Source organism: Streptomyces sp. CB01249, from assembly GCF_001905735.1.
Lineage (GTDB): Bacteria > Actinomycetota > Actinomycetes > Streptomycetales > Streptomycetaceae > Streptomyces.
The window spans coordinates 1-114,505 of the sequence record NZ_LISW01000009.1; the positions used below are offsets into that span (position 1 = coordinate 1).

The following is a 114,505-nucleotide window of genomic DNA, read 5'->3' on the forward strand; positions in this document are numbered from 1 at the left end:
TCACAAAACCGAGAGATCGCACCGGGCTGTGGCCACATCCGCCCCCTCCGGGCCACTGACCGTGACCGGCTACGGCCCGAATCCGCTGGCGACCGTCATCACGAGGGTCGACCTTTCAGGCAAGGTGGAGTGGCAGCGGATCTACCCCGGGACAGGCAAGCCGCAATCCCGTCTGGCCACGGACGGCACGCTGTGGCTCGCCTACCCAGACCGCGACGGTCAGCTCCTGGAAGGTGTTCTGCCGGACGGTTCCACTGGGCCCACCGCCCGCCCGGAGTGCCGCGCCGATGAGAAGATCGGCGCATTCGTCCTCCTCGACGACGGGTTCGTCATTTCCTGGGTCAGCGGCTCCCGCATGGTCCGTAGGGAACGAAGCCGATCCACCTCTGTACCGGAGCCTCGCGTGGCCCGGTACACGAGAGAGGGGGAGTGCCTCTGGTCCACGCCGATTGCGCTCGGTGCGGTCTCGTTCCCGGGTGTGGTGGAGATGGGAGACCGGACCGGATGGGAGATCCTGCCGCCTAGACCTTGGGTCCCGGAGGAGATCGGCATTGATCACTGGGAGCCACTGCTCGTATCGGCCGACCGGATCGCAGCCAGTTTCACCGACACACGGGGTGGCATCGGAAGGACGTTCTTCCTCGACCTGGACAGTGGCGCGACCATCTCGGTCACCGCTCCCGCTCCCACAGGCCGAAAGGCGATGACTGGCCCTGGCCAGTTCCTGCTCGGATCCCAGGGTTACGGTGCCTTCACGACTGGCCGTTTCGGCCGGGACGGTGTCGAAACCGCGCGCTGGGCCAGCCATGGGGCAATGCTCGTCGACAAGAACGGCGGCGTCTGCGGCCCGGAGCTCGAAAACAGCCTGCCTTCGCGATCACGCTTCCGGCGGCTCGCATCGGACAATTGCCTTGTGGACGGGCCGCCACTGACGGGTTACTACACGTCCTACCCCGCGATGGACTGCGAGGGAACCGCGGTGTTCTGGCGAGACGGCAAGCTGCTCGCTGTGGACACGGATCTCGCCGGACACGAGCTGTTCGCCATGGATGACAGCCGCGCGGTTATCGGTCGTGCGCTACTGCTGAGCGAAGGCAGTGTCGTCGTCTCCCTGGACAACGAGGTCCTGGTCTTCCGTACACCGCTGGGGTCCCTGGCCGAGGGCCCCTGGCCGTGCGGGGAAGCGAACCTCAGGGGTAATCCTCTTCTGAGCTGAAACTGCCTGTGTGACGGCGGAGGAGACTGAAGCTGAGCATGGAACTGGCAGGACGGGTCGACTGCAAAACTCGTTCGCAGGACGCGCTCAACAGCCATGTCGCCTCGTCCTTCTTCCTGGAATCTCACGGCAACCGTCCGTAGTGGGCGGTCGACGAACGGCGAAGGGATGACGATGAGCGCTGCCCAGTCGGGAGCCACGAGCGGCGAGGACTTCACCGCTCCGAATCAGTACGGTCGCGGGGAACGGCGCCGCAGGGGAGGGCGGATCTGCCGTCACGGCACAGAGCTGAACCTCTACAAGGCCATCCACCGTACGTTGCAGCGTCTCGACGGCAGGATGCAGGTCATCGTCGTGGAGCACGCTGACCTCGACGGCCCCGCCTTCAGCGAGCACGTCGTCGAGCGCTGGCGCTACGGCAATGACACAGGGCTCGTACCTTCTACCTGGATGGGACCCGAGACGCCGGAGAGCTGTTCCGCGGGCTTTCACCGCTGCGCGGCCGACTCGTGAGCGAGATCCGATCCGGCCGACTAGGGCCGTTCCACGGCGGTGGACTTGGGAAATCCCCTAACGTCCCATCAAGGGAGGTATCACCGGCCTCCATCACGGGAACGCGATCCTCCTGAGTTGGCGCCGTGTCCACTGCGGGGGTGGTGATCCGGGCCAGGGCGGGGCCAGGGTCGCAGGCATCATCGCCGGTGGCGATGACAGGGAGGAAGATCATGAACGCGAAGGGCAGCGCAAGGAGCAACGAGGCGGAGAACAGCCAGCGATCGGCCTGCACGCCTGCCAGCCGCGCCGCGACGCCGTTCCCTGCGCTCCTAACCCTCCAGAGCGGGGTTGGCAACGCGGCGGTCGTCCAGATGCTCCGCCTGGCCGGACATTCCTGGGCACAGGACCGACACCAGCACCGCGCCGGCTGCGGCCATCAGCAGGCCGAGCAACCCGTACAGCGCTCCACCGTCCCCGACGTCCTGCGCTCCCCGGGCAGCCCCCTCGACGACAACACGCGCACTGAGATGGAAGCCCGACTCGGCGCCGACTTCTCAGACGTCCGCCTCCACACGGATACGAGCGCGCTGGCCTCAGCGGCGGAAGTAGGCGCCCACGCCTACACCTCGGGCAACCACGTCGTCATCAGCGACGGCAGCGCCGACAAGCACACCCTCGCGCACGAACTCACGCACGTCATCCAGCAGCGGAAGGGCCCGGTCGCCGGTACGGACAACGGCAACGGCCTCAAGGTCAGTGACCCGTCGGACCGGTTCGAGCGGGCGGCTGAGGAGAACGCGCGCCGGGTGATGTCCGGGCCCGCCCCGGTGCAGCGCGAGGCCGTGGACGCGGGGCGCGGCCCGTCGACGGCGGGCGGCGGAGCCGCCGTGCAGCGGACCTTCCAGATGGTCAACAAGACGTACGACGCGGAGAACGCCGAGGAACTCACCGCGGCTATGTTCGACAAGGCGAGGAGCGGCCAGAAGCGCTGGACCGAGGAGGTGAAGAAGACCGTCGTCGCCCAGGCCCGGCGGATGGCCGAGGCCGAAGCCACTTACGGTCGCTTCGGCAGCTACGGTGACCTCCTCAACTACGCGTTGCAGCTGGTCAACCAGGCCACGGCGGCGGGCCTGCCCGCGGTCGCGCCCGGCGCCGTACGGACGGGCAGCCCCGAACCGATGGAGGACATCGAACCGGCGGTGGAGATCACGGACACGGAGAAGATCAGCCGGCTCACCCAGTTCCGTCGCCGGGCCTCCGACGTGAGCAGGAAGGAGGAGCTCGACGGGTTCCGGGACACCACGAAGGCAGTCTCGGGCTTCACCTACAAACACGGGCGCCACAAGCCTTACTCAATCGGCCACACTGGCAACTTCCTGCTCGGCGACTCGGTGGAGCACACCTACGAAAAACTCTTCGAGTCGGTCCGGACCAACACCGGCCTGGCCGACGCGGCCCTGGCCCGCCTGTTCGTCCGCGCCCTCTCCGACCCCGGCGATGCCTTCGAGGGCCTGACGAACGAGGGCCGGAGGGCCTGCGCGAAGGTCGTGGCCATCATTCAGGGCCCGGAGTTCCGCCGCGCCGCGGGCAACCCGACCGTCGCCATCGCGGCCTTCAACAAGGTGGTCACCACGCCGGGACTCACCTTGGAGAAGGCGCTGTCGCAGTACGCGATCTTCGCCGTGCCCGGCGGATCGGCGGAGTCCCAGTTCCACCGCAAGGAGGTGCCCGACACCCAGGACCTGCGCGAGCGGGCGCTGAACGAGTACGACGCGCTCGCCCTGCTAGTGAGGGACAACGGCTTCACCACGGACACCGAGGAGGATTTCCTCCAGGGCTGCCAGTACGTAGCGCAGGCCAACATGGACGCGTTCAAGCAGACGTTCAGCTACAGCTAGCACTGCGCGGCAGCAAGTGCAACCACGACGGCGCCGCCGTCCGCGAGGCACGCGAACAGGTCCGGGACATGCCCTCGCCGTCCCCGCTCTCATACCGGAACCCGCGGTCTGAAACAGCCCCTTCTTGGGTCTCGTCGTGTGGACATCCGCATCCGCCCCCTATCCGACCGCCTTGATAGAACCTCTTCATGACATTCCGATTCACTGCCCGCGTCGCCGGAGTGGAGATCGATCCCGCCGATTGCTTCACCGAAGCCGGCCTCTCGGAGACCGAGGACGGCAACGGCTTCATCCTGTCGTTCATGTCAGGTGAGGAAGATCCCGACGACCAGGAGATCGCCCTGGGCATGGACACTCACTGCCTGGTCACGGCTGGGCAGGGGACGGCTTACGGCTGCGTGCGCGAAGCCGTCATGGAGGGCAATGTCCTTCGCGTCGTGCTGGACCCCGAGGCACTGGAGAGCCTGCGGCTGGAGGACACGGAAATCGAAGCTCTCATTGAGGCACCGGCGCATGATGTGGCCCGGTTCCGAGAAACCCTCGCTCAGGTACTCGGCTATGGGAGGACGGATGCTTTGCCTACCCGGGTAGCGGTCTTATCCGAGGAGTAGGACCCACCGGGCTTGACAGTGGGCATTAAGAAGTGGCCTGTGCAGCGCGGCCAAGGCCCCTCCGGGAGCTCGGCATTCGGGGCACCATCTCGAAGCACGGGCGTAGAGCGCGGACCGTTCGCGCGGTTCCCGAGGCTTGATACTGGTGGGCTCGCGTATGCGACTGTCGCCATTTCTCCGCGGTGATCAGCCCGATGGTGACTGACGGTTGATCTCCGGAGACTGCCGTAGCCTTGCGCTGCGGGCGGCCCGCTCGGCGTCGACGGTGGGCCCTTTCCGGGCAGGCGGCGTTCCGCAGCTGACGGCTCACAGTGCCGGTCGTCACCGAGGACCTGCCCGCCCACGAGTGCGTCTCACCTCGCCGGGAGCGGCTGGACCGGCGCGGGAGTGCGTTTGGCGGCACGGCTGACGATGGCCGTCTCGACGTGGGTGATGCCCAGGCCGACCAGGTCCTGGGAGAGGAAGTCGTAGAGGGTCGCCAGGTCCGGGAAGTACGCGGCCGCATGCAGGTTCGAGGGGCCCGAGGTAGCGAACGCGCCGTGCACAGAGGGGTGGCCGGCCAGCGCCTGCCCGGCGGTGGCCAGATGGTCGGGGACAACGTGCAGCAGGAGCTTGGCCTCGATGGGCAGCCCGAGGCGGCGCGGATCGACCAGAACCTGGGTGATCAGACGGCCCTGGGCGGCCAGTTGGGCGAGGCGGCGGCGAACCGTGCTCTCCGGGTGGCCGGTGCGCGCGGCCAGAGCTGCCGAGGACAGGCGCGCATCGGGGGTGAGGGCGTCGATGAGGGACTGTTCGAGGGCATCGGTGTCGACGCCGTACGGGCCGGAGGAAGCGGTCGCCGCGGGGGCCGGCTCGGGCGGGCTCAGCGCCGCGCGTTCCGACGCGGTCAGCACGTGGTGACGCCATTCGGAGGAGAGCCGGAAGACGTGCAGAATCGTGGCACTCTCCAGGGATGTCACCGCCTGGGTGGAGGGCAGTTGACGGAAGACCAGCGGGTCGCGTGAACCCGGCTCGGTGCGGGCGACCGCGAAGATCTCGTCGCCCGAGGTGGTGACGTCGATGAACGGGATGTCCGCGCGGGCCGCGAGCGCGGCCACGATGGTGTCGAGCTTTCCCCGCAGGACCCGGATGCGGAGAAACAGGGCCCCGGCCGAGCCGCCGTTGCGCGGTCGCGCGACCGGGGAGATCACCACGCGCACGCTGCCGTCGGCACCGAGCGCGTGCAGGCGGCGGCGCACGGTAGCGGGGCTGAGTCCCAGCACGTGGGCTGCCCGCTCCGCGGTGACACGGCCGTTCCACTGCAGCGCGGCCACCAGCCGCTGATCTGTGAGGCTCAGTACGGAATCCGCCGATGCGCGCGCCATGGAGGCAAGTTTCGCCCATTCCGTCGCCGTGCGGAGCCTCTCTCGACGACCTTGCCCCGAGCATGGATGGCATCCCCCCTGAGAACGACGGATATACCACGGAGGTCCATGTGCCCGCGTTCAAGCAACGGGAAAAAGTACGTTTCGCCAGTGGTGACACTTCGTGTGCCGCCTGGCACTATCCGGGGTCCAACGGCGGCTGCGTCATCATGGCCGGCGGGACCTCGGTGACGAAGGAGCCGGCCTCGGACCTGTTCGCCGCGCGGTTCAACGACGCCGGTTTCGCGGTCCTGGCCTTCGACCACCGACGGTTCGGGGAAAGCGGGGGCGCGCCGCGCCAAGTCGTCCGCGTCGACGAGCAGGTCGCCGACTGGCACGCCGCGATCGAGTACGCGGCCACTCTGCCCGATGTCGACCCGGACAGGATCTCGGTCTGGGGCTTCTCGCTCGCGGGCGGCCACATCTTCCACGTCGCGGCCGACCACCCGCGGCTGGCCTGCGCGATCGCCCAGACCCCGCTGGTCGACGGCCGCGCGGTCGCTCCCCACGCGTTGCGCGCGATGACGCCCCTCGCGGCGCTACGTCTGTTCGGACGGGGGGTCGCGGACGCGCTCGGGGGCCTCGCCGGTCGGCCGCCACTGCTGGTCCCGACCGCCGGAGCACGCGGCGCGGTCGCCTCGCTCACCACGCCCGACGCCATGGACGGTGACCAGGCCCTGGATCCCGACCGCCGCCATACCAACTGGGAGCAGACCGTCGCCGCACGGATCGCCCTGCAGATCGGCCGGTACCGGCCCGGCCGCCACGCCTCCCGGATTCGGTGCCCCCTGCTGGTGGTCGTCTGTGACCAGGACCGGAGCACGCTCCCCGGCCCGGCCGTCCGGGCCGCCCGGAACGCACCGGCTTCCACGGTGGTTCACCTGACAGGCCGCCATTACGCCCCGTTCCTCGAGTCGCACGAGCAGGCCGTCGCGGCGGAGATCTCGTTCCTGAAGAACCATCTGCTTCCTCGCGACCCCGGGTGAGGCGGGGCAGTGCATGGGCGATGCCGGACTGCCAGTGCATCCACTCGACCGCACCGCCCCTGACAGCGATCTCCTGCGCTTGTCCTGCGATCCGGGCCATGACCACTCGGTACTCTGCGCTTTCCGTGCCCGGCTGGTCGAGGCGACGCCAGGGCAATCGAGACGTTGCGGGCCGCTCGCCGCCGCAGCCCCGGATGGCTCACCGCAAACGCCGATGCTATGTCGCCGGGTCGATGGTGCGGCCTTTGAGGTATTCCTCGGGCATCGCCGGCCTGCTGGTGGGCCTGGATGGCGGCGGCCTGCTGCGCCGGGGTCAGGGCAGTGTCCCGGCGGCGTGGTCGACGGCGTGGGGAGCGGATGCCGTCTCGCCCTCGGGGGCGCGGTGCTGGGCCCAGTAGGGGGCGTCGGCGGCGTCGCGGCGAGGGTTGCCGGTCGCGTCGAACAGGTTCTGTGGGCTGGTGTGGCCGAAGCGGTGGAAGACCTGACCGTGCGGGCCATGCTCGCGGTGGTCGGTCAGGGTGGTTGTGATGAAGGGGACCTTCTTGTCGTAGTGGTGGTAGTCCTCGTCGTAGGCCTTGTCCCGTGCCCACAAGTGGCGGGTGAGGCCGGTCAGGCGTGGGATGGTGCGTTTTGGGGGGTGCGGGCACTGGGCCGATTGAAGACGAGCTGCACTGGCGGATACGGGTCATCGCGCCACTGCCCGAGTGCGTGATTCAGGAGCCCACGGAGCGCTGCCCGGCATCATGCTCGGCCTTGTCCAGCCAATCGGTGAACCAGCGACTGAAGGTCAAGGGCTTGCCCTCGGCGTCAGCAAGTGGCTCAAGATCCGCGTCGTCTACTCGGGGATCGGACCACATAGTGCCGCGGTGGGAACCGCTGATGACCAGCCAGTCGCGCTGAGCACAGCCGTGGTGGCAGATCACGATGGCGCCGGTGGTGCGCTCGGGGGCGAACATGACGGATTCCCATCGTTCGTCCCATGCGTCGATGGCAGTGTCGAAGTTCTCGATCTCTTCGAAGTCCTCCTCTTCGGGACGCTCGGCCAACAGTCGTTCGAGGACCTGCGGGTCCGGGCCTTTGTCGGGGAAAGGTTCGGCGAGCCTGGACAGATCGGCCAGGTCGGCGCCGTCGCCTTCCCAGCGCCAGCGGCCCTGAACGCGTCGCACGGGAAAGACGCCGTAGGACGGCCCCGCGACCCCGGCGGCGACCATCGTAAGGAAGTCCCGGTACTCCGAGGGCAGCCGGACGCCTATCTGGGCCTCCAACTCAACTATGTCGTCCTCGCCAAGCGGATCCTCAAGCCTCCACCCATGACCCAGTGTTCCAAACACCTTGTGACTCGCCGGGAGCATGCTCAGCCTGACGATCCGCTTCCGCACCCCGGCCCAATCCTGATCAACCATGCAGCGACCATATGCGCCGCCACTGACACGTCCTGGTCCGACGGGTGCACTGTCCCGAGGCGAGCTGACGTCCGCCGAAACGGTCGAAGTGCGATGCAGCCCGGCACCGCCCTTCTTACGGCCGTTTACCTGTGAACGGACAGAAGCGACGAGCGATCTACTACCCGGCATCCGGGCGGTACCTCTGGGCGGCACCTCCCACTCCGAGGTCGCTCGACCGTCTTGTGGGCGTGACTCGAGCAAGGATCCTTGCCGCGCTCACCACTCTCACCGAGGCCGGGCACGCCCTCCTGGCCGCAGCCTCACCACAACCGTGACAGGTTGAGGAGCTGCTGGTGACCGGTCGAAGCGTGGCGCCTACCGCGGCGCAGCCGCGGCGCGGGGCTGTCACCGGCGCAGGAGTGCGCCGACTTCGGGTCTCGCGCAGATCCTCCCCACGGCGCGCAGTCCTCCGCCGAGGGCAGGCCGTTGGTGGCGATGTCCTCCGGGACGGTGGCGATCCCGTCGGCGCTCTCTCGCGGGAGCCGGACGCCGAAGGCAACCGCAGCTGGTACGGGTACGGATCATCGGTGTCGCGGGCACCTCGCCGACTGATGACTGGTGTCGGCTTCTGCGGAAGGATGACCGCATGACGCAGATCGACCACCCGCTTCCTCGTCAAGTCGCCGACGCATACGTCAACGCCCTCATCGAGCTTGACCCGATCACGGGTACGTTCCTCGGCGTGCCGGAGAGTTCCAGCCGCTTGCCCGACCTTTCACCGGCCGGCTCGGACGCCCTGGCGGCGCTCGCGCGGGAGACCCTCGCGCGCCTCACCGAGGCTGAGCGCTTGCCCGGTGCCGACAGCGGTACCGAGCGCCGCTGTGCTCGTCTGCTGCGCGAACGCCTCACTGCGGAGCTCGCGGTTCACTCGGCCGGTGAACACCTGCGGGCCGTAGGCAACATAGCGACGCCGCCCCACTTCGTCCGCGATGTATTCACGGCGATGCCGACCGGGACCGAGGAGGACTGGACGGCCGTCGTCGAGCGCCTGCGGGCCGTGCCCCGGGCGCTGGCCGGATACCGCGAGTGCCTGGCCCTCGGACTCGAACGCGAGTTGTACGCCGCCCCCCGCACCACCGCCACCTTCGCCGACCAGCTCGATCAGTGGGTCGACACCGATGGCCAAGGGCGAGGATGGTTCGAGGACTTCACAACCGCCGGTCCCGACGCGCTGCGCGGCGAGCTGGACGAGGCGGCCCGTGCTGCCACCGCCGCCCTCACCGGACTGCGCGACTGGATCCGTGAGGAATACGAACCCGCCGTCCAAGGCGCCCCGGACACCGTCGGCCGCGAGCGCTACGCCCGCTGGGCCCGCTACTACAACGGCACCGACCTCGACCTCGACGAGGCATACGCCTACGGCTGGTCGGAGTTCCATCGTCTGCTCGCCGAGATGCGGACCGAGGCGGAACGTGTCCTGCCCGGCGCGGACACCCCCTGGACAGCGCTGGCCCGTTTGCGTGAGCACGGCCGGCACGTCGAGGGCGAGGAGAAGGTCCGTGACTGGCTCCAAGGCCTGATGGACCAGGCGATCAGCGCCCTGGACGGCACCCATTTCGAACTCGCCGACCGGGTACGGCGTGTGGAGTCCCGTATCGCACCGTCCGGAGGCGGCGGAGGCCCGTACTACACCCCTCCCTCTGAGGACTTCTCCCGCCCCGGCCGCACCTGGCTGCCGACCATGGGACAGACCCGCTTCCCCGTATACGACCTGGTGTCGACCTGGTATCACGAGGGCGTCCCGGGTCACCACCTCCAGCTCGCCCAATGGATACACGTCTCAGAAGACCTCTCCCGCTACCAGGCGACCGTCGGCATGGTCAGCGCCAACATCGAGGGATGGGCTCTCTACGCCGAGCGTCTGATGGACGAACTCGGATTCCTGAAGGACCCCGAGGAGCGGCTCGGCTATCTGGACGCGCAGATGATGCGGGCGGTCCGGGTGATCGTCGACATCGGCATGCACCTGGAGCTGGAAATCCCGGCCGGCTCCCCGTTCCACCCGGGCGAGCGGTGGACGCCTCACCTCGCCCAGGAGTTCATCGGCGCGCACAGCAGCCGCCCGGCGGACTACGTGGAGAGCCAACTCATCCGCTATCTGACGATGCCGGGGCAGGCTATCGGCTACAAGCTCGGGGAACGGGCCTGGTTGCTCGGCCGGGAAAGAGCCAAGGAGCGCCGCGGCGATGCCTTCGACCTGAAAGCCTGGCACATGGCTGCCCTCTCTCAGGGCTCCCTGGGCCTGGACGACCTGGTCGACGAGCTCTCCCAGCTCTGACGGGCGGACCAGGAGCGTCTCCTTCTGATCATGCTCAGGCGGCATCCCGCCTGCAGCAAGCCACGTTCATCGGGCTCTCGGAGCACCCTGTTGTCGCCGCCATCCGGTCTACGGTGCGACCATGTCGTTTGGCCTGCCCGACGGGGTGCCTGCCAGCCGTTTTCGGTCTTCGAAGCTGGCCGGCTGCCGCCTTCGTTCGTATCGGTCGGGTCGGGCCGGGTTCAGTGCGCGGCGAGCAGTTCTCCGTACCAGGCGAGTGTGGCGTCGACCGTGGCCGGCATCGGGTTCGGGGTGAGGCCGTACGCCTTCTCGATGGCCGTGGAGTCGACGATCTGCGCCTCCGTGTGCTGGTAGAACATCTCGGCGTACTCCGCCATGAACACCTCGTCGAACGGACCGAACGGGCGCGGCTCGGCTATGACGGTGAGGTTCAGGGGGCGGCCGATGCGCTGGGCCACCAGGTCCATGATCTGGCGGGTGGTGAGCGCGGGTGCCGTGGGCAGGTGCCAGACGCGGCCGTCGCCGTCCGGGTTCTCGCCGAGCGTCGCCAGGCCCGCCGCCACGTCTCCGATGTACGTGTAGCTGTGCGGCAGGTCGATGTCGCCGAGTACCGGCACCTCTCCCCCGGTCAGCGCGGCCGGGAACACCGCGCCGCCGAGCGTGGAGTTGAGGACTCCGGGGCCGACGAAGTCGGCCGACCGGCCCAGCACGACGCGTAGCCGTCCCTCGTCGTGGGCGGCGAGGTAGCGGGCGTCGAGCTCCGCGCGCATGCGGCCCTTGCGGGAGGTCGCGTTCCAGGGGGTGTCCTCGATCATCACCGCGCCGTGCGTCTCGCCGTACGGGTAGAGCGTGTCGAGGACAACGAGGCGCGCGCCAGCCGTCTCGGCCGCCGCGAGGACGGACCGCTGGATGCGCGGCATGACCTCGACCTGGAGGTGATAGCCGACGTTGAGGCAGTGGTAGGCGACCGCCGCTCCGTCGAGGGCGGCCCGCGCGCCTTCCGCGGTCGACGCGTCGGCGGCGAACCGCTGGACTCCGTCCGGGGCGTCGCCGTCGCCGCTCCGGTCCACCAGTCGGACCTGGTGGCCCCGGCCGGCGAGCTCTGCCGCGAGCGCGGTGCCGGCGGGGCCGGCGCCGAGGACTACGTGGAGATCACGTGCTGTGGTCATGAGGGCTCCCGAAGTGAGGAAGAGTGACTGTTCATCGCTTCAGTTATGGACTCTAACTCTTGCGATGGGCCATCGCAAGAGTTCTTGTTAGACTCCGTAACGGAAGTGAGCGTGCCTAGCGAGAGGGCCGGGAATGGCGGAGACGCAGCAGGGGCCGCGGGCCAGGTACCGGGAGCAGACCCGGGCGGAGATCAAGGAAGTGGCGCTGCGCCAGCTCGCCGAGGGTGGTGTGGGGGCGCTCGCGCTCACACGCATCGCCAAGGCGCTGGGGCTCTCGGGGCCCGCCCTCTACCGCTACTTCGCCAATCGCGACGACCTGCTGAGCGCCCTGATCAGGGACGCGTACGACGACGCCGCCGCGGCGATCGGCGAGGCGGCCACGGCGCGCGACCGGAGCCCGCGCGAGCGGCTGCGCGTACTGGCCGGGGCCTACCGTGCCTGGGCCGTCTCCGAGCCGCACCGCTATCTACTGATCCAGGGCTCTCCGGTGCCGGGGTATGTGGCCCCGGACGACACCCTGGCACGCGCGCGTGCCGTGCTCGGACCGTTCCTGCCGGTCTTCGCGGGCGGTTCCCCGGGGACTGACGCGGCCTCGATGGTGGACCGGATGACGGCGTGGTTGGAGACGGACGCCGGTGTGGGGTCCTGGGTGGCGGAGTACGCGCCCGACGCCGCGGGGGACGTCAGGGCATCGGCCGTTGCGCTGGCCGGTGCGGTGCTGGTTTGGGCGCAGCTGCACGGGGCGGTGGGCCTGGAGGTGGCGGGGCAGTTCGCCGGCATGGGGCACGACGGGGAGTCCCTGCTCGCGGCGCAAAACGGCATGCTGGCGGACGCCTTCGGGCTGGAGTAGGCAATGGGGTCCGGGAGTTCGGGCCCATCGGCCGTTGCGGGCTCCGTCCGTGCGGGGCGGACGGTCGGCCGGGCGAGCGATGAGTTCCGGGGCGCGCGGGGGTCATCACCGTACGGCCGCTCACCGGCTGACGCCCTCGTACCCGAAGGAAGCAGCATGGCAAAGCTCATCTATTCGATGGTCACCTCGCTCGACGGCTACGCCGAGGCGGAGGGCGGCCTCGGCACCGGGGCCGACGACCCGGAGGTGCACACCTTCATCAACGACCTCTTCCGCCCTGTCGGCACGTACCTCTACGGCCGACGGATGTACGAGACGATGGTCTACTGGGAAACCGCGCACACCGAGCCCGACCAGCCGCCGCACATCCTGCAATACGCCCGCGACTGGCAGGCCGCGGAGAAGGTCGTGTACTCCACGACCCTTGAGTCCGTGTCCAGCGCGAAGACCCGGATCGAGCGGGCCTTCGACCCGAAGGCGGTACGTGATCTCAAGGCCGCGGCCGATCACGACATCACCGTCGACGGCCCGAACCTCGCGGCCCAGGCGATCAAGGCCGGGCTGGTGGACGAGTACCACCTGTTCATCACCACGAGCGTGGTCGGCGGCGGAAAGCGGTTCTTCCCCGACGGCGTACGCCTCGATCTCGACCTGATCGAGAAGCGCGCGTTCGACAGCGGACTGATCTACGCGCGCTACCGGGCCGGCTGAGCCGCAACGGCCGGTCCCACTGCCGGCGGCCCAGGCTGTGCGAGGGGGAGAACTTCGCCCGGCGTCCAGCAGCCCGTAGAAATTGGATTGCCCGGGAGCGGATCGGATCTGCTCGTCCCCCACGCACACGCCGTCCGGGACGCTCAGGTCACCGCGGAGCTCAGGCGCCGGCGCCTCCGTCGACCGGCACGATCGCGCCCGTTACCCACGAGGCACGGTCGCTGAGCAGCCACGCCGCCACCTCGGCGACCTCGCGGGGCTCAGCCATCCGGCCGAACGGGGTTGACGTGTTGATGCGCTCGACGATGCCCGGAGTCGCCGCCTCCCACGTGTCGATCATCTGCGTGGCGGTGCCGCCCGGTGCGATGCCGTTCACCCGGATCCTGTCCCCGGCCCAGCTCACCGCGGCGGTCTCGGTGAGGCTGTTCAGCGCGCGCTTCATGGCGCCGTACGCGGGGAGGGCGGGGTTCGCGCGGCGGCTGCCGATACTCGACGTGTTGACGATCGCGCCGCCGCCGGCGCGGCGCATGAGGGCGGCCTCGGCGTTCATAGCGGTCCAGTGGGAGCGGAAGTTCACGGCGAACTGCTGGTCGATGTCCTCGTCGCTCGTCGTGTCGAGCGGACCGGGCCGCTGGATCGCCGCCCCGTTGTTGAAGGCGCCGTCGAGCCGGCCGTGCAGTGTTCCGACGCGGTCGACGGCCGCGCGGACGCTCGTGGGATCGGCCAGGTCCATGGGGACGGCGTCGGCGACCCCGCCATCCGCGCGGATCTCCGTCACGACGCGTTCGAGGGCGTCGGCAGTGCGGGCGGCCAGCACGACGGCGGCGCCCTCGGCGGCGAAGAGCCGCGCCGCGGCCGCCCCGATACCGCGGCCGGCACCGGTGATGAACACGACCTTGCCGGTGAGCAGGCCGATGGGCGTGCTGATCGTCGGGTTCGCTGTGTGCGTGTTGTTCGTCATGGCTTCAGCGTCCGCCGGGCCGGCAGACGGATACAGGCACAGGCTGTACCTGGCACCGGCCGCCGGGCCGCGTGCAGACTTGAACCATGGACAAGAAGGAACTCGGGGCGTTTCTCCGCAGCCGCCGCGAGCGTCTCCGCCCGGAGGATGCCGGCCTCCCCTCCGGCTCGCGGCGCCGGACGCCGGGGCTTCGCCGCGAGGAGGTGGCGGTCCTCGCGCACATCTCCACGGAGTACTACGTACGGCTGGAACAGGGCAGGGCGCCGCGGCCGTCGGGCGAGGTCCTCGCCGGGATCGTGGCCGCCCTGCGGCTCTCGGAGGCCGAGTCCGACCACCTGCACGTCCTGGCCGGCACCGCGCCGAACCGTACCGGGCTGCGTCGGCGCGACGTCCGGCCGAGCATCCTCGCGCTCATCGAGCGGCTGCCCCGGACGGCCGCCTTCGTGGTCTCCGCCGCGTACGACGTGCTCGCGTGGAACGGCCTCGCGGCCACGCTCATGGAGGACTTCGCCGCACTCTCCCCCAGGGACCGCAACCTCGCGCGCTGGGCGTTCCTCGGCGTCACGGACACCGGTGCGCGGTTGCGGGCGAGCTCCCACGGGGCGGAATTCCGGCTGCACGTCGTCATGGGGCTACGGCCCGCCCTCGCCCGATATCCGTCGGACCCTGCGCTGCGCGGGCTCGTCGACGAACTGTACGAGGCCAGCCCCGAGTTCGCCCGGCTCTGGGAGCGGCACGACGTCCAGGCGGCACCGATGCTCACGAAGACCTTCCGGCACCCGGCCGTCGGGGAGATCACGGTCGACTGCGACTCGCTCACCCTCGACGACCGGGACCAGCACCTCGTGCTCTACTCCGCGCCGGTCGGGTCCCCGGACGCCGAGGCCCTGGCGCTGCTGGACGTGCTCGGGGCGCAGGCAGGCGAGTTCCTGCAGTAGCACCGCGGCCGGTGGGACCGGCGGCCGCGGTGGGTGCCCGGGGCGCGGCAGGCCGAGCGGCCCTTGAAGCCCAGCGGGAATGCTCTGACGGAACGCTACTGGTCAGAGGTGCCCGGGGTGCGCAGGCTTCCGCGCCGGGAGACAGTTACGTGATTGGCCGCCGCGTACCTCGCGAGGTCACCGACCCTTCGGTGAGCGGATGCCCCTCCCGGACAGCGAGGATGGTCCTGGCCCCTGGGGAGTATCCGAACGGAATATAGCGGCACGCGGTCAGGTGATGGGTCCCGGCACGGGGCCCTGTGCCGCCTCCGGTGCCTGGTCCTCAGACAGGACGCTTGGCCATGACCACCAGCCCCGGCGCGCTCTGCTCATCCGCAGGGAGCCGAAGTTCGACGACCGGGCGGAGTCCAGCCTGCTCGATCAGGTCCACGAGTTGTTCCGGCCGCCATTTCTGTGCCGTCCACCCAACGGAGACACCTCCGTAGGCCTCGGTGCGCACCGCGTCTTCGTCGCTGACGTGTGTTGCGGTGATTAAGTGTCGGACGTCACGGGGGAGGTTCAACAGTGACCACCACCCGAGCACGCCGCCAAGGGACGCTTCACCAAGGTCGGGGTCGGGGCAGAGGCGATGCCGCGCGCGAGCAGTGTCAACGGCAGGTTCTTCGAGACGCCTGCATCGAGTACGGGGAGGCATCCCGTCTGTACGTGCGCGCCGAGCGCCTACCGGCCCGATAATGGCGTCGTGATCGACAGACATCTGCGCGTGGTACTGGCCGAGGACTCCGTTGTTCTCCGTGACGGCATGGTCGAGCTGCTCGGCGCCCGCGGGTGTGAGGTGGTGGCCACCGCCGGGACGGCGCCCGGGTTGCTCGCCGCGGTGGTCGAGCACCGGCCCGACGTGGCGGTGGTGGATATCCGGATGCCGCCCACACAGACTGATGAGGGCATCCGCGCTGCCGTGGAGATCCGCGCGAGGACGCCCGAAGTCGGCATCGTGGTCTTTTCCCAGCATGTCGAGACCGCCTGGGCCTCCCGGCTGCTGGCGGACGGTGCGGCGGGCATCGGGTACCTGCTGAAGGAACGCGTCGCCCGCACTTCCGAGTTCGTGGACGCGCTGTACCGGGTCGCCGACGGGGGCACCGCACTCGACCCGGAGATCGTCACCCAGTTGATGCGTGGTGGACAGCGCAGCCGGGTGGACACCCTGACGCCTCGCGAGCGCGCGGTGCTGGAACTGATGGCGCAAGGCCACTCCAACCGCTCCGTCGCCGCGCTGCTGGTGGTGTCGGAGCGGGCGGTGGAAAAACACGTCTCCGCCGTCTTCACCAAATTCGGTCTACGGGCGACGGACACCGACAACCGCCGGGTGAAGGCCGTCCTCACTTACCTGGTGGAGAACGGGAGTCAATCGGCTGTCACAGACGCGTCGGCAGCTCGGCGGTGACCACAGTCGGTCCGCCGGGCGGGCTGTCAATGTGCAGAGCGCCGTCCACCGCCGCGAGCCGCTCGGCCAGGCCCGTCAGGCCGGTGCCGACGCCGAGCGCCGCACCGCCGCGGCCGTCGTCGCGCACGGACAGGTGGACCCGGCCGTCGTTCACGCTCGCCTCGAGCTCGGCCGAGCGGGCACCACTGTGCTTGGCGACGTTGGTCAGCAGCTCGGCGGCGCAGAAGTAGAGGGCTCGTTCGACCACTTGGTCCGGTCGTTCCGGCAGGTTCAGGTGGAGGACGACCGGCACCGGCGAGGTGGCGGTAAGCCCTGGTAATGCCTCGCTGAGGCCGCCGTCCAGCGCCACCGGGTGAATGCCGCGAGTGAACCGCCGCAGTTCAGTGACGGTGTCGTCGGTCTGGCCGCGGGCGCGGTCCACCAGGGTGCGCAGCCGTACGAGGTCCGGGCCGGAGCCGGGAGCGAGCGCGTCTTCGGCGAGCGAGAGGGTGATGGCCAGGGCGACCAGCCGAGCTTGAGTGCCATCGTGCAGGTCACGCTCCAGGCGGCGGAGCTGATCGGTGTTCTGCGCGAGGAGAGTGGCGCGGGCGGTCTCCAGCTCCCGGACGCGCCGCTGGGCACGGGCCGGTCCGAGCAGCAGCCGGGCGAGCCGCCGGTTCGCTCCGCTCAGCCCCCGAACCGCGCCGGGCACTGCGGACAGGATCACCAGGCCCAGCGGCGTGGAGACGGCATCCAGCCAGGTGGCGGGCCACGGGCCCGGTTCAAGCAGGCGTCCCCAGAGCGGGAAGCCGATCAGCCAGCCGCAGCCGAGGGGAAGCGCCACTGCGGCGGCGAACCCGAGCACGCTGAGCGGCAACCGCAGCACCAGATAGAGCAGCGACCGCCAGGCGATCGGGTCGGTCAGCACGACACGGCCATGGGCGACCACGCCCGCTGGGCGGGGCAGTTTGGCCGGCGCCTCGACGTGCTCGCCGAGCAACCGGCCGACTAGCTGCCGGTGCAGCGCGCCGAGACCACGCGCGCCCATCAGCGCGGTGGCCACGAACGGCAGGCCGAACACGGTGAGCGAGAGCAGCGTTCCCGCGTAGAGGACGGAGAGTGCGTAGGCTCCGCCGAGCAGGGCGAGCGGCAGCCCAACGACGGCGAAGGCCCATTCGCCGCCCCGGACGGAGAGGTATCGCCGCTGCTCAGCCACGGTCGGCCCCGGGGGCCTGGGCAGGCCCGCCCGAGGCGGGCGACAGCGCCGAGTCGGCGGGCGGCGGGCCCGTCACCGTGTTCCGGGTGGGTGTCTGTTCGCAGGCCGTACCCTCGGCAGCCGGCCCGTCGCCACGCTCAGTCACGGCTACCTCCCACCAGCTCCGCCGCCGGACCGCGAACCGCCCGCAGGCCCGTGGCCAGGATGCCGGGGACCGTCAGCGCCGTCGCGCCCGCGGCGATCCACCAGCAGCCGGCTACCGGGAGGGACGGCAACGGCGACCCGCTCACCGCCGTGCTGAACGCCGCCGACGCGGCGCCCGCGACCGCCGCGCCGAGCAGGACGCCCACCGCCGTAGTCAGCACCGCCTCCGCGGTCAGCATGCGCAGCAGTTGCGACCGCGTCGCGCCGACCAGCCGCAGCAGTGCGAACTCGCGGCGCCGTTCGGCGGTCACGGCGACCAGGGTGTTGACGGTGGAGACGGCGGCAAAGCAGACGAGCAGCGCCAACTCGACCTGACGCAGCCAGACGTCCGTGGCGGAAGTGACGCTGGACGCCGCTGCGCCCGCAGCGTGCTCGGCGGTACTTGTCATGATCAGCATGGTGCCCGACAGGCCCACGAGCAGTGCGACCGGTACCACGGCGGACGACAGTCGCCGCGCGTACCCGCGCAGGTTGGCGTCGGCCAGCCATCCCGCACCGGGTGCCAGCGCTCGTACCGGTGTGCCCAGCGCGGCCGCCAGGACGCGCGCCGCGAGCGGCCCCGCCAGAGCGACCGCGACCAGCAGCACCAGCGAGCCGAGCAACGCCGCCTGCCCCGCCTTGTCGACCTGCTCCGCCGGCCGCGACGCGGCCAGCCGAAGCAGCAGGCCGCCGCCCATCAGCACGCCGACTGCGGCGAGCAGACGCAGTACACCCGTCCGCCCCTGCTCGGTCGAACTCGCCGTGAGGGCGGCCGCGGGCGGGATCCGGGAGATCCGCCGCGCCGCCACGGCCGAGGCCGCCAGGCCGACGGCCAGTGCGATGGCCAGTGCCACGAGCATCGGTATCGGGGTCCCCGGCACCCACACTCCCGGCGCCACCATCCCTCGCCGCTGCAGCTCGGTGAGGAAGCTCTGGGCCGCCGCGCTGCCAACGGCCCCGCCCGGCACGGTCACCAACAGCGTGGTCATGACGACCTGGCCACGGACCAGACGCCGCACCTGGCGGGGTGTCGCCGCGATGGTGCGCAGCAGGGCCAGCTCCCGGTGCTGCTGGCGGAGCGCGAACCCCAGCGCATTGACCACGACGAAGAACGCTACCAGCACGGCGATCTCACCGAAGGCGCCGGCGATCACCATCAGGCTGGGCCCGGTCGTCGCCTTCCGGGCTACCGCAGGGGTGGTGGTGTCGGCGGCGAACAGCGAGCCGAACAACGTCAGGGTGGCGACGGCGAGAAAGAGCGCGACTGCCAGACCGACGAAGGCAGCTGGACGGCGGCGCATCGGCCCGAGCGCGAGCAGGGTCACTGCCCTCCCCCACCCAGCTGGCTCAGGCATTCGCCGACCTGGGCGGCAGTGGGTCGGTCGAGCTCGTCCACCACCACGCCGTCGGCGAGCAGCAGCACCCGGTCCGCGTACCCGGCGGCCACCGGATCATGGGTCACCATCACGCAGGTCCTGCCGTCCTCGTCCACACCGGCGCGCAGCAGGGCGAGGATCTCGTGGCCGGTGGTCCGGTCGAGCGCGCCCGTCGGCTCGTCGGCGAACAGCACCGGAGGACGGGAGACCAGTGCCCGGGCGATGGCCACCCGCTGCTGCTGCCCACCGGACAGCTGCCCTGGCCGGTGTCGCTCGCGCCCGGCCAGTCCCACCCGGGTGAGCGCGTCGAGCACCCGGCCCCGGTCGTGCCGCTCGCCGGCCAGTCGGCCGGGAAGCTCGATATTCTGCGCGACCGTCATCGCGGGCATCAGATTGAACGCCTGGAACACGAACCCGACGCGACTGCGCCGCAGTGCCGCCAGCCGTCGCTCGGGCAGCCGGGACACCTTAGTACCGCCCCACCAGACGGAGCCCCGAGTGGGTCGGTCCATCCCCGCCAGGCAGTGCAGCAAAGTGGTCTTGCCAGAGCCCGAGGGCCCCATCACCGCCGTGAACGTTCCAGGCGCAAAGGCTACCGACACCCCGCGCAACGCCCGCACGGCGGCGGCGCCGCGTCCGTACTCACGGTGCAGGTTTTCCGCTCGGACGGTTGTGCCCGTCCCGATATCCGTCGCCGTCTCAGTCACGTCCTCATCCTCGGCAGGCGGAGGACGGCGATCGATCGTGCCCACCCCCGAATCGGGGGTTCGGGAAACCGAACCACCGGTCATCGGCGGACGACCGCTGCCGCAGCCCCGGCGCGGCCGGCCGGGTGAAGACGTAGCGGCCGAGGAAGTTGATGTGGTCGTACTGGAGTGGGGAGAGCCGGGCGAGCAGTTCGTCGGTGACGGGGAAGCCGTCAGCGGCCAGTTGTTTGACGGCGGCGTCGATGTAAAGGCTGTTGAACAGGACTACGCAGTTGAGGGCCAGTCCGAGGGCGCCGAGCTGGTCCTCCATTCCTTCGCGGTAGTGCTGGCGCAGTTCGCCGCGGTGCCCGAAGAAGATCTTCCGGGCGAGGCGATGGCGGGCCTCGGTGACGTTGAGCTGGGCGCCGATCATGCGCCGGTATCCCTCGTCGGAGACGAACTGGAGAAGGTGCAGGGTCTTGAAAATCCGTCCGTAGTGGGCGAACGCGTCGCCGAGCCCGGTCGGTTTGCCGTCGCGGGAGAGCATGCGGATCAGGTCGTGTCCGCAGACCTCGCCCAGGGTCAGGGAGCCTGCCGCGCGGAGCATGTCGCCCCAGTGTGCGCGTATCCGGTCCAAGCGGATGGTGTGCTTGGAGACCGGCTGGAGCGGCCCGTAGTCGGCCGCGGTGTTCCTCCGCCACAGCCGGGCGTCGGAGATGTCGGCGATCCTGGGCGAGAACTGGTAGCCGCAGATCGCGAACAGGCCGAAGACGATGTCGGAGTACGACGCGGTGTCGGTGACGACGGTCTCCGGCTTCGGGCCGCCGTCGCGGGCATGGATGGCGTCCAGAATGAACAGCGAGTCGCGCAGCGTGCCCGGCACGACCACCCCGCCCAGCCCCATCACCTGGTCGTTTACCACGTTCAACCAGGTGGCGCCCTTGTGCCGCAGCCCGAAATACCGAGGGTTCGAACCCGCGTACAGGGTCTGCACGGGCACGGTGAAGCGGACCCCGTCGGCGGAGGCGACCAGGCCGCCACCCCACGCCCTCACGACGTCGATCTTTGCCTGGGCCTCGATGAACAGGCCGTTCGCCACCGAAATGTTCTCCGCCCGGAAGTAACCCTGATCGACCTGAACCAGACGGCCCCGGCTGAGCGCCGGGACGTCCGGCTTGATGACTGGGGTGAACCCGACGTTGCACGCTTCCGTCAGCAGGACGGCGCACAAACTGGTGGTGAAGCCTTCCATATGGGAGTCGGCGCCGGAGATGTGCGTGAACGCGTCCGCCATCCCCGTCAGCTCGGCGACCTCCAGCAGCAGCTCGGGGAAGTCGACCTTCGGCAGCATGCCGTTGACCAGCTGCCGGAACGGCGGCATGAGCTTGGGCTCCTCCGCCTTGCCGAGCTTGCCCAGCTTCAACTTCCCGCCCACTACCTCCAGCGCCGTGTTCCCGGGCAGCCCGGCGGCAACCTGGACGTACGCAGCGTGCAGAGCGGAGGCGAGGTCGGCGAGGTGTCCGGCCGGTTCGCTCTCCAGACCGAGCGCGGCAAGCACCTTCGGCTCGGCGGCTGTCCACTTCTCCCCGGCCAACAGCTTGGCGCGGGGGTCGCCCCAGCGGTCGCCGTCCTTGGCGAACACGTCCCGCCGACGCAGCGATCGGTGCAGATGCTCCAAGACGCAGAACGAGTACGCGGCCTTGTCGACCAAGCCGTGCGGCACGTTGGGGTTGGCGAACACCAACCGCCGCCACGAGCCCGTCACCAGATCGGCGGCGACCTCTTCGGCGCCGATCTTCTTGCGGCCGACCAGATCCGGGAGCCGCTTGAGGGCCTGAACAACGGGGACGCCGGCTTCGGTGGCGCCGAAGTCGATGACCTCGACCAGGAGACGGATGAAGCCACGCACCGTGCCGTAGCGGGCGACCAACTCGGCCCGCCTCCCGCGTCTTCGTCCCCGTCGATGTCCGGGACCACCGAGGCGATGGTGGCGAGCGCCTCGGCCAGTTGCTCGCGCGGCACGACCTGCTCGATTGCAGACCATGCGTCGGCCACGGAGACGAGCTCGCCAGTGTCGGTCGCGGGCGGCGTCGTCATCAGCACGTCGACCGCTGCGGCGACCTTCTTCGCGGCCTTGCACAACTGGGGCAGAACCTTGAGCTTGGCGTCGTTGCCCTCCGCTCGGCCTTCGCCAGCAGCTTGGTGGCCATCAGCGCATGCAGCAGATCGAGCGCGTCATCCACCGTCGCGGTCTCCAGATGCCGCACGGTCGCCAGCAGCGTCGCAGTCTGCCGCGTAACCTCCAGCCGCTTCAACGTCGGCGCCTTCGAGGTCAGCCCGTACCGGGCGAGCCCTGTCATCCGCGCGGCCGGAACCCGTCCGGCGTCCACCGCGCCAGCCCCCAGACCCCGCACCTCGCGGGCGCGGTCCAGGGCCAGTTCCATAGCCTTTCCAGACACCCGCATCGGGCCCAGCCGCAGCCGCTCCAGCTCCGACACCCGCTTCTTCTCAGGCACCTCCAGCAGCCGGACCATCTCGGTCCGCAGCTCGTACGGCACCACCTCGTACAGCGCGGCGTGCAGCCGGTCGTTCTCCTCCTGGCGGAGCGCGGCCACCGTCCGGGCCAGCGACGTCACACCTGGCAGCAGCACCCGGTTGTTCACCAGCCACACCACCGCCCGGTCGAACAGGGCCCGCGGCCCCTCCAGCGACGACCACACCCGCGCCACCAGAAACTCCCGCAGCTCCGCCTCCCCAGCCGCGAAGTCCCGGTAGCCGTAGGTGTCGCGGATCTCCCACGCGTGTTCGTACACCGTCTGCGCGCGTCCCGTACTCGGCGAAATGCTCATCATCGAGACCGAGCTGCTCGGCGACGAACCGCACCACGGAGGCCGGTACCGCCATGGGGTCCTCGCTCAGGAAAGTGCCGAGCATCCGCACCGTGCCCCACTGCACCGCCCACCCCAACCTCGTAGCCAAACGGCGCTTCGCCCGAACGAGCTCCAGGGCCCTGGTGTCCAGGCGGAAGAACTGTTCCAGCTCCCCGGGTGAGGGTTCCGTGGCGAACCGGCCGTAGTGGGAAACTTGCTGAGCAGACAAATATTCAACAGGCATGACCAGGAACGTAGAGCCTGCTGACCAGGCAAACGGTCACGTCACCGAACCGGAATCAAGATCGCTCCGCTACCGCTGATTTCCGTTCGGATACTCCCCGAGGGCCGTCCTGTCCTGACCGCTGAGCCGGTGACGTAAGTCGGGCTGGGACGGCGGTGCGGCGCCGGAAGCCACGTCGACCTCCCCGCGACGCAGTTCAGGGGTGTACCGCGGCGCCGAGGGCGGTCCCGTAAGCGGTGGCGAGAACGTCATGACAATAAGTTACAGCCATGCACTTTTCAGTGAGTGCCCCGGTCGTTCGGCCACCCGGCGTGATGGGAGCGGTCGAACAGAGCGGCGACACTCCGCGGTGCTTCCGCGCCGAAGAAGACCTCCAGGTTGCGCGCCGAGCGGCCGGCGGCGTCGCCGCTGCGCGGGAACAGCCGCTCCTCGTAGGCGGTGAACGCGGCCTCGGTGTCGGGTCGCTGGACCAACTCGCGGGCCAGGTCGGCGCCGTCGTACATGGCGAGGTTCGCGCCCTCGCCTGCGAAGGGCGACATCAGGTGAGCGGCGTCGCCGACGAGCGTCACGCCGGGCACTCGGTCCCATGCGAGTCCGGCGGGGAGGGCGTGGATGGGCCGGAGCCACGGTTCCGCGTCGCTCTCCGTCACGAAGGCGGTGAGCAGCGGCGACCATCCGTCGAACTCGTCGGCGATCCGGCGGAGGCCCGCGGACGGGTCGCTGAAGTCGATCGACCCCATCCAGTCCTCGGGCTTGTTCAGCGCCACGTATCCGCGCACGTGCCCGTCGGTGTAGCGATGGGCGATGACGCCTTTGCCCGGTGCGACCGCCATCAGCGTGCCGCTGCCGATCGCGGCGACGCGCGCCCGGTTGTTCCGGCCGTCCGGGGCGAGAGCGATCTCGACGAAGCAGGTTCCGCTGTAGGCGGGCCGGACGGGGGTGAGCAGCGGGCGGACCTTCGACCAGGCGCCGTCCGCGCCGATGACGATGTCGGCGCGCGTGGCGGATCCGTCCGAGAAGGTGAGTTCGTAGCCGCCCTCTGGACGGTGCCGGACCGAGGCGAGCTTGTGCCCCCACTTGATCGTCCCGGGCGCCAGCGAGTCGATGAGCATCCGCCTGAGTTCGCCGCGGTCCACCTCGGGGCGGGACGAGCCGGGGTCCGCCGGCACGTCGAGCAGGATCGTGCCGCGGTGGTCGACCACCCGCTTGGCGTCCTCGCCCGGGCGGACCAGGGTGAGGAACTCGTCGTACAGGCCGGCGGCCCGAAGTGCGATCTGCCCGGTCTCTTCGTGGATGTCGAGCAGGCCGCCCTGCGCACGGGTCGTCGCCGAGGTCTCGCTCTCGTAGATCGTCGCGGCGATGCCGTGAGCCTGAAGCACTCGGGCGAGCGTCAGGCCGCCCGGTCCCGCTCCGATGACGGCGATGGTCTTGTTCATGATGCGCTCCTGATTGACGCCGACTCGCGTCGGCGGTGGTCGGCGCCGGGAGAGGGCGGGTGCCCGGTCTCGGCGAGGAGACGCTCAACGATGAGAACCATCTGCATCGATGTATGAACGATGTCCTGCGGAAGAGCCCGCGGGACTTCGCTTTTCGCGACTGACTCACTCTAGCTCGGCGGCGACCTCGCGAGCAGACCGTACGGCAGGTAGCCCGACCGGACACCGAGTGCCCATCACGTTGCGCACGGACGCCGGCATTTCACTGCTCGGCGGGGCACGCCGCCACCGCGCCTGGCGGTTCAGCCCGTGAGGGTGCTGAGCCAGCTGGTGAGCAGACGGTTGGTCTCCTCGGGGCGTTCCTGCTGGATCCAGTGGCCGCAGTCCTCCAGGAGATGGGAGGCGGTCAGGCCGGGGAGGGTGGTGGGGTAGGCCTCGATGGCGTCGGACATCCAGGTGGTGGAGGCGTCCAGGGTGCCGCCGATGAACAGGGACGGTTGTTGGATCGGGGCTCCGTGGTGGGGGGCGAGGTCTTCCCAGTCGCGGTCCATGTTGCGGTAGCGGTTGAGGGCGCCGGTGAGGCCGGTGCGCTCGAACTCTCCGGCGTAGACGTCGAGGTCGTCCTCGGTCAGCCAGTCCGGGAGGACGCCGGCGGGGAAACGGTCACGCAGTCGGCCACCGTGGGCGACGAAGTGTGGGTCGGGCTCGCCCTGGGCGGGCATGGTGTCGGCGGACAGGGCGGCGTAGAAGCCCGCGAGCCAGCCCCGCACGTCGGGCTCGATCTCCGTCTCGGCGCGACCGGGCTCCTGAAAGTAGGAGACGTAGAACTCCTGCTCGGGGCCGCCGATCCGGCCGAAGACGTCGGTGGGGCGGGGGCCGCCGGGTGGGGCGTACGGGACGCTCAGCAGGGCGACGGCCCGGAAGACCTCGGGGTGGAGCAGGGCGGAGGTGGCGGCGATGTTGGAGCCCCAGTCGTGGCCGACGACGACCGCGTTCTCCTCGCCGAGTGCGTGCACGACGGCGACGTTGTCCTCCACCAGGTCCAGCATCCGGTAGGCATCGGTCTCCGCGGGCTTGGAAGAGCGGCCGTAGCCGCGCACGTCGAGCGCCACCGCCCGGTAGCCGGCTGCGGCGAGGGCCGGGAGCTGGCGGCGCCAGGAGTACCAGGACTCGGGGAAGCCGTGCACGAGCAGGACCAGCGGGCCGGTTCCCTGCTCGACCAGGTGCAGGCGTCCGGCGGGGGCCTCGACGGTGCGGTGACGGAGTGTGGCGGACGGCTCGGGCTGCATGGGATCTTCTCTCGGTTCGCGAGTGGACGCGGGTACGCATCGATCATGCGGCGAAGCGGCCGTCCGCCGCGATCACCCTTGCCAATCTGGCAAACTTGCAGGACAGGATGGCGGAGTGACACGTCCGGAAGGGGGCGGAGCGGGTGACGGACGATGACCTGGCCGACATGTCGGCGGCCATCGGCCCCCGGCTTCGGGCCGCACGCGAAGACCGCGGCTCCACGCTCACCGGCGTCAGCTGCGCGACCGGCATCTCCCCGAGCACGCTTTCGCGGATCGAGACCGGCCGACGCAAGCCCACCCTGGAAGTGCTGCTGCAGCTGGCGAAGGAGTACGGGGTCTCCCTGGACGAGCTGGCCGGCACCGCTCCCGCCGCCCGGCCCCGCACCCCCGCGCTCCAGCGTTCCGGCGACGACAAGGTGGTGCTGCCGCTGACCCGGTACGTCGGGGGCCTGCACGCCCACAAGCACGTCCTGCCCGCCGTTCAGGAGCCGCCCGCGCGGCCCCGGCAGGTCTCCCACGGCGGCTGGGAATGGCTGTGCGTCCTGTACGGGCGGCTGTGGCTCGCACTCGGCGACCAGGACCTCGTCCTGAGCGCCGGGGACGTCGCCGAGTTCGACACCCGCGATCCGCATGGGGTCGCGAACGCCGGCCCCGGTGGCCCGGTCGAGTACTTGATCATGTTCGGGCCGCAGGGGGAGCGCCTGCGACCGCGCACCCCGCCCGCCCCCGGACCCAGGGCCCGGTAGCGAGCACCGAACGAACGGCCAACGGCCTGACGTCCTGGGTACGCGCAGGATGTCAGGCCTCTTCCGCCGGGGCCGGCAGTGCCGGCGTACGGGTCACCGGGCGTCGCCGCGCTGAACCGAGCCCGGACGGGCTCGGCGCCGCCAGGCCCTAGTCGGGACGGCCTTCGGCGAGCCACTGGGCGAGGCCGCGCAGCCCGGCCGCCCAGCGTCCGAGGTCGGTGGCCTCGGCGTGGACGGTGACTACGGTGAGCAGCTCGGCCACCGCCTCGTCCGACCGCTGGGCGTCATTGAGGGTCAGGGCGCGGAAGACGCGTACGGAATCGGAGTCGGGGAACTCCCTGCGGGCACGGTCGAGCACCACCAGCGACTCGTCCAGCTCGCCCAGCCATCTCAGGGTGCTGGCGTACTGGCACAGGCACCGGCGCAGGACGTCACCGTCGAGGCCGAGGGCGAGCGCGCGCTCGTAGTGGCCGCGGGCGGTCTCCTCCTGGCCGGCGGTGTCGTAGGCGCCGCCCACCTCGTACACGAGGACCGGGTGGTCCGGGTGTTCGGCGAGCAGCGCCTCGAAGTAGGCGATCGTCGGGGCCATGTCCGCCCGGTCGCGCCGTTCGTAGCCACGCTGGATCGCCTCGGCCAGTTCGGGCGTCACGTCGGTCGTCACTGCCGCTCCCCCACGCGTACGAGTTCGGGGGCAGATCCTAGGCCTTGTCCCGTAAATGATCTACGGCATGCTGGTTGACCAGCGCCATTGCCCGCTCACCCCGGCCGGCCCTTGCGCACCAAATCGGCACCCCCACGCCGGAGGGCGGTGACCGGCTTGGCGAACTGACGCGGGGCCAGCCCGGTGAGCGGGGCTATCCAGGAGGGCTCCGAGGCCGGCGGCGAAGACGCCCCCTGGCTGGTCGTCGGCCCGGGCCGCATACGTGGCGGCCGCGGCAGCCTCGGCGGTGGCGTGCTCCGGAGCGGCGACGGCTCGGAGCGCGGCCAGGGGCGCATCGTAGGCGAGACTCTCCAGGCGCTCGCGTAGTCGGCCGAGGAGAGCGGTGACGTCCTTCGGGACGGGAACGGCCCGGTGCTCGACGTGGCCGTCGTAGACCCGCCAGTCGCTGGTCTCGTGCATGTACATGCCGCTGCCCAGGGCGACGATGAGTGATTCCCGGTATCGACCCTGTCCAACTCCGTGCTCCCGCGAGGGTGAAACCCCGAACCGGTGATGCCGGCGTCGGCGCTTGGCGACGGGATGACCGGCACCGACGGCTGGCTCGGGAGGCGGGTCTTCGCTACGGACCGAAACGATCGAACGCGGCAAAGGGCCAGGTCGGTTCGGGCCGAGACGGGCACTGGGGCCTTTGAGCGGGGATGGGACAGAACCGGGCCCCGGGCGGGAAGGGCGGCTGGAGGGCCGCCGCTGGGATGGTCAAAGCCGGTGGAGTGGTGCGGAGTGCGTCCAGTGCCAGTTCACCGGGCCCCACTGCTTCTTCAGGGCAGTGCGCTGTCGGGCGTACGCCCGCAATGCCTCCTCGACCGCGGCCGCGAGGTCGGTCAGGTCGTCCGGCGCGGGGATGCGCAGGATCAGGTGCTGTTTGGTGTGGGCCAACAGCAGGTCGCCGTTGGGCGCGCAGGAGCCGAGGGTGAAGTGGGTCAGTGCCTTGAACGCCTTGGTGTCGGTGTCCAGCTTGGCGCGGAGTGCTCCTGCCTCGTTCCAGGCGTAGAGGCCGTAGCGGTTGAGGTGGAAGGCGTGGCCGCGGTGCGGGTCGGCGGCGAGGTTGAAGCAGAAGCCGGTGAAGGGCGAGTCGCGCCACTCATGCAGGCCGTGGAGTCGTCCGGTCATCTCGCCCTGGTCGTTGACGAGGGCGAAGACGAAGGGCTGGCCCCGGCTGCCACCTCGGAACGTCTTGGCGTAAGCGGGGACGACGAAGAGGTTGTCGGAGAGCGGGACCGGGCGGCCGAGGTGGGACCGGTTCCAGCCCGAGAGGCGGTCCTCGGCGGCGACGAGTTCGGTGAGTGCGGGGCGGGGGCGGTTCGTCATGCCGACAGGGGCGCCCTGGTACGTGGCGTGGGGGCGCAGGTCGACGGCGCTGTGGCGTGCCGGTTCGGGGTCGAGCGAAGCGAGCGCGCGGATGGCCGGCTTGGATTCGGCGGTCAAGGCTCCCTCGGCGATGCCGACGAGGTTGGTGAGGACGTTGCCGTACCCCCACACGCCGTACTCGGCGAGGGTGCACAGCAGTCGGCCCGACGGGGTGACGCTGATGGACCCGGCGAAGGGGTTGCCCTCGCCCGGAGTGAACTCGCGGTAGGGTCGCCCGTCCTTCGAGTCGTAGACGGCCAGAATCCGACTCAGGTCCGGAGCGACGAGCGTGGTGTTGTCCGGCGTTGCGGTGATGGCGAGGACCCCGTCGGGCAGGACACACAAGCCGATGTCACCGCCGTCTGCGACGCCCGAGTCTCCCTCGTCCCCGCCATCGGTGCGGAACTGCGCGCTGCCCAGAAGCTCGCCCTCCTGGGAGTACCGGGTGATGATCGTGTATCCGAAGTTCGCGGTCTGCGCTGGCGCAACCTAGCGAGGCTCTGTCCCGGCGGATCCCGTGCCGAAGATTGCCGGACACCGGCAATGCGGCAAGATCTGCCGCGCATGCATGATGGTGCCTGCCGGCAGAAACGGGGGAAGCAACAATGGAAGCAGTCGCGGCCCGCAGCGTGGCCCGTGCGCGTATGGGATCGGGCCTGGCGGTGACGGTCCTTCTGCTGCCCTTCGGCGCCTACGGACTGGCCCGGACGGGGGCGGTCCCCGAAGGCACACCGATCGTGCTCGGCCTGCTGTGCGCGATCGTCGGCTTCGTCCTCCTCCCCGAACTGTGCAAGGAGCAGGCCCCGTTCCGGCATTCGTCGTCGAGCCTGACCGCGCGCACCCTGACCGGCGAACGGTCCGTCGACTTGAACCGAATCGCCACGGTCCGGCTGCTGACGACCTTCTCGTACGGCGGCGCATACCGCGCCCTCGTGGTGCGCGACGCCCATGGTGTGCGCCTCGGCATCACGACCGAGAGAAGCCGAAGGAAGCTGCGACGAGCGATCGAGAAAGCGGACGCGAACGCCGCGCGGGATGTCCCCGGGCCCAGGGTGAGCCGTGCGGCCCGGGCCCATCTCAGCCTTGCCCCGGGGCGAGGTCTCGTCGTCCACACGCTTGTCAGTTTTCTGCTGCTGACGATGTCTGTGAGCCTGTATGTGGCTGTTGTGCTCCGACTCGGCAGGTAGTGAGCCTTCCCCGTAATGGATCACGACGTTGCGTGATCGTTCAGACGGCTCGGCCATCTCGAGTCGGAGCAGGACGAGGGCTGCGGCGGCGATCTTCGTGATGCGGCTGGGTCGAGGCTGACCCGGCGCAGAGCTTTGAAGGTGGTCTTGAGCAGAGAGTTGGCGCGTTCGCACACGCCGTGGACATCCCGGATGACCTTGTTGTAGGTCTGCTGGGCCTCGGTCAGTATGCCGCCTGCGGGCTTCTTGACCGGGTGGCGAAAGCCGTCGCCGGCGTACTCGTAGCCGAGGTCGACCAGGGTCGGGACGCCCAGATCGGCGGCGAGGGCGTTCAGGGTGTCGATCAGGCCGTGATGGCGGGCACAGGTGGTGTCGTGCTCGCGCCCCGGACGGACCGGCGAGACCCAGAGCGGCCAACCGTCGGGGGTGGAGATGACCTGCACGTTCCCGCCATGATGCCGGTGCTTCCCGGACCACCACAGGTCCGCGCCGTTGGGGCCGACTGCGGCAACACGGTCGGTGCGGACCACGGTGCCGTCCAGATTCAGATGCGTCAGCCCTGCCTCATTTGCCCGCCGCAGCGCGGTGTCGAGATCTGGTGCCCCGGCTGCCAGGACGGCCAGCCCTTCGTGCAGGTACCGGTAGGTGGTGAAGGTCGACATGCCTTTGTCACAGGCGAGTTGGGCCAGGCGGGTACCGTCGACGAACCAGCGCAGGACGAGCACGTCCTGCCGGAAGCAGCCCAGCGCACGCTGTCCCCTGCTGGTGCCGATCTCAGCCCGACGGCCTCGCAGCAGCCGGGCCAGATGCTCGGCGGTGGACCGTCGCGCATCGAGCACGGCGGTGTATGTGACGCTGGTCGACACGTGAGGCCCCTCGGTCGGATCTTTCTGTCGCAAGATCGTTCCTATCAGGGGCCTTACGTCTGCCCGGACTTGAGTGCAGAGACAGAGTGGCACCGCGAGCCGAACCGTCGCGGTCGGTGCCCACCGGTTACAGGGAAAGGCTCAATCTCCCGGCCCTGTGCGCACTCGGCTATCAGAAAGGTGCGGAGCCTGTCCCCTGCGGCCAGATACTCAAGCGCCAGATGTTCGGCCGGACCGGCTTCCATCTCCTCCGTGAGTGCGTTCTGCTCTCCTCGTGATGCGCAGGTCGGACCGCATCATCAAGGAGCCCGAAGCATTCCTGAAACCCTTCCAGGAACTCCCGGTGTGCGAGGTCGGACTCACTCTCGGCCATCGTCCCGAGGAGATCGAGCAGTTCACTCCGTTGCTCGCTCGACAGCCTGCCGGCCAGGTGAGCGACGCCCTCCATCACCTTGACGGCGTCGTCCTGATCCATCTACTCCTCTTCACTCCCCTCGATGAACCACAGGACATCGACCAAGGCCTCGGCCAAGGCGTGAGTCAGAGACGAGTACACGGGCATGAAGGCGGTCCCCCAGCAGGTCACGGCTTCGCTGCAACGCCTAATCGCCGTTCCCTTGGTGGCGTCGCAACGGCAGACTGTGAAGGCGGACTCTGACCTCTACCCTGATCTGGCTGCTGCGGGCAGCCTGGCCGCAGCGCTGGAACACCTGGCGGCCGAACTCGGTGCCGATCTCACGGTGGTATCCGGCGATTGGGGCCCACTCGTTTCGGCGGGCATTGCCTCGTCGGTCCCTGAGCGCAAGCCGCTATCCGTTCACATCGGGGCGGAGAGCCGTTGGTTCGGTGTCTCCGGCTGGAGTCAAGGAGTCGAACTCATCACCGGAGCCACGTCCGACCTGTCGGATGTCGTCAGAGCCGGAGCGGCATGGGGGCAGGGCAGGAGCCTGCGGGAGCTGCGGGCGGAGCTGTCGTTTCTGCGTTCCAGCAAGCGCGCCGAAGCTCACGAACGCGGGGCGGCCGCGGTGGTGGAGCTGCAGTGGCGCACAATGCGGGAGCAGGCTGCCGAGGAACCGGATTTCACAGGGTTCGGCGAACTCGTGGAAGCGGCTCATGCAGAACCACGACTGCGACAGCTCTATGTATTCTCCAGCCACTGGACGCTCGGTTTCAGCTCCTGCACTGGATACCCGTTCCGCGATGAGGTCGCCATCGTCCCGTCACACAGAGGCAGACTATTCCGCGTGAAGAGGCATCCGCTCTCCGATGATGTTCTCGGCGAGGCCGCCACAGCCGAAGAGGCCGTCGCCCTGGCAATGCGTCATCTCCCCGCCGATCTCGGTCCGGCCGTCGCAGGAACCGCCGAACAAGATGGATGACGAGCGCGAATCAAATCACTGACCCTCACCGGCCTCGTGGTCATTTGTTTCCCCATCAGACGGCGGGGGACGGGGAGGTCCAATTGGCCGCCACAAAGGTTTGACCTGCGGTTCACGAGTAAAGCAGGACGCGCTTGCGGAGGAGGCGAAAGCCGGTGCGCCGAACATCTGGTGTTTGAGCATCTTGATTCGGCTGACGTGTCCTTCGACGACGCCGGAGCTCCAGGGCAGGGTGAGACCGGTGATGACTGCATCGCGGTCGCGGTCGATGCCTGCGGCGAGGGTGTGGACGCGGGGGAGGTTGTCTTGCCGGACGGCGTCGAGCCACTGCGGTAGCCGTTCGCCCTGGCGCTCCGTGAGCATCTGGCCGAAGGAGCGGACGTGGTCGGTGAGGGCGTCCAGTTCAGGGCAGTGGACCAGAACGGCCTTGAGTCGAAGGTGCTCCGTCTCGGTGAGGGTCTCCGGCTGGCGCAGGATCCATCCGGCGACGACGCGGGGTGACGGTGGCGGAGCCGTGACGGGGCCAGGCGAGAGTCACTTCTCCCGGAAGTAGGCGCGAACGCGCTGGTAGCTGCCCTGATAGCCAAGCGGCACGATCTCCTCCCACACCGTCCAGGCGTTCGTGCAGCCCTGGTTCCAGCGGTCATCCAGGTAGGGCTTGAAGGCGTCGAGTTTGGATGGTCGGCCCTGCCGCTGCCGCGGAATAGGGCTTCCGGGGTGGCTGTGTCGGCGAGGAGCTTGACGGTGCGGGAGGTCATCCGGAGTTGGCGGCCGATCGCCCTCCGGCTGAGCCCGGCGGCCAGCAGTTCGTGGACGGTCGCGTAGTTCACACGGGTGCGGTCAGCGAAGCGGTGTCCCCTCGGCCAGGGCGAGCCGGAGGGATCTTCAAGCTTCTTCGCCTCGCGGGCAGGCTGAGCTGGATCCGGTGCCAGGATCTGCAGGCATCCTCGGTGGTCTGCGACGCATCGCTCCGCGGCCTCGCTCAGGTTGTGCCAAAGGCGCCACCTGTCCGCGACCTGCACAGCTTGTGGTGCCCCGGCCGTCGCACCTTCGGCGAAGAACGGTGCACGATCGCGGCAGATCACCTCCACCCCGGGCCGTTTCACAAGCCAAGCGGCCAGGCTGGACGCCTCCCGGCCGGGCAGCAGAGCGATTGGACGCCGGCTTTCGACGTCGACCAGGACGGTCCCGTAGTGGCGCCCTTTGCAGGTCGCGTGCTCATCGACGCCGACTACCCGCGGGGCCGGGACTTCGGGGTCGGGTAACGCTTCGACCAGCCGCAGTACTGTGCTGCGGCTGATGGAATCGCCGATTACGCTCGCCATGCGGGCACCGGCGCGACCGGCGAGGGCGAGCCCAACCGCGGCCAGCGTTGATCGCAGCCGCTCGATCCGCCGACCATACCGACGGGTCAATCCTGGCAGCTGCTCCGCGAAAGTCCGCCTCCTGCACGAGATGACCGGACAAAGGAACCTGACGAACCCGACCCTCCAATCATCGATCCAAACAGACACCATCACGAAGCGCACTCGTCCCCAAGGAGGAGTGCGCGACACCAACACCCTTTCCGCGACGGACCGCAACTGCCGGCTGCCCTCAGGGGTTCCGCTTCACCCCGCCAGCCCTCTCCTCTTCACCGCTCGGCGTGCGGTGTCTTCGGGTATCGTCGGCGCCACGATCGTGCACGGCCCTGTTCCGGCGTCAGAAGTACGCACAACACCTCGGTATCTCCATCTAGTTGATGTCCGCACAGGGGACTTCCCGTCGACCAAGACGGCGACCGCCGGCGCACGGGCGCTCCCTGGGACGGCGGGGAGGCTTCATGAGCAAGACGGGCGCGCGCCCCAGGGTGCTTGTTGTGGGGGCGGGCCTGGCCGGCACGGCCACAGCGATCAGGCTGCTCCATTTCGCGAGACGGCCGCTGGAGATCATCCTGCTCGAGCGGCGGGCGGACTACCGCTCGGCGGGAGTGGCCTACCACCGTGACGGCAATCCCTGGGACTACGTCTTCAATATCCAGGCGGGCCGGATGTCGGTGTTCCGCGAGGATGTGCTCGATTTCGTCAACTGGGCCAACCAGGAGGCCGACCGTCGGAAGTGGCCTCGGCGCTGGGCCTCCTGGAAGTTCACGGAGCAGGGCCCCGCCCCTCGCCGCATCTTCCAGGACTACCTCGACGACCGGCTGGCGGAGGCCGCTCGGGAGTCCTGTTCCGGGGTTGTCCTCGTCGAGGCGGACGGTGAAGCGCTCGATGCGCGCCGCTGCGACCGCGGCTTCGAGGTGACCGTGCGAGGTCTCGCTCCGCATGTGACCGAGGGACTGCGCCCCGGCGCCCTCCCGGACACCTTGCTGCTCGACGCCGACCACGTCGTTCTCGCCACCGGGCTCGAACTCAGGGAGCCGCCCTTCGCGGCCTGCGTCGCGGGTCACCCCCTGTTCATCCGTAACCCGTACTCCGCCTCCGCCATCCGCACACTGACCGCGCTCCCGGCGGATGCCTCTGTGGTCATCGTGGGCTCCGTGCTGAGCGCGTACGACACGGCCGGACTGCTGCTGCGCAACGGGCATACCGGCCCCGTACGCCTGGTTTCCCGATCCGGAACGCTGTTCCGCACCTACCCCGGCACCCACGAACACGGAGTCGTGCGGCTGCCGCGCCCCGGCATCCTGATGGAGCCCTATCGTGGGCGCGAGGAATTCCTTGCCCGTGTCAGGACTGCCTGGCGGGAGGCGTGCTCGTCCGTCAGGGAACAGCACCCCGAGATCGACTCCGTGGTCGTCGCCGAACGGGTCGCGAAGGCTTGGGAACCGTACCTTCCCGAGGCCATCGACTTCATTCCGAGCGAGGAACTGCGCTGTCTGCTGGACGAGTTCTCGACCGGCATCGCGGCCCTGCGGGTCGGGGCTGTGGAGTACACCATGGAGATCATCGAGCGAGCGATGCGCCCGGAGGACGGGCGCGTGGAACTGGTCGGCGGCCGGGTGCAGGAGATCACCCCCGCGCCGTCCGGGCGGCTGACCGTCTCCTTGGCCGCTCAGCATGAGCGGCACAGCTTCGAGGCAGACCTCGTGGTGTCGAACTTCGGCAGGGAGTCCGACTACGCCAAGGTCGGGCATCCGCTCTGGCGCAGCCTCGTCCGTAGCGGCGTCGCGACCCCTCACGCACGCACCGGACGAGGCGTGGAGGTCGACGAGTGCGGGACTCTGCTGGACTCCCACGCGAGTCCGGCCGGGCCGATCTCGGCCGTCGGTGTGCCGAGGGAGGGCGACGAGATCGTCAGGCACGGTCGGACCGGTGCCTTCGCGTTCAACCTCGCGGCCATCAAGAACCATTCCGTCGCCGTCGCCGCCCACGTCGTCGAACAGCTTGAACTGCGGCGGGACGGCCTTCACCAGCTCGCCGCACGGCACCCCCAGTACAGGAGCTATGTCAGCAACCCGGAGGAAGCGGTTCGGGGAGCGCTGGAGGAGTCTGTGGAACTGGAAGTACGGAGGCTCGCCAGCCGCGAACGCAACAGGAGGGAAGCGCTGGATTCCCGTCTGCACGCCCGCATTCGCTCCATGGGCGGTCTTCCCGTGCTTCCTACGGGCGTCCCCCGCGATGAACGCCTGATCAGGGCGGTCGTCAACCGGGTGGCTGTGGAACGGCTCAACAACGTTTCTGTGACACCACGACAGCTACGTCGGCAATTGGGGTTGGAGCAAGCCGAACTTCCGGAGGAATAGTTGAACGGGAACGGGCGAAGGATCCTGGGGACACTGCTGGCCGGCGGTACCGAGAGTGTTCTCCGGGGCACCTGCAACAGATCACGAAGCGCACAGGAGGGGGCCATCCTCGTCGCGTCTTCCCTGGAGGCGGGGCTCTACGACGCCATTGTGGCCTCGCGGGCCGTGGTGTGCGGCTCCGGCGGACTCACCGGTCACATGCAGTCCCTGTGTCGCGGCAGGGGAATTCCCGTCCTCCGTGTGGACGAGGCCGACCTCGCCGACCTGATCGGCGAGGTGACGCTCTACCTGGAGAGCGCGTCGATCGTCGTCGCACCGCGGACGGCTCCGCTGCCCGAAACCGACAACTCCCGCCTGGACGCCATCGGTTCGGCGTGTGCCGTCATCGCGGACCTGCAGGACATCACGGCCATCAACTCCTGCGGCCCCCGTGCCGCACGGGTGGAGTCCTTCTTCATCCGGGAGGAGTTCCTCTGCCTTGCACTGGGGCTGCGCCCGCTGGACGCCATGGCCGGCGACGCCGCGGCCATCACCGCGTACGGGCAGGCCATCGGCGAACGCCTCTGCGACTGCGTCACCGCGCTTCTGCCCGGTCAGCGACTCGTCCTGCGGATGCTCGACCTGCGTTCCGACCACGCGGCCGACGTCACCGAGACCGCCCCCGTCGCCGTCGAGCCCAACCCGGAGATGGGTCTGCACGGTGCGCGTTGGTTACGCGGCTCCACCGGCTACCGTGACGCGCTCCACACGGTGCTGGCGACCCTGCGCAAACGCCTTGGTGACGAGGCGGAACGCGTGGGGCTGTCGGTGCCGTTCGTCAGCGACGAGACGGAGTTCGCGCAGCTCAGAGAGCATCTTGCGCTGCCCGATGGCACGCCCTTGTCCGCGTTCGTCGAGACGCCCTCCGCTGTCCACGCCACATCCGCGATGTGTGCCGCCGGCGCCAGTGAGCTGTTCGTGGGACTCAAGGACCTGGTGCAGTTCTACCTCGCCGCCGACCGGGGCAACCATCTGGTCGCCGACTCCTACCGAACCCGCCACCCCGCGGTCCTGGACGGTGTACGCAGTGTCGTGGAGTCCGCCCGCGCCGTGGGCACCCCGGTGCGGGTCTTCTCCCTGGCATCGGACCTCGACCACTACCTCGAACATCTGCCGGCGCCTGACGGCTACATGATGTGTACAGCGGAACTCCGGCAGTTGCTTCTCTCCTCCACCTGATGCCGGGCGCCGGCGCTCCGGTTTCACGGGCCCAGGCGCCCTTCGCCCCTCCCCTGCACACCGACCTCGCCGCGAAAGGACTTCCCTTGACGCACATCGCGCTCGACAACGACCTCCCCGGCATCACCGGCCTGATGGCCAACCGGCCCGACACCGCCGCACCGCTGAACCACCTCGCCGAAACCCTGCTGCGGGCGCCCGCCTCGCTCCCCCAGGGCGAGCGGGAGCTGATCGCCGCGTACGTCTCCCACCTCAACCGGACCCCGTTCTGCGCCGGTTCGCACTCCGCCTTCGCCGCCGCGCAGCTGGTGGAGGGCCAAGCGCTGGTCGACGCGGTTCTCGCCGACCCGGCGACCGCCCCCATCGGCGCCAAGCTGCGCGCGCTGCTCGCCGTGGCGGCCGAGGTGCAGGCGGCGGCCCGGGCCGTCTCCGACGAGGCGGTGGCGGAAGCCCGGCGGGCGGGCGCGAGCGACGCGGACCTGCACGACACCGTGCTGATCGCGGCATCCTTCTGCATGTTCAACCGGTACGTCAGCTGCCTGGACACCGCGCTGCCGGAGTCCGACGACTACTACCTCAAGTCCGCGCACCGGATCACGACCGTGGGCTACGGCCGGGCCGTGAGCGTCTCGGGCTGAGCCGTACGGGACACATGCGCGGCGGCAGCCCCGGTGCACCGGCGACCATCGCCAGGGCCGGGGCTGCTCGGCGAGGCGGAGGCCGCCTACTGGCGGGGCGCTTCCGTGGTGTCGCGGTGGCCGCGGCGGGCGTCGCGGTCGAAGATGCCCATGATCTCGCACGGGCCGCCCTCGGCTCCGATCGCGTGCGGCATCATCGTGGGGAATTCGGCGGCCTGATTGGTCTCGATGCGGAAGCGGCGGTGGCCGAGCATCAGGATGGCGGTGCCGGAGAGTACGACGAGGAACTCGCGGCCCGGGTGGGCGCGCATCCGGGCGGGGTTGTCCGGCGGCGGCTCGGTCATCCGTTGCCGCATGACGCTCATGCCGGGGTCACCCTTGATCGGCCAGCGCATCAGGCCGTGGGCGCCATCGATCATCGGACTGACGACGACATCGTCGGCGGCGTTCTCCACGAGCTGGTCGAGCGTGGTGTCCAGGGCGCGGGCGAGGGTGACGAGCTGATCCAGGGCGAGACGGCGTTGGCCGTTCTCGATCCGGCTCAGCGAGGACTGACTCAGCTTGGCCCGGGTGGCCAGGTCCTCCAGCGACCAGCCCTGCGCGACACGCAGGGCGCGGATGCGTTTGCGTACGAGGCCGTCCAGCGCATCTTCTTGCGTCATAGGCAACAGTGTATGCCTTGGCCGCAAATCGCGCCTAGTGTCGGAGCCGGATGGAGAACCGGGGGCCTGAACGAAAGGGGCGCGACATGCCTGCGCAGACCTCGTACTACAGCAGCGATTCCTGGCCCGGTGGCACGGTGGACGTCGTGGTGATCGGCGGTGGTGCGTCCGGTCTGAACGGTGCGCTCATGCTCGCGCGCTCCCGGCGTTCCGTTCTCGTCGTCGACAGCGGTACGCCGCGCAACGCCCCGGCCGAGGCCATGCACGGGTTCATCGTCCTGGACGGCACCGCGCCGTCGGAGATTCTCGCGCGCGGCCGGGAGCAGGTCCGCCACTACGGCGGGCGGATCGTCTTCGGAGAGGTCGCCTCCGTCGAGCCCGCAGAACCGGTCGCCGATGATCTGCGGTTCACCCTCGCGCTCGCCGACGGCCGCAGCGTGAGCGCGCGCCGGGTGCTGGTGGCGACCGGGCTGCGGGACGTCCTGCCGGACGTGCCCGGCCTTGCCGGACACTGGGGGCGCGGCGTCGTGCACTGCCCCTACTGCCACGGCTGGGAGGTGCGCGACGAGCCGATCGGGGTCCTCGCGACCGGCCCCGCCTCCCTCCACCACGCACTGCTGTTCCGCCAGCTCACCGACGACCTCGTCTACTTCACCAACGGCACGCAGGTGGACCGGGACACCCGCGCCCGCTTCGCCGCCCGCAACATCCGCGTCATCGACGCCGAGGTGACCGGGATCGTCGACGAGGACGGCGCGCTGTCCGGGGTGCGGCTCGCCGACGGAACGGTTGTCGCCCGGCGGGTGATCGCCGTCGCCACGCGGATGCAAGCCCGCACCGAGGGCCTCGACGGGCTGAAGCTGCCGATGGAGGACCTGCCCGACGCCATGGGGCGCCGGTTCTCCTCCTCCATGGCGGGGACCACCGACGTCCCCGGGGTCTGGGTGGCCGGCAACGCCACCGATCCGACCGCCCAGGTCGGCGCCGCCGCTGCGGCCGGCGCCCTCGCCGGTGCCCACATCAACGCCGTCCTCGCCACCGCCGACACCGAAGCGGCCCTCACCTCCGCCTCGGCCGGGACCGCCGCCTCCTGACACCTGCCGCACCCTCGCCGCGGCAGCACTCTTCGTGGTGGTCGCGGCCGGTGCCCCGCTCCATCTCTCCCCCCCTTCGCGACCGGACCTGTTCCGGCGCCGAGCCCGTATGCCCTTTTCGGAAGGAAGACATGAGCATCAACCAGCCACCTCAGCAGACGAGCGACGGGGACGCGCCGGACTCGCGGCAGCTCCGCGCGATCCTGGTCACCGTCTCGATCGCGCTGATGGCCGTCATCGCCTCGGTGTCGGGGCTGAACGTCGCCCAGACCCATATGGCCGTCGAGTGGGGCGCCTCCCAGACCACCGTCCTGTGGATCATCAACATCTACACCCTGGCCCTGGCCGCCCTGCTCCTGCCGCTCGGCGCGATCGGCGACCGGCTGGGCCGTAAACCCATGCTGATCACGGGCCTTGTCGTCTTCGGCGCGTCCGGCGTCGTTTCCGGACTCGCCCCCTCGGCCGCGGTGATGATCGGTGCCCGTGTGGCCGCCGGCGTCAGCGCCGCGATGATCATGCCGATCACGCTGTCCGTCATCACCTCGACCTTCCCCGAGGAGGAGCGTGGCAAGGCCATCGGCGTGTGGACCGGCGTCGCCGGTGGTGGCGGCATCCTGGGCATGTTCCTCTCCGCCCTGCTGGTGGACGTCGCCGACTGGCGGTGGTTGTTCGTGCTGCCTGTCGTCCTGGGCGCCGTCGCCCTGGTGATGACGTTCAAGTCGGTGCCCGACTCCCGCGAGGACACCACGCACCCCTTCGATTCCGTCGGCGCGCTGCTCTCCGTCGTCGCCGTCGTCGGGCTGATCTCCGTACTGCAGGAGGGCCCCGAGCGCGGCTGGACCGACCCGGTCACCCTGACCGGCCTCGCCGTCGGCGTGATCGCCTCAGCGGTGTTCGTCGTATGGGAACTGCGCCGGCGCGATGCCTCGCTCCTGGACGTACGCCTCTTCCGCGAGCGCGGCCTGGCCGGAGGCTCCGTCACCCTGCTCGTCGTCTTCGGCGTCCAGGCCGGCATCGCCGTCGTCCTCTTCCCCTTCTTCCAGGCCGTCCTCGGTTGGTCGGGGCTGCTGTCCACCGTGGCGATGATGCCGATGGCCGTCATGATGATGATCACCTCCGGGCTGGCCCCCAAGATGGCTGCCAAGACCGGTGCCCGCTCCACCATGAGCGTCGGCATCGCCCTGTCCGCCCTCGGCCTCGCTCTGATGGCGCTGTTCGTCTCCGTCGACGGCGGATACCTCTCCATCCTGCCCGGCATGCTCGCCATGGGCATCGGCATGGGCCTGGCGATGACCCCGTCCACCGAGGCGATCACCAGCTCCCTGCCCCGCGCCAAGCAGGGCGTGGCCTCCGCCCTGAACGACGTCACCCGCGAACTCGGCACCGCTCTGGGCGTCGCCCTGCTCGGCGCCCTCCTGGCCGGCGGCTACCGCGGCGCCATCGACGGCAAACTCGCCGGCATCCCCCGAGGAGCCGCCGACACCGCACGCGAAGGCATCGCCAACGCGGTTGAGATCGCACCCGGTACCGGCAGCCACGCCCAGGATCTGGTCGAGGCCGCTCAGCAGTCCTTCGTCGACGGCTGGCAGCAGGCGATGTGGGCAGGCGTCGCCGTCATGGCCGCCCTGCTCGTCTACGTCGCCCTGCGCGGCCCAAAGAACTCTGCGCCTCTGGACACCGGCGACAAGTCAGTCCCCGCAGCGGCAGCCACCGAAGACGTCACCGCCCGCTGACCTTCGCGCGGAGCCCGTACGACGAGCGGTCGTCGGCGTCAGGGGGTGGCGGCGATCCCCGTGAGGAGCAGGTCGATTCCGGCGAGGAACTGGGCCCGGTCGTCGTGTTCGGGCATCCGGTCCGCCATGCGCCGTACGAACGGGTACTCCTCGGGCGCCAGCCGCGACCACCGGCCGGCGAACGTCGAGAGGAGCGCCTTCCGGTCCGAACCGGGCGGCAGCAGGCGTGCGGCCGCCGCGTACTGTCCGGCGAGGCCGAGTACGTGGCCGAGGAGTGCGGTCGCGGCGTCGAACTGGGCGTGTTCGGGGACGCCGAGCGCGTCCAGCGGCCCGCCGAAGCCTTCCAGGATGCGCAGTGCCGCGTCCTGCCAGGGTTCGCGGGAGAGTTGGGTGCCCACCCAGGGGCGGGCGTCGATGATGTCGAACACTCCGAGGGCGACCGCCCGTACGGCTTCCCGGGGGTCGCCGTCGCCCGGCGTTCCGGTCGTGACCCGGGTGATGACCTCGTCGACCGCGGCTTTGAGCAGGGCGTCCTTGTCGGCGACGTGGTGGTAGATCGCCCCGCTCCCGGTGGCCAGGCGCGTCGCCAGCGCCCGGAAGGTCAGCGCCTTCTCCCCGCCCTCGTCGAGGATGTCGATCGCCGCCGTGACGATGCGCTGCTTCGAAAGCGCCTCGGTGCGCCGGTCGGCTCGCTGGGTCCTGGTGGTCATGGGAACAGTTTGACATGAATGGAACGGCGTTCCACCCTAGAGGGATGGAACGCCGTTCCATTCGGGTGCTTCGCGCGCCCCCGCAGCCTGAACCCCGAAAGGCAGAGCCATGAACACCACACCCGTCACGATCGTCGGTGCCGGACTCGGCGGTCTCACCCTGGCCCGCGTCCTGCACGTCCACGGCATCCCCGCGACGGTCTACGAAGCCGACGCCTCCCCGGCCGCCCGGACCCAGGGCGGCCAGCTCGACATCCACCCCGGAAGCGGACAGCTCGCGCTCGCCGCCGCCGGACTCACCGAGGCGTTCCGCTCGATCATCCACGAGGGCGCCGACGCGGCCCGCATCCTCGACCAGGACGGTGAGCTGCTGCTCAACATCCCCGGGGACGACGGGGAGACCCGCCCGGAGGTGCTCCGCGGCGACCTGCGCGGCATCCTGCTCGACTCCCTGCCCGAGGACACCGTCCGCTGGGGTGCCAAGGTCGCCGGAGTCCGGTCCCTCGGTGACGGGCGGCACGAGGTGTCCTTCGCCGACGGCTCGACCGTCGTCAGCGCCCTCCTCGTCGGCGCCGACGGCGCGTGGTCCCGGGTGCGGCCCCTGCTCTCCGACGCGCGACCCGCGTACACGGGCAAGACGTTCATCGAGACCTACCTCCACGACGTGGACGAGCGGCACCCTGCGACGGCCCGCCTGGTCGGCCCCGGCGCGATGTACGCGCTGACCCCTGGCAAGGGGATCACCGCCCACCGCGAGGCGGGCGGTGTCCTGCACACGTACGTGCAGTTGGCGCGCTCCGCCGAGTGGGTCGCGGAGCTCGGCCTTCCGGGCGCCGGAAAGGGGAGCGGTGCCGATGGAGACGGTGCCATCGGTACGGCGCGGATCGCGGCCGAATTCGAGGGGTGGGCGCCCGAGCTGCTGGCGCTGATCACCGGTACGGAGACCGCCCCGGTCGCGCGCATGATCCACACTCTGCCCGACGGGCACCGCTGGGACCGCGTGCCCGGAGTGACCCTCATCGGTGACGCCGCGCATCTGATGCCGCCGTCCGGCGACGGGGCCAACCTCGCCATGCTCGACGGCGCGGAACTCGCCGGGGCGATCGCCGCCCACCCTGACGACATCGAGAAGGCCCTCGCCGTCTACGAGGAGGCCATGTTCCCGCGCTCCGCCTCCTTCTTCGCCGACGCCCACGAGATCATGGACCTGGTCATCGGTGAGAGCGCGCCCCACGGGCTCATCGACTTCTTCGGATCAGCCGCCCAGGGGTGATGAGCTGTGCGGGACCGCGGAGTTGATGGCTCGTCAGCTCTGCGTGGTGAACCATCGGGCCGCCTCCTGTTCGAAGGCCTGGGGGTCGGCCCCCGTCCAGGCGACGACCCCGTCGGGCCGGACGAGTACGGCCGCCAGCCCGAGGCTGTCCCGCACGGGGCCGGCTGCGTACCGGATACGGCCCTGCCACGCCTGGGCCGCCTTGCCGAGCGCCTGGTCGGCGGTGAAGTCGAGCAGGACGCCGTGTCCGTGGTGCAGAAGGTGGCCGAGGCGGGTGCCGTCCTCGAAGCGGAAGTCCGGGGCGCTGCGACCCACCAGCGGGTGCCCGCCGCCCAGGTCGTACTGGTGGAACAGGCCCGAGGTCCGGCGATAGACGTGGGTGGTGCCGTCGGGGGTGCGCATCAGCTCGTGGACCAGAGTGCGCAGGGCGGGCGCGTTGGGTCCCGGCTTCATGGTCGCGACCTGGGCGCGCGACCAGTCGAGTATTCCGGCGCCGATGGGGTGGCGTTCGCTGGTGTAGGTGTCGAGCAGGCCCTCGGGGGCGGTGCCGTGGACGGCGGCGGCCAGCTTCCAGCCGAGGTTCATCGCGTCGCCGATGCCCAGGTTCAGTCCTTGGCCGCCGAGCGGCGAATGGATGTGGGCGGCGTCGCCGGCGAGCAGGACGCGGCCGTTGCGGTAGGTCGTCGTCTGCATGGCGCGATCGGTGAAGCTGGAGGCCAGGTGAACCGCTTCCAGGGTCACGTCGGTGCCGGAGATACGGCGCAGGACGGACTGCAGGTGTTCGCGGGTCAGCGGCTTCGAGCGGTCGAAGGCGCCACCGTCGAAGTCCATCATGCCCAGGTGGCCTTCCAGGGGCGTGCGCAGGTACATGCCGTTGTCGGTGAGGTTGAACCCGAGGCGCAGCCGGTCGGGATCGGCGAAGGTGACCTGGGCGACGTAGCCGGTGAACAGGGGGTCGGTGCCCATGAAGTCGAAACCGGTCAGGCGGCGTACGGCGCTGCGGCCTCCGTCGCACCCCACCAGGTAACGCCCCCGGTACTCCTGGCCGCCGGCGGTGACAAGGACGTGGTCGTCGTCCTGGGTGACGGCGGTGACGGGGACACCGCGCACGATCTCCACCCCGAGGTCGCGGGAGTGCGCGGCCAGGACCGTCGTGACGGCCTCCAGGCTCGTCATACAGCCCTCCATGGCCGGGCTGGGCAGCCGGAAGTCCAGGGCGGCGGTGTCGACATCGGCCGCGTCGAGGGTCATCCCGGCGAAGTGGCTCAGATCCCGGGGAGCAGGGGCCTCGGTGGCCCCGCGGTCGGCGCCGAGCCGTCGCGGGTCGACGCCGGAAGCGTTCGCCACGGCCTCCAGCAGACCTCGGCGGTAGAGCGTTTCGACGGATCCGGCGTTCAGGCCCCGCAGCCCGAGCGGGAGCGCCTTCAGCTGCGGAGTGGGGTCCGGGTCCTGCTCAAGGACCAGGACGGTGCACCCGGCCAGCGCCAGCTCGCCGGCCACGAACAGGCCGACCGGGCCCGCGCCCGCGATGATGACGTCATGCATGGGGGTACTTCCTTGCCGTGAAGGGGTGAGGGGGAGGGCGGCGCGGCGACCGGTCAGCGCAGGCGGGTGAGCCCGTCGAGGACCACGGCGATGCCGGTCAGGAACTGCTCGCGGTCGTCGTGCTCTCGAATCCGGCCGACGACGGCGTGCATGAACGGGTAGTCCGCGACGGGGAGTTCTTCCCAGGCCGCCGAAGCCGCGCCGAAGAACGCCTCGCGGTCCGCATCGGCGTCGAGTCCCGAGGCGTCTCCCGCGATGTCCGCGTTCTGGCTGATCGCGCCGAGGATGTAGTGCACGAGCGTGGAGGCCGCGTCGAACCAGCGGTCCTCGGGCACACCGAGCGCCCCCACCTGCCCGCCGATCCGCTCGAAGAGCCCCACCGTCACCGGGCCCATCGGATTGCGGACGATCTGCAGCATGAGCCGCGTGGCGAGCCACTTGTGCTCGTCGATCGCGTCGAACACGGCCAGCGCGACACCGCGGATCTCGTCCTCGGGGGACGTCCCCGCCCCGGCGGGTTTCGCCTCCAGGGCCGCCATGATCAGCGTCTCCGTCGCCGCGTCCAGCAGATCGTCCCGCTTGCCCACGTGATAGGCGATCGCGCCGGACCCGGTGGACAGCCGCTCACTGAGAGCCCGGACGGTCAGCGCACGCTCGCCGCCCGCATCGAGCAGCGCGATCGCGGCCTCGATGATCTGCTCCCGGGAAAGCACCTGGTTACGCCGCTCGGTGCGGCGTGCTCGCGTCGTCATACCTCCATGCTGCCACATTTGGTACGGCGCACCAAATTAGTGCAGCGTTCCAAACCCTCGACACCTGGCGACGCAGGACGCGGATCTCGACCCGAAGCACGCATTCCGCTTGCCGCACCGTGCGTCATGCGCGACCGCCGAGCGTCACAACACCGTCAGAACCGTTGACAAATCTTTAACCTGTCAGAAATCTATCTCCACGTAGCTGCAAATCCTTGACTCATTCACTCAAAAACTCATCACAGCCCTTCCTGGGCGCGGGACTTCGCCCCACCTGTTCCACGCTCCACGAACCGTCCCGCCTCTTCTCCCCACCCCTCATCGAACAGAGGACAGCATGAGACGGAAGTCATCCGCCCGACGGCTGGTCACCGGGCTGCTCGCGGCCTGTCTGATCCCCCTCGGACTCGTCCCCGCCACGGCGCACGCCGCCGCGCCCGCGGCCGTCGCCGGGCCCAACCTCGCGCTGGGCCGCCCGGCCACCGCCAGCGGTGCCAACGGCGAGTACGGCGCGGGCAACGTCACCGACGGGAACCAGGCCAGCTACTGGGAGGGCCCCGGCGGCTCCTTCCCTCAATGGGTCCGTGTCGATCTCGGCGCCAGGACGTCCGTCAACGAGGTGACCCTCAAGCTCCCCACGACGTGGGAGGCGCGCGACGAGACGCTCACCGTGCAGGGCAGCACGGACGGCGACACCTGGAGCACCCTCTCCGGCTCCGCCAAGCGCACCTTCACGCCCGCCGCCGCCGGGGCCGTGACCCTCGGCTTCAACGCCACTGACGTCCGGTACGTCCGGGTGCAGGTCACCGCCAACACCGGCTGGCAGGCCGCACAGCTCTCGGAGTTGGAGGTCCGCGGCGCGGGCGGCGGAAGCGATCCGGGAGACCCGGGTGACCCCGGCACCCCGCCCGCCGGCACCAACCTCGCCAAGGGCAAGCCCGTCGAGGCCAACGGCTACGTCCACACCTTCATCCCGGCCAACGCCAACGACGGGGACGTGAACACGTACTGGGAGTCCGCCGGAATGCCGGGGCAGCTCACCGTGAAGCTCGGGGCCGACGCGGATCTCTCCGCCGTCGTCGTCAAGCTCAACCCCGACTCCGCGTGGGGCGCACGGACGCAGGCGATCGAGGTGAGCGGGCGCGGCCAGAGCGCTTCCGCCTTCACCACGCTCAAGGCGCGCGCAAACTACGACTTCAGCCCGTCGGGCAACAAGAACACCGTGACCATCCCGGTCTCCGGCCGCGCCGCCGACCTCCGGCTCGCGCTCAGCGCCAACTCCGGTGCGCCCGGGGGCCAGATCGCCGAGGTCGAGGTCGTCGGCACCGCCGCGCCCAACCCCGACCTCACGCTCACCGATCTGAACTGGACGCCCGCCTCCCCGTCCGAGAAGGACGCGGTGAGCGTCAAGGCGACCGTCCGCAACGCCGGCACGGCCGCCTCCCCGGCCACCACCGTCGCCGTCAGTCTGGACGGCACGGTCGCGGGCACCGCCGCCGTCGGCGCACTCGCCGCGGGCGCCTCGGCGACCGTCACGGTGGACACCGGCAAGCACCCGCAGGGCTCCTACGCGGTCTCCGCCGTCGTGGACCCGGACAACACCGTCGTCGAGCAGGACGACAGCAACAACAGCCGGGCAGGCGCCGCGCCCCTCGTCGTCACGCAGAGCCCCGGACCCGACCTCCAGGTCACCGGCATCGCCACCAACCCGGACAGCCCGGCGAGCGGGGCGAGCGTCAGCTTCACCGTCACCGTGAAGAACCGCGGCACGAGCGCCGTCGCGGCCGGCACCGTCACCCGGCTGACGGCCGGGACGACCACGCTCAACGGCACCACCCCCGCCGTGGCGGCGGGCGCCTCCGTCCAGGTGCCGATCTCCGGCACGTGGACGGCGACCGACGGCGGCGCGACGCTCACCGCGAGCGCCGACGCGACGAACACCGTCGCCGAGACCGACGAGAACAACAACACCTTCGCCCGCTCGATCGTCGTGGGCCGGGGCGCCGCCGTGCCGTACACCGAGTACGAGGCCGAGAACGGCACGTACACCGGCAAGCTCCTCACCACCGACGCCAAGCGCACCTTCGGGCACACCAACTTCGCCACCGAGTCCAGCGGGCGCAAGTCGGTGCGGCTCGACAACACCGGTGAGTACGTCGAGTTCACCTCCACCAATCCGACGAACTCGATCGTGGTACGCAACTCCATCCCGGACGCCGCAGCCGGCGGCGGGCAGTCCGCGACGCTCAGCCTCTACGCCGACGGAAAGTTCGTCCGCAAGCTCGACCTCTCCTCGAAGCACTCGTGGCTCTACGGCTCGACCGACGACCCCGAGGGCCTGACCAACACCCCGGGCGGGGACGCGCGACGCCTCTTCGACGAGTCGAACGCGCTGCTCGCCCAGACCTATCCGGTGGGCACCAAGTTCCGGCTGCAGCGCGACGCCGGGGACACCGCGGCCTTCTACATCGTGGACCTGGTCGACCTGGAGCAGGTCGCCCCGGCGAAGACGAAGCCCTCCGAGTGCACCTCGATCACCGAGTACGGCGCCGTCCCCAACGACGGCATCGACGACACCGACGCCCTCCAGCGCGCTGTCATGGCGGACCAGGCCGGTCAGATCTCCTGTGTCTGGATCCCGGCCGGGCAGTGGCGCCAGGAGCAGAAGATCCTCACCCCCGACCCGCAGCACCGCGGCCAGTACAACCAGGTCGGCATCAAGAACGTGAAGATCGTGGGCGCCGGCATGTGGTACTCGCAGCTCTACACCCTCACCCAGCCGCAGGACGCGGGCGGCATCAACCACCCGCACGAGGGCAACTTCGGCTTCGACATCGACGACAACACGCAGATCTCCGACCTCGCCATCTTCGGCTCCGGACGGATCCGCGGCGGTGACGGCAACGCGGAGGGCGGCGTCGGCATCAACGGGCGCCTCGGGAAGAACACCAAGATCACCAACGTGTGGATCGAGCACGCCAACGTCGGTGTCTGGGTCGGCCGCGACTACTCCAACATCCCCGAGCTGTGGGGGCCGGGCGACGGTCTGGAGTTCAGCGGGATGCGGATCCGCGACACGTACGCGGACGGCATCAACTTCACCAACGGCACCCGTAACTCGACCGTCTACAACTCGTCCTTCCGCAACACGGGCGACGACTCGCTCGCCGTCTGGTCGAGCAAGTACGTCAAGGACACGTCGGTCGACGTCGGCTCCAACAACCACTTCCGCAACAACACGATCCAACTGCCCTGGCGGGCCAACGGGATCGCGGTCTACGGCGGCTTCGGGAACACCATCGAGAACAACGTCGTCTCCGACACGATGAACTACCCGGGCATCATGCTCGCCACCGACCACGACCCGATCCCCTTCAGTGGCCAGACGCTCATCGCGGGCAACACCCTGAACCGCACCGGCGGGGCGTTCTGGAACGAGGACCAGGAGTTCGGTGCCATCACGCTCTTCGCGCAGGCAACGAGCATCCCCGGCGTCACCATCCGGGACACCGACATCCTCGACTCGACGTACGACGGCATCCAGTTCAAGACGGGCGGCGGCCAGTACACCGGGACGAAGATCTCCGACGTACGCATCGACAAGTCGAACAACGGCTCGGGCATCCTCGCGATGAGCGGTGCGCGGGGTGACGCGACCCTCTCCAACGTGACGATCTCGAACTCGCGCGACGGCGACCTGCTCGTCGAGCCGGGCTCGCAGTTCACCTTCACGGGCAGCCCCGCGAAGGGGGCCGCCAAGCGCTGATCCGGCTCCTGCGTGCCGGTGCCGTCCGCGTCCCCGAGGGGGTGTGGACGGCACCGCGTGCCCTCTCTACATCGCTGAAATACTGATGTACCGTCCACTCGCATGCGTATCCGTCTTGTTCTCGCATGGACCTCAGCTGTGACGGCCGCACTCTCGGTCGTGGCCGCGACCGGCCCCGTGGCAGCCGCCCCGGCCCACCCCGGCGGCGTTGCGGCGGCCCGCTGCCCTCAGCTTTCCGACGATCTTCCCTGGTACGGCGACAACAGAGCCCAACTGCAGCGCATGATCGATGAGCGCGGCACCTGCCACGGCAGAGGGGGGCCGCGCCCGGTCGCGGCGTTCGACTGGGACAACACCATCACCAAGAACGACGTCACCGACGCCACCATCAGCTGGTCTCTGCGGCACGACAAGATCCTTCGGCCCGCCAGCTGGAAGGACACCAGCAAGTGGCTGACCAGCACCGCGAACAAGGCGCTCACCGACGCCTGCGGAACCGAGGTGAAGGTGGGGACGCCCCTGCCCACCTCCACCAACGCCCGCTGTGCCGACGAGATCCTCCAGATCCGTGAGGACGGCACGACGATGAGCGGCGAGGCCGCCTTCGCGGGCAAGTGGAACCACCGGCGGACCGTGCCGCAGTACGCATGGGTGCCGCAGCTGTTCGCCGGGCACACCGTCCCCGAGCTGCGCGCGTACACCGAGGCCGCCCGCGCGGAGGCCCTCGCGGCGCCGGTCGGCGCCACCCGCACCGTCGGCACCCACGTCCTTCCCGCCTATGTGCGGTACTACGAGCAGCAACGGGACCTCGTCCGGACGCTCCAGAAGGCCGGATTCGACGTGTGGATCGTCTCGGCGGGCTCCGAGCCGGTCACCGAGGTGTGGTCGCGCGGCATCGGGATCGACCGGGCGCACACCGTCGCCATCCGGTCCGTGCTCGACCGCAGGGGCCGCATCACGACCAGCAACGAGGGCTGCGGCGGCGTGGGCGTCACCAAGGGTGAGGCCATCCCGTACATCGACGGCAAGCGGTGCTGGATCAACCAGGAGATCTTCGGGATCAAGGGCCGGGCCGCCTGGAACCAGCAGGCTCCCCAACGGCGGATCGCGCTCGGCGGCGGTGACGCCGACACCGACGTGACCTTCGTCGGCGACGCCACGGGCGCGCACCTGGTGCTCAACCGCAACAAGAACGAGGTGATGTGCCGCGCCTACGACAACGCCGACGGCCGCTGGGTCGTGAACCCCATGTTCATCGAGCCGCTGCCCCGCCGGACCACGGCCTACCCCTGCTCGACCGCCGCCTACACCGAGCCCGACGGCACCCTCGCCCCGGTGCGGCGTGCGGACGGCAGCGTCGTTCCGGACCAGCGGGACACGGTGTACTGAGCGGGAAGCCCCGCCGGGGCAGGGTGTCCCTGCTCCGACGGGGCTCGGTGCGGTGTTCCCCGGCTCAGCCGAAGTTCACGTCGCTGCACCACATGTACGCCTGGTCGAGGTGGGATGCCTGCCAGATCACGAACATGACGTGGTGTCCGGTGTAGCCGGAGGTCTGGACGGGGAACGTGATGTCCTGGGCCGGCGCGTACGAGCCGGTCTGCGTGATGAAGTCGAGGTTGCCCCAGCCCAGGGTCTGGGTCGTGGGGTCGAAGCCCTGCTTGCTCACGTAGACCTTGAGGTAGTCGGCGCCGTGGGACGCCTGGTCGTGCAGGTGCACCGAGAAGTTGTCGCCGACCGTGGTGGTCTTCCACGCCCCGGGCTCGTCCAGGCTGGCGTTCCGGGACAGGTTGTTGCTGCAGAGCGTTCCGTCGGGGGTCTGTGCCTCGAACTGGCCGCCGAGGCCGTCCCGTAGCGCGCTCATCCAGTTCCACATGGTGTCGCTGTTGGCCTGCCATGCCTGCCAGCACATGGGGTCCTGCGTCTGCATGGCCGGGTCCGTGTGGTTGCTGCCCCACGTCTCCCAGCACTTGTACGCGCGGCTGGCGGGATCGACGATCGTGCCGTGGGCCTGGGCCGGGGTCGACCACGTCAGCGCGCCGATGACGACGGCGAACAGCATGACGAGTGACTGGAGGGGGCGGCGGAGGCGCGACCTCGAACGCCCGGTTAACGGAATCCTGTGGTTCATGTGGGGGGAACTCCTTCCAGTGGCAAAGCTGTCGTGGGAGCGCTCCCAACGGTACGACTTTCACAGGACATGTCAATGAACAAACCGAGTCGATCACGAGCCGGGCCATGTGACACCGCGCCGATTCGCGCTCTTGCGGATTCGGACGGGAACGGGAGACTGCCTTCACCACCCGCCCCACCGCCGCCCCTTGAGACGAGGACTCATGAACCGCAACCGAGCCGCCGTCAGCGCTCTCGCAGTGACCCTGTTATCCGCCGGTCTCACCGTCGGCCCTGCGGCCGCCGGCTCCGTCGCCGCCCCTGTCACCGGGGCGAAGGCACGCGTCGGGGCCGACTGGGAGACGCAGTCGATCGTCTATACCGCCGCCGCGGGGCAGACCAACGACCTCAACATCTATCCGATGTACACGAGCGACGGGATCCGCCGGATCGGCTTCAGGGACGCGGTCCCACTGGAGCCCGGCGAGCACTGCGCGTACTCCAGTCCCGAGGACCTCACCGTCGTCATCTGCGAACTGCCCGCCGACAGCGCACGCCCCGACAGGATCGACGTGTTCCTCGGCGACGGCGACGACACGATCGCCGCCTTCGATCCCGGAATGAACACCGTCAGCGGCGGCCCGGGGGACGACGTACTGCACGCCCACACCGCCCGCACGGTGCTGGGTGATGCGGGGGACGACATGGTCATGGGACCCGCCACCCTCTACGGCGGCGACGGCATGGACCACCTGATGGGCGACAGCGACAACCAGCGGATGTGGGGCGGCCCCGGCGACGACATGATCGAGGGCTACGAGGGTGACGACATCGTGTACGGGGGCCCCGGCGACGACCACGTCATGGGCGGGGACGGCCGGGACATCCTCCTCGGCGGCTCCGGCGACGATGTGGTGCACGGCGAGGGCGGCGACGACTTCGTCTGCGGCGGTACCGGGAAGGACACCCTCGACGGCGGGGACGGCCGCGACATCGTCCTCCCTTAGGTGAACGCGGGTTCCCGCTGTGGAGGAGTGGCGTCCGATGCTCCTCCCCTCCCCAGCTGACGTGCCCCGGTCCGGCGATGTGCCGGGGCCGGGGTTGGCCGGTGCCCGCGAGGTCTCAGGTCCTCGTCGTGAGGCGCCGTGCGCGCTCACGGACCGAGAGGGCCGGGGGAGAATGAAGGGGGCAGCACGGCAGCGCCCATCGGAACTGTCCGGTGGCCGGGCCCGTGCCGAGCCGGTCGGCGGCCCGGCGCAGCACCTCCCAGGCGGACGGCGCCAGGAAGAGCCACGCCCAGGCCGGCGTCAGCGCCGCCCCGAAGAACCGGACTCAGCGGACCCAGCGCCCGGCCCGTACATCGGCCGGATGCGCCGCCGGGCCGCCATGTCGTCGTGGCGCCGGCGGCAGGGGCTTCCCAACGGGGCCTGGGCATCGCACCTGCCTCTGACCAGGCGCGATGGGTTCCTGGGCCCATGATGGGGGTGCCGGTGCCGCCCCGGGTGGGCGGCTATAGAGTGTGCGCTTCTGAGGGTGCGGCATCGGCCGGGGGGCCAAGTCGACTTTGTCGGCGGCGCACCGCTTCACGGGTCTGGGGAGGGTCCTGAGGATGAGTCGATGTGGTGTCGTGCGCCCGCGATGGGCCGGAGCGTGCGCGGCATTGATGGTCGTGTTGGGCCTCGCGACGGGGGCAGGTCCTCTGTCGGCCTCGGCGGCGGCAGCGGAAACCCCGCAGGAGACCGTCGTACCGGCCGCGCAGCGCAATACGTACGAGTCGGCGTCGCTCTACAACAGCGACACCCAGTCGGGGGCCGACGGGGCCGGGGCGCAGGGTGTCTTTCACCTGCTGGAGGGCCACAAGGGACTGGTCTGGACGCGCTACGCGGACGGAGTGTCGACCGAAGCACCCGCGGACACCACGGCCGTCAGGCAGACGGGAACGGGCAGCGATGTCCTCGCCTACGTCTACCAGGACGGCAGGATCAATCTGTGGGACGCGTCCGAGGACACCACGCAGACCGTCCGCGTTCCCTCCGGGCAGCAGATGTTGAATGTGTACGGCACCACGGTCGTCTCGTTCGCCACCGCCACCGCGGATGACGGATCGCCCACCCGCGTCAATCACCTGCTCACCCCGGGGCCCGACGGCACCACACGTGACGTCACGGTCACCGGGATGCCGGCCGGGATGAAGCTGGGCGCGACACGCGGTGCGGACGCCACCAGCCTGTTCTTCTTCGGCCAGTGGAACGACACGTATCGCATGGTGTCCGTGGACCGGGAGACCGGCGAGGTGGAGAGCTGGACCCAGCCGATCCCCATCAGCAACGACCTGGCACGGGTGACCGGGGACCACGTCGTCCTGTTCTTCCCCAGTACCCCGACGGTGCTGGTTCTTCCCCGCGACGACCTGTCGGCCGACCCGGCCGAAATGACTGTGGGCTGTGGCGGTGTGAACCCCGCCGACGACCTGGCCGTGGTCGGTGAGTGGGTGGTCTACCGCTGTGGTCTGGCGATCCAGGCGAAGCCGATGGCCGGCGGGGCGAGCGTCCCGGTCATCTCCACGTCGAGTTCTGGTCTCTCCTCGGCGCCAGGGGGTCACGCGCTGGTGGTGGGCCGTGCGACCGCCGAGGGCGACTACGGCATCCAGCGTCTGGTTCCCGGCGCCGGCCAGGGCCCGCCCGCGGTCGTCACGGTCAAGCGGCTGATCAGGCCCGTCGCGAAGGTTCAGGGCCTGTCCCTGAACCAGGGCAGGCTTGTCGTGACCGACTCCAGCAGCGGGCGGCGGGACGACTACCTGCGCACCGTCGCCGCGTCCGGCACCCCCGAGTTCGGCGACCGCTCCTCCTTCACCGGTTCGGGTGTCCTCATCTCCTCCTGTCCGGTCCAGGACGCCGGTTGCTCGGCGATCCAGGGCACGGCCGACGGCCGGATCGTCTGGCTGGAACGCGACGGAACATCGGGCTACGACCGGCTCTGGGCCTTCGGCCCCAGTCCGAGCGGTCTCGACGACCGGCCGGTGCCGGCCGGTGGCCACGTCACGGACGTGTCCGGCGGCTACGTCATCTACACGGACAGCACACAGAGTTACGTCTACCGACTGGGCGGCTCCGGTACCGCGGTGACCCGCCCCAAGGGCGCGGCCGCGCTCGACGGTGACGTGCTGCTGAGCGCGGGCACCGCCCCGGGTAGCGTGGCAGGCTTCAACCTGTCCACGAAGAAGGCGACGGCCACCCTCACCACGGACGCGGGCTGCGTACCGCAGGAGCTGCAGTCCGTCGGACGCTGGCTGTACTGGAACTGCGGCCCCGACGGTGGCGCGGGTGTCTACGACCGCACCGCGAAGAAGTCGGTGCCGGTGCCCTCGGAAGAGGCACGGCTCGGCGACGGCTTCTTGGTCACGCACGACCGAGCGACCGGACAGCTGACCCTCACCACCGTCACGGACGGTGAAGCGGTCGACCGGGTCATCGGCACGCTGCCCGACACCGGCGTCTCGCAGCGCGATGTCCGCTGGACCGTGGACGAGGCCGGCAGCAATGCCGCGTACGTCGATGCGCAGGAGCGGATCCACCTCGTCCCGTCGGGGGTGCCCGAGCAGCCCCTGCGACTGCTGGGGCCCGCCGAGAACGCCGGCACCGTCCATGCGACAACGCTCGACGCAACCCCGGGGGCGCTCACGAGCCTGCTCCTCTCCAAGCCGTCCGCCGGCTGGACCCTGACCGTGCGCAGCGGGATCACGGGCGAGACCGTCGACACCGTGCGAGGCGGCGCAGCGCGCGGCGCGCTGAACGTGGGGTGGCACGGGAACGACCCGTCCCGCGCCGGTGACGCGTTCCTGCCGAACGGGCGTTACGACTGGTCCCTCTCCGTCACTCCGGCGGACGGGCAGGGCGGCTCTCTGAATGTCACCGGCACGGTGGCCCTGATCGACGCCCAGCCGGTGTGGCGGGACCTCGTCGGCGACGACGGTATCGGAGAGCTGCTGGCCCTGAACTCCTCCGGCCTCGTGTATTCGTACCAGGGCAACGGGACCGGTGGACTGCGGGCCAGGCAGGAGGCGGTGGGCGACCGGTTCCCCGGGGGCACGCTCCTCGTCCCCTTCGGCGACACGAACGGTGACCGCTGCAACGACGTGCTCGTACGTCAAGGGAACGAACTGCGCGCCTACCGGCCCGGCTGCGACGGCATCGTGTCGGCGTCGTCCCCGTCCACACTCATCGGCTCCGGCTGGGCGCAGTACGACGTCATCACCTCACCGGGCGATGTCGACGGTGACGGGATCAGTGACCTGGTGGCACGCCAGACGACCACCGGCGACATGTACTTCTACGCGGGCACCTCGACGCACAAGCTCACCACCCGGGTCCGGATCGGGACGGACTGGCGGCTCTACACAAAGATCGTCGGAGCCGGCGACCTGAACGGCGACGGCAGGGGTGACCTGCTCGCGGTCGACAAGTCCGGTGCGCTCTGGCGCTATTACGGCAAGGCCGCAGGTGCCGTCACCGCGCGCACGAAGGTCGCGTCGGACTGGGGTTCCGCCTACACCACGGTCGTGGGCGCGGGTGACCTCACGGGTGACGGCCGCGCCGACATCGTGGCCCGCGACGGCAGCGGCAAGCTGTACCGCTTCAGCGGCACCGGCACGGGAACCCTGTCCGGCCCGGCGACCATCGGCACGAGTGGCTGGAGCAGTTACACCGGGCTGTACTGACGGCCGGCCTGCTTCCGCCGCGCCTGAGCGGCTCGGCGGAAGCAGGCGATCACCGTCTTGCCGTCATTGCGGGCAGGGGTCAGACCGGCAGCAGGCCCGGGAACTGCCCGTGTCCCATGTCCGGTGCGGTGACCGCCAGCCAGCCGTGACCGCGGACGACCGTGTCGAGGACCCCCACCAGGTCCGGGTCGACCGACAGGTCTCCGCACACGTCACGGACGCCGCCCGTGATGTCGTCGTCCTCGTCCTCGTCGTCTTCCTCGTCCCAGCCGCCCTCGGCCGCGTACTGCCGGACCATCCGGCCGTCCTCGGCGGCGAACCAGATGTCCGCGCCGCCGGCGTCGTCCACGAAGAACAGCTGTGCCTTGCCGCAGGCGGCGCTGACGCGCTCCACCGTCTCGATCATGTCGTTCCAGTCGTCGTAGCCGACGAGCTGGCGGAACTGGCCGAACACCAGGCGCCAGCCGTCCAGTTCCGGTGTCACGAAGGCCCGGCTGATGCCACGGGACGGGTCCTTCGGGCTCGGACTCCGTACCTCCTCGCACATCGCGGCCGCCACACCCGTCTGCACCGTCACGGGGCGCGGGTCGTGCAGGCCCAGCGCTTCGAAGACGCCCTCGTACGTCGCCCCGGGCACGGCCAGCCACCAGGCGCTGAGCTGTGTGTCGGGGACCGCTCGAACGCCGCCCGGGAGCTTCACCCGTACCAGCCGCTCCACCAGCATGCGGTCGCGTTCGTCGAGCGCGTCCAGGCCGCCGCCCTCGATCAGGAGGCCGAGCGCGCCCCGACGTACCGGCCGGGAGGAAGCCGAGTCCCGGCACAGTTCCCGGAGGCGCGGGGCGTACGAGTCCCACATGGTGTGGAGGTACTTGCCGGGCTCGCCGTAGAAGTCGCCGCCCCGGGCGGCCTTCTCCACCAGGGCCCGCAACCCGGCCTCGGAGTCCACGCGCAGCCTGAGCAATCCCGCGTAGCCGACGTTCGACAGCCAGCGGTCGGGGTCCACAGCCAATGCCGCGTACCGCCCGGCACAACGCTCGTCGAAGAAACGCAGCAGCCGGCCCCTGAGCCATTCGTCCAGCTCCCCGGCGCTCGCCGCCGTGAGGACGGCGTCGAAGGCCGGCGGACCGATCCGGCTCAGCACCTCCCCATACACCTTGAGACGCTGGGACGACTGGTCGGCGCACACCGCTTCCAGCACCCTCGGCAGCGCGTTCTCGCCGTGGGCCGCCAGCCGCTCCACCGCCGCGGTCACGCGTGCCGAGTCGCCGGTGTCCAGTTCCTCGATGAGGGCTTCGATCCCGGGTTCGATTTCCATGGCGGGATCCTAGTGATCTCGTGCGGAGCCGGCCGAAGCCGTCAGGCGCCCGGGGTCAGACAGAGGGTCAGGATCTGGAACGGGCGCAAGGTCAGGTGGATGTCCTGGCCGTCGACGGCCGGCGCGGGCTCATCCGTCAGTTCCCGTTCCAGCAGATCCGTGATCCGCGCGCCGGCCAGAGGGAAGCCGGTCCTCAGCGTTGTCCGCGCGCGACCGCCCGCGGATTCGTAGAGCCGGACGATGACGCGGCCCGAGCGGTCGTCGGCGAGCTTGACCGTCTCGATGACGACATCCCCACCGGATGCCCGGACGAGCGGTTCGACAGGAGCTCCCCCGGGCACGACGCGCTCGGAGAGGTTGAAGCGGTAGCCCTCGCGGACCGCGTCCCGCAGCCCGGCGCCGATGACCAGTCCGTAGCGCAGGCGGTGTTCGCCGCGGTCGCAGTCGGGGTCCGGGAAGAGCGGGGCGCGCAGCAGCGAGAGCCGTACGGTCGTGGTGGTTCCGCCGTCGGGGCGGACGTCCCTCGTGACGTCGTGGCCGTAGTTGGAGTCGTTCACGAGAGCAGCACCCCAGCCGGGTTCCTCGACGTGCAGATAGCGGTGGGCGCAGACCTCGAAGCGGGCGCTGTCCCAGGAGGTGTTGGTGTGCGTGGGACGCCGGACGTGACCGAAGGGGATCTCCGCGCTGGACTCCGCCGCCCTGATGTCGAGCGGGAAGGCCGCCTTGAGGATCTTCTCGCACTCCTGCCAGTCGACGTCGGTCTCGACGTCCAGCCGGCGGCTGTTCTCCTCCAGGCGCAGTACCTGGGTGATGCGGGAGGCGTTGAAGCCTCGTACCACTCGGACGCCTCCGGGGACGGCGACGACCTCGTCCGCGTCGGTCAGGTCCCGCACGGTGTTGCGGTAGAAGGCGTCGACGTCCCAGGCGTCCCACTGGTTCGGGAAGTCCTGGTGCAGTTGGAGGAGGTTTCCGACCGTGCCGGGAGCGAGCGCCTCGCGTCCGACGGTCAGGTCGTATGCGGAGGTGATCAGGCCGCGGGAGTCCACCGTGATCCGTACGAGGCCGTTGTCCAGCACGAATCCGCAGCCATCGGCGGGGTGGGGTTCGACCGGCCGGGCGGCCCGTGCCCGCGGGGACCCGCCGAGCGCGGGAATGCCGTCGCGGGTGTGCGGTGCGGCGTTGAACACGGTTTCGCGGGCCGTCCCCTCCGCACCGGATGCAGCGAGGGCGCGTTGCGCGGAGTCGATGACCTCGCCGAGCTCCCGGGCCGTCTCGGCGTAGACGGTCTCGGCCTCCCGGTGCACCCAGGCGATCGAGGTGCCGGGCAGGATGTCGTGGAACTGGTGGAGCAGGACCGTCTTCCACACCCGGTCGAGCAGCTCGTACGGGTAAGGCAGGCCAGTGCGCAGTGCCGCTGTCGCGGACCACAACTCGGCTTCCCTGAGCAGGTGTTCGCTGCGCCGGTTGCCCTGCTTGGTGGCGAGCTGGCTGGTGAGTGTGCCGCGGTGCAGCTCCAGGTACAGCTCGCCCGACCACACGGGGGCGTCCGTGTACTCCGCCTGTGCCTTGGTGAAAAACTCCTCGGGGCTCTCCATCTCGACGCGGGCCGAGCCCTCCAGGTTCTCCAGCCTGCGGGCCCGGGCCAGCATCTCGCGGGTGGGGCCGCCGCCGCCGTCTCCGTACCCGAAGGGGACGAGTGAGCGGTTGGCGGCGCCCTTGTCCCTGAAGTTGCGCTCGGTGTGTGCGATGTCGGCACCCGAGAGGTCTCCGTTGTAGGAGTCGACGGGCGGGAAGTGGCTGAAGATGCGGGTGCCGTCGATGCCCTCCCACCAGAAGGTGTGGTGCGGGAAGGGGTTCGTCGCGTTCCAGGAGATCTTCTGGGTGAGAAACCACTTGATGCCGGCCAGCTTCATGATCTGGGGCAGGGCGGCGTTGTAACCGAAGGTGTCGGGCAGCCACATGTCCTCGGTCTCCACCCCGAATTCCTCCAGGTAGAAGCGCTTGCCGTGGACGAACTGGCGTACCAGCGACTCGCCCCCGGAGAGGTTGGTGTCGGGTTCGATCCAGAGGCTCCCCGTGGGGATGAACTGCCCGGTGCGCACCTTCTCCACGACGCGGGCGAACACCTCGGGCCGCTGCTCCTTGAGCCAGGCGAGCTGCTGGGCCTGGGACATGACGAAGCGGAAGCCGGGGTGGTCGTCCATCAGGGCGGTGACGTTGGAGACGGTCCTGGCCGCCTTGCGGACGGTCTCCCGTACGGGCCAGAGCCAGGCGGTGTCGATGTGCGCGTGACCCACGGCGGAGACGCGGTGCGCCCCCGCGTGCGCGGGTGAGGCGAGTGCCGGGGCGAGCACCTCGCGCGCGCGTGTGGCCGTTCCCCCGATGTCCTGGAGGTCGATCGCGTCCAGCGCCCGGTCCACGGCGTGCGTCAACTGCCAGCGACGGGTGGAGTCCTCGGGCAGTTGGTGCATCAGCCCGGAGAGGACGTCCAGGTCCTGTACGAGTTCCCAGACCGTGGGGTCGAAGACGGCGAGGTCCATCCGGTTCAGGCGGTAGAGCGGTGTGTCGGGTGCGGTCTCGCCGCCCAGCCACGGGGGAGCTCCGCCGGCCCGGGTGGGGACGAAGGGGTCGTCGCCGCTTCCCGAGTCGAAGATGACCGGGTTGGCCGCCGCCTCGATGTAGTAGACGAACTCCTCTCCGCCCTCGGCGCGTTCGGTGATCGGCAGCCATGCGTTGCGGGGGTTGAGTGCCTTGACCGGGCTACCGTCCGGGCGGTGGACGAGGCCCTCGGCGGAGAAGCCGGGCTGGGTGGTGCCGAAGCCGAGGTCGAGCACCGCTTCGACCCGCTGCCCGGCCCAGCCGGCGGGGACGGTGCCACTGATCCGGAACCAGGTGGTGGACCAGGCGGGCCCCCACAGGTCGCCCGTACGAACCGGTTCGTACGGCGCGCCGATACCTTCGGCCACGGGTACGGGTTCGCCCGTGACCGGCCGGACGGCGATGTCGAGGGGAAGGCTCTCGCGGTATACGGCGGGCCTCAGGCGCAGGTCGAGGACGCGGGCCAGCCGGCTTTCGGTGACCGTTCGGTCGTGGTGCATGGGTGCTCCGGAGGAGGAAGGCGGGGCAGGAGGGCAGACCGGTGCCGTGGGAGTGGCGGTGGGGTCCGGATCAGCGTGTCCCGTAGCGGATGACGCGGGTGGGTACGACGGTCCTGCGGGCCGGGATCGGCTCGGCGGACGAGCCGTTGATGCGGTCGATGAGCATCTGGCCGGCGCGTCGGCCGATCTCGTCCGCGTCGTACGAGACGATCGTCAGGGGCAGGCCGAGGACGTCGGCCAGGTCGAAGTCGTCGAAGCCGGCGAGCGCGACGGGGCGGCCGAGGCCGTGCACGGCGCGGATGGCGCCCTGCGTCAGCCGGTTGTTGGTGCAGAAGAGGGCCGTCGGCGCGTCGGGGGCGCCGAGGAGCGCGCGTGCGGCGGCCTCGGCGGTGGGTACGTCGGTGAGGCCGCGCCGTACGTGGGTCTCGGCGGGTTCGATCCCGGCCGCTTCGTGGGCCGCCCAGTAACCGCGGAAGCGCTCCGCCCCGGTGTACAGGGCGGGCGGGTTGCCGAGGAAGCCGATGCGGCGGTGGCCGTCCGCGATCAGCTGCCCGACAGCCTGCTCGGCTCCGCCGAAGTCGTCGACCAGGACACAGTCGGCGTCCATTCCGGCCGGCGGCCGGGAGGCCAGCACGATCGGCATTCCGCGCAGCGCCGCCGGAGCGAGGTGCCGGTGGCTGCTGCCGGCCGGGACGACGATCATGCCGTCGACCTGACGGGCGGTCAGGTCATCGACGAGCCCCCGCTCCTTGTCGACCTGCTCGGCGGTGTTGCTGAGCAGGACCCGCAGGCCGTGATCGGAGGCGACCTCCTGCACGCCCAGGGCGAGGCGGGAGTAGAACGGGTTGGCGAGGTTGGTGACGACCAGTCCGATCATCCCGCTGCCGCCCAGGCGCAGGCTGCGTGCCGTTTCGTTGCGCCGGTACCCCAGCGCTTCGACGGCGGCCAGTACCCGTTCCCGGGTGGTGCCGCTGACCCGGGCGTCGTCCTTGAGCACGCGGGAGACGGTCATGGCACTGACACCGGCGCTCGCGGCCACGTCGCGCATCGTGGGGGCGCCGTTGTCGCCCGCGCGGTGCTGTGCCATGTGCGGTTCTCCTGCGGATCGGTGGACGGGCTCGTGGGTCGGTGACGCGGTCATTCTAGGTCCGTGCCCGGGGAGTGACGGCGGCCCCGCGCAGGGTCCAGTGCGCGGCGCCGATGAGGGGCGCGTCGGCCGGGCGGCGCGCCGTGACGGCCGGGGGCGCGGCCCCCGGTGCGCATGATGCGATGCCGTCGCGCACCGCGGGCCCGAGCAGGTCCCAGGAGCCGGCCATAGAGCCGCCGACGACCATCAGGTCTGGCCGGAACCGCTCGCACCAGGGCGCGAGGGCCCGTCCCAGGGCGCCGAAGCAGTGCCTGATCGCGTGCAGGGCGGGCTCGTCGCCGGCCCGGGCCGCGCCGGCGATCTCGTGCACGTCGGGAAGGGGTCCGTCTCCGGGCAGGGCCGCGGCGGTGGCGTAGAACCTGCGGATGGCCCGGCGCGAGACCACCTCCTCCAGGGGAAGCCCGTCGACGGTGAGCCGGTGGGCGCGGCCGCCGGGCGGTACGTCGGGTCCGTCGGTCACGGGCCGCCCGCCGTCCAGGAACGAGGAGCCGACACCGGTCCCGAGCGTGACGCACAGGACCCGGCGCCGCCCTGCCGCCGCGCCCGCCCGGTACTCGCCCAGGGCGAAGGCGTCCGCGTCGTTGACGAAGCTGATGCGGCGGGGGGCTCCGGGGAGCCGGAGGAGCAGTTCCGCTCCGACGTCGACGCCGTGCAGCGCCTCGAACTTGCCGATGCCGCGGAAGCGGCCGACCCCGGTTTCGTAATCGAAGGGGCCGGGTATCGCGACGCCCCAGTGGGCGCCCGCCGGGGCCTCGGCCCGGGCGCCGGCGGCGGCGATGGCGTCGAGGAGCTCACCGGCGGGTGCGTCGGCGGGGACCGGCTCCCGGACCACGGTCAGGGGCGCCGGCCGCGCGGACGCGGTGTCGATGACGGCGGCCGTCACATGGGTGCCGCCGATCTCCAGTACGGGGACGTGGCTCATGCCGGGGCCACCAGGGACTTCACCACGTGCACCGGTTCGCTGCCGACCGGGTGCAGCCGGTAACCGCCAACGCCCGCCGGGACGGTGAGGGTCTCGGCGAAGGCCAGGTCGTGCCGGTCCCCCCGGTCGGTCTCCACGACGACACCCCCGCCCGAGGAGACGTTGAGGATGTGGAAGCGGCCGTCGGTGTCGTCCTCGGCGGGCCCGGGCCCCTCGATCACGAAGCGGTGCACCGCGTAGAACATCTCGGGCAGTGCCCCGATGACCTCCTCGCGCCAGCCCCGGCCCTCGCGCAGGGTCCTCGGCTCCTGGACGAGCTCCTTGAGGACGTCGTCGCCGCGGCGCGCGGTGTCGAGGTTGGCGAAGGCGTGGGCGGAGGAGAGGGGCCTCGGCGCACCGGAGACGCCCTTGCGCAGCCAGTCGTAGAAGCGCAGGGAGTAGAGGTAGGGGGTGGCGCTGATCTCCAGGACCAGATTGCCCTCACCGGAGGCGTGCGGGGTGCCGGCCGGGATCATGTAGAGCTGCCCGTTCTCCGACGGATGCGTCATCACGTGATCCTCGACGCGCAGCGGGGTGCCCTGGGCCGCGGCCGCCTCGACCTCCTCGCGCATGACAGTCACGTCCGTACTGTCCCGCAGCCCGAGGTAGACCCGCGCACCGGGGTCGCACGCGGTGACGTAGTACGTCTCGTGCTGGGTGTAGGGCCACCCGAAGGCCTCCCGCATGTACTGCTCCCGGGGGTGCAGGTGCAGGGAGAGGTTGCCGCCGCCCACGGTGTCGAGGTAGTCGAAGCGGATCGGGAAGGAGGTACCGAAGCGGCGGTGGACGTCCGGCCCGAGGAATGTCTCGGGGTGGAGTGCGCACAGCAGCTGGAAGGGCAGTTCCACCTGTGCCGTCTCGTCCTGGCCGACGAGGACTCCGGCTTCGGGGGCGATCAGCTCGTAGCCGAGGGCCGTGTTGCCGTGGCGGGGTTCGAAACCGAGCTCCCGGGCGGCCCACCGGCCGCCCCAGGGGGTGGAGTTGAAGAAGGGCCGGCTGCGGACGGGGCCGGAGGCGAGGGCGGCCAGGGTGGCCCGGACCGCCGTGCCGTCCAGGGAGGCCGGGCCGTGTGCGCCCTGGAGGTCGATCCAGCGGTCGACGCGGGGGGCCAGGCGGTCGCGGTGGCGGTCGCCGACGGGCCAGTCGGTGTAGAAGAGGCTGCGCAGCTCGCCGGGGGTGCCGGGGCGGCCCAGGTTGACGCCGAGAGGCAGTTCGGCGCGGGTGACGGCCTCCTCCGCGTACCGCTTGGGCAGGTCGGCCCACCACAGCAGGTCGGGCTCGCTGAGCGCGGCGCCGGGGCCGAAGACGAGCAGGACACCGTCGGCCGGACGCGGCTGGACGGGAGGCGTCTCGAACAGGTCGTCCATGGAGAACCCGGCGAGCGGCAGGAAGAACGGGTCGGCGGCCGCGTCGGGCACACAGAGCCGCTGAACCGCGTCGTCCGACCAGAGGGCGCGCACATCGCACATCGCGACCTGCGTACCCCGTGCGCGCAGAGCGGCGGCGAGGGCGTCGGCCGTCGCCTCCCAGTCGAGTGCGGCGGGGCCGTCCAGGGCCAGGACGACGGGTGCCGTGGGCACGTCCGCGACCGCGGCGGCCCAGCCGGTGACGACGGTGCCGCCGGTGACGGCGTACCGGGGGTTGCGTTCATAGGGACGGGGCTGGTGCACAGAAGCTCCTGAAGAAGGGACCGGCAAGCATCGACATGGTATCGATAACATCCTTGGTCGAACAAGGCGGCTATCGAATCGGTTCACGGAACCCTTCGCTGGCAGGACTTTTCTGGCTCAGCCAAGAGAACCCCTTGTTTCAGCCACATGGTGTCGTTAACATCCTCGCAACCCGGAGCGCCATGACGCACGCCGTACGCGCTTCCGGCGGCCTCCCCACCGCATACCGGAGCCCAGGCATCCCCGCCGGGGTCCAGAGGGAAGTGAGCCCATGAGATCCACCGGCGAGACGACGGCGCAGTCGTCTCACCCGCTCCGCCGGCGCACCGTGCTGGCCGGCCTCGGGGCCGGCGCTGCCGCCGCGCTGGCCGGCGGCTGCGCGCGGGGCGACAGCACCGCCGCGAAGCCGGGGACGACGTCCCTGGCCAACGACAACGCGACCTGGGACGACGGTTACGTGGCCGCCGGACGCGAGCTGAAGAAGCTCACCGGCTACGCGCTGCGGCCGCTGTCGAACCCGAATCCGACCGCGTACACCCAGGTCACGCAGATCTCCCTGCAGACGACCAAGGCGACCGACCTGATCAAGTGGCAGGCGGGCTACAACCTCAAACAGCTCGCCCGCACGGGCAGCCTCAGTGATCTGACTCAGCTGTGGGACGCCTACGAGCGCAAGGGCTGGGTGACCAAGTCCCTGCGCGACTCGATGTCCTACCGGGGCGCGGTGTACGGGATGCCCCTGTACCAGTCGTACTACGTGCTCTTCTACAACACGCACGTCTTCGACAAGCACGGCCTGCGGGCACCGGAGACCTGGGACGAGCTGCTGCACACCGCGGAGGTGCTCAAGAAGTCCGGTGTCGTTCCCTTCGTCGCCACGCAGAGCGGAAACTGGCCCGCCTACGAGTGGTTCGAGGAGCTGATCAGCAAGGTCGACCCGGTGTTCTACGCGGATCTGATCGCGGGCCGGGCCCGGTACACCGATCCGCAGGCGCACAAGGCCATGCAGATCTGGCAGGACTTCATGAAGAAGGGCTGGATGACCCCGGCCGACTTCGACCAGAACAACGGTCCGGCCGCGCTGAAGACGGGCAAGGTCGGCATGTTCCTGCACGGTTCCTGGCAGTCCCAGGGACTGGCGGCGGCGGGCATGAAGCCGGGTGAGGACTTCGACGCCTTCGTCCTGCCTCCCGTCGACGCCTCCACCAAGCGGTCCGTCATCACCGAGGCGGGCGTGCTCGCCGTCCCGGAGAAGGCCGTCTCGCACGACGCCGCGATGGCCAACGCGGGCCACTGGCTGCACCCCTCGGTCCAGCGGGTGTGGACCGACTTCCTCCAGGACGGCTCGGCCAACCCGAAGGCGGTCACCTCCAACCCGGTGCTCGCCCGGCTCAGGAAGCGGGCGCTGGACGAGCGCTGGACCGAGCTGCCCCGCTACGGCCAGTCCGGACCGCCCAATCTCATGCAGGGGAACACCGATGACCTGGGAGCCTTCATGACGCATGCCATGTCGCCCGAGGCGACGCTGCGCAGCATGGCGAGCCGCGCCACCAAGGAGTGGGCCGCGTGGAACAAGGACGAGTCATGACATCCGCCCTCGACACGCGTCGCACCTCCACCGGCCCCACGGCCCCGCCCGCACCCCCGGCCGGCAAGCCCTCGCGCGGGCTCCGGGACCGGTTCGCCTCGGCGGGCTTCCTCGCCCCGGCCGTCCTGCTCGTCGCCGGCCTGCTGCTCACACCGTTCGTGGTGACGCTGTACCGGAGCTTCTTCAGCGACAGCCGGGTCTCCGGCTTCACCTGGTTCACCAACTACGGGCTGTTCTTCAGCGATCCGGTTCTCGCCAAGTCCGTGGAGAACACCCTGATGTGGGTGGTCGGCACGGTGGCGCTGCCGCTGGTCCTGGGACTCGGCATCGCGGTGATGACGAACGGTTCCGGGTGGTCCCGGATTCCCCGGCTGCTGGTGGTCCTGCCGTACGCGATCTCCGGCTCGGCCGTGGCCGTCGTCTGGAACTTCCTCCTGACCACGGACGGGGCGGCCAACCAGGCGCTCGAATCGCTGGGGCTGGGGTCCTTCGCCCAGGGCTGGCTGCTGGAGTGGCCGGGGAACACCCTCGTCATGATCGTCGCCAACACCTGGCAGGCCACGGGGGTGGCCGTGATCCTCTTCCTGGTCGGTCTGCAGACCATCCCTCCGGAGACCCTGGAGGCCGCTTCGCTCGACGGCGCCGACGGGCTGCGCAAGTTCTGGTACGTGGTGCTGCCGCAGCTGCGGACCGTGTCCGTGATCGTCGTCGGCAGCAGTCTGGTGAACGGGCTGAAGTCGTTCGACCTGATCTGGGTCCTCACCCAGGGCGGCCCGGGCCGCAGCTCCGAGACGCTCGCCGTCTCCATGTACCAGGAGACCTTCCTCGCGCTGCGCCCCGGGGCCGGAGCGGCGGTCGCCGTCGTCCTCACCGTCATCGTGCTGCTGGCCTCCTGGCTGTATCTGCGGCGCCAGCTCACTCCGAAAGGCGCCTGAGCATGTCCATACGCCGCGTCTCCGCCGGCACCGCCGTCCGCAACACAGTCCTGGTGCTCGTCTCGCTCCTCTGGGCCGTCCCGACCTGGCTGCTGCTGGTCAACGCGCTGGTGCCGGCCGCCGAATACGGCGGCGCGCCGCACTGGCTGCCGCACGGCGGGTTCGGTCTGTTCGACAACATGTCCGAGGCCTGGTCCCGGGCCCGGCTCGGCCCCGCGATGGGCAACAGCCTGCTGTACGCGGTGACCAGCTCGGCCGCGGCCATCGTGGTGGCCACGACCGCCGCGTTCGCCACGGTGATCATGCCGGTCAAGCGCAAGACCCTGTGGTTCTGGCTGATCTACTCGGGCACGCTGCTGCCCCTCCAGGTCTTCCTGCGACCGCTCTTCCTCGCGTACGCCAACACCGGCCTCTACGACGCGCAGATCGGGCTGTTCCTCATCTACGCGGCGGTGGCGATCCCGTTCGCGTACTTCATCATGCGCAACTTCGCCCAGACGCTGCCTCCGGAGGTGATCGAGGCGGCGCGCCTTGACGGCGCCTCCTGGTGGCGGGTGTTCTGGCAGATCCACGTACCGCTGTCCCGGTCCGCGATGATCGCCGCGTTCGTCTTCCAGTTCGTCGCCGTCTGGAACGACCTGCTCTTCGGCATCACCCTGTCCACGAGCCGCAACATCCGCCCGGTGATGGCCGCGCTCGCCGAACTCCAGGGCAACTACTCCAACGTGGGGCCCCCGGTCGTCCTGGGCGGGGCCCTGCTGGTCTCGCTGCCGACCGTCGTCCTCTTCTTCGCGGCGCAGCGGTTCTTCGTCAGCAGCCTCAAGCTCGGCTGAGCCCCGCCGCACCCCCGATCAGGCACACGCACCGACGCCCCGAGCCGATTCCCGAAAGGCATCCCGGTGAAACTCTCCGCCCGCACCGCTCTCGCCCTGGCCGCAGCACCCCTGCTCTGCGCCGCCCTCTGCCCCTCTCCCGCCCTCGCGGCCGGCCACCCGGCGCCGTCGGGCCCCTGGAAGGACCGTGCCGTACGGACGTACGACGCGCTCCAGCGCCATCTGTACCAGGGCGCGGAGAACCACGGCCTCTACCAGGAGGCGACCCCGCACCGCAGCGCCGACAACGCCCATTCCTATCTGTGGCCGATGCGGGAGGCGGCGGCCGCGACGGTCGACATGGCCGGCCTTCCCGGATCGGGCCGGCGTTACACGGCGGACGCGGCGGAACGCTTCTCGACCCTGGAGCTGTACTTCGAGCCGCGCGACGCCAGGCCCGGCTACGACTCGTACCTCCCGGCACCGCTCGGGCAGGGCGGTGACGTCTTCTACGACGACAACTCCGTCGTCGGGCTGTCCCTGCTGGACCAGTACGAGGCCACCGGGGACGCCGCCTACCTGCACCGGGCCGAGCTGGCCTTCGACATCGTCAGCCGGGGCTGGGACGACGACCCGGCCAAGGCGTGCCCCGGCGGGATGCACTGGGTCGACTCCCCGGCCAATGACATGCGCGCCGCCAACGTCACGGGCCTGGCCGCGGAGCTGGCCGCCCGGCTCCACCAGGAGACGCACGAGGGCCGCTACCTGACGAGCTCGAAGCAGTGGTACGAGTGGAACTGGTCGTGCCTGCGCCAGTCCCCCGGGCTGTACCGCAACAGCCTCGGCGACGACGGCTCCGTCAACTCCACCCTGTGGACGTACAACTCCGGGGCCATGATCGGCACCGCCACCACCCTCTACAAGGCGACCGGGGACCGCACGTATCTGCGTCGCGCCGTGCAGGACGCCGAGGGGTCGCTCGCGTACTGGAAGGAGGGCGAGCGGCTGCACGACCAGCCGGCGATCTTCAACGCGATCTACTTCGACAACCTCCGGATGCTGGACGGGATCCGCCACGACCCGGCCTACCGGCAGACGGAGAGCGCCTACGCGGAGCGGGTCTGGAACGAGAACCGCGATCCCGCCAACGGCCTCTTCCGCTTCCAGCCCTCGGGCGGCGGCGACTACGAGCCGACCGCCTCCGCCGAGACCCTCGAACAGTCCGCGATGGTCCAGATCTTCGCGGGCCTCGCCACCAAGACCTCCTGACCCCGCACCTTCCCGCCCGCCCCACGCACCGACCCGGCCCCCTGCCAGAGCGGAGAACCCTCTCCATGCCCCGCCCCGATCTGTCCCGCCCCTCCTGGTGGGACTCCGACATCGCCCGCGACATCCTGCGCGACCGCGGCGTGAGCGCCACCGGTGTCCTCGGCGGACACCCCGTCCGGCTCTCCTGCGAACCGCTGCTGCGCCACGACGGTGACGGCGGGCTGCTGCAGTCCGTGCGCGTCCAGGCCGGCCGCCCCCTCACCCGGGCCGTGGTCACCACCCTGTCCGGCGCCTCCGTCCGCAGCGAGCTGATACCCGGGCCGGCCGGCGAGACCCGGATGCTGGTCCCGGAGGTGGACGCTCCGCTGCCGGTACTCGTCGAGCTGCCCGACCTGGCTCCCGGCGAACAGGTCGAGGTGCTGCTGACCCCGCAGCGGCACTGGACACTGCACCTGGTCCAGCACGCCCATCTCGACATCGGCTACACCGACCCGCAGGGCACCGTGCTCGCCGAGGGCCGCAAGTACCTCGACTCCCTGCTCGAACTGTGCCGTACGACGGACGACCGGCCCGACGCGTCGAAGTTCCGCTGGGCCGTCGAGGGGTTCTTCAGCTTCGAGAACTGGTCGGCGAACCGGCCGCCGGAGCAGGTCGCGCAGTTCCTGGAGCGGGTGCGTCAGGGGCGTATCGAGCTGACGGCGATGCCCTTCAACCTGCACACGGAAACCTGCTCGACGGACGAACTGCACGAGTTGCTGCGCCCGGTGCGCGAACTGCGCGCCCGGCACGGCATCGACGTCACCACGGCCATGCAGACGGATGTCCCCGGCCAGGTCGTCGGCCTCCCCGACGTGCTCGCCGACAGCGGCATCCGCTACCTCTCGGTCGCCCACAACTGGGCAGGCCGGGCGGTACCGCACCACACCGGCGGCGGGGCGCTGCCCCGGCTGTTCCGGTGGCGTGCGCCGGGCGGACGCAGTGTGCTGGTGTGGCGCACCGACACCCCGCACGGGCTGGCGTACATGGAAGGCTCGATCCTGGGCTTCGACGAGTCCTACGACCGGGTCGACGACCTGCTGCCGCACTACCTGTCCGCGCTGGCCACCCGGCAGTACCCGCACGAGGGGCGCGGCATCCCCGGATTCCCGGTCCTGGACGAGGAGTTCAAGGGCGACCCGTACCCGTGGGACGTCCTGCACCTGCGGGTCCTGGGCAAGTTCGCGGACAACGGCCCGCCGCGCCGTGTCATCGCGGACACCGTACGCAGGTGGAACGAGGAATGGGCCTTCCCCGCCCTGCGGACCTCACGCAACGAGGACTTCTTCCTCGACGCGGAAGCCCGCTACGGGGACCGTCTGGAGACCCTCGAGGGCGACTGGAGCGACTGGTGGGTCGACGGGGTCGGTGCCGGTGCGGTCCCGCTGGCCGCCACCCGTGACGGTCAGGCGGCGCTGGCCGACGCCCAGACGGTCGCCGGGCACGCGGAGATCCTCGGCGCGGCGGGTTCGGGCACCACGGCCTCGGCGCCCGAGGTCTACCGGGCTGCCTCCCTGTTCAACGAGCACACCTGGGGCGGTGGCGACCCCTGGACGCACGGCGACCACGGCCACGCCTCCGGTGAGCGTCAGTGGCACTGGAAGTACGCCCAGGCGCTGCGCGCCCACGACGACGCGAAGACGCTCCTGGACGGCGCGAGTGCGGCGCTCGGCGGCAGGCTCTCCCCGCGCGAGGGGACGCTCGCCGGTTTCTACGTGACCAATACGTGCAGCTGGCCGCGGTCGGAGACGGTCCGGCTGTTCCTTCCCGAGAGCACGGTCGCCCTGGAGGACCCGGTCCGGGTGCTCGACGCGCGCGACGGCTCGGTGCTGGAGCACACGGAGGAGGCGCAGTCCAACGAGCTGCACCGGGCCGCGGGCCGCTTCCTGTTGTTCCGGCTCACGGAGGTGCCGGCGCATGGCGCGGTACGGGTGGATGTCGTCCCGGGACAGGAGCCGCCGGCCGCCCCGGAGAGCCGTTCCGAGGAGCCTGCCGTCCTGGAGAACGAGTTCCTGCGGGTGCGGGTGGACCTGCGGTCGGCGTGGATCGGCTCGGTGGTCGACAAGCGCACCGGCCGCGAGCTGGTGCGCCAGGACGCCACGGTGGGGCTCAACGCCTATGTGTACGACGAGTACGCCACGGCTGGGGGCTTCAACCATCAGTCGAGCAAGACCACGGCGAACGGGTCGATGCATCTCCTCGCCTCCCGTACAGCCGCGCCCCCGGCCGCGCTGGTGCACCGTTTCCGCGACGCGACGGGTGAGACGCTGGTCTACGAGTGCGCCCCGGCCGGCACCGAGCGGCTGCGGGTGCGGGTGCATCTGCCGCACGGGCAGGCCCGGATCGATCTGGAGAACCGGATCGCGAAGCCCGCGACGCTGACCAAGGAAAGCGCGTTCTTCGCGTTCCCCTTCGCGATGCGCCGCCCCGATGTCCGGATGGAGGCGACCGGCGGCATGACGGGTAGCGGGCTGCCGGTCGTGCCCGGGTCCGCTCAGCACATGCGCGCGGTACGGCGCTGGGTGAGCTTCGCGGAGGACGAGGTGGTCGCGGCCGTCGCCACGCAGGACGCGCCGCTCGTCCAGGTGGGCGGGATCGCCGTCCCGTACGCGCCGTATCCGCAGTCGCTGGCCCAGGACGAGCCCGGCACGCTCTTCTCCTGGGTGCACAACAACATCTGGGACACCAACTTCCCCTCCGAGCAGGCGTTCGACCATGTGTTCCGCTACAGCGTGTCCTTCGGACAGACCCCGCACACCAGCGGGCCCGTGCTGGGCATGCACACCGCGGCCGTGGGCAGCCGCCCGCTGCTCGCCGTCCGCGCTCTGGGCGAGAAGAGTCCGGCCCCGGACGCCTCGTACGGGTTGCTGAGCGTCAGCGACCGGCGCGTGCGCGTCGTGGGGCTCACCGTCCCAACCCCCGGCCAGGTGCTCGTCCGGCTCCAGTCCTTCGCCGAGGAACCGGTCGCCTGCCGGATCACCCCCGGCTTCTCCGTCACCGAGGCCCGCACGGCCGACTACCTCGGGGCTTCCGGTGACCTCCTGACGCCGGACGAGGACGGCGCGACGACCGTCGACATGCCCGTGCTGGGCACCAGGGCGGTGCTGCTGCGGCTGTAGCCGACGGCCCGGGTTTCGGCCGGCGGCCTCGTCCGGACCATCGCCGTGCCGAAGAACACCCTTGACACCACGTCCCGCTGATCACATAGTTCTCCCCGCTGAGCGCAACGGCGTTGCGCTCAGCGCACCAGATCAGCGAGGAAAGGGACGAGGCCATGAACGAGGTGAACGGCGCGTCCGCCGGCTCCACCGCCCACGAGGCCGGCCGGCGCGACGACGCGGACGTCCTGGCCCCGCCCCAGCCCGGCGTTCTGCAGGGCGCGGACCGCGCCCTGCTCGCCCTGCTGTCGTTCACCGAGCGGCGCCCCGAGTGGGGGGTGAGCGAGATGGCGCGCAGGCACGGCTGGGACAAGGCCGTCGCCCAGCGCATCCTCACCACGCTCGCCTCCCGCTCCTTCCTCACCTGCGACACCACCACCCGCCGCTACCGGCTCGGCCCCGCCGTGTCCCGGCTGGCGCGCGCCGGGGAGCACAGCGGGGTGCTGCCGTCGCTGGTCCGGCCGATCCTCGCCGGGCTGCTGCGGGAGACCGGCGAGAGCGTCGTGCTGAACGTGCCGCAGGGCGCCGGATACCGGTGCGCCGCCGCTGTCGACGGCACCGGTCCGGTCCGCTACACGGCGATCGTCGGCGCCGTGATGCCCGGCCACGCCGGCGCTTCCGGCCACGCCATCTTCGCCCACTACTCCGAGGCGGAGATCCGCCGCCTCTTCGGAGCCACCCCGCTCCAGCGCTTCAACGACCACACCGTCACCGGCCTCGACACCCTCCTGGCCCGGTACGCGGACGTGCGCTCCCGGGGGTACAGCGTCAGCCACGGCGAGTACGACGAGGCCGTCGCCGCCGTGGCCGCCCCCGTGTTCCAGGCCGGGACCATCGCCGCCTCGCTCACCGTCATCGGGCCCGCGCACCGCGTCACCCGTGCCGTCGACCGCATCACCGAACTCGTTCTGGCCGGGGCCGAGGAGGCCACGGCCGCCTTCGGCTCCTGACCCGCCCGGCCCGGCGGCGCTGTCCGGCGGGCCCCGCATCCGTACGACGTGCGTCGTGCCGGAGTACGCGGATCGCCGCAGCCTGCCCGAAAAGTCCCTCCCCGCCCCGGGGCAGGGCCCACCCACCAAGGGGTGTTCCGTGTCGCATCACACCTCGCCGTCGGCCACCGCGCCGCCGCCCTCCGACTCCGGCCCCGCCGCCGCATCCTCCGGCGCCGGCCACCCCCGCGTCCGCGAACCCGTCGTGTTCGTCGTCCTCGCCGTGCTGTCCGTCGTCGGCGCCGTCATCGGTGCGGACCTGGTCGCCAAGCTCGGGATCTCCGCCAACACCTCGGTCGTCGGCGCGCTGATCGCCATGCTCATCGGGCGCATCCCGCTCGCCGGACTGCGCTCGATGCGCTCCGTGCACCGGCAGAACCTCGCCCAGAGCGCGATCTCCGCCGCCACCTTCGCCTCCGCCAACGCGCTGCTCACCTCGATCGCGGTGCCGTACGTCTTCGGGCGCGAGGACCTGGTGTGGCCGATGCTGGCCGGTTCCTTCGTGGGCCTGCTCATCGACACCTGGGTGCTCTACCGCTCCTTCGGTTCCCGGCTGCTGCCCGCCGACGCGGCCTGGCCGCCCGGGCAGGCCGCCGCCGAAACGATCAAGGCGGGTGACAAGGGCGGCAAGCGGGCCCTGGTGCTCGGCGCGGGCACGCTCGTCGGGCTCGGCGGCACCCTGTTCAGCCTGCCGCTGTCCGCCGCCGGTGTCGCCTTCCTCGGCAACGTCTGGGCGCTGCTCATGTTCGGTGTGGGGCTCGGCCTGCGCGAGTTCAGCCCCGATCTGTTCCACACCGACCTCGGCGCCGGATACGTGCCGCACGGCGTGATGGTCGGCGCGGGCATCGTGGCCCTCGGCCAGGCGGTCGTGCTGCTGGTCCGCCGCCGCTCCGCGCAGCAGCCCGCCGCGGCAACCGTGGCGGAGCACGACGAGACGACCTCGTACACCGTGGACGAGAAGGGACTGCGGCGGTCGCTCGTACGCGGCTACGCCCTGTTCGTCGCCGGGGCCGTGCTGCTCGCCGTCCTCGGTGGGCTGATCGGCGACATGAGTCCGCTGGGACTGCTCGGCTGGGTGCTGTTCGCCGCGTTCGCGGCGCTCGTGCACGAGCTGATCGTCGGGCTCGCCGCGATGCAGTCCGGCTGGTTCCCGTCCTTCGCCGTCACCCTGATCTTCCTGGTCCTGGGGCTGCTCATCGGCATCCCGTCGGTGCCGCTCGCGCTCCTGGTGGGCTACGTGTCGGCGACCGGTCCCGCCTTCGCCGACATGGGCTACGACCTCAAGGCCGGCTGGCTGCTGCGCCGCGAGCACCGGCCCTGGGACCCGTACGAGCGGGAGGGGCGCCGTGAGCAGTTCCGCGCCGCCCTCATCGGCTTCGCCGCGGCCCTCGTCGTGGTCGCCGTCCTGTGGCAGTCGTACTTCAGGCAGGGGCTGATCCCGCCCGTCGCCAAGGTCTACGCCGACACCGTCAAGCACGGCCTGGGCGAGCCCGGTGTGCTGCGCACCCTGCTGCTGTGGGCCATCCCCGGCGCCGCCATCCAACTGGTCGGCGGCACCAAGCGGCAGATGGGCGTCATGCTCGCGACGGGCCTGCTGATCCTCACCCCGAACGCCTGCTGGATGGTCCTCGCCGCGCTCGCCGTGCGCGTCGGCTACCGCAAGTGGCGCGGCCCCGCCGCCGACGAGGAACTGAACCTGGTCGGCGCCGGCCTCATCGCGGGCAGCTCGCTCGGCGACTCCGCCCAGATCATCAAGGCGAGCTGACCCCACTCCCCCCAGAACCACCTTCGTTCATACGCACCACCGCAAGGAGAAGCACCATGGAGATGTTCAGCCGGCTCGAACCCCGCCCCGAGTACCTGAGCTACGAACTCGCCCTCGCCGCTCGCAAGCTCGTGGAGCAGGTGATGCTCGTCAAGCCCGGCGAGCACGTCGTCCTCACCGGCGACACCAGCAGCGACCGCCGTGTCGTGGACGCCACCGCGCAGGCCGTCGCGGCGGCCGGGGCGCACCCCGTCGTCGTCTGGTACGAGACGATGCCCAGCTCCTCCATGGAGCCGCCGCGCCCCGTCGCCGGTGCCATAGCCGACGCCGACGTGTGGATCGAGTTCGCCGTCTCGTACGTGATGCACTCCGACGCGTTCCGCCGTGCGATGGCGAACGGCTGCCGCTACACCAACCTCACCGCGATGGACGTGCACATGCTCGTCGCGACGGTCGGCCGTCCCGACTTCGAGGGCGTCATCAAGCTCGGCAAGGCGCTGGTCCGCCTCCTGGAGCAGGCGGACGAGGTGCGCATCACCTCGGCCAACGGCACCGACATCACCGGCCGCAACGGCGACCGCCCCATCAACCTGCGGGGCAAGCCCGCCGAGAACCCCGGCGAGACCGTCATGCTCTCCGGCCAGATCTCCTGGAACCCGCTGGAGGAGACCCAGGACGGCGTGCTCGTCTTCGACGGTGCCCTGTGGCCGCCGGACCAGCTCGGTCTGCTGCGCACCCCGGTCCGCTGCACCGTGGAGAAGGGCGTCGTCACGAAGATCGACGGCGAGGGCCAGGACGCGGAGATCTTCCGCCGCTGGATGGAGTCCTGGGACGACCCGAACATGTTCCGTGTCGCCCACTGGTCCCTGGGGTTCAACCCGGGTGTCCCGGCACCGACCGGCCGCATCGTGGAGGACGAGCGCGTCTTCGGCTGCGTGGAGCTGGGCATCGGCACCAAGGGTGCCTGGATCGGCGGCGAGCCGTGGGTGTCCGCCGCCCACACCGACGGCTCGGTCCTCGGCCCGTCGATCTTCCTCGACGGCGAGTGCATCGAGAAGGACGGCGTGTACGTACACCCCGAGCTGGTCGAGATCTGCCGCGAACTGGGCGTCGCCGGCTACTGACCGCCGACCGTTTGCCCGCCCCCTTCACCCCCGCCCCAGGAGCCGGACTTGACCGACGACCAGATCACGTACCGCCACAGCGGCCTCGTCTGCACCGATCACACCCTCGACGTACCCCTCGACCACGCCCGCCCCGACGGGCCGGGCATCTCCGTCTTCGCACGGGAGGTCGTCGCCGAGGGCATGGAGGGCCGTGAGCTGCCGCGGCTGCTCTGGCTCCAGGGCGGGCCGGGCGGGCGCGCCGAACGTCCCAACGCGGCGGGCGCCTGGCTGCGCCGCGCCCTGAAGGAGTTCCGCGTCGTCCTCCTGGACCAGCGCGGCACCGGCCGGTCCACCCCGGCGGACCGCACCACCCTGGCCGGCCGGGCCGACGCGGCGCGGTACCTCACGCATTTCCGGGCCGATTCGATCGTCCGCGACGCGGAGCTGCTGCGCCGCCGGTTGCAGGGCGACCGGCCCTGGACGGTGCTGGGGCAGAGCTTCGGCGGCTTCGCCACGCTCACGTATCTCGGCCTCGCCCCGGAGGGCCTGGACCGGGCCCTGATCACCGGCGGCCTGCCCACTCTCACCGGGCACGCCGACGACGTGTACCGGGCGGCGTACCGGCGTACGCTCGCCGCCAACGCCCGGTACTTCGAGCGATACCCCCATGACCGTGCCCTGGCCGCGCGGGTCGCCGCGCAGCTGGCCGACCGCGACGTCCGCATGCCGTCGGGCGAACGTCTGTCGGTGCGCCGGTTCCAGACGCTGGGGATCACCTTCGGCACCGCGTCGGCCTTCGACTCCCTGCACTATCTGCTGGAGGGCGCCTTCGTACCCGGGCGGGGCGGGCCGGTCCTGTCCGACACGTTCCTGCGCGGCGTCGACTCCGTCGTCTCGCTCGCGCCGCGTCCGCTGTACGCGGTCCTGCACGAGGCGATCTACGCGCAGGGCGGCCGGGCCACGGCATGGTCGGCCGACCGGGTGCGGGCGGAGTTCCCCGAGTTCGACGCCTCCGCGGGCGGGCCGCTGCATTTCACGGGCGAGATGATGTACCCCTGGATGTTCGACGAGGACCCGGCCCTCGTCCCTCTGAAGGCCGCAGCGGACGCGCTCGCCCACCGCACCGACTGGCCCGCCCTCTACGACCTCGACCGCCTCGCGGCGAACACGGTGCCGGTCGCCGCGGCGGTGTACCGCCAGGACATGTACGTCGACCACGACCACTCCCTCACCACGGCGTCCCGGGTGCGGGGCCTGCGTACCTGGGTCTCCGAGACCCACCTGCACGACGGCGTGAAGGCCGACCCCGGGGTCCTGGACCGCCTGCTGTCCCTGTCCTAGGAGCGCCGCCGCACGCGGAACGAGCCCTCGACCGGAAGGTCGAGGGCTCGTCCATGGCCAGGGCCGGGGCGGCACATCACCGCCTGCGGGCCCAGCCGCTGCCTATCCCCGCCACGTGGAGGGCCAGTGCCGTGAGCCCCAGCAGCATCACGTTGGTCGAGGAGAAGGCATCGTTGGTGCTGATATCCGCCGCGTTGATCAGGAACGAGACGAAGAACAACACCGCAGCGACGATTCCGAGCATGGCAAGCCCCTTTCGTGGAAGTGGAATTCCTTTTACCCCGTTGGAACGGAAACGGTCAGCAGGGAATTCACCACCGGTACCAGCGGCCGCGCTTACCGTTGACCGTCGGCCGGATCACGAACCCGAGAAGCCAGACCACCAGCACGATGACGGCGATCCACCACAGGGCCTTCAGCGCGAATCCGGCACCGAAGAGAAGCAGGGCGAGCAGCAGAACAAGAATGACAGGAACCATGATTATCAACCTCCGAGACGTCCTGTGCCCCGGAGATTCGGCTTCACTCGCCTGACCTTACTTAAATCTTATGCACGCTTTGATCGCTCGATGGCGGGTATCCGGGTCACCCGTGATACGTGATGTAGCCGTTGCCGTCGCGGTCGTTGGCCCTCTTGGTGTAGGCGTGGACGTCCGCGCGGGCGCCGGAGGGCTTGTAGAGGTAGATCGTGTCCTTGTCGTTGTTCCAGATGAAGTTGCAGTTCTGGCGGTAAACGACGTTCTTGGCGTCGGAGTCGGTGCCCCGGTTGCCGCGGAGCTTCACGTAGTCGCCGGGCTGCAGCGTGTGGGACTTCGTGAAGGTGAACTTGTTCCCGGTGGCGTCCTTGACGACGTAGCCCTTGAGGTTGACCGTCGTGGTCCGCGAGTAGTTCTTGATCGTCAGGTACTCGCTCGCCGCGTTGCCGCCCGAGCACTTGTTGGAGTCGCGCCCCGGTGCGTCGTACTGGACGCCCTTGATCTTCAGGACCGAGGAGTACTCGGCGGCCTGGGCAGGAGTGCCGGCGACGAGGCCGAGCGAGACGACCGAAGCCATGGTTGCGGCGGTGGTCAGGGCATGACGGGTGCGCATGGCGGTTCCCCCTTGGTGGTGCGGATGAAGCGCCCCAGAGCCTACCGATAATGTGACCATACGGTGAACAGAACCAGGAGATTGTGCGGACACCTGCATGATGGGGGCGTGGATTTCGAGCCGTTCCGGGGCGAGTTGACGACGTACTGCTACCGCGTGCTGGGCTCGTTCCACGAGGCGGAGGACCTGGTGCAGGAGACGTTGCTGCGGGCGTGGAAGGCCCGGAAGCGGTACGACCCGGGGCGCGCGTCGGTACGGACCTGGCTGTACCGGATCGCGACCAACGTGTGCCTGACCGCCCTGGAGGGGCGCGGACACCGTCCGCTGCCGCCGAGGTTGCCGAGCAGCTGGGGACGACGGTCGCGGCGGTCAACAGCGCGCTGCAGCGGGCCCGTGCCGCGCTCGCCGAAGTGGCCGACGCCGGTGCGGTCGCCGAGCCGGACGATCCCGGGGTGCGGGCGGTCGTCCAGCGGTACGTCCGGGCGTTCGAGGCGGCGGACGTGCCCGCGCTGGTGCGCCTGCTGGCCGAGGACGCCGTGCTGGAGATGCCGCCGGTGCCGCTGTGGTACCGCGGCAGCGGGGACTACGGCCGGTTCATGGAGCGGGTGTTCGCGATGCGCGGCACCGGCTGGGCCGTGCGGGAGCTCACCGCCAACGGGCAGCCCGCGCTCGCCGCGTACGCGCCGGCGTCCGGGGGTGGGCACCGGCTGCACACCTTGCAGGTCTTCGCCGTCATCGACGGCCGGGTCGCGCACAACGTGGTCTTCGCCGATCCGCGCGTCTTCGACGCCTTCGGCGAACTCGCGCCTCCTCGACGGCGATCCGGGCGAGGCCGTCAAGCGCGAGCAGCGGGACGTGGTGGTCGCCGGGAGCCTGAGCGTCGTGCGGCAGCTGATGGCCGCGGACCTGGTGGACGAGTACCGGCTGCTGACCTTCCCCACCATCCTGGACACCGGGCGGAGGCTGTTCCCGGCGGACGGGCCTCATGCCGACCTGGAGTGCCTGGGCAGTGAGCGGGCCGGCGCCGCCGTTCTCACCCGCCACCGCAAGGTCGGCCGCTGACCGACCGGGGCGGGGGCCGGATCAGGTGGGTCCGGCCTCCCCCAGGCAGCTCAGCGCTTCGCGGAAGTCATCGAGGGCGGGCCCGTACTGGAAGGCGGAGGTGCGGTACGTCGACCGGTCGATCAGGCTCCTGGCCAGTTCCCGCGCTCCTCGGACCGGTTCGTGCCGGGCAAGGCGTCGGGCCAGCCCCACTCCCTCGTCGAACAGGTGGCGCACATCCTCCGCGTACCGGCAACGGTGCGATTCCCCGTGGACGGCGGAGCGGATGGTGAGGACGCGATGCAGGCCGACCAGGTCGGCGAGGTGCCGGTCCGGAACCTCGGCGGCCAGCGGAGCAAGAGCGTCCACCTCCTCACGAAGGGCGTGACGGCTGTCGAAGTAGCGCTCCCTGACATCGCGCGACCATTGCAGTTTCGTCGCGCCCGAAGGCGGACGCGGTCCTCGGGGTGCGGGCCGGTCGCCCTCGGCGCCGGGGAAGGACAGCAGCACGGCCCAGAACGACCTCTGATAGCCGCTCCATGTCTTTCGCTCCCCGGTGTCGGCCAGCTCCGTCAGCAGAGCGAGTGCCTCCTGCCGGGCGAGGCCCGCCTGCTCGCCCCGGCCATGGGCGTCGAGCATCTGCGCGTATCCGATGAGCGAGTAGAGGTAACAGGCCGTCGGGCCACGGTCGTTCGCGGCTTCCTCCCGTTCCATGCGTACGAGTGTCTCGAACGCGGCGAGCGCTTCGCCGAACCGGCCCGCGTCATGGAGAACGGCGATCCACTCCAGGAGTGACCAGGAGTGGGACCCACCGTTCAGCGTCTTGGGCCGGTCCGCCATGTGCAACTCGGCCAAGACATCGGCGGCTTCGTCGTACCGGCCTTCCTCGGCAAGACCGCGGGCCCACACTTCCAGCCCCCTGACCACGGGGGTTCCACTCACTGCCGCCTGTGCACGACCAACGGCGACCATCTCGGCACGCAGAGCGAGTCCTTCCTCGCGTCGGCCCCGGCTGTACAGCACTCTCTGGCACGTATCGAGCGCGTCGTAGAGAACATCGGCACGGGTGGGTTCGCCCGGATCGATGGACCGTGCCACGGCGACCGCCTCCTCGCACAGCGCGAGGCGGTCCGGGCGCGTGTGGCGGTGGGAGTTCTCGAAGCCCAGGGCCTGCAGCGCCCTGGCCAGGCGTGGCAGGTACGAGGCGGGGCTGACCTGGGCGAGCACCCGGTAGGCGTCGACTTCCTCGCGCGGTGTGCGGCGTCCCGAGGCGAGCAGCACATTCCGCGCTCGCACGATGTCGTCCTGATCGACTTTCCGCGAGTGATTCATGGCGGAGATTCTGGGCGCTCCCGGAGGGGCCCAACAAGGCTTGTCCGCTGTGCCGTTGCTCCTACGAAAATGCCCTCTGACCTGTCATGATGGCTGTGACACCACTTCCCGGGCCGGGGCCTTCCGTCAGCGACGGGACGCCCCGGCCCGCGGTCGTGGGAGCGGGTGGTCAGTTGCTCCAGATGACCGGGCTGTCCCTGTACGCGTCACCCTCCTCGAACGACGCGACCGCGATGGGGTCGGTCTTCGTGGCGCTGAGCGAGCAGGTCTCGTAGGAGGCGCCCTTCGTGGTGAAGTCGCGGGGGGCCGTCTCGCTGTCGCACTTGCCCGGGAGGTCGCCGATCAGGATGACGCCCGTGGGAGCGCCGCCCGCCAGATTGCCGCGCAGCCTCAGCGACGAGTAGGAGAGGTCCGTGCCGCCGACGTTCTCCACCTTCATGCGGATGTAGTAGGGCGTCATGCCCTTCGCCTTGTCGCCGAAGGGGGCCATGTCGGCCTCGGTGCCCTTCTCGATCGCCGTGACCGTGATGGCGACCGTGCCCTCCTTTGACGTCCCGTACTTGAACGGCACGACCGCCCGGTCACCGACCTTGAACTTCGTGCCCGGTGCGGCGACGTCACCACTGGGCTTGGAGCCGGCGTCGTCGCTGGGGTCCGCCGACGGGCTCTCGCTGCTCGGGGTGGGCGAGGCCGGGGCGGAGGCCGAGGGCGATTCCGGCATCGCTGCCGGGTCCTCGTCATCGTTGCAGGCCGTGAGCCCGAGACTCAGGGTGGTGAGGGCAACTGCGGTGACGATGCGTCCCTTGCGTATCATTTTGACCTAACTCGCGGTAGAGGCTGCGTTGTACGGCAGCCGGAGGGTGTTCCGGGCAACACGGCGACGGCAGCGCGTCAATGAGGCGCGCCGCGACGCCCTACTCACCCTGGGCCAGGAATGACACAGACTCGTCGCAGAGACGGCACAGCCGCGCGACGGCTGTGCGCCGCCTGTGAGCGGGTGGACGGCTTGTACGCTGCGCTTATTCGACGGACCGCGCTCACCACGGGTCAGTACCTCCGCTGGTCGCGCTGCACCTCGCCGCCGGCCGCGCGCGAGGGCTACGACTGCGCCGTCATGAAGACCCCCCTCGACTACCGGAAGCCGGACGGGCGGACGATCGACGTCGCCCTGATACGCCTCGAGGCCACGGGCCCGAACAGCCGGCGCATCGGTTCCCTAGTCCTCAACTTCGGCGGGCCCGGCGTGTCCGGCGTGAGCGGACTTCCCGCACGCCTCCGCCAGTACGGGCCGCTGCGCGACCGCTACGACCTGGTCTCCTTCGACCCGCGCGGCGTGGGCCGGACCAGCGCGGCCCATATCCGCGACTGCCCGACCGGGGACGGGCCCGAGGAGGCCGCCCGCGGATGGCGCGGCTGGCCGACCGCCTGGAGAGGAAGCCCGCCCCGGCCGGAGGCGGCAGGACCCTCGACGCCCACGACCTCGCGTACGACGTCGGCGACCATCTCGCCCGCGGCACGGACGGGTGGCAGCCCCTCGCCAAGGCGCTCACCGCGCTGATCGACCGCAACGACGGCCGCCCGCTGGACAAGGGCTCGGACGACACCGGCTCCGCCGACCCGGCGGCGCCCCCGGTCGACAACGGCCGCGTCGCCTGTGTTCGGCGCGGCCTGGTCCACGGGCGTCTACCTCTGCTTCGACTGGCCGTTCGACGGCGAGCGGGTCACCCCGCAGGTGAACGCCGAGGGCGCGGATCCCATCCTGGTGGTCGGCGGCACCGGTGACCCGATCACCCCGTACAGGGGACGGTGTGCCGGGGCGACATGTCCTAGGCCGTGCCCGCGAGGGCCCCCACGGACGTCAGGTGGTGCGACGTGCCTGCTGCATCGCGGTCAGCCGGGACACGTACAGGGCGGTCGCCACGACGGTGGGAAGCACGAGGATGCGGAGGATCAGGCCCACCACGGTGCCCTCCGACATGTCGTACGTGTCCCAGTCCTTGTAGCCGTCGTCCCCGTAGGTCAGCCCGTTGTCGTGCGAGATGAAGTCCTCGTGCTCGGCCCATGCGAAAGCCGCCCAGTACAGGTACAGCGGCAACGTCACCATGGTGAAGACAGCGCACCCCCACCAGACGTGCAGCCGGGCGGCCGGGGCCATGGCGCCGCCCAGGGAGGTCGGGCTGGAGGCGTGCCAGACATCGTTCGCGATCTGCTTGGGCAGGTAGAGGTTGCCCAGGGGAATGAACCACGAGAGGACGGCCAGCCGGGGCTCGTAACGCAGCCGTCCGGGGGCGAACTCCTCGGCGGCGGACCGCATTTTCGCGCACCAGATCAACCAGGAGACGACGAAGGCGACCGCCGCCCCGATCTGGATGTAGCCCCAGGGGTAAGCCATTTCCTCGTCCCGGGACGGGGCGTCCGACACGGTCCCGCTCAGCAAGTTCAATTGGGTGATCGTGGTGCCCAGCGCCGCCAGCCCGAACAGGGCGAGGGTCGCGTACACGGCCATCGTGGACGGGGTGGGGCCGTTACGCCCGTTGCGCTCCTCGGCCAGTGTGCGTGACGTTCCACGCCGGGGCTCCGGTTCGGCCTGCGCGGTGACGGGGGCGGTGGCCGGGACGGCGGGGCGCTGGGCGGGGACGGTCCCGATCTCGTCCTCGGGCGGCTGTGCCGGGGGCTGGCCCTCCTCCGCCGTCAGAACGGTACCGGGGTCCTCGTGCTCCAGCAGCTGGGCCGCGTCCTGACCCAGCCTGGCCAGGACCGGCGCGGGAAGCCAGGGGCCGAGATGCCGGAACTGCGTCTCCTCGCGCGTCCGGAGCGTGGCAAGCGACGGCCTGGCCTCCGGGTCCTTGGCGAGGCAGTCGCCGATCAGTGGGAGCAGGGCCTCCGGAATGCCCGTGAGGTCGGGTTCCTCGTGCACCACCCGGTACATGAGGGCGTGCGGGCGCCCCTCGGCCGTGTCGAAGGGCAGACGGCCGGCTGCGGCGAAGGCGAGGACCGAGCCCAGCGAGAAGATGTCGCAGGCGGCGGTGAGACGTTCCCCGCGTACCTGCTCGGGCGCCATGAAGCCCGGGGAGCCGACGACCACGCCGGTGGAGGTCAGTCCGCCGTGGGTCGGGCCGTCCAGGGCGCGGACGATGCCGAAGTCGATCACCTTGGGGCCGTCGATGGTGATCATGACGTTGGAGGGTTTCAGGTCCCGGTGGACGAGCCCGGCCGCGTGGATGTCGGCCAGCGCGTCGCAGAGACCGGATGCCAGCCCACGTACCGAGCGCTCCGGGAGCGGCCCGTGACGGGCCACCACCTCGGCGAGGGTCGGGCCGGGGACGTACGCGGTGGCGACCCAGGGCCGTTCGGCGTGCGGGTCGGCGTCGAGCACGGCCGCCGTCCAGTCGCCGCCCACGCGCTGGGCGATGGCGACTTCTTCGGCGAACCGGAGCCGGAAGTCGGGCAGCGCCGCGAGTTCGAGCCTGATCGACTTGACCGCCACCATGCGGCCGCGCGGGGACCGGGCGAGGTAGACCACGCCCATCCCGCCCTCGCCGAGCCGGCCGAGCAGCCGGTAGTCCGCCACGCGTACAGGGTCATCCGCCCGCAGGGCCCGCACAGGCACGTCCTCCTTCGGCACCGTGCGCCCACGGCGCACAAACGACTGGTCAGGCTAGAGGAGACGGCTCGGCGGCTGTGCCGGTTTCACCGAACGCGCTCCGTTCCCAGGGCGAATGGCCGGCCCCGGCCCGTCACTCGTACCGGTACTTCAGGGAATCCGCCTCCGACTGCTCGATGTCGGCGATCGTGAGTCCCGGCATGCGGAGCTGGGCGAGCGTGACCTCGGCCGAGGTCGGCTGGTCGTCCGCCGACGGCCACTGCTCGGGCTTCCAGGCTCCGCTGCGCAGAAGGGACTTGGGGCAGTGCGGGTAGACCTCCTCGATGCCCACGACCAGCGCGCTGGCCGGCGGCTTTCCCACGGGGGTCAGCTGCTCCAGCAGTTCCGGGCGCGTGGAGACGCATGCCCGGCCGTTCACCCGGAGCGTCGTGGTGCGCCCCGGGACGATGAACAGCAGCCCGGCCCGGCCGGTGGCGATGACGTTCTGCAGGGTGTCCAGCCGCCTGTTGCCGGTCGCGTCCGGGATCGCCACCGTCCGCGGGTCCAGGACGGCCACGAACCCGGCGGGCCCGCCGCGCGAGGAGACGTCGCAGCGCCCTTCCGGGTCCGCGCTGGCGACCAGGACCAGTGACGAGCAGGCGATCAACTTCTTCGTCTGTTCGTTGAGTTCGGTCGTCTGCTTGCGCAGCGACGTGTCCCTCGGGAGTTCGTACGTCCGGCGCAGCTCCTCGTGATCGCGTACGGCGTCGGCTCGGAGCGCGTCGAACGCGCTGCCGGTGGACAGTGTCGTCATGCGGCGACCTTACGGGTGGGGCCCCGGACGGTCACACGGTGTCCGCAATCCCCCGCAGGGGTGACCCGACCTGATCGAACGAGTTTCAGCGGCGACGGCACAGAGGCCCCACGGCCTGATCCCCCAATAGAACTTGCGTTCACAAAATGCCCTCCGATCCGGCCGTTACGGGACCGGATCCACCGCGTTTTTAGAGCATCAGTGCCACATCGACGCCCAGACGGAGGAACGCCATGCACCCCACCCCTCCCCCTCGCAACAGCCTCCCGAAATCGAACGGCGACGTTCCGGGACCGCGATCCGTCCCCTTACCGCCCGAGCCCGAGCCGCAGATGCGTTACGTCGATCTCACCGGCAGCCGCGAGGCGGCCGGCCGGTCGATCCGGATGCGCGACATGGCCCGCCGTCTGCCGCAGCTGGTGCGCCGCTCGCTGGCGCTGGCGTGGCGGGTCGACCGGCGGGCGACCGTCGGCCTGCTGCTGTGCCAGCTGGTCACCGGGGTGATGCAGGCCCTGGGTCTGGTCGCCATCGCGGGCACCCTGACGGCCCTGCTGCGCGACGGGGACGTCTACCACCGTCTCCTCGACGCGTGGCCGTCCGTCGCCCTGCTCGCCGGGGCGGCCGGGGTGCGCGCGCTGCTCGGGATCACCGTCAACTGGCTCTCCTCCAGGCTGGGTCCGCTGATGTCCCGCGAGGCCGAGCAGATGCTGCTCACCGGCTGCGCCGAGGTCGAGTTGTGCGCGTACGACGACCCCGACTTCAACCGTGACCGCGAGGCGGCCGACCGCGGCGCCCAGGTCACCGGCGACCTGATCAACGAGGGGCAGGACCTGATCGCCTCGGCCGCCGCGTTCCTCGCCGGGGCCGTCGTGCTCGCCGGTGTGCACTGGGTGCTGCTCCCGCTCCTCGTCGCCGCGAGCCTGCCGCAGGCCGTGGCCCAGGTCAGCGCCGCGCGCGTCCGCTACCTGGCCAATCTCCGGAGCAACGGCGACAACCGGATGCTGTCCGTGCTGCGCTGGCACATCTACACCAAGGACGCCGCCGACCAGATCCGCGCGGGGACCATGGCCGACTTCCTGTCCGGCCGGTACCGGCACACCGTCGCCCGTATCAACCGCGAAGACCGGGCCGCGGCCGACCAGGGCGCGCGGATGTCCCTGGCCGGCGCGGTATGCGGGGGGCTGGGGTCGGCGGTGGTGTGGGCGGCAGTCGTGTGGCTGCTCGCGAACGGCCGGATCAGCGTCGGCCACGCGGGCACGGCCGTCTTCGCCCTGCAGACCGTCGGCATGGCGGTCCGCGGCCTGGTGGCAGTCGGCGCGCGCGCCGTGCGGACGGGGCTGTACATGGACGACTGGACCGGTTTCCTCGACAAGGCGGGCGGCTTCCGCATGCGCCGGGGCCCGCACCACCCCGCGCCGCCGGAGACGATCGAGGTCAAGTCGGTCACGCACCGCTACGCGGGCAAGGAGCACGACGCCCTGTCCGAGGTGTCCCTCACCCTGCGCCGGGGCGAGGTCACCGCACTGGTCGGCTTCAACGGCTCCGGGAAGTCGACGCTGTCGAAGCTGGTCAGCGGCCTCTATCTGCCCACGGACGGGCAGGTGTTGTGGGACGGCGTCCCCACCACTGAGGCCGACCCGCAGGCCCTGTGGCGGCACGTCGCCCTCGTACCGCAGGATTACGCGCACTGGCCGCTGACCGTGCGCGAGAACGTGACTCAGGGGCAGCCCACCGAGGGCGGCGACGCGGCGGTCCGTGAGGCGTGCGAGGCTGCCGACGCCGACGAGGTAGTCGACAAGCTGGGCGCGGGCCTGGACACCCTCCTGGCCCGCGAATGGCTCAACGGCGAGGAGCTGAGCGGCGGCCAGTGGCAGCGCATCGCCCTGGCCAGGGCGTTCTTCCGCCAGGCCGGGCTGCTGGTCCTGGACGAGCCGACGGCCAACCTCGACCCGCGTGCCGAGTTCCGCATCTTCCAGCGGCTGCGGTCCCTGGCCCGGGACCGGGCGGTGCTCCTTGTGACCCACCGCATCGCGAACGTGGCCGTCGCCGACCGCATCGTCGTGCTCGACGCGGGCCGCGTCGTCCAGGAGGGCACGTACGCCGAAATCGCCGAACAGCCCGGGCTCTTCCGGCAGTTGCTGTCCTACCAGATCACGTCCGAACCGGACGACGACAAGCACGAGGCCCCCGCGTGAGCCGCCCCGCACCCCTTCCGCCGTCCCGAGGTCACGACATGCCGCTCACCCGCTCCCACATCCGCAGCACCACCGAGGCGTACCTGGTGCGCCACCCGCACGAGCGGGAATCCCTCGCCGGGCTGCTGTCCCTCCTGGACGGCCCCGACGATCCGGCCGACCGCGCGACGCTCCCGGCTCACGTCACGTGCAGCGCTGTCGTCGTCGACCGCCGGTGCCGGGTCCTGCACATCCGGCACCGGGCCTCCGACGGGCTCATGCTCACCCCCGGCGGTCACACGGAGCCCGGCGACCGCAGTCTGCTCGTCGCCGCGTTGCGCGAGCTGTCGGAGGAGACCGGGATCGCCCCGGGCGCCGTGTCCCTGACCCGGCAGTTCCTCGGCTCCCCCGCCGACATCGACGTGCACGACATCGACGCGCGCCCCGCGAAGGGCGAACGGGCGCACCGGCACTACGACTTCCGTTACGTGTTCCACCTCGCCGACGAGGAGCCACCCGCGCTCACTCTTCAGGACGAGGAGGTGTCCGGGGCGCAGTGGCTGCCCCTGGCGGAGGTCAGGTCACCGACCCTGCGTACGAAGCTTCTTCAGGCGGGCCTGGACGGGCAGCCCGAGCCCGTGAACGCCTCGGCGATCATCCACGACGGGAAGGGACGGTACCTGCTGCACCTCCGGGACGCGAACAAGCCGTGGATCTGGGAGTCGGGGTGCTGGTCGCTGCTCGGTGGCGGCTGGGAGCCGCAGGACCGCACGCTGCTCGACACGGTCCGCCGGGAGCTGCGCGAGGAGGCCGATCTGGCGGTCGCCGGCCTGGTGCCGTACGCGGTCGAGCACGTCACCGGCACGGACGGGACCCGGGTACCGGTCCAGGTGTTCAGCGGCCGCTGGAACGGCGACCCGGCCGCTCTGCCGCTCACCGAGGGCGTGATGGTCGCCTGGGTGCGGCCCGAGAAGTTCCCGTACATGACGATGCTGCCGTCGACCCGGGCACTCCTGGAACGGCACGCCGCCGAGCACGATGCGCCCTCGGCCCCGGCATCGGCGACGGTCCTGAACGTCGTCGGCGTCCACCTCTACCTGGAGCGGGACGGCCAGGTCCTGCTGGGGCTGCGGCACCCCGACTCGGCGTACGCGGGCAACACCTGGCACGTGCTCGCGGGCCACTGCGAGGCGGAGTCCGCGACGGCGTGCCTGGTCAGGGAGGCGTACGAGGAGGCGGGGCTGGTGATCGACCCAGCGGATGTCGAACTCGTCCACACCGTGCACACGGTCAACCGGCCGGGCGGTAGACCCAGGATCGGCCTCTTCTTCCGCGCACGGCGCTGGGAGGGCACGCCCGAGCTGAGGGAGCCGGACAAGTGCGTCGCCTGGCAGTGGTGGAACGCCAAGGACCTGCCCGAGCCACTGGTCCCCTACGCACGGGCCGCGATCGAGGGCATCCGGGCCGGACGCGTCTACACCGAGCTGGGGTGGACCCGTTGACCCGCGTCGACGCGCCGGTGGACGCGCACCTGCTGGCCGTACGCGACGGAGACCGCGGGCCGGAGGTGCTGCTGTCCCGGCGGGCCGGAGACGTGTACGCCAGCGGTCTGTGGCACGCGCCGTCGGGCCATGTGGAGGCCGAGACCGTGGTCGACGCCGTCGTGCGCGAGACGCTGGAGGAGACCGGTCTCGCCCTGGATCCGGGGGATGTGCGCGCGGCCGTCACGGTGCACCACCGGCCGCCGGTCGGCCGGGCGCGGATCGGGGTGTTCTTCGAGGTGCGCCGGTGGAGCGGCGCGCCGCGCGTCATGGAGCCGGACAAGTGCGACGCGATGGGGTGGTTCGCGCTGGACGCGCTGCCGGAGCCGATGGTCGCGTACTGCCGGGCGGGGCTGGACGCCTACCGGGCCGGTGCCCACCTGGCCGTGCACTTCCAGGAACCGGGCGACCCGATCGCGCACGACCCGGCCGTGGACCGGCTGCTGCTGGTTTCCGGCGCCGCCCCGGAGGGCGCGGTGCGTGCCTTCGCCGAACGGGCGGTGGGGCGGATCACCCGTTGGGCGGACGTCTCCTGGGCGAGAGAGGAGAGCCGCGTCTGGCGGGCGCACGGCGCCGAGGGCGGCACCTGGTACGTCAAGGTCCACCAGAACGAGCGTTTCCACCGGCGCGAGGTCACTGCGTTACGGGGCTGGGTCACCGGTCTCGGCGAAGCAGCGCCCCGGCTGGTGGCCGCCGACGACACCCTGCGGGCCGTCGTGCTCACGGCGGTGGGAGGCCGCTCCCTGCACGGTGCCGTCCTGGCGCCCGAGCAGGAGCGCACGGTGTTCCACCGCATCGGACAGCTCGCGGCCTCCATTCACCACGGCGGCGCCCCGGGCCAACCGGGCGGCGGGGACCTGCCCGTGGCGAAGCTGGAACGGCACCTGGACGGGGCCCGGCCCCATCTCGCCGCTGAGGACGAGGAGTTCGTCCGTAGCACGGTCGAGAGTGCCGCCGCCGGGCCCGCCCTGCCGTTAGTCCCCACGCACGGTGACTTCCAGCTGCGCAATCTGCGCTGGGACGAGGGCTCCGGCACGCTGTACGTGATCGACTTCGAGCGCTCCGAAGAGGGGCCCGCCCTACGGGACTTCGTGCGGCTGTCCGACAGCTGGCACGGCCGTCCCGACCTCCTGGCAGCCGTGATGGACGGCTACGGCCGCCCGTTCACACCGGAGGAGGAGGCCCAACTCACGGCTCTCTCCGTCCTGGAAGCCGTCTCCGGCATCGCCTACGGCACCGCGCACGACGACCCCGAACTGGTGGAACGCGGCCTGCGCACCCTGGCCCGGCTCCGTACCGACCAACCCACCGCCCCATGAGGAGGAGCACATTGACGTACACCACGCGTGATCAGTGGGAAGAGCACTTCGGCGAGGGCCGGGGATTCCGGGAGGTCGGCGCGCGAGAGCGGGAGCTGTTCGCCGAACTCACCGGCGGTGGCCGGGCGCTCGATGTGGGGTGCGGGAACGGCGAGTTGGCCGCGTATCTCGCCTCGCTCGGCTGCACCGTGGACGCCGTCGACTTCGCCGACACCGCGATCGCTCGGGCGCGGGAGGAGCATGCCGGTGTCGAGGGCGTGCGGTGGCTGTGCCTGGACATCGAGCACGACGATCCGGCGCCGTTGCACGCGGACGGGTACGACGTGGTGGTGTTGCGCCTGGTCTACCCGTTCCTCAGGGACCGGGACCGCGTGCTGCACGCGTTGGGCGGGCGGCTCCGGGAAGGCGGCGCTCTCGTCGTCATCACCCCGGTGGTGCGGACCCCGGCGGATGAGCGGCGCGGCATCGCCCTGGACGAGGACGAGATCGCGCTCCTCGGCGCCGCCTGGGAGTCGGTGGAGCGGCTGGACGCGGACGGGATGGCCTTCCTGGTCCTGCGCGGACTCCGCCCGCCCGGCACCCGGGCCGTCGAGAAGAGGCCTCCCACGGCCCATGCCCTGACCGGCGCGCTCGCGGTCGTCACCGACGACTCCGGCAGGGTCCTGCTCGGCCGGTCGCGGCGCGGCATGCTTGAACTTCCCGGCGGCAAGACCCACGGTCCGGAGGGCTTCGCCGAGGCCGCGGTCCGTGAACTCGCCGAGGAGACGGGCCTGGTGGCCGATCCGGCGGACGCGTACGTGGTGACGATGCTGGTGGACGACAGCCACGGCGTTCCCCGGCTCACGGCCGTCGTCCGCCTCACCGCCTGGTCCGGGACACCGGGCAATCCGGAGCAGGACAAGTTCGTCCGCTGGGAGTTCGCGGACCTGCACGCGCTCTCCCGGATCGGGGACGTCTTCGCCCCGGCCGCCCAGGCCTTGGATGCCGTGTGGCCGGGGGTCGTGCCGGGGCTGCCGCCCGTGGCCTCCTACCCGCTCGCCACGGGTCGTCCGGCCGTACCGGGTGAGCCGGGTGAGGCCGTCCGGCTGCGCGGTGCGATGGCCGAGACGGTGATCGCGGGCGGGTGGGCCCCGTCCGAGCCCGTCCGCGAGGCGCTGCGCTCCGTGCCGCGCCATCGGTTCGCCCCGGAAGCGGACCTGGCAACCGCGTACGACGGCGGCGACCGGGCCGTCGTCACCCGGCGCGACGAGGCAGGGGCGGCCATCAGCTCGGTGTCCGCGGCCTGGCTCCAGGCCGACATGATCGAGAGCCTGCGTCTCCGGCCGGGTGCGCTCGTGTACGAGGCGGGGTCCGGCGGCTACAACGCCGAGCTGATCGCGCATGTGGCCGGTCCCGAGGGGCGGGTGGTGACCGTCGACATCGACCCCTGGGTCGTACGCCGCACCCGCGCGTTCACCACGGAGGCCGGCAGCGGACGGGTCACCGCCGTCGAGGCCGACGCCGCGCTCGGCGCCCCGGCCGGTCTCGTCCCGCGCGGCGGCTTCGACGCCGCCATGATCACGTACAGCTGCTGGGACATCGCGCCCGCCTGGCGCGAGCAACTGGCCGAAGGCGGGCGCCTCGTCCTGCCGTTGGAGATGGGCGGCTACAGCCGGGCGGTCGCATTCGAGCGGCGCGGCGACGTGCTCCACGCCCGGGGATTCACGTACTGCGGCTTCGTCCGCGACCAGGGCCGTCAGGCGCGTTCCGCACCGGTCGTGCCGCTGCTCGGCGGTGCGCTGACGCTCCGTTTCGACGAGGGTGCGGCCGCGGGTACGGACGGTGTGGAGGAGGCGCTGCGCGCGCCGCGTCACGAGGTCGCGACCGGCGTCACGATGGGGGCCGGGGCGGGTGTCTACTTCGGTTCGTTGCAGTTGTACGCGGCCACCACCCTGCCGGGCTTCTGCCGGTTGCGCGTCCACGAGGACACGGACGTCGTCGCCGTGGCGAAGGACCGTGACGCACCGGCCGTTCTGGGTGACGCGTCGCTCGCGTACCTGGTCCATCTGCCGACCCGGGACGGGGGCAGGGAGTGGGTGGTCCACGCCTTCGGCGCGGAGGGTCCGTGCCTTGCCGAGCTGGTCGCGGCCACGGTACGGGCGTGGGACCGCCACATCCGCGCCGCCGACGACGACCGGCACGCCGATCCCGTCCTGACCGTCCACCCGGCGGGCACGCCCGACCATCTGCTGCCCGCCGGGGACGTCCTGGACAAGGCGTCCTCCCGGCTGGTGTTCCGGTGGCCGGGCCGGGACGGGCGCCTGCCGGGCCCGGCCCGGCGTGCGCCGGACGCGGTGGCGGCGGCCACGGCAGAATCGTGACCGTCCAAGTCCCCCTGGAACGGAGAGAGATGACCACCACATCCGCACCCGACGAGACTCCCGGCGTGACGATGAAGGACGAGGCGTACGGGAAGCTGCGCGCCTCGGCCGCGCTGTGGGCCGGCACCAGTGTGCTGATCACCAACCGGCGTGGGCAGGTCCTGCTCCAGCGTGTCAGCTACCGGCCCACCCGCCTGCTGCCAGGAGGGGCCGTCGACAAGGGCGAGTCACCGGCCCGGGGCGCCGCCCGCGAGCTGGACGAGGAGCTGGGCGTCAAGGCGACCGTCACCCAGGGGCTCGCCGTCGACTGGGTCTCCCCCACCGGCCGGGCCGCGCCCCCGGACCTGCGGTTCCCGGGCGAGCTGCTGCACGTCTTCGACGGGGGCGTCTGGGACGACGACCGGATCGCGGCCGTCCGGCCCGCCCCGGGCGAGATCGACGGCATCGAGTTCGCCGAACCGGCCGACCTCCCCTCGCTGATGTCCCCCGGCGATGCCCGCCGCACCCTCTCCGCGCTCCGCGCCCGCATCAACGGCGCCGGTCCCGTGCTCCTGGAGGACGGCCTGCCGATCGCCCCCACCGTCCTCGACCGGGTCGGTGTCCTGCGCACCGCCCGGGCCCGTCACCACCTGCCCTTCCACGAGGGGCCCGTGCCCGCCGGGCTCGCGGTCCGCCAGTCCTGGGTCTGGGCCTTCGCCCCGGACGGACGGGTCCTGCTCCTCCTCGAACCGGACACCGGCGCGGCCTGTCTGCCCGGCGGCACGACGGAGCCGGAGGACGGCGGCGATCCCTGGGTGACCGCCGTCCGGGAATGCCGCGAGGAGGCGACTGCCGAGCTCGGCGACCCCCGATACCTCGGGTACCTGTCCGACGCCGGGCCGTGCGCGAGGGTCCGTTACGCCGCCGTGCTGGCGAGCCTGGGCGCGGCCGCCGTCGATCCCGCCACCGGTCGGACGTACGTACGCGTTCTGGCCACCCCGGAGCAGGCCTTGGAGTTCTTCGACTGGGGGCCGTCCGAGGCGGCGGAGCAGCTTGCCGCCGCCCATCGGGGCCGCGCCATGCTCGGCATTCCCAGGGCCGTTCACCCCCAGCCCGTCACCGAGATCGTGCGCCCCACCGCCTGGTAGCGCTTCACCCGTACCGAATCGAGGCCTCATGACCGCCGTCCCTGTGCCCGCCCGGAGCGGGCACTGCCAGTGCCGCCACATCACGTACCGGGTGCTGGGCGACCCGATCGACCCGCATCTGTGTTCCTGCCCGCACGACACGCGTATCTCGGGCGCGCCCGCGGTCCTGTGGGTCGGCTTCGACAGGGACGGGCTGACGTGGACCGGCCCGGGCGGCGAGCCGACCTGGTATGCGACCTGGCCGACGCTGCGCCGGGGCTTCTGTCCGCGCTGCGGTACGCATCTCGTCTCCGTTGCCGACGACTCCGACGCGGTCATGGTCACCGGATTCAGCCTCACCGACCTGAGCGGCACGGACCCCGTCGGGCACTCCTACCGACAGGAGGCCGCTCCTTGGATGGCCATCGCCCTTGCTCAGCCCCCCGTGAACGCGGAGGCGTGATCGGCGGCCCACTGACGCAACGTCCGCGGTGGCCTCCCGAGGATGTCGGCCACCGCTGTGGTGAGGTACGCGGGCTGCCCGACCGCCGCGCTCCACGCGCCGAGCAGCATGTCAACGGCCGAGCCGGGCACCGTACCCTCCCACAGGCTGCGGAACGCGTCGGGCGTCATCTCCTCGAATGCGATCCGGCGGCCCAGGGCGTCACCGATGACGTCCAGCTGAGCGGCTTGGGTCAGCGATTCGGGGCCCGTGAGCACGTAGTCGCCTCCGGCGTACCCGTCCTGATGGAGCGTCCGCGCCGCGACGGCCGCGATGTCGCGGTCGTCGACCGGTGCCGACTCGGCAGCGCCGTAGGGCCACCGGACGGCCTGCCCGGCCCGGATCGCGGGCGCCCACCAGGCCAGCGCGTTCGACGCGAACATCCCCGGCCGGAGGATCGTCGCCTCTAGTCCGGTGGCGGCGATGAGCCGTTCGATTTCGGCGTGCAGCACCGCCATGGGATTGGGCTGCTGGAAGAAGGGGTGCGGAGTCCGGTGCGGGGAGGAGAGGAAGACGACCCGCCGCACGTGGGCTGCCAGCCGCTCGATGACTGCCTCCGCGGTCCGGGGCGGGGCGGTCCAGACGAGGAAGACCGCACCGACGCCCTTCAATGCCGGGTCCAGTGACTCGGGCACGGTGAGGTCACCGGCGAAGACCTCGACCTTCGCCGGGAGCGTCGCCGCCGCTTCGGGGCGACGGATGAGGGCACGGACCGGCACGCCCGCGTCGAGGAGTTCATGGAGGACGACGCGGCCGACCCGGCCCGTCGCGCCGGTGACGAGCACGGGCGGAGTGTCTGTCTGATTCATGCCGCCCATGAAAACGTTACCCGGTTAAAAACACAACCGAGTAACAAGTGTTACGGTGGTCACGTGAGCGAGCCGACGGGGCTGCGGGCCCGCAAGAAGGAGCGGACGCGTGACGCCATCGGCGACGCGGCCGTCTCGCTGTTCCTGGAACGCGGCTTCGACCGCGTCTCGGTCAACGACATCGCCGCGGCAGCCGAGATCTCCAAGCCCACCCTCTTCCGGTACTTCCCCACCAAGGAAGACCTGGTGCTGCACCGGTTCGCGGACCACCAGGGCGAGGCCGCACGCGTCGTGCGCGACCGCGGACCCGGCATCGAGCCGGTGACGGCACTCCACCGGCACTTCCGGACCGGCCTCGACCGGTACGACCCCGTCACCGGCCTCAACGATCACCCCGAGGTGGTGGCCTTCCACCGCCTGGTGTTCACCACGCCGAGCCTGGCGGGACGGCTGACGCAGTACCGGCTGGAGGACGAAGAGGCGCTGGCCGACGCCCTCGGCCAAGGCATCCGGGCGCACCTGCGAGCAGCCCAGGTGCTCGCGGTCCAACGGGTGCTCGCCCGCGCCAACTGGCAGAAGATCGCCGACGGCCGGACCGCCCACGCCGTCCACCCCGAGGCCATCGCCGACGCCGACGAGGCGTTCAACCACCTGTGGTGACCGAGCCCGGCGGAGGTTCGCTCCCGGTGGTGGGAATGGAGCCCGGCGCCCAGCCGAGCACTTCTTCGAAGCGGCGGGCCGCGAAGGGAAGGGGAACATCCCCTCGGTCACTCTCATGAAGCCTGATGGTCGCCTGACTCAACTGGGTACGCCGCGCCAGCTCCCCCACGGACAAGCCCTCGGCTTCCCGCAGCTCCACGAGCGCTTTCGCCAAGCGCTCGGACTCTTCGCTTCTGCCCACGCGACCCACCCCTTCGTTGCCGCCACCGTTGAGGCCAGGCTACGGCTCGATGGTGGGCCCCCGCCCCGGCTTCCGGGGCGGGGGCCGGTGCCGGACTCAGCAGGGGCGGATGTGGAAGACGGGGGTCCAGGAGGCGGTCCCGGTGCCCTTGGCGACGTGGGACCAGCGCTCGCTGCCGTCGCTGTTGTAGAAGCGGGCGCGGGTTCCCGAGGTCTGGTTGTTGTTGAAGGTGCCGTCACCGATGCCGTTGAAGTCGTAGTAACCGCAGCGGTAGTAGTCGTAGTTGACGCCGCGCCCGTCCGTGATGCACAGATGCCCGTTGCCGCAGGCCAGGGCCGTGCGGGGCGATGCCAGGTCGCGGGTTTCGGACTGCCCGGGGGCCGGGAGCGTGACGGTGCCGCCGGGGATGTCGAGGGTGTTCGCGGAGGTCTGGCGGGCCCGGGGTTCCTGGGCGCGTACCGCGTCGACCTGTCGCTGGAGCTCCCCGGCCTGCGCGTCGGTGAGGCCGGCGGCCCGCGTCTGCGCGGCGTAGGTCTGCTGTCCGGTCGGGGCGGCGGGGGTCATGGCGTGAGCGGACAGGGTGGGACCGGCGACCAGGGCCGCGGCGGCGGCCATCAGTCCGGCGGTACGGCGGAACGAGACACGCTTCAAGGTCTTCTCCTCGGGTTGGCCGTGCGCCTCTTTGAGGTGCACGGCCAACCTTTCCAACTGGCCCCCGTTTCAAGGGACATAGCGGCGAGGTTCACCGTTGAGTGGTGCAGATGCCTTTTTTCGCACGCGCAGGAATCCACCGCGCGTCTGTGTCAATCCCCGCCGAAGGTCTACGCAAGCACCCATCGCGGCGCGTGCCCGGGCTCAGTAGGGCAGACGAAGACGTGCAGATCGTGGTCCCGGCCGAAGCGGAGCCGCGTGGGCCGCGCGACCGGGACGCCACCCCGGACCGACGCCTTCCCCTTCAGCAGCGGGTCGCGGTCCTCCAGCGGTGCCCAGCTGTGCGAGCCGCCGTCCATCTCGCACCCCTCAGCCGTCAGCAGCAGCTCCATCGGAGTGGCGCAGGACGCGCAGTCGATGGCCATCGGGCCCGTCGACGCCCAGCTGGGGTAGCCGCCGACACGCCAGCCGGGCGGGATGGACAGGTCGTACTGGTAGCTCGGGGCGTCGGACCCCTGTTCGGCCACCTGGGCGTCGTCCCAGGCGTCGATGCGCGCGATCAGGGCCGGGGGCAGCGTGTCGTCCTCCGCCCAGGGGTACGTGTCCACCTCTTCCGGATGCAGGACGCATGGCTCGGGGAGTTCGTGCTCCCACCGCAGCAGGGGCACCCGGGGCGGCTCCGCGAGGAGGTGTTCCGCCTGTTCGGTCCGGGCGGCCCGCCTCCACCGCAGGTGGTAGCGGCGTTCCAGGTGCGGGCCGTGGGTGAACGGGCAGCGGAAGAGCTGCACCAGGTCCGCGCCGTCGGGCCCGCAGGCGAGGCCGGGGATGTCACGGCGGAAGAGCTGGGCGAGCCCCAGGAAGGGCGCCGGGCCGTCGTCGCCGGAGGGCTCCGCGCGGGGCCACGGCCTGCTCTGCGGCCATCCGCCTTCGGCGCGGGCGGTACGGATCTCCTCCGGTGCGTACCCCTCGGTCTCACTCCGGTGCGGCTCGTGGCAGAGGGGCCACGGTTCGTCCGCCGGCCACAGCATCGGCCCGCCGACATGGCTGTCGCGCACCCCGGGCCGCCCTGGCCTGGGATGCAGCCGCGTCGTCCGGGCCCGGTAGGGGGCCAGCTCGGGGAACACGGCCTCCACGGACACCGGTCTGGCCGGCGTGGTCCTCGTCATGCCGGGTCCGCTGCGCTCAGGAACGCGCGGGCGCCCCGGAGCCGGGTGGTCAGCCTCCGCCGCGTGGCACGGCAGTCCAGTCGTACGTCGATCCCGTCGGGCAGTCCCGTATCGCGGCGGCGCGCGGAGGGCAGCCGCGCGGGATCGAGGCCGTCGCGGCGCGCGATGAGCTCGCCCAGCCCGTGGCGGCTGAGGGCGTCCGGCCCGGCGAGGTGGAAGACCCCGGCGGCATCGGAGCGGGTGATCTCCCACAGGGCGGCGGCCAGGTCGCTCACGTGCACGGGGCAGCGGACGTCATCGGTGAAGAGGGCGCCCTCGCGGGTCCCGTCGGCCAAGGCGTGCACCAACTGCTCGTGCTCGGAGCGGCCGTTGCCGATGATCAGCGAGGTCCGGGCGACGGCCGCGCCGGGGCAGATGAGGCGTACGGCCGTCTCGGCGGCGGCTTTGGCGGCCCCGTACGGAGTGAGCGGGTCCGGCAGGCAGGACTCGTCGTAGTGGGTGCGGCCCGCGCCGGAGAACACCGCGTCGCTGGAGACGTGCATCAGGCGGATGCCGCGTTCGGCCGCAGCCATAGCGAGCCGGATGCCGCCCTCGGCGGTGACCGCCCAGTCCGCCCCGCCGCTCGTCGCGTTGATCAAGGCGGTCGGGGCCACCGTGTCGAGGAGCCGTTCCAGCCGAAGCGGGGCGCGGAGGTCGAGGTGGTGCCAGGCCGCCCGGGCCGGGTCGCCGGGGCGGGAATGGTACGTGGCAGCCGGGGGTCCGTCCGAGGACGCGGCCCGGCGTACCAGCTCGGTGCCCAGCAGGCCGCTGCCGCCGATGATCAGCACAGTCATGCCGCCCTACGCTACGGGCAGCCCGTGCGCGGCCGTCGCCCACGCCCGTGCACCGAACCCGGCTTCCCGGCCCGATGGCTGGAAAGCGATCTTACGTATCTGGTTGAAGGCGCAAATAATCGAGTCCGCCCGCTCGAATCCCCCTCGAACGCAAAGGTGGCAGACACGATGAACCGTAACCACCGCAGGTACACCGGGGCCGCCGCCGCGGTCTGTGGAGCGGTCCTCGCGGTCGGCGCGGGCCTCGCCCAGCCCGCCGTCGCGCAGTCCCCGGGCGTCGTCTTCTACACCGGCGCGCACCAGACGGGCGAGGCGACGCCCGTGGACCTCACCAGCACCGGGTGCCACAACCTGGCCGCACCCTCGGCCTCCGCGCTCAACTACGCGGCTGTGGACGTCGACGTGTTCTTCAACGCCGACTGCCGTACCGGCGCCCCGGGGACCGACAGCGACCTGAGCTTCGCCCTGGGCAGCCTGCACACGGCGGACTTCCCGTACCAGGCGGTGAGTTACCGGGTCCGCCCCATGGGCTGACCGGTCAGCCGGCGCTCACCCAGGTCACGACGGCCAGCGTCAGCGGAACGGGGCACGCCACCGCAGCCAGCAGCAGCCAGCGCCGGGGCGGGGCCATGCGGCGTACCGGCGGCAGGAAGGCGAGTGCGACGAGCAGCGCGGCTCCGCCGGCCAGGCATGCGGCGTACCCCCCGAGGAACCCGCCGACCGCGGCCCCCGAGGCCGCGCCCCAGACGGAGATCATCAGGACCATGAAGGTCAGCCACGTCACCGACACGGCCGTGGCAGCGCCCAGCAGGGCGGTGGCCACGGCAACTCCGGGTCGCGCGGCGGAAGCCGGCCGGACGGGCGCCCACGGGGCGGGGGGCGTTGCTTGGGGTCGTGTGTTCATGAGGCGATGCTCTCCCGCAGCCGCCGGGGCCCTCATGAGCGTCGCTACTCACTCGGACGCACCAACGTACTCAGACCTGCCCCGTCCCGCGCGCCCCCGCCCCCGGTCGGTTCAACCGGTCGGCAGCGTCGGCAGGTACCGGGGCGCGTGCCGGCCGTCCAGCCGGTGTTCCACCGCCGCACCGAGGGACAGCAGGTCGGCGTCCTGGTGGTTGCCGGCCATGAGGAGCAGTCCGACCGGCAGTTCGCCCACGAATCCGGCGGGCACCGACAGTGAGGGGTAGCCGGCGACGGCCGCGGGCGTCGACGACGGGATCACGTCGTTGTCGCCCCGGCCGCAGTCGGTGGTCCACGCGGGCGGGTTCGCCGGGGAGGCGATCGCGTCCAGGCCGTGCTCGGTCATGACCTCGTCGATGGAGCGGCGGGACAGGTCCGCCAACTCGGCGCGCATCGCCAGGTATTCCGGGTCGGTGGTCGGCGGTGCGGCGAGGGCCTGCTCGAAGAGCTCCTGTCCGGCGAAGCAGGTCTGCTCCTGCGGGTGGGTCCGGTTGAACTCGATGAGCCCGGCCAGGTCGCGCGGCCCCTTCCTGGTCGCGAGATATGCGTCGATGTCCCGGTGGAACTCGCTCAGCAGGGCCGGGAATTCGAGTGCGGCCAGGCGGTCCTGGTACGGGAGGTCCACCTCCACGACCTCGGCGCCCGCGGCCCGCAGCCGCTCGGCGGTGCGCGTCATGAGGGCGTCCACCTCGGCACCGAGCACCGGCAGCCGCCACAGGCCGATCCGCTTGCCGCGCAGAGCACCGGGGCGCGCCGCCGCTTCCGCGAGGCCGGGGGCGGGGTCGCCGCCGCTGAGGACCGAGAGGGTGAGCGCGGTGTCGGTCACGTTCCGGGCCATGGGGCCGGCGGTGTCCTGTTCGGCGGAGATCGGGACAACGCCCGACTGGCTGACCACGCCGAGGCTCGGTTTGAGGCCGACGACGGCGTTCATCCCGGCGGGGCAGACGATGGAGCCGTCCGTCTCGGTGCCGATCGCCACCTGTGCCAGCGACGCGGCAAGGGCGGCGGCCGATCCGGCGGACGAGCCGCAGGGGTTGCGGTCCAGCACGTACGGGTTGCGGGTCTGGCCGCCCACCGCCGACCAGCCCGATGTCGGCTTGGCCGCACGGAAGTTGGCCCACTCGGACAGGTTGGCCTTGCCGAGGATCACCGCGCCGCCCGCGCGCAGCTTCGCGACCAGCTCCGCGTCGGTCGCCGGTGGCTTCCCGGCGAGGGCGAGGGAGCCTGCGGTCGTCGGCATGTCGCGGGTGTTCACGTTGTCCTTGAGCAGGACGGGGATGCCGTCGAGCGGACCGCGGGTCCGGCCGAGGCGGTGCCTGATGTCACTGGCCACCGCCTGCCCGAGGGCCGTGGGGCTGGTACGCAGGACCGCGTTGATCTTCGGGTCGACGGCCTCGATCCGCCGCAGGTAGGCGAGGGTGAGCCGGACCGAGGACAGCGATCCGCGGTCCATGCGGATCTGGAGCTCGGGGATGGTGACCGTGTCGAGGTCGATGCCGCCGACCAGCGTGGATTCGGCGGATCGCGCCGGGCCGCCGGGGCGAGGCTGAGCAGCTGCCTGCGGACCAGGTGCCACCGCGACCAACGGGGCCACGACCAGGATCGCGGTCAGGGCCGCCATGCTTCGCATCTTCATGGCGGACACCCCACTACACGCGGGCGGTACGGCACAAGAGGCCCTCATTTCGCGCGCGTCGGCGACACCCCACCCCAACTAATCAAATTTGGCTAGTCTGGATCCATGAGCGAAAAGACGATCCCGATCCTGCCGTGCCGGACCATCCGGCCCGTTCTCGACTTCTACGCCGCCCTCGGGTTCGAGGCGACGTTCCAGCAGACGAGCCCCAACCCGTACGCGGTCGTGGAACGGGGCGACATCCAGTTGCACTTCTTCGGGATGAAGCGCTACGAACCGGCCGCGTCGTACAGCACGTGCTACATCCGGACCGATGACGTCGACGGGTTGCACGCCGCCTTCCGGAACAGCCTCAAGGCCGCGTACGGCAGAATCCCGACGCGCGGGCTCCCCCGCATGGGACCGCTGAAGGACACCTCGTACGGCGCGAGGCAGTTCCTCGTCACCGATCCGGCCGGCAACTGCCTGCGCATCGGGCAGCAGACCGGCCAGGAGCAGCACCACCGGCCCGCCCCCGAGGAGACGTTCGCCCGGGCCCTGCATCACGCGTCGCTCTTCGCCGACTCGAAGAACGATCCGGCGGGCGCCGCGCGCATCATCGACCGGGTGCTGGGCCTGGCGGACGAGTCGCCCGCTCCCGTGCAGTTGCTGCGCCTCCTGGTGCTGCGTGCGGATGTCGCCGGCCGCCTCGGTGACGACGCGACCGCGACGTCCGCGCTCGCCCGGGCCGCCGCGCTCCAACTCAGCGCACAGGAGCGCGAGTCGGCGCACGACGACCTCGCACGTCTTCGGGAGCTACGGGACTGAGCCGTGGCCCGGCACACGGTGGATCAGGTCAGGAGCAGCTGCTGGGCGAGCAGTTCGGAGCGGGTCAGCTCCAGCAGCCGGCCCATCCAGTTCCGGCCCCGGTCGTCGGGGACGTCCCGCCAGAAGGGCGAGTCCTCGAAGCCGGTGTAGCTGATCCTGGCGTCCCCGGTGGCGAGCAGGACCTGGGCGAGTTCGGGGTGCTGGGTGAACTTGGCGCGCAGGAGCCCGGCCATGACCGCGAGCCGCACGTCGGGCCAGTCGCTCCGGCGCGCCGCCCGCCCGCCCAGTTCGTGCGCCTCACTGCCGGAGGCCGCGTCCCGGATCCTGCTCCTGTCGGAGGCATCGGCCGCGGACAGGGCCCAGTACCCGTGCTGTACGGAGGCGTAGGAGTCGCCCGCGAACTCGACGGGGGCGGGGTAGTCGTTGCGGAGCATGAACAGCCCGGCCTCGTCCGGCCATCCCTGCGGATAGACGGTTGCGTGGGAGACGAGCGCCGGCCGGCCGCGTTCCGCGGGGTCGTCGGCGTACCGGACGGCTTGCCGTTCCTGCTGGTCCTGGACGGCCTTGCTCACGCGGGCGAAGTAGTCCAGGGCGCCCTGGTGCATCTCCGCCGTCGCCACCGGGCCGTCGCCGTCGACGGCCTCGCCGATGTCCGTGAGCAGGATCCGCAAGGGCCGGTCCTGGAGGTCCATGTCGCCCAGGACATAGACCCGGAGGTGCGCGGGAACCGCCAGGTAGGCCGCGCGGAGAAGTTCCCGGGTCGGCTCGGTCGGCTGCTGCTCGTACTGCCGGATCGCATCCCAGCAGCGCTGCCCTGCAGTCGGCCGCCCGCTGAGTTCCTCGATGCGGTCGCCGACTTCCAGAACGAAGCCTTCCGGTGTCAGCGGTTCGCTGTACCGGGCCTCCCACTTCGAGGGCGGGGCGGGCGGCGGCGGAATCTCCGGATCGGTCACCGCCCAACGGCCCGTCTCCAGCTTCTTCGCGAGGCCGTCCAGATCCGTGCGTTCTCCGCAGGTGATCAGTCCGTCCGCGAAAACGGTCAGGTCATCGAGGTAGTACCCGCGACCCATCTGGTCCCGCCGCCAGATGTGGCACCAGACCCCGTCGATTCTTTCCCCATCCACCATCCGATATGTCGGTCCCCGCCATGTCATGGGCGCACGCTATCGCCTTCGGCGCGATCATGGAGACGACGTCGGTAGTAGTGCGCGGTGACGACCGCCAGGAGCGGTCCCCACGCCACAATCGGTGCGTAGCAGAGCGTCATCACCCACTCTCCCCACGGAGTGATCGCCATGTCGGAGTGCAGCGTCGTCCATACGAACAGCACGCCGTAGACCGTGCAGGCGAGAGCCCCCATCGCAGCCGGGACGACCGCGGCGGGTACGGGTATGCGGCGCCCCCGCAGGCCGGGGATCCACCGCGGCCACACCTCGCCCCACGGCCGTACCAGCCCCAGCGTCAGGTAGGCCAGAGCCTCCTGGAACACGGACAGCAGGGGCACGGCAAGGTATCCCCAGCCGGGAATGAGCATCGCGTCGTACTCCGAGTCGGCAAGCCCCAGCGGGACGCCGAGCATCACGGCGAACCGCCACAGCGCGGAGGGCAGGGACACCCACAGGACGGCGGCGGCCGTGCGACGCGCCCACGCGGGAACGGGCGCCGTGGTCACGGGTCGGGCGGGGGTGGTCGGCGGCGCGCTGCTGGTCATGCGGAGGCTCCTCGTTGGGCGGCCGATGGGCGACATCCGGAGGCTGTCACGCACCGCTACGCGCCCACATCCGTCCCGGTGGCGGAGTGGGTCCGCCGTCCGGCGCACCCACTGGGGGGACGGCGTCAGACCGTGGGCGCAGCGCTCCTCCACCGGCCGGGCGATCGCCGCGTCCCCGTCACTGGTCCGGACGCGCTTGACGGGGCAGCCGGGGCGGGCGCGGCCATCATGAGGTGGGCGGTGTGTCCCCATCTGTGAGGGAGAGGCATGAAGGAGACCGACGCGGGCGTGGTGCGGGCCGAGCTCTCCGGAGCGGTGGATCTGCGGCGCGTCGGTGCTGATCCGGACTACTGGTACCCGGTGGCGCTGACCCGGGAGGTGCGCGTCGGGAAGGTGGTCGCGGCCGTGTTCGCCGGTGAACGTCTCGCGCTGTACCGGGGGAAGAGCGGGGCCGTCCACGCGCTGGAGGACCGGTGTGCGCACCGGCAGGTTCCGCTGAGCATGGGCGTCGTGGAGGGTGAGGTGCTGCGGTGCCGCTATCACGCGTGGGCCTACCGCGGGGACGGGCGCATCTCGCAGATCCCGTATCTGACGAAGGAGGACCGCAGGCCGCCCCGGGGTGTGCGCGGCTATCCCGTGCGCGAGGCGTACGGCCTGGTCTTCGTCTTTCCCGGTGACCCCGACAAGGCGCAGGCCACCGCGCTGCCGGAGCTGCCCGCCTTCAGCTCGTCGCAGTACAAGACGCTGACGTACTCGCGGCTCGTGCGCTGCCACTACTCGTTCATGCACGAGAACCTGCTGGACATGAACCACCAGTTCCTGCACCAGGGTGTCGTCGGCCGGCTCCGTCCCGAACTCATCGGCCAGCACAGCGACGCCCGGTCGGTGGAGGCCAGGTATCTGTTCACGCACGCCGGAGGCAAGCGGAACGCCGGCGCGAGCGTGCTGGCGGCCGAGGGGATCTCGGGCGGCTCCCGCGACGTGATGACCATCCGCACCCAGTACCCGTACCAGACCCTCGACCTGGTGCCGGAGGGCGCCGACGAGCCGGTGTTCAGCCTCTGGGCGGCGTACGTGCCCGTGGGCGCGGACCAGCGCGCCTGCCATGTCTACGGCCTGCTCATGATCAAAAAGCCCCGTGTGCCCGGCGTGCTCACCGTGGCCGCGCCCCTCATCAGGCGCTTCACCGAGCGCATCTTCGCGCAGGACCGCATGGCGGTCCAGGCGGAGCAGCGGGCCTGGGACGAGCAGGGCGAGGACCGCAACCACGAGGTGTTCTCGCTGATCCTGGACGTGCGCGAAGCGCTGCGGTCCAACGGAGTCCCCCTGTCCGTCTCCGCGGGCCCGCGTGGCGCGGAGCCGTGTGCGGGTGCGATGGGGATCTGCGGGGGCGGGGATCCGGAACCTCTGCGAACGGACGCGGCGCCTGCGCGCTGAGGGCCCGTGGTCGGTCGGTCAGCGCCCGGCCAACAGCCCCTCCACCAGGGCCTTGAGGCCGTCCCGGTAGGTTTCCTCGGCCGTCAGTGGGGCCCAGCGGTCCGCCGCCTGCGCGAGGCGGGGCAGCTCGTCCGGGTCGAGACCGGAGAAGACTTCCTCCCGGTACGTCGCACGGTCGTCCTCGGCGCGCCGTCGGGCGGCCGTCCTCCGCACCACGATCTCCCCGGCGGTGTAGTACCAGATCGCGCGGTAGCCGTGCACGGCCTCGTCGAGTGAAAGACCGCCCTCGACCAGGCCGCTGACGATCTGTTCCACGAACCACAGCGCGCTCTTCGACATCAGGTCGTCGGCGGTCAGCACCTCCACGATCCAGGGGCAGGCGGCCAGCGCCTCGTGGATGGCGGTGGCGGCCGCGACGACCCGCTCGCGGGGGTCGGCGGGCAGTTCCGGGCGGTGCAGGGCGCGGACGGCGTAGTCGTCCAGCAGCAGGACGAGCAGCTCCTCCTTGTCCCGGACGTGGTGGTAGAGCGCCATGGGCGTACTGCCGACCTCCGTGGCCAGTCGCCGCATGGTCAGGCGGTGTACGCCCTCCTCCTCCACGATCCTGCGGGCCGTCCCGATGATCGCCTCGCGGGAGATACGGGGAGGTCGCCCCGGGGTTCTGCGTGATGCGGATGGCTGCGGCATGCCGCCCATCATTCCTCAGCCATCGACAACGGCGAACCCCGCCGCTATGTTTTCTTACATGTATAGAAACTCTCGCGGGCGGCCCGGTCTGGTGCTGGCGGCAGCCGCCGTCGCCCAGTTCGTCGTCGCCCTGGACATGTCCGTCGTCAATGTCGCCCTGCCCGCGATCCGCTCGGCGCTGGGATTCGCGCCGCTCGACCTGTCGTGGGTCGTGCACGTGTACGCGCTCACCTTCGGCGGGTTCCTGCTGCTGGGGGGCCGCGCCGCCGACCTGTACGGCCGGCGCCGGATGTTCGTGCTGGGGCTGACCGTCTTCGGCGTGTGCTCGCTGGCCGGCGGACTGGCACAGGCGCCCTGGCAGTTGATCGCCGCGCGGGCCGGTCAGGGCCTGGGGGCCGCCGTGGCCGCACCGGCCGCGCTGGCGATGCTCACCACCACGTTCACCGAAGGCCCGCAGCGGGTGCGGGCGTTGGGGGTGTGGAGCGCGGTGACCGCGGCGGGCGGTGCGCTGGGCGTGCTGGCCGGAGGGCTGCTGACCGAGTACGCGGGCTGGCGCTGGGTCATGCTGATCAACCTGCCCATCGTCGCGGCGGCTCTCGTGCTCGTCCCGGCGGGCGTTCCGGCCGATGTCCCGCCCGCCCGGCGCGAGCGGCTGGACACGCTGGGCGCCGTCCTGGCGACGGGCGGCATCGGGCTGCTGGTGCTGGGTGTCGTCCGCACCGACACCCTGGGCTGGGCCGCCCCGGTCACCTGGGCGACGCTCGCCGCCGCAGCGCTGCTGCTGGGTGCCTTCGTCTTCGCCGAGGCGAGGGTGGCCGCGCCGCTGCTGCGGCTCGGTCTGCTGCGCAGCCGATGGGTGTCCGGCGCGAACGTGCTGGTGTTCCTGGCGGCGGCCGGGCAGTTCGCCGCGTTCTACTTCGTGTCCCTGTACATGCAGCAGGTGCTCGGCATGGGGGCCGCGGCGACCGGCGCCGCGTTCCTGCCCTTCTCGCTGGGCCTGGTCGCGGGAACCGTCGTCGCCACCCGGCTGACCTCGTCCCGTACGCCCCGGGTGGCTCTGGTGCCCGGCGCCCTGCTGGCCGCGGCGGGCCTGGCCTGGTTCGCTCTCATCAGCCCCGGAGGCAGCTTCCTGGCGGACGTGCTCGGCCCGTCCCTCGTCACCAGCGTCGGCGCCGGGCTGGTCCTGGCCCCGGTCGCCGCCGCCGCGACGACGGGCGTCGCCCCGCACGAGGCCGGTATGGCCTCCGGCCTGATGAACAGCTCACGCCAACTCGGCGGCTGCATCGGCCTGGCCGCGCTGGCCACCGCGGCCGCGCACCACACCGGCCCGGCCGCCGATGCCGCCGCGCTCAACGACGGCTACGCCCTGGGCCTGTCCATCGCCGCCGCGATCTTCGCCCTCGCGGCAGCGGTGGCCATCGGCGTACTCCCGCGCCGCCGGACGGTGGGAACTGTCCGGCCGTCCGGCGACACCACGGAGAACCAGCTGGAGGGAAACCCCTCGTGACACCTCCTGAGTAGCCGTACTCATGTGCGATGCGGTGTCGCACGGGCACGATGTGCCGGGGGTCCGCAAGGGGCTGGGGTCGGGTGGGAAGTGGTGCGCGTGCGGTATGGCGAGCCGTCAAAGGGCTTTCAGGTCGCGGCCGGATGCGTATGGCTCATCGTGGACGTGGTCCTGATCGGCTATCTGCTGTTCCGCTACGGGATGACGGGGTGGTCGGACGGCTACGACGACCCCGTCAACGCTCCTGCCGCCCCTGCGGAGGCGCGACGCGCTGCGTGGATCGTCCTGGGCACCGCAGTCGTGAGTGGCGGCTTCCTCCTCCTTCGGCGCTACTGGGTCGCCGCCGTCCTACAGCTCCTCCTCACAGGTGCCGCAGCGGGGATGTTCGCCTTGCTCGCCGGGCACCGATAGGGACGGCACACCTACGAGCACGCCGGGGGCCGCTCCGGAGGGCGGACCGGTACCGGAGTCCGGCGACGCGAACGGCCCCGCGCCGGACCGTGTGGTCCGCTGCGGGGCCGTATGCGGTGACCGGGGTTCAGACTCCCGTCAGGTTGTACGTGCTCGTGCCGTCCTGCCTGCCGCTGGAGTACTGGCGGATGAACTCGCCGTCCGCGTAGCGGTCGTGGCCCATCATGGAGCCGGTGTACTTGTTCTGCACGCCGATCGCGGAGCTGCCGGGTACGTCGCGGTAGATGTAGAAGCGCTGGAGGTCGTCCTCCGTGCAGGAGGCCGTCGTCAGGATGGCGCGTTCGGAGGCCTCCGGTTCGGCGATGGTCGCGCAGCCGCCGTTGCCCCAGTTCCACAGCGTCGCTTCGAGGACGCCGCCGGTCTCCGTCACGTTGCACAGGCGCCAGTTGTCGAGGTGGGCGCTGAAGATGGAGGAGGGCCGCAGCCGCACGCCGTCGTCCGCGAGGAGCGGCGCGCCCCAGGACAGGGGCTTGCCGGGTACCTCGATCTTGTACACGGGTGACTGGCAGTCGAGCGCGGCCTGCGCGGCGGCCACGGGACGCTCGGCCGGAGCCGCGGGCTGCGCGGCGCGCTTCTGGTGCTGCTCAGCCGTCGGTGCGACCGCGCCCGCCGGGTGCGCCGCCTTCGCGGTGGGCGAGCCGCAGTCGAGGAGGCTCTGTGCCTTGGCCATGATGCTCCCTGCGGGAACCTGGTCCTGGCAGCGCACGGCGCCCTCTTCGAGGGTGGTGTACGTGGTGAAGGCACCGCTGCCGGGGCCCTCGGCCCACCGCAGCGCCCAGCTGCCGTCGGACTGCTGGGCCCGGTTGCAGTTGAGGCTTCCGTAGGTGCCGGTGACCTTCTTGGTGCCCTTGTAGACGCCGTAGTAGCCGGGCTGGTTGAAGCTCCAGGTCACCGCGTTCGACTCGGTGCTCGTGGTGGCGGACTCCATCTTCACGGTCAGGTCCACGGTGACGCCCACCTTGCTGAGGGCGTCGGCGGCGAAGCTCGCCTCGATCTTGTCGTCGAGGCCGACGGAGACCGTGATGGTGGTCGCCGTGGTGGTGGTGACGGCTTGTTCGCCGGTGGTGCCCTCGGTGACGTACCAGCCCTTGAAGTGGGTGATCGTCGGGGAGACTTCGGTGCTCTTGATGTACGGGTGACGGGTGCCGAGGTCGGCCGTCGTACAGGCGTCGCCGGGCTGGGGCGAGCTCGCTCCGGCGGGTGCCGCGACGGCCGGTGCGGTGACCGGTGCGGCGGCCGCGGGGCCGATCGCGGTGAGCGCCAGGGTCGTCGCCGTGGCGGTCACCGCGACGAGCACACCGGCGGCGCGGCTGCCGGAGCGTAAGCGTATGGCTCGCATCGTTACGTGTTCCCCCTCAGATGTACGGGTCAGGTCGGGGTGAATGTATCGGCCACGGGAGTTGCGGTGTGAGGGCGTAACTGGCCAGAGACACGCCCTGAGCGGCCGGAACCCCCGGGGTCAGACCGCCTCGCTCCGGGGCTCCGGCGCCGCCTCCACCGCCGCGACCACGCTGCCGGTGCTCATCCCCCAGCGCGACGACCGGCTCGCCGTCCTGTCGGCCTCGTCAGCGCTGTAGCGCCACGAGTGGTGCGGGCAGCGGCCCCGGGTCGCCGGTGCGCGCGAAGGCCGCCCAGGCCGCGCGCATCGCCCGGCCCACCGCGTCCACCTCCGCCCGGCCGAGGCCACCGAGCATCGGGGCGTGCCGCCAGGCGTGGGCCGTCCCCAGGAGCAGCGGGATCTCCACGCAGTGCGTGGCGCCGTGGGGCGAACCGGCGGGCCGCCAGTCCAGTCGGTAGCCGTGGACGCGGGCGCCGTGGGCTTCCAGCCGCGCGTGCAGGTCCCGCAGGGGCTCCTCGTAGAGGCGCCGGGTGCGTTCGGCGACGCTGCCCGTGTCGGACGGGCCCTCGGGGAAGGCGGACATGTCGTCGGCGTTCCACCCGTACAGCACGTCCGGGGCGGGGCCGGTGAAGGGCGCGTCCCCGGTACCGGCGGGCAGGGGTGCGACGCCGGCGACCGGGCCGAAGGGCGGGGCCAGGAAGCTGCCGGTCAGCCGCTGGTAACCGGCAGCGGTGCGTGCCTGGGCGGCGAGCAGGTCCGCCACCGGGGCGGTGCGGGGGTCGGCGCCGAGCGCGGCGGCGAAGTGCCTTCCGGTCTCGCGGGCCTCGGCCGGGGCGCGGGTGGCGATGGACAGGGGCGGGCTCTGGAGGATCACCCGGTCGAAGAGCTCGCGGGCCTCGGGGACGCGGAGGAGCAGCAGGGCGGACAGGGCTCCGGCGGACTGCCCGAAGACGGTGACGTTATGGGGGTCGCCGCCGTGGTCCGCGATGTGCGCCCGGACCCAGCGCAGCGCCTCGATCTGGTCGTACAGGCCGAGGTTGCCCTCGCTGACCCCGTCCCGGAGGAGGTAGCCGAGGGCGCCGAGCCGGTAGTTCGCGCCGACCACGACGACGTCCTGCTCGGCGGCGAGGGCTGTGCCGTCGTACCAGTCGAGGATGCCGGCGCCGCTGCTGAAACCGCCGCCGTGGAACCAGACGAGGACGGGGCGGCCCGTCGTCGTCGGGGCAGCGGGTGCGGTGACGGTGAGGTGGAGGCAGTCCTCACTCTGCGGATGTCTGCCGGGTGGCGGGCCCATCAGCGCTTCCAGGCGGGAGGGTGGCTGAGGACAGACCGCGCCGGACTGCTGGGTGGTGTCCTCGGCCGTCACGGGGCGCGGCCGGGCGAAGCGGGGCGCTGTGGCGTAACGGAGGGGGCCGGTGCGGACCGTCCGGGGGGTGTTCATGCCTTGCCTGCCGTTTCGGGGACGAGTGGGGCCCGTTCCACAGGAGTCTCGGGAACCATCCGGAACAGCGCCACCGCACCGACGAGGCTGAGGGCGCACATGCCCACGAGATACCAGGTCACACCGGTCGAGGAGCTGCCGCCGCCGAGGAGCGCGCTGGAGATCATGGGGGCCAGGCCGCCGCCGAGGACCGCGCCGATCTGGAGGACCAGCGAGGTGCCGGAGTACCGCACCCGGACGGGGAAGGTGTCGGCGATGATGGCGCCCTGGACGCAGTGGGTCACCGGGATGATCAGGCCCATCCCGGCGAGCGCGAGCAGGGCGGACGCCCGGTTGCCGGTGTCGAGCAGAGGGAAGAACACCGCGCACCACAGCAGGATGGCGACGGAGCCAGCGATGAAGAGCGTGCGGCGCCCCTTGCGGTCGGCGATCCTCGTCCACACCGGGATGGACACGAACCACAGCACGGCGGCCCCGCTCACCCCGAGGACGAGGAACTGCTGGTCGAAGCCGAGGTGTTTGGCGCCGTAGGACAGCGTGAAGACCATGAACACGTACGCGACCGCGGAGTTCGCCACCACGGCGAGCAGGGTGACCGCAAGCCGGGGCAGTCCGGCTTTCAGCGCGTCGGCCAGCGGGAAGCGGACCACCTCGTCCTCCTGGCGGGCCCGGTCGAAGGACGGCGATTCGGTGACGCGCAGCCGTACGACCAGTCCGACGCCGACCAGGACGAAGCTCAGCAGGAACGGGACGCGCCACGCCCAGGCGGTGAACGTGGCGTGTCCGGCGAGCGAGTTGGTGGCCAGGAAGATGAGGTTCGCCAGCACCAGGCCCGCGGGGGTGCCCATCTGCGGGAAGCCCGCGTACAGGTTGCGCCGTCCCTCGGGGGCGTGCTCCATCGACATCAGGGTGGCGCCGGCGCCCTCGCCGCCGAGGCCGATGCCCTGGACGACGCGGAGGAGGACCAGGAGGACCGGGGCCCACAGGCCGATGGAGTCGTAGCTCGGGACGGCGCCGATGAGGGTGGAGCCGAGCCCCATCATCACCAGGGAGACCACCAGCGTGGAGCGGCGTCCGAGGCGGTCGCCGAAGTGGCCGAAGACAAGGCCGCCGAGGGGCCTGGCGACGAAGCCGACCGCGAGCGTGGAGAAGGCCGCGAGGGTGCCGGCCGCGGGGCTCAGGGACGGGAAGAACTGCTTGTCGAAGATGAGTGCGGCGGCCGTGCCGTACAGGAAGAAGTCGTACCACTCCAATGTGGTTCCGAGAAGGGTGGCAAGCGCAGTCCTGCTCGCGCCCTTGGGACGGTCCGCGTCGCTCATGGAACACCTCGTCTGCTGGGGAAGGCGGGGAAGCCCCGCGCTTTCGGTGGATCCTGGGTCCCTGGGCAGAGGGGAACAAATGCCGTTTCGTCCCGCCGCTATAGCGGGACGGGTATACCGGGCGACGGAACCCGTCCTCCCCGCCGCCCGCTCCCCGGGGGAAACGCCTGGCCGCCGGTGACATACCGAAGTCGGCATAGCTGAGCGCCGAATCGTCATTTGTGGTCATGGCCGCGTGATCCCAGGGTGTGAGTCATGACGGCACAGACTTCGCGGTGGATCCGCAACTTCGTGGACGGGCGTTTCATCGACCCGGATGACGGCGGCAGGAGTTTCGAGGCGACGGACCCGGCCACCGGCCGCGTGCACTCCCTCGTCCACGAGGCCGGTGCGCCCCTGGTCGACCGGGCCGTCACGGCTGCGCGGAGGGCGCTCGGGCCCTGGTCGGCGACGCCCGTACGGGAGCGCACCGAGGTCCTGCGCAGGGCGGCCGCCCTGATCGAGGCCCGGTTCGAGGAGTTCGTGGCCGCCGAGGTGGCCGACACCGGCAAGCCCGTGACCCTGGCCCGCGACCTGGACGTGGCCAGGGCCGTTTCCAACTTCCGTACGTTCGCCGATGTCGTCGCGGCCGCCGGGCAGGAGTCCTTCCTGACCGATCTGCCGGGCGGTCGGCAGGCCCTCAACTACGCGGTGCGCAAGCCCCTCGGGGTGGTCGCGGTCATCGTTCCCTGGAACCTGCCGCTGCTGCTGCTCACCTGGAAGGTCGCCCCGGCCCTCGCCTGCGGCAACACCGTCGTGGTCAAGCCCAGCGAGGAGACGCCCGGCACCGCGACCCTCCTGGCGGAAGTGCTCGCCGAGGCAGGTCTCCCGGCCGGCGCCTACAACGTGGTGCACGGCTTCGGGGGCGGCTCGGCCGGGGAGTACGTCACCACGCACCCCGGGATCGACGGCGTCACCTTCACCGGGTCCACGGCGACCGGCGCGCAGGTGATGAAGACCGTGGCACCGCGCGTGCGCCCCGTCTCCTTCGAGCTCGGCGGCAAGAACGCCGCGCTGGTCTTCGCGGACGCGGACATCGAGGAGACGCTGGACGGCCTGACCCGGTCGGTGTTCGCCAACACCGGCCAGGTGTGCCTGTGCACCGAGCGGGTCTACGTGCACCGCTCGGTCTTCGCGGACATCGCCGACAGCCTGGTCGAGCGAGCCCGTTCACTGCGCCTGGGCAGCCCGCTGGACCCGGCGACCACGACGGGGCCGCTGATCTCGCAGGCACACCGGGAGAAGGTGCGCGGCTACCTGGACCTGGCCGGACAGCTGGGCGCGAAGACCCTCACCGGGGGCGGCACGCCCGGCCTCGGCGAGGAACTGGACGGCGGTTCGTGGATCGAGCCGACGCTGTGGACGGGGCTGACGAACGCCGACCGCCCGGTGCGCGAGGAGATCTTCGGGCCGGTCGCGGCGCTGATCCCGTTCGACACGGAGGAGGAGGCCGTCGGTCTGGCCAACGACACGGAGTACGGCCTCGCCGCCTCCGTGTGGACCCGGGATCTGCGGCGCGGGCACCGCGTGGCCCAGGCGATGAACGTCGGCATGTCCTGGGTCAACACCTGGTTCCTGCGCGACCTGCGCTCGCCCTTCGGCGGCGTCGGCCTCTCCGGGCTGGGCCGCGAGGGAGGCGCCTCGTCCCTGCACTTCTACACCGAGCCGACCAACGTGTGCGTCCAGCTGTGACGCTCGGTCCCGCTCCGGCTTCCCCGCATCCGACCGAGCAGGCCACCCCCGACCCGGGCGGCCGGAAGGACATGACCATGGGCGACAACGCCCCGCACCCCGGCGAAGGAGGTCCCCGTTGATCACCGAGGAAACGGTACGGACGCTGGCCGCGCGGCTCGACACCGCGCAGCGCACCGTCACGGACACCCTCAGCCTCGCCGACACGCACACCCTGGCCGTGGACGACGCCTACGCCGTGCAGGCCGCGCTGCTCGCCCTGCGCGAGGGGCGCGGTGAGCGGATCACCGGCGTGAAGCTGGGGTTCACCAGCAAGGCCAAGATGGAGCAGATGGGAGTCTCCGAGATCATCGTCGGCCGGCTGACCGACGCCATGTGCGTCCCGGACGGCGGTGGGATCGAGCTGTCCCGGTTCATCCACCCGAAGGTGGAACCGGAGGTCGCGTACCGGCTGAGCCAGGACGTGGACCCGGACGATCCGGATACGGACATCGTCTCCTGCGTGGACTCCGTCGCTCCCGCGCTGGAGATCATCGACTCCCGCTACCGGGACTTCCGCTTCACCTACGAGGACGTCGTCGCGGACAACACCTCGGCCGCGGCCTATGTGATCGGCGCCTGGGCCCCCGTACAGGATGTGTCCGACCGTGCCGTGCGGCTGTCGGGCGGGAGCCGGGAGGTGGCGGGTTCGACCGAGGCCATCCTGGGTGGTCCGGTCCACGCCCTGCGGGCGCTGCTCGACCTGGCGCGGCGGCGGTCCATCCCGCTGCGGGCCGGCCAGGTGGTGCTGGCCGGGGCGGCGACCGCGGCGATCCCGCTGGAGCGCGGCGAGACCACCTGCGAGGTCGACGGTGTCGGCCGCGTCGGCGTGAGGGGGATCTGATGGACCAGGGACGGGTCATCCCCGGCAAGGCGCGCCCGCGCGGCCGGTTCCCGCACTTCCGCCGCGCCGGAGACCTCGTCTTCGTCTCCGGCACCAGCTCCCGCCGCCCCGACAACTCCTTCGCCGGGGTGGCGACGGACGAGCTGGGCACCACCGACCTCGACATCCGCGCGCAGACCCGCGCGGTCATCGAGAACATCGGGGACATCCTCGCCGACGCGGGCGGGAGCCTCGCGGACATCGTCCAGGTGACCGCGTATCTCGTCTCCATGAACGACTTCGGCGGCTACA

General features: G+C 70.9%; 94 protein-coding genes and 6 pseudogenes (1 of these 100 cut by a window edge). 52 read left to right on the forward strand and 48 right to left on the reverse strand.

The features are described 5' to 3' along the window. Positions 1 to 28 precede the first annotated feature (28 nt). The 4 genes from AMK18_RS30100 to AMK18_RS30115 all read left to right on the forward strand — a co-directional run bounded on the left by AMK18_RS30100 (position 29) and on the right by AMK18_RS30115 (position 4,220). Positions 29 to 1,216: a hypothetical protein gene (locus AMK18_RS30100; RefSeq protein ID WP_073865269.1), complete on the forward strand. Its 1,188-nt coding sequence runs from the start codon at positions 29 to 31 to the stop codon at positions 1,214 to 1,216. A 174-nt stretch (positions 1,217 to 1,390) separates the two neighbouring features. Beyond that, positions 1,391 to 1,729, forward strand: coding sequence for a DUF3732 domain-containing protein (locus tag AMK18_RS30105; RefSeq protein ID WP_158071810.1), 339 nt, complete (start codon positions 1,391 to 1,393; stop codon positions 1,727 to 1,729). 212 nt (positions 1,730 to 1,941) lie between these two features. After that, positions 1,942 to 3,609: an eCIS core domain-containing protein gene (locus AMK18_RS34270; RefSeq protein WP_079199360.1), complete on the forward strand. Its 1,668-nt coding sequence runs from the start codon at positions 1,942 to 1,944 to the stop codon at positions 3,607 to 3,609. Positions 3,610 to 3,797: 188 nt separating this feature from the next. Beyond that, entirely contained in the window at positions 3,798 to 4,220 is a 423-nt protein-coding gene (locus tag AMK18_RS30115; protein WP_073865271.1) for an Imm10 family immunity protein, read from the forward strand. 353 nt (positions 4,221 to 4,573) lie between these two features. On the opposite strand, the gene AMK18_RS30120 is transcribed toward AMK18_RS30115, so the two are convergent. Further along, entirely contained in the window at positions 4,574 to 5,584 is a 1,011-nt protein-coding gene (locus AMK18_RS30120) for an Lrp/AsnC family transcriptional regulator (RefSeq protein WP_073865272.1), read from the reverse strand. A 209-nt stretch (positions 5,585 to 5,793) separates the two neighbouring features. Here AMK18_RS30120 and AMK18_RS30125 point away from each other — a divergent pair, with 209 nt between their 5' ends. Next, on the forward strand, positions 5,794 to 6,609 hold the full coding sequence (locus AMK18_RS30125; RefSeq protein ID WP_241836673.1) for an alpha/beta hydrolase: 816 nt from the start codon (positions 5,794 to 5,796) through the stop codon (positions 6,607 to 6,609). 313 nt (positions 6,610 to 6,922) lie between these two features. On the opposite strand, the gene AMK18_RS30130 is transcribed toward AMK18_RS30125, so the two are convergent. Together AMK18_RS30130 and AMK18_RS30135 are read right to left on the reverse strand one after the other, a co-directional pair. Further along, positions 6,923 to 7,201, reverse strand: a complete 279-nt coding sequence (locus tag AMK18_RS30130) for a hypothetical protein (protein ID WP_073865274.1) — start codon at positions 7,199 to 7,201, stop codon at positions 6,923 to 6,925. Positions 7,202 to 7,322: 121 nt separating this feature from the next. Next, positions 7,323 to 8,012, reverse strand: coding sequence for an SMI1/KNR4 family protein (locus AMK18_RS30135; protein ID WP_073865275.1), 690 nt, complete (start codon positions 8,010 to 8,012; stop codon positions 7,323 to 7,325). 628 nt (positions 8,013 to 8,640) lie between these two features. Here AMK18_RS30135 and AMK18_RS30145 point away from each other — a divergent pair. Further along, positions 8,641 to 10,332: a DUF885 domain-containing protein gene (locus AMK18_RS30145; RefSeq protein ID WP_073865277.1), complete on the forward strand. Its 1,692-nt coding sequence runs from the start codon at positions 8,641 to 8,643 to the stop codon at positions 10,330 to 10,332. 221 nt (positions 10,333 to 10,553) lie between these two features. Here the strand turns inward: AMK18_RS30145 and AMK18_RS30150 are convergent, their stop codons facing one another. After that, entirely contained in the window at positions 10,554 to 11,501 is a 948-nt protein-coding gene (locus tag AMK18_RS30150) for an NAD-dependent epimerase/dehydratase family protein (protein WP_073865278.1), read from the reverse strand. A gap of 133 nt (positions 11,502 to 11,634) precedes the next feature. Here AMK18_RS30150 and AMK18_RS30155 point away from each other — a divergent pair, with 133 nt between their 5' ends. Further along, positions 11,635 to 12,351, forward strand: coding sequence for a TetR/AcrR family transcriptional regulator (locus tag AMK18_RS30155; RefSeq protein ID WP_073865279.1), 717 nt, complete (start codon positions 11,635 to 11,637; stop codon positions 12,349 to 12,351). 156 nt (positions 12,352 to 12,507) lie between these two features. After that, positions 12,508 to 13,062, forward strand: coding sequence for a dihydrofolate reductase family protein (locus AMK18_RS30160; protein ID WP_073865280.1), 555 nt, complete (start codon positions 12,508 to 12,510; stop codon positions 13,060 to 13,062). A gap of 160 nt (positions 13,063 to 13,222) precedes the next feature. Here the strand turns inward: AMK18_RS30160 and AMK18_RS30165 are convergent, their stop codons facing one another. Next, complete coding sequence (locus AMK18_RS30165) at positions 13,223 to 14,023, reverse strand: SDR family NAD(P)-dependent oxidoreductase (protein WP_073865281.1); 801 nt, start codon at positions 14,021 to 14,023, stop codon at positions 13,223 to 13,225. Between the two features lie 86 nt (positions 14,024 to 14,109). On the opposite strand from AMK18_RS30165, the gene AMK18_RS30170 reads away from it, so the two are divergent. Both AMK18_RS30170 and AMK18_RS30180 read left to right on the forward strand, forming a co-directional pair. Continuing rightward, entirely contained in the window at positions 14,110 to 14,961 is an 852-nt protein-coding gene (locus tag AMK18_RS30170; RefSeq protein WP_073865282.1) for a helix-turn-helix transcriptional regulator, read from the forward strand. A 742-nt stretch (positions 14,962 to 15,703) separates the two neighbouring features. Then, a complete protein-coding gene (locus tag AMK18_RS30180) occupies positions 15,704 to 16,405 on the forward strand; it encodes a response regulator transcription factor (RefSeq protein ID WP_079199362.1) in 702 nt (233 codons plus the stop codon). Here AMK18_RS30180 and AMK18_RS30185 read toward each other — a convergent pair. The 7 genes and pseudogenes from AMK18_RS30185 to AMK18_RS30220 all read right to left on the reverse strand — a co-directional run bounded on the left by AMK18_RS30185 (position 16,377) and on the right by AMK18_RS30220 (position 25,684). Further along, complete coding sequence (locus AMK18_RS30185; RefSeq protein ID WP_073865283.1) at positions 16,377 to 17,600, reverse strand: sensor histidine kinase; 1,224 nt, start codon at positions 17,598 to 17,600, stop codon at positions 16,377 to 16,379. The genes AMK18_RS30180 and AMK18_RS30185 overlap by 29 nt on opposite strands. Before the next feature lie 137 nt (positions 17,601 to 17,737). Next, complete coding sequence (locus AMK18_RS30190; RefSeq protein WP_107422373.1) at positions 17,738 to 19,108, reverse strand: FtsX-like permease family protein; 1,371 nt, start codon at positions 19,106 to 19,108, stop codon at positions 17,738 to 17,740. Then, positions 19,105 to 19,866 carry an ABC transporter ATP-binding protein gene (locus AMK18_RS30195; RefSeq protein ID WP_073865285.1) on the reverse strand — a complete coding sequence of 254 codons (762 nt, stop codon included), beginning with the start codon at positions 19,864 to 19,866 and terminating at the stop codon, positions 19,105 to 19,107. The genes AMK18_RS30190 and AMK18_RS30195 overlap by 4 nt, the downstream gene beginning before the upstream one ends. 4 nt (positions 19,867 to 19,870) lie before the next feature. Beyond that, positions 19,871 to 21,775, reverse strand: a complete 1,905-nt coding sequence (locus tag AMK18_RS30200; protein ID WP_073865286.1) for a Tn3 family transposase — start codon at positions 21,773 to 21,775, stop codon at positions 19,871 to 19,873. Between the two features lie 166 nt (positions 21,776 to 21,941). Beyond that, positions 21,942 to 22,959 (reverse strand): annotated as a pseudogene (locus AMK18_RS34555) (DUF4158 domain-containing protein). A gap of 278 nt (positions 22,960 to 23,237) precedes the next feature. Further along, a complete protein-coding gene (locus AMK18_RS30215; protein WP_073865288.1) occupies positions 23,238 to 24,395 on the reverse strand; it encodes an FAD-dependent oxidoreductase in 1,158 nt (385 codons plus the stop codon). A gap of 302 nt (positions 24,396 to 24,697) precedes the next feature. Continuing rightward, a complete protein-coding gene (locus tag AMK18_RS30220; protein WP_073865289.1) occupies positions 24,698 to 25,684 on the reverse strand; it encodes an alpha/beta fold hydrolase in 987 nt (328 codons plus the stop codon). A 143-nt stretch (positions 25,685 to 25,827) separates the two neighbouring features. Between AMK18_RS30220 and AMK18_RS30225 the strand changes: the two genes are divergently transcribed. Beyond that, positions 25,828 to 26,433, forward strand: a complete 606-nt coding sequence (locus tag AMK18_RS30225; RefSeq protein ID WP_443333239.1) for a helix-turn-helix domain-containing protein — start codon at positions 25,828 to 25,830, stop codon at positions 26,431 to 26,433. Between the two features lie 148 nt (positions 26,434 to 26,581). Here AMK18_RS30225 and AMK18_RS30230 read toward each other — a convergent pair whose 3' ends face one another. Beyond that, positions 26,582 to 27,094: a tetratricopeptide repeat protein gene (locus AMK18_RS30230; protein ID WP_073865290.1), complete on the reverse strand. Its 513-nt coding sequence runs from the start codon at positions 27,092 to 27,094 to the stop codon at positions 26,582 to 26,584. A 183-nt stretch (positions 27,095 to 27,277) separates the two neighbouring features. Between AMK18_RS30230 and AMK18_RS34995 the strand changes: the two genes are divergently transcribed. Then, positions 27,278 to 27,460, forward strand: a complete 183-nt coding sequence (locus AMK18_RS34995; RefSeq protein WP_198957123.1) for a hypothetical protein — start codon at positions 27,278 to 27,280, stop codon at positions 27,458 to 27,460. A 390-nt stretch (positions 27,461 to 27,850) separates the two neighbouring features. Here AMK18_RS34995 and AMK18_RS30235 read toward each other — a convergent pair whose 3' ends face one another. Then, complete coding sequence (locus AMK18_RS30235; RefSeq protein ID WP_073865291.1) at positions 27,851 to 28,846, reverse strand: hypothetical protein; 996 nt, start codon at positions 28,844 to 28,846, stop codon at positions 27,851 to 27,853. Between the two features lie 260 nt (positions 28,847 to 29,106). On the opposite strand from AMK18_RS30235, the gene AMK18_RS30240 reads away from it, so the two are divergent. Then, positions 29,107 to 29,688, forward strand: a complete 582-nt coding sequence (locus AMK18_RS30240) for a hypothetical protein (protein WP_073865292.1) — start codon at positions 29,107 to 29,109, stop codon at positions 29,686 to 29,688. A gap of 57 nt (positions 29,689 to 29,745) precedes the next feature. Here the strand turns inward: AMK18_RS30240 and AMK18_RS30245 are convergent. Together AMK18_RS30245 and AMK18_RS35385 are read right to left on the reverse strand one after the other, a co-directional pair. Beyond that, positions 29,746 to 30,554: pseudogene (locus AMK18_RS30245) on the reverse strand (HARBI1 family protein); the annotation flags it as partial. Between the two features lie 172 nt (positions 30,555 to 30,726). Then, positions 30,727 to 31,029: a hypothetical protein gene (locus tag AMK18_RS35385; protein ID WP_241836674.1), complete on the reverse strand. Its 303-nt coding sequence runs from the start codon at positions 31,027 to 31,029 to the stop codon at positions 30,727 to 30,729. 85 nt (positions 31,030 to 31,114) lie between these two features. On the opposite strand from AMK18_RS35385, the gene AMK18_RS30255 reads away from it, so the two are divergent. Next, entirely contained in the window at positions 31,115 to 31,933 is an 819-nt protein-coding gene (locus tag AMK18_RS30255) for a DUF6193 family natural product biosynthesis protein (protein WP_241836675.1), read from the forward strand. 15 nt (positions 31,934 to 31,948) lie between these two features. On the opposite strand, the gene AMK18_RS35390 is transcribed toward AMK18_RS30255, so the two are convergent. Continuing rightward, positions 31,949 to 32,410, reverse strand: coding sequence for a transposase (locus AMK18_RS35390; protein WP_107422375.1), 462 nt, complete (start codon positions 32,408 to 32,410; stop codon positions 31,949 to 31,951). 542 nt (positions 32,411 to 32,952) lie between these two features. Further along, a pseudogene (locus AMK18_RS35620) lies at positions 32,953 to 33,450 on the reverse strand (transposase); the annotation flags it as partial. 305 nt (positions 33,451 to 33,755) lie between these two features. Here AMK18_RS35620 and AMK18_RS30270 point away from each other — a divergent pair. From AMK18_RS30270 to AMK18_RS30280, 3 genes are all read left to right on the forward strand, one after another. Continuing rightward, a complete protein-coding gene (locus tag AMK18_RS30270) occupies positions 33,756 to 35,657 on the forward strand; it encodes an FAD/NAD(P)-binding protein (RefSeq protein ID WP_073865293.1) in 1,902 nt (633 codons plus the stop codon). Further along, complete coding sequence (locus tag AMK18_RS30275) at positions 35,658 to 36,875, forward strand: putative PEP-binding protein (protein WP_073865294.1); 1,218 nt, start codon at positions 35,658 to 35,660, stop codon at positions 36,873 to 36,875. 86 nt (positions 36,876 to 36,961) lie between these two features. After that, entirely contained in the window at positions 36,962 to 37,513 is a 552-nt protein-coding gene (locus tag AMK18_RS30280) for a carboxymuconolactone decarboxylase family protein (RefSeq protein ID WP_073865295.1), read from the forward strand. 86 nt (positions 37,514 to 37,599) lie between these two features. Here AMK18_RS30280 and AMK18_RS30285 read toward each other — a convergent pair whose 3' ends face one another. Then, complete coding sequence (locus AMK18_RS30285; protein WP_073865296.1) at positions 37,600 to 38,175, reverse strand: helix-turn-helix domain-containing protein; 576 nt, start codon at positions 38,173 to 38,175, stop codon at positions 37,600 to 37,602. Positions 38,176 to 38,261: 86 nt separating this feature from the next. Here AMK18_RS30285 and AMK18_RS30290 point away from each other — a divergent pair, with 86 nt between their 5' ends. Together AMK18_RS30290 and AMK18_RS30295 are read left to right on the forward strand one after the other, a co-directional pair. Next, positions 38,262 to 39,269, forward strand: coding sequence for an NAD(P)/FAD-dependent oxidoreductase (locus AMK18_RS30290; protein WP_073865297.1), 1,008 nt, complete (start codon positions 38,262 to 38,264; stop codon positions 39,267 to 39,269). Between the two features lie 131 nt (positions 39,270 to 39,400). Then, positions 39,401 to 41,002, forward strand: a complete 1,602-nt coding sequence (locus AMK18_RS30295; RefSeq protein WP_073865298.1) for an MFS transporter — start codon at positions 39,401 to 39,403, stop codon at positions 41,000 to 41,002. 38 nt (positions 41,003 to 41,040) lie between these two features. On the opposite strand, the gene AMK18_RS30300 is transcribed toward AMK18_RS30295, so the two are convergent. Beyond that, positions 41,041 to 41,712: a TetR/AcrR family transcriptional regulator gene (locus tag AMK18_RS30300; RefSeq protein ID WP_073865299.1), complete on the reverse strand. Its 672-nt coding sequence runs from the start codon at positions 41,710 to 41,712 to the stop codon at positions 41,041 to 41,043. A 109-nt stretch (positions 41,713 to 41,821) separates the two neighbouring features. On the opposite strand from AMK18_RS30300, the gene AMK18_RS30305 reads away from it, so the two are divergent. After that, a complete protein-coding gene (locus tag AMK18_RS30305) occupies positions 41,822 to 42,985 on the forward strand; it encodes an FAD-dependent oxidoreductase (RefSeq protein WP_073865300.1) in 1,164 nt (387 codons plus the stop codon). A 33-nt stretch (positions 42,986 to 43,018) separates the two neighbouring features. On the opposite strand, the gene AMK18_RS30310 is transcribed toward AMK18_RS30305, so the two are convergent. Together AMK18_RS30310 and AMK18_RS30315 are read right to left on the reverse strand one after the other, a co-directional pair. Continuing rightward, a complete protein-coding gene (locus tag AMK18_RS30310) occupies positions 43,019 to 44,530 on the reverse strand; it encodes an FAD-dependent monooxygenase (protein WP_073865301.1) in 1,512 nt (503 codons plus the stop codon). A 53-nt stretch (positions 44,531 to 44,583) separates the two neighbouring features. Then, entirely contained in the window at positions 44,584 to 45,282 is a 699-nt protein-coding gene (locus AMK18_RS30315) for a TetR/AcrR family transcriptional regulator (protein WP_073865302.1), read from the reverse strand. A 337-nt stretch (positions 45,283 to 45,619) separates the two neighbouring features. On the opposite strand from AMK18_RS30315, the gene AMK18_RS30320 reads away from it, so the two are divergent. After that, positions 45,620 to 49,048, forward strand: coding sequence for a CARDB domain-containing protein (locus AMK18_RS30320; RefSeq protein ID WP_073865303.1), 3,429 nt, complete (start codon positions 45,620 to 45,622; stop codon positions 49,046 to 49,048). 138 nt (positions 49,049 to 49,186) lie between these two features. Then, the gene (locus AMK18_RS30325) at positions 49,187 to 50,437 is read left to right on the forward strand and encodes a hypothetical protein (RefSeq protein ID WP_018103127.1); all 1,251 of its coding nucleotides are present in this window, start codon (positions 49,187 to 49,189) and stop codon (positions 50,435 to 50,437) included. Positions 50,438 to 50,501: 64 nt separating this feature from the next. Here the strand turns inward: AMK18_RS30325 and AMK18_RS30330 are convergent, their stop codons facing one another. Further along, positions 50,502 to 51,107, reverse strand: a complete 606-nt coding sequence (locus AMK18_RS30330) for a lytic polysaccharide monooxygenase auxiliary activity family 9 protein (RefSeq protein WP_018103126.1) — start codon at positions 51,105 to 51,107, stop codon at positions 50,502 to 50,504. A 274-nt stretch (positions 51,108 to 51,381) separates the two neighbouring features. Here AMK18_RS30330 and AMK18_RS30335 point away from each other — a divergent pair, with 274 nt between their 5' ends. After that, positions 51,382 to 52,164: a calcium-binding protein gene (locus AMK18_RS30335; RefSeq protein WP_073865304.1), complete on the forward strand. Its 783-nt coding sequence runs from the start codon at positions 51,382 to 51,384 to the stop codon at positions 52,162 to 52,164. Positions 52,165 to 52,820: 656 nt separating this feature from the next. Continuing rightward, entirely contained in the window at positions 52,821 to 55,874 is a 3,054-nt protein-coding gene (locus tag AMK18_RS30340) for an FG-GAP repeat domain-containing protein (RefSeq protein WP_107422376.1), read from the forward strand. Between the two features lie 79 nt (positions 55,875 to 55,953). On the opposite strand, the gene AMK18_RS30345 is transcribed toward AMK18_RS30340, so the two are convergent. The 5 genes from AMK18_RS30345 to AMK18_RS30365 form a co-directional block, all read right to left on the reverse strand. Then, positions 55,954 to 57,189 carry a hypothetical protein gene (locus AMK18_RS30345; RefSeq protein WP_073865306.1) on the reverse strand — a complete coding sequence of 412 codons (1,236 nt, stop codon included), beginning with the start codon at positions 57,187 to 57,189 and terminating at the stop codon, positions 55,954 to 55,956. A gap of 41 nt (positions 57,190 to 57,230) precedes the next feature. Beyond that, the gene (locus tag AMK18_RS30350; RefSeq protein ID WP_073865307.1) at positions 57,231 to 60,287 is read right to left on the reverse strand and encodes an alpha-mannosidase; all 3,057 of its coding nucleotides are present in this window, start codon (positions 60,285 to 60,287) and stop codon (positions 57,231 to 57,233) included. A 70-nt stretch (positions 60,288 to 60,357) separates the two neighbouring features. Beyond that, positions 60,358 to 61,374 carry a LacI family DNA-binding transcriptional regulator gene (locus tag AMK18_RS30355; RefSeq protein ID WP_073865308.1) on the reverse strand — a complete coding sequence of 339 codons (1,017 nt, stop codon included), beginning with the start codon at positions 61,372 to 61,374 and terminating at the stop codon, positions 60,358 to 60,360. Positions 61,375 to 61,429: 55 nt separating this feature from the next. Beyond that, positions 61,430 to 62,356: an ROK family protein gene (locus AMK18_RS30360; protein ID WP_073865309.1), complete on the reverse strand. Its 927-nt coding sequence runs from the start codon at positions 62,354 to 62,356 to the stop codon at positions 61,430 to 61,432. After that, positions 62,353 to 64,065: a class I mannose-6-phosphate isomerase gene (locus AMK18_RS30365; RefSeq protein WP_073865310.1), complete on the reverse strand. Its 1,713-nt coding sequence runs from the start codon at positions 64,063 to 64,065 to the stop codon at positions 62,353 to 62,355. Before AMK18_RS30365 ends, AMK18_RS30360 begins: the two co-directional genes overlap by 4 nt. 271 nt (positions 64,066 to 64,336) lie before the next feature. Between AMK18_RS30365 and AMK18_RS30370 the strand changes: the two genes are divergently transcribed. The 9 genes from AMK18_RS30370 (at position 64,337) to AMK18_RS30410 (ending at position 77,064) form a co-directional block, all read left to right on the forward strand. Then, positions 64,337 to 65,653, forward strand: coding sequence for an ABC transporter substrate-binding protein (locus AMK18_RS30370; protein WP_073865311.1), 1,317 nt, complete (start codon positions 64,337 to 64,339; stop codon positions 65,651 to 65,653). Beyond that, positions 65,650 to 66,588, forward strand: coding sequence for a carbohydrate ABC transporter permease (locus AMK18_RS30375; RefSeq protein ID WP_073865312.1), 939 nt, complete (start codon positions 65,650 to 65,652; stop codon positions 66,586 to 66,588). The genes AMK18_RS30370 and AMK18_RS30375 overlap by 4 nt, the downstream gene beginning before the upstream one ends. Before the next feature lie 2 nt (positions 66,589 to 66,590). Next, the gene (locus AMK18_RS30380) at positions 66,591 to 67,421 is read left to right on the forward strand and encodes a carbohydrate ABC transporter permease (protein ID WP_073865313.1); all 831 of its coding nucleotides are present in this window, start codon (positions 66,591 to 66,593) and stop codon (positions 67,419 to 67,421) included. A 66-nt stretch (positions 67,422 to 67,487) separates the two neighbouring features. Then, a complete protein-coding gene (locus AMK18_RS30385) occupies positions 67,488 to 68,669 on the forward strand; it encodes a glycoside hydrolase family 76 protein (RefSeq protein WP_073865314.1) in 1,182 nt (393 codons plus the stop codon). Positions 68,670 to 68,734: 65 nt separating this feature from the next. Next, complete coding sequence (locus tag AMK18_RS30390) at positions 68,735 to 71,824, forward strand: glycoside hydrolase family 38 C-terminal domain-containing protein (protein WP_073865315.1); 3,090 nt, start codon at positions 68,735 to 68,737, stop codon at positions 71,822 to 71,824. A gap of 155 nt (positions 71,825 to 71,979) precedes the next feature. Then, on the forward strand, positions 71,980 to 72,813 hold the full coding sequence (locus AMK18_RS30395) for an IclR family transcriptional regulator (RefSeq protein ID WP_079199365.1): 834 nt from the start codon (positions 71,980 to 71,982) through the stop codon (positions 72,811 to 72,813). Positions 72,814 to 72,952: 139 nt separating this feature from the next. Beyond that, positions 72,953 to 74,617 (forward strand): OPT/YSL family transporter, encoded by a 1,665-nt coding sequence (locus tag AMK18_RS30400; RefSeq protein ID WP_073865316.1) that lies wholly within the window; start codon positions 72,953 to 72,955, stop codon positions 74,615 to 74,617. A gap of 56 nt (positions 74,618 to 74,673) precedes the next feature. Beyond that, positions 74,674 to 75,741: a hypothetical protein gene (locus AMK18_RS30405; RefSeq protein ID WP_073865317.1), complete on the forward strand. Its 1,068-nt coding sequence runs from the start codon at positions 74,674 to 74,676 to the stop codon at positions 75,739 to 75,741. A 48-nt stretch (positions 75,742 to 75,789) separates the two neighbouring features. Continuing rightward, positions 75,790 to 77,064: an alpha/beta fold hydrolase gene (locus AMK18_RS30410; protein ID WP_073865318.1), complete on the forward strand. Its 1,275-nt coding sequence runs from the start codon at positions 75,790 to 75,792 to the stop codon at positions 77,062 to 77,064. A 76-nt stretch (positions 77,065 to 77,140) separates the two neighbouring features. On the opposite strand, the gene AMK18_RS35000 is transcribed toward AMK18_RS30410, so the two are convergent. The 3 genes from AMK18_RS35000 to AMK18_RS30420 all read right to left on the reverse strand — a co-directional run bounded on the left by AMK18_RS35000 (position 77,141) and on the right by AMK18_RS30420 (position 78,153). Further along, positions 77,141 to 77,308: a hypothetical protein gene (locus AMK18_RS35000; RefSeq protein WP_018103121.1), complete on the reverse strand. Its 168-nt coding sequence runs from the start codon at positions 77,306 to 77,308 to the stop codon at positions 77,141 to 77,143. A gap of 67 nt (positions 77,309 to 77,375) precedes the next feature. After that, positions 77,376 to 77,543 (reverse strand): hydrophobic protein, encoded by a 168-nt coding sequence (locus AMK18_RS30415; RefSeq protein WP_073865319.1) that lies wholly within the window; start codon positions 77,541 to 77,543, stop codon positions 77,376 to 77,378. Positions 77,544 to 77,649: 106 nt separating this feature from the next. Beyond that, positions 77,650 to 78,153, reverse strand: coding sequence for a lamin tail domain-containing protein (locus AMK18_RS30420; RefSeq protein WP_073865320.1), 504 nt, complete (start codon positions 78,151 to 78,153; stop codon positions 77,650 to 77,652). A 108-nt stretch (positions 78,154 to 78,261) separates the two neighbouring features. Between AMK18_RS30420 and AMK18_RS34280 the strand changes: the two are divergent. After that, positions 78,262 to 78,947: pseudogene (locus AMK18_RS34280) on the forward strand (sigma factor); the annotation flags it as partial. Positions 78,948 to 79,002: 55 nt separating this feature from the next. After that, positions 79,003 to 79,215 (forward strand): annotated as a pseudogene (locus AMK18_RS35625) (dihydrofolate reductase family protein); the annotation flags it as partial. Between the two features lie 21 nt (positions 79,216 to 79,236). Here AMK18_RS35625 and AMK18_RS30440 read toward each other — a convergent pair. Both AMK18_RS30440 and AMK18_RS30445 read right to left on the reverse strand, forming a co-directional pair. Next, on the reverse strand, positions 79,237 to 80,526 hold the full coding sequence (locus AMK18_RS30440) for a hypothetical protein (protein ID WP_079199366.1): 1,290 nt from the start codon (positions 80,524 to 80,526) through the stop codon (positions 79,237 to 79,239). Between the two features lie 169 nt (positions 80,527 to 80,695). Then, positions 80,696 to 81,340, reverse strand: coding sequence for a hypothetical protein (locus tag AMK18_RS30445; RefSeq protein ID WP_018103116.1), 645 nt, complete (start codon positions 81,338 to 81,340; stop codon positions 80,696 to 80,698). Positions 81,341 to 81,532: 192 nt separating this feature from the next. On the opposite strand from AMK18_RS30445, the gene AMK18_RS35630 reads away from it, so the two are divergent. Both AMK18_RS35630 and AMK18_RS35720 read left to right on the forward strand, forming a co-directional pair. Further along, entirely contained in the window at positions 81,533 to 82,084 is a 552-nt protein-coding gene (locus tag AMK18_RS35630; RefSeq protein WP_198957116.1) for a hypothetical protein, read from the forward strand. A 96-nt stretch (positions 82,085 to 82,180) separates the two neighbouring features. Continuing rightward, positions 82,181 to 82,321, forward strand: a pseudogene (locus AMK18_RS35720) (alpha/beta hydrolase); the annotation flags it as partial. Positions 82,322 to 82,384: 63 nt separating this feature from the next. Here AMK18_RS35720 and AMK18_RS30460 read toward each other — a convergent pair. Together AMK18_RS30460 and AMK18_RS30465 are read right to left on the reverse strand one after the other, a co-directional pair. After that, positions 82,385 to 84,097 carry a protein kinase domain-containing protein gene (locus AMK18_RS30460; RefSeq protein ID WP_338014071.1) on the reverse strand — a complete coding sequence of 571 codons (1,713 nt, stop codon included), beginning with the start codon at positions 84,095 to 84,097 and terminating at the stop codon, positions 82,385 to 82,387. Between the two features lie 166 nt (positions 84,098 to 84,263). Next, positions 84,264 to 84,923: an MSMEG_1061 family FMN-dependent PPOX-type flavoprotein gene (locus AMK18_RS30465; protein ID WP_073865322.1), complete on the reverse strand. Its 660-nt coding sequence runs from the start codon at positions 84,921 to 84,923 to the stop codon at positions 84,264 to 84,266. Between the two features lie 332 nt (positions 84,924 to 85,255). Between AMK18_RS30465 and AMK18_RS30470 the strand changes: the two genes are divergently transcribed. From AMK18_RS30470 to AMK18_RS30495, 6 genes are read left to right on the forward strand one after another with little or no spacing between them, the layout of a single operon-like run. Then, positions 85,256 to 87,118 carry an ABC transporter ATP-binding protein gene (locus AMK18_RS30470; RefSeq protein ID WP_073865323.1) on the forward strand — a complete coding sequence of 621 codons (1,863 nt, stop codon included), beginning with the start codon at positions 85,256 to 85,258 and terminating at the stop codon, positions 87,116 to 87,118. Between the two features lie 38 nt (positions 87,119 to 87,156). Then, positions 87,157 to 88,599, forward strand: coding sequence for an NUDIX domain-containing protein (locus AMK18_RS30475; protein WP_073865324.1), 1,443 nt, complete (start codon positions 87,157 to 87,159; stop codon positions 88,597 to 88,599). After that, complete coding sequence (locus AMK18_RS30480; RefSeq protein ID WP_073865325.1) at positions 88,587 to 89,957, forward strand: phosphotransferase; 1,371 nt, start codon at positions 88,587 to 88,589, stop codon at positions 89,955 to 89,957. Before AMK18_RS30475 ends, AMK18_RS30480 begins: the two co-directional genes overlap by 13 nt. Further along, positions 89,954 to 92,317, forward strand: a complete 2,364-nt coding sequence (gene fxlM, locus AMK18_RS30485; RefSeq protein ID WP_443333240.1) for a methyltransferase, FxLD system — start codon at positions 89,954 to 89,956, stop codon at positions 92,315 to 92,317. The genes AMK18_RS30480 and fxlM overlap by 4 nt, the downstream gene beginning before the upstream one ends. Positions 92,318 to 92,346: 29 nt before the next feature. Beyond that, positions 92,347 to 93,444 carry an NUDIX hydrolase gene (locus AMK18_RS30490; RefSeq protein WP_073865327.1) on the forward strand — a complete coding sequence of 366 codons (1,098 nt, stop codon included), beginning with the start codon at positions 92,347 to 92,349 and terminating at the stop codon, positions 93,442 to 93,444. A 28-nt stretch (positions 93,445 to 93,472) separates the two neighbouring features. Beyond that, positions 93,473 to 93,886 (forward strand): GFA family protein, encoded by a 414-nt coding sequence (locus tag AMK18_RS30495; RefSeq protein WP_073865328.1) that lies wholly within the window; start codon positions 93,473 to 93,475, stop codon positions 93,884 to 93,886. On the opposite strand, the gene AMK18_RS30500 is transcribed toward AMK18_RS30495, so the two are convergent. Continuing rightward, the gene (locus AMK18_RS30500) at positions 93,859 to 94,734 is read right to left on the reverse strand and encodes an NAD(P)H-binding protein (RefSeq protein ID WP_241836676.1); all 876 of its coding nucleotides are present in this window, start codon (positions 94,732 to 94,734) and stop codon (positions 93,859 to 93,861) included. The genes AMK18_RS30495 and AMK18_RS30500 overlap by 28 nt on opposite strands. Positions 94,735 to 94,797: 63 nt before the next feature. On the opposite strand from AMK18_RS30500, the gene AMK18_RS30505 reads away from it, so the two are divergent. Further along, the gene (locus tag AMK18_RS30505) at positions 94,798 to 95,394 is read left to right on the forward strand and encodes a TetR/AcrR family transcriptional regulator (RefSeq protein WP_073865330.1); all 597 of its coding nucleotides are present in this window, start codon (positions 94,798 to 94,800) and stop codon (positions 95,392 to 95,394) included. Here the strand turns inward: AMK18_RS30505 and AMK18_RS30510 are convergent. The 4 genes from AMK18_RS30510 to AMK18_RS30525 all read right to left on the reverse strand — a co-directional run bounded on the left by AMK18_RS30510 (position 95,378) and on the right by AMK18_RS30525 (position 98,285). Continuing rightward, a complete protein-coding gene (locus AMK18_RS30510) occupies positions 95,378 to 95,644 on the reverse strand; it encodes a helix-turn-helix domain-containing protein (RefSeq protein WP_073865331.1) in 267 nt (88 codons plus the stop codon). The genes AMK18_RS30505 and AMK18_RS30510 overlap by 17 nt on opposite strands. An 87-nt stretch (positions 95,645 to 95,731) precedes the next feature. Continuing rightward, entirely contained in the window at positions 95,732 to 96,286 is a 555-nt protein-coding gene (locus AMK18_RS30515; protein WP_241836677.1) for a hypothetical protein, read from the reverse strand. Between the two features lie 170 nt (positions 96,287 to 96,456). Further along, the gene (locus AMK18_RS30520; RefSeq protein ID WP_073865333.1) at positions 96,457 to 97,425 is read right to left on the reverse strand and encodes a hypothetical protein; all 969 of its coding nucleotides are present in this window, start codon (positions 97,423 to 97,425) and stop codon (positions 96,457 to 96,459) included. 23 nt (positions 97,426 to 97,448) lie between these two features. Continuing rightward, positions 97,449 to 98,285: an SDR family oxidoreductase gene (locus AMK18_RS30525; RefSeq protein ID WP_073865334.1), complete on the reverse strand. Its 837-nt coding sequence runs from the start codon at positions 98,283 to 98,285 to the stop codon at positions 97,449 to 97,451. A 168-nt stretch (positions 98,286 to 98,453) separates the two neighbouring features. Between AMK18_RS30525 and AMK18_RS30530 the strand changes: the two genes are divergently transcribed. Then, a complete protein-coding gene (locus AMK18_RS30530) occupies positions 98,454 to 98,819 on the forward strand; it encodes a hypothetical protein (protein WP_073865335.1) in 366 nt (121 codons plus the stop codon). 4 nt (positions 98,820 to 98,823) lie between these two features. Here the strand turns inward: AMK18_RS30530 and AMK18_RS30535 are convergent, their stop codons facing one another. Together AMK18_RS30535 and AMK18_RS30540 are read right to left on the reverse strand one after the other, a co-directional pair. Beyond that, positions 98,824 to 99,108 (reverse strand): hypothetical protein, encoded by a 285-nt coding sequence (locus AMK18_RS30535; RefSeq protein WP_018103099.1) that lies wholly within the window; start codon positions 99,106 to 99,108, stop codon positions 98,824 to 98,826. A gap of 192 nt (positions 99,109 to 99,300) precedes the next feature. Further along, complete coding sequence (locus AMK18_RS30540; protein WP_073865619.1) at positions 99,301 to 100,881, reverse strand: amidase family protein; 1,581 nt, start codon at positions 100,879 to 100,881, stop codon at positions 99,301 to 99,303. 105 nt (positions 100,882 to 100,986) lie between these two features. On the opposite strand from AMK18_RS30540, the gene AMK18_RS30545 reads away from it, so the two are divergent. Next, positions 100,987 to 101,688, forward strand: coding sequence for a bleomycin resistance protein (locus AMK18_RS30545; RefSeq protein WP_073865336.1), 702 nt, complete (start codon positions 100,987 to 100,989; stop codon positions 101,686 to 101,688). Between the two features lie 23 nt (positions 101,689 to 101,711). On the opposite strand, the gene AMK18_RS30550 is transcribed toward AMK18_RS30545, so the two are convergent. Then, positions 101,712 to 102,815 (reverse strand): NADAR family protein, encoded by a 1,104-nt coding sequence (locus AMK18_RS30550; RefSeq protein ID WP_241836678.1) that lies wholly within the window; start codon positions 102,813 to 102,815, stop codon positions 101,712 to 101,714. A 23-nt stretch (positions 102,816 to 102,838) separates the two neighbouring features. After that, positions 102,839 to 103,399 carry a hypothetical protein gene (locus AMK18_RS30555; RefSeq protein WP_073865338.1) on the reverse strand — a complete coding sequence of 187 codons (561 nt, stop codon included), beginning with the start codon at positions 103,397 to 103,399 and terminating at the stop codon, positions 102,839 to 102,841. A 267-nt stretch (positions 103,400 to 103,666) separates the two neighbouring features. On the opposite strand from AMK18_RS30555, the gene AMK18_RS30560 reads away from it, so the two are divergent. Then, positions 103,667 to 104,836 carry an aromatic ring-hydroxylating oxygenase subunit alpha gene (locus tag AMK18_RS30560; RefSeq protein WP_073865339.1) on the forward strand — a complete coding sequence of 390 codons (1,170 nt, stop codon included), beginning with the start codon at positions 103,667 to 103,669 and terminating at the stop codon, positions 104,834 to 104,836. Positions 104,837 to 104,854: 18 nt separating this feature from the next. Here AMK18_RS30560 and AMK18_RS30565 read toward each other — a convergent pair whose 3' ends face one another. Continuing rightward, positions 104,855 to 105,523 (reverse strand): TetR/AcrR family transcriptional regulator, encoded by a 669-nt coding sequence (locus AMK18_RS30565; protein ID WP_073865620.1) that lies wholly within the window; start codon positions 105,521 to 105,523, stop codon positions 104,855 to 104,857. Positions 105,524 to 105,581: 58 nt separating this feature from the next. Between AMK18_RS30565 and AMK18_RS30570 the strand changes: the two genes are divergently transcribed. Further along, a complete protein-coding gene (locus AMK18_RS30570) occupies positions 105,582 to 107,030 on the forward strand; it encodes an MFS transporter (RefSeq protein ID WP_198957117.1) in 1,449 nt (482 codons plus the stop codon). A 93-nt stretch (positions 107,031 to 107,123) separates the two neighbouring features. Then, positions 107,124 to 107,441: a DUF6234 family protein gene (locus tag AMK18_RS30575; RefSeq protein ID WP_241836679.1), complete on the forward strand. Its 318-nt coding sequence runs from the start codon at positions 107,124 to 107,126 to the stop codon at positions 107,439 to 107,441. Between the two features lie 127 nt (positions 107,442 to 107,568). On the opposite strand, the gene AMK18_RS30580 is transcribed toward AMK18_RS30575, so the two are convergent. From AMK18_RS30580 to AMK18_RS30595, 3 genes are all read right to left on the reverse strand, one after another. Continuing rightward, positions 107,569 to 108,840: a hypothetical protein gene (locus tag AMK18_RS30580; protein ID WP_073865341.1), complete on the reverse strand. Its 1,272-nt coding sequence runs from the start codon at positions 108,838 to 108,840 to the stop codon at positions 107,569 to 107,571. A 226-nt stretch (positions 108,841 to 109,066) separates the two neighbouring features. Next, a complete protein-coding gene (locus tag AMK18_RS30590; RefSeq protein ID WP_073865343.1) occupies positions 109,067 to 110,281 on the reverse strand; it encodes a carboxylesterase family protein in 1,215 nt (404 codons plus the stop codon). Next, positions 110,278 to 111,600, reverse strand: coding sequence for an MFS transporter (locus AMK18_RS30595; RefSeq protein WP_073865344.1), 1,323 nt, complete (start codon positions 111,598 to 111,600; stop codon positions 110,278 to 110,280). The genes AMK18_RS30590 and AMK18_RS30595 overlap by 4 nt, the downstream gene beginning before the upstream one ends. 255 nt (positions 111,601 to 111,855) lie before the next feature. On the opposite strand from AMK18_RS30595, the gene AMK18_RS30600 reads away from it, so the two are divergent. From AMK18_RS30600 to AMK18_RS30610, 3 genes are all read left to right on the forward strand, one after another. Continuing rightward, complete coding sequence (locus tag AMK18_RS30600) at positions 111,856 to 113,331, forward strand: 2-hydroxymuconic semialdehyde dehydrogenase (protein ID WP_073865345.1); 1,476 nt, start codon at positions 111,856 to 111,858, stop codon at positions 113,329 to 113,331. Between the two features lie 118 nt (positions 113,332 to 113,449). Further along, positions 113,450 to 114,214 (forward strand): 2-keto-4-pentenoate hydratase, encoded by a 765-nt coding sequence (locus AMK18_RS30605; protein ID WP_073865346.1) that lies wholly within the window; start codon positions 113,450 to 113,452, stop codon positions 114,212 to 114,214. Continuing rightward, a protein-coding gene (locus tag AMK18_RS30610; RefSeq protein WP_018103084.1) for a RidA family protein crosses the window boundary here: on the forward strand, positions 114,214 to 114,505 show its 5' portion. 146 nt of this gene lie beyond the right edge of the window; the window shows 292 of its 438 coding nt (coding positions 1-292); it begins with the start codon at positions 114,214 to 114,216; its stop codon lies off the right edge, out of view. Before AMK18_RS30605 ends, AMK18_RS30610 begins: the two co-directional genes overlap by 1 nt.

Bases quoted from the DNA above. Each gene is read 5' to 3' on its own strand.
- AMK18_RS30115 (WP_073865271.1), top strand. From the start codon at position 3,798: ATGACATTCCGATTCACTGCCCGCGTCGCCGGAGTGGAGATCGATCCC.
- AMK18_RS30375 (WP_073865312.1), top strand. From the start codon at position 65,650: ATGACATCCGCCCTCGACACGCGTCGCACCTCCACCGGCCCCACGGCC.
- AMK18_RS30240 (WP_073865292.1), top strand. From the start codon at position 29,107: ATGGAAGCAGTCGCGGCCCGCAGCGTGGCCCGTGCGCGTATGGGATCG.
- AMK18_RS30335 (WP_073865304.1), top strand. From the start codon at position 51,382: ATGAACCGCAACCGAGCCGCCGTCAGCGCTCTCGCAGTGACCCTGTTA.
- AMK18_RS30355 (WP_073865308.1), bottom strand. From the start codon at position 61,374: ATGGCACAGCACCGCGCGGGCGACAACGGCGCCCCCACGATGCGCGAC.
- AMK18_RS30590 (WP_073865343.1), bottom strand. From the start codon at position 110,281: ATGAACACCCCCCGGACGGTCCGCACCGGCCCCCTCCGTTACGCCACA.
- AMK18_RS30380 (WP_073865313.1), top strand. From the start codon at position 66,591: ATGTCCATACGCCGCGTCTCCGCCGGCACCGCCGTCCGCAACACAGTC.
- AMK18_RS30370 (WP_073865311.1), top strand. From the start codon at position 64,337: ATGAGATCCACCGGCGAGACGACGGCGCAGTCGTCTCACCCGCTCCGC.
- AMK18_RS30405 (WP_073865317.1), top strand. From the start codon at position 74,674: ATGGAGATGTTCAGCCGGCTCGAACCCCGCCCCGAGTACCTGAGCTAC.
- AMK18_RS30165 (WP_073865281.1), bottom strand. From the start codon at position 14,023: ATGACGAACAACACGCACACAGCGAACCCGACGATCAGCACGCCCATC.
- AMK18_RS30105 (WP_158071810.1), top strand. From the start codon at position 1,391: ATGAGCGCTGCCCAGTCGGGAGCCACGAGCGGCGAGGACTTCACCGCT.
- AMK18_RS30160 (WP_073865280.1), top strand. From the start codon at position 12,508: ATGGCAAAGCTCATCTATTCGATGGTCACCTCGCTCGACGGCTACGCC.
- AMK18_RS30495 (WP_073865328.1), top strand. From the start codon at position 93,473: ATGACCGCCGTCCCTGTGCCCGCCCGGAGCGGGCACTGCCAGTGCCGC.
- AMK18_RS30560 (WP_073865339.1), top strand. From the start codon at position 103,667: ATGAAGGAGACCGACGCGGGCGTGGTGCGGGCCGAGCTCTCCGGAGCG.
- AMK18_RS30340 (WP_107422376.1), top strand. From the start codon at position 52,821: ATGGTCGTGTTGGGCCTCGCGACGGGGGCAGGTCCTCTGTCGGCCTCG.
- AMK18_RS30440 (WP_079199366.1), bottom strand. From the start codon at position 80,526: ATGAATCACTCGCGGAAAGTCGATCAGGACGACATCGTGCGAGCGCGG.
- AMK18_RS30170 (WP_073865282.1), top strand. From the start codon at position 14,110: ATGGACAAGAAGGAACTCGGGGCGTTTCTCCGCAGCCGCCGCGAGCGT.
- AMK18_RS35000 (WP_018103121.1), bottom strand. From the start codon at position 77,308: ATGCTCGGAATCGTCGCTGCGGTGTTGTTCTTCGTCTCGTTCCTGATC.
- AMK18_RS30475 (WP_073865324.1), top strand. From the start codon at position 87,157: ATGCCGCTCACCCGCTCCCACATCCGCAGCACCACCGAGGCGTACCTG.
- AMK18_RS30415 (WP_073865319.1), bottom strand. From the start codon at position 77,543: ATGGTTCCTGTCATTCTTGTTCTGCTGCTCGCCCTGCTTCTCTTCGGT.
- AMK18_RS30285 (WP_073865296.1), bottom strand. From the start codon at position 38,175: ATGACGCAAGAAGATGCGCTGGACGGCCTCGTACGCAAACGCATCCGC.
- AMK18_RS30545 (WP_073865336.1), top strand. From the start codon at position 100,987: ATGAGCGAAAAGACGATCCCGATCCTGCCGTGCCGGACCATCCGGCCC.
- AMK18_RS35385 (WP_241836674.1), bottom strand. From the start codon at position 31,029: ATGGATCAGGACGACGCCGTCAAGGTGATGGAGGGCGTCGCTCACCTG.
- AMK18_RS30255 (WP_241836675.1), top strand. From the start codon at position 31,115: ATGAAGGCGGTCCCCCAGCAGGTCACGGCTTCGCTGCAACGCCTAATC.
- AMK18_RS30295 (WP_073865298.1), top strand. From the start codon at position 39,401: ATGAGCATCAACCAGCCACCTCAGCAGACGAGCGACGGGGACGCGCCG.
- AMK18_RS30580 (WP_073865341.1), bottom strand. From the start codon at position 108,840: ATGCGAGCCATACGCTTACGCTCCGGCAGCCGCGCCGCCGGTGTGCTC.
- AMK18_RS30305 (WP_073865300.1), top strand. From the start codon at position 41,822: ATGAACACCACACCCGTCACGATCGTCGGTGCCGGACTCGGCGGTCTC.
- AMK18_RS30145 (WP_073865277.1), top strand. From the start codon at position 8,641: ATGACGCAGATCGACCACCCGCTTCCTCGTCAAGTCGCCGACGCATAC.
- AMK18_RS30120 (WP_073865272.1), bottom strand. From the start codon at position 5,584: ATGGCGCGCGCATCGGCGGATTCCGTACTGAGCCTCACAGATCAGCGG.
- AMK18_RS30500 (WP_241836676.1), bottom strand. From the start codon at position 94,734: ATGAATCAGACAGACACTCCGCCCGTGCTCGTCACCGGCGCGACGGGC.
- AMK18_RS30600 (WP_073865345.1), top strand. From the start codon at position 111,856: ATGACGGCACAGACTTCGCGGTGGATCCGCAACTTCGTGGACGGGCGT.
- AMK18_RS30270 (WP_073865293.1), top strand. From the start codon at position 33,756: ATGAGCAAGACGGGCGCGCGCCCCAGGGTGCTTGTTGTGGGGGCGGGC.
- AMK18_RS30220 (WP_073865289.1), bottom strand. From the start codon at position 25,684: ATGCAGCCCGAGCCGTCCGCCACACTCCGTCACCGCACCGTCGAGGCC.
- AMK18_RS30530 (WP_073865335.1), top strand. From the start codon at position 98,454: ATGAACCGTAACCACCGCAGGTACACCGGGGCCGCCGCCGCGGTCTGT.
- AMK18_RS30565 (WP_073865620.1), bottom strand. From the start codon at position 105,523: ATGCCGCAGCCATCCGCATCACGCAGAACCCCGGGGCGACCTCCCCGT.
- AMK18_RS30470 (WP_073865323.1), top strand. From the start codon at position 85,256: ATGCGTTACGTCGATCTCACCGGCAGCCGCGAGGCGGCCGGCCGGTCG.
- AMK18_RS30150 (WP_073865278.1), bottom strand. From the start codon at position 11,501: ATGACCACAGCACGTGATCTCCACGTAGTCCTCGGCGCCGGCCCCGCC.
- AMK18_RS30445 (WP_018103116.1), bottom strand. From the start codon at position 81,340: ATGATACGCAAGGGACGCATCGTCACCGCAGTTGCCCTCACCACCCTG.
- AMK18_RS30550 (WP_241836678.1), bottom strand. From the start codon at position 102,815: ATGGTGGATGGGGAAAGAATCGACGGGGTCTGGTGCCACATCTGGCGG.
- AMK18_RS30290 (WP_073865297.1), top strand. From the start codon at position 38,262: ATGCCTGCGCAGACCTCGTACTACAGCAGCGATTCCTGGCCCGGTGGC.
- AMK18_RS30540 (WP_073865619.1), bottom strand. From the start codon at position 100,881: ATGAAGATGCGAAGCATGGCGGCCCTGACCGCGATCCTGGTCGTGGCC.
- AMK18_RS30525 (WP_073865334.1), bottom strand. From the start codon at position 98,285: ATGACTGTGCTGATCATCGGCGGCAGCGGCCTGCTGGGCACCGAGCTG.
- AMK18_RS30350 (WP_073865307.1), bottom strand. From the start codon at position 60,287: ATGCACCACGACCGAACGGTCACCGAAAGCCGGCTGGCCCGCGTCCTC.
- AMK18_RS30395 (WP_079199365.1), top strand. From the start codon at position 71,980: ATGAACGAGGTGAACGGCGCGTCCGCCGGCTCCACCGCCCACGAGGCC.
- AMK18_RS30155 (WP_073865279.1), top strand. From the start codon at position 11,635: ATGGCGGAGACGCAGCAGGGGCCGCGGGCCAGGTACCGGGAGCAGACC.
- AMK18_RS30570 (WP_198957117.1), top strand. From the start codon at position 105,582: ATGTATAGAAACTCTCGCGGGCGGCCCGGTCTGGTGCTGGCGGCAGCC.
- AMK18_RS30135 (WP_073865275.1), bottom strand. From the start codon at position 8,012: ATGGTTGATCAGGATTGGGCCGGGGTGCGGAAGCGGATCGTCAGGCTG.
- AMK18_RS30390 (WP_073865315.1), top strand. From the start codon at position 68,735: ATGCCCCGCCCCGATCTGTCCCGCCCCTCCTGGTGGGACTCCGACATC.
- AMK18_RS30315 (WP_073865302.1), bottom strand. From the start codon at position 45,282: ATGACGACGCGAGCACGCCGCACCGAGCGGCGTAACCAGGTGCTTTCC.
- AMK18_RS30345 (WP_073865306.1), bottom strand. From the start codon at position 57,189: ATGGAAATCGAACCCGGGATCGAAGCCCTCATCGAGGAACTGGACACC.
- AMK18_RS30420 (WP_073865320.1), bottom strand. From the start codon at position 78,153: ATGCGCACCCGTCATGCCCTGACCACCGCCGCAACCATGGCTTCGGTC.
- AMK18_RS30300 (WP_073865299.1), bottom strand. From the start codon at position 41,712: ATGACCACCAGGACCCAGCGAGCCGACCGGCGCACCGAGGCGCTTTCG.
- AMK18_RS30555 (WP_073865338.1), bottom strand. From the start codon at position 103,399: ATGACCAGCAGCGCGCCGCCGACCACCCCCGCCCGACCCGTGACCACG.
- fxlM (WP_443333240.1), top strand. From the start codon at position 89,954: ATGAGGAGGAGCACATTGACGTACACCACGCGTGATCAGTGGGAAGAG.
- AMK18_RS34270 (WP_079199360.1), top strand. From the start codon at position 1,942: ATGAACGCGAAGGGCAGCGCAAGGAGCAACGAGGCGGAGAACAGCCAG.
- AMK18_RS30310 (WP_073865301.1), bottom strand. From the start codon at position 44,530: ATGCATGACGTCATCATCGCGGGCGCGGGCCCGGTCGGCCTGTTCGTG.
- AMK18_RS30330 (WP_018103126.1), bottom strand. From the start codon at position 51,107: ATGCTGTTCGCCGTCGTCATCGGCGCGCTGACGTGGTCGACCCCGGCC.
- AMK18_RS30490 (WP_073865327.1), top strand. From the start codon at position 92,347: ATGACCACCACATCCGCACCCGACGAGACTCCCGGCGTGACGATGAAG.
- AMK18_RS30320 (WP_073865303.1), top strand. From the start codon at position 45,620: ATGAGACGGAAGTCATCCGCCCGACGGCTGGTCACCGGGCTGCTCGCG.
- AMK18_RS30465 (WP_073865322.1), bottom strand. From the start codon at position 84,923: ATGACGACACTGTCCACCGGCAGCGCGTTCGACGCGCTCCGAGCCGAC.
- AMK18_RS30125 (WP_241836673.1), top strand. From the start codon at position 5,794: ATGGCCGGCGGGACCTCGGTGACGAAGGAGCCGGCCTCGGACCTGTTC.
- AMK18_RS30595 (WP_073865344.1), bottom strand. From the start codon at position 111,600: ATGAGCGACGCGGACCGTCCCAAGGGCGCGAGCAGGACTGCGCTTGCC.
- AMK18_RS30360 (WP_073865309.1), bottom strand. From the start codon at position 62,356: ATGAGCCACGTCCCCGTACTGGAGATCGGCGGCACCCATGTGACGGCC.
- AMK18_RS30215 (WP_073865288.1), bottom strand. From the start codon at position 24,395: ATGAACAAGACCATCGCCGTCATCGGAGCGGGACCGGGCGGCCTGACG.